Annotated in this window: 103 protein-coding genes and 3 pseudogenes (2 of these 106 running past the window's edge); 49 read left to right on the top strand and 57 right to left on the bottom strand. The window is 61.1% G+C overall.

The features are described from left to right. Together HWQ56_RS14010 and HWQ56_RS14015 are read right to left on the bottom strand one after the other, a co-directional pair. Window positions 1-98 carry the beginning of a sulfatase family protein gene (locus HWQ56_RS14010; RefSeq protein WP_209008712.1) on the bottom strand. The gene continues 1,402 nt to the left of window position 1, outside the view, so only the first 98 of its 1,500 coding nucleotides appear in the window; its start codon is at window positions 96-98; the stop codon falls past the left edge of the window. Continuing rightward, complete coding sequence (locus HWQ56_RS14015; protein ID WP_176570873.1) at window positions 98-2,302, bottom strand: TonB-dependent receptor; 2,205 nt, start codon at window positions 2,300-2,302, stop codon at window positions 98-100. The genes HWQ56_RS14010 and HWQ56_RS14015 overlap by 1 nt, the downstream gene beginning before the upstream one ends. A 238-nt stretch (window positions 2,303-2,540) precedes the next feature. Between HWQ56_RS14015 and HWQ56_RS14020 the strand changes: the two genes are divergently transcribed. Further along, window positions 2,541-3,503, top strand: a complete 963-nt coding sequence (locus tag HWQ56_RS14020) for a LysR family transcriptional regulator (RefSeq protein ID WP_176570874.1) — start codon at window positions 2,541-2,543, stop codon at window positions 3,501-3,503. Here the strand turns inward: HWQ56_RS14020 and HWQ56_RS14025 are convergent. The 5 genes from HWQ56_RS14025 to HWQ56_RS14045 all read right to left on the bottom strand — a co-directional run bounded on the left by HWQ56_RS14025 (window position 3,481) and on the right by HWQ56_RS14045 (window position 8,833). Next, the gene (locus HWQ56_RS14025) at window positions 3,481-4,548 is read right to left on the bottom strand and encodes an ABC transporter substrate-binding protein (protein WP_176570875.1); all 1,068 of its coding nucleotides are present in this window, start codon (window positions 4,546-4,548) and stop codon (window positions 3,481-3,483) included. The two genes, HWQ56_RS14020 and HWQ56_RS14025, sit on opposite strands and share 23 nt — an antisense overlap. A 173-nt stretch (window positions 4,549-4,721) precedes the next feature. Next, the gene (locus tag HWQ56_RS14030) at window positions 4,722-5,834 is read right to left on the bottom strand and encodes a hypothetical protein (RefSeq protein ID WP_176570876.1); all 1,113 of its coding nucleotides are present in this window, start codon (window positions 5,832-5,834) and stop codon (window positions 4,722-4,724) included. Window positions 5,835-5,962: 128 nt separating this feature from the next. Continuing rightward, window positions 5,963-6,310, bottom strand: a complete 348-nt coding sequence (locus HWQ56_RS14035; protein WP_176570877.1) for a helix-turn-helix domain-containing protein — start codon at window positions 6,308-6,310, stop codon at window positions 5,963-5,965. A 315-nt stretch (window positions 6,311-6,625) separates the two neighbouring features. Beyond that, window positions 6,626-7,801 carry a restriction endonuclease gene (locus HWQ56_RS14040; RefSeq protein ID WP_176570878.1) on the bottom strand — a complete coding sequence of 392 codons (1,176 nt, stop codon included), beginning with the start codon at window positions 7,799-7,801 and terminating at the stop codon, window positions 6,626-6,628. Window positions 7,802-7,948: 147 nt separating this feature from the next. Continuing rightward, entirely contained in the window at window positions 7,949-8,833 is an 885-nt protein-coding gene (locus tag HWQ56_RS14045) for a LysR family transcriptional regulator (RefSeq protein WP_176570879.1), read from the bottom strand. A gap of 155 nt (window positions 8,834-8,988) precedes the next feature. On the opposite strand from HWQ56_RS14045, the gene HWQ56_RS14050 reads away from it, so the two are divergent. Next, window positions 8,989-10,362, top strand: a complete 1,374-nt coding sequence (locus HWQ56_RS14050) for an MFS transporter (protein ID WP_176570880.1) — start codon at window positions 8,989-8,991, stop codon at window positions 10,360-10,362. Then, complete coding sequence (locus HWQ56_RS14055; protein ID WP_176570881.1) at window positions 10,359-10,805, top strand: type II 3-dehydroquinate dehydratase; 447 nt, start codon at window positions 10,359-10,361, stop codon at window positions 10,803-10,805. The genes HWQ56_RS14050 and HWQ56_RS14055 overlap by 4 nt, the downstream gene beginning before the upstream one ends. 27 nt (window positions 10,806-10,832) lie before the next feature. Here the strand turns inward: HWQ56_RS14055 and HWQ56_RS14060 are convergent, their stop codons facing one another. Both HWQ56_RS14060 and HWQ56_RS14065 read right to left on the bottom strand, forming a co-directional pair. After that, a complete protein-coding gene (locus HWQ56_RS14060) occupies window positions 10,833-11,342 on the bottom strand; it encodes a nucleoside deaminase (protein ID WP_176570882.1) in 510 nt (169 codons plus the stop codon). Window positions 11,343-11,378: 36 nt separating this feature from the next. Then, on the bottom strand, window positions 11,379-12,719 hold the full coding sequence (locus HWQ56_RS14065) for a nucleobase:cation symporter-2 family protein (protein ID WP_176570883.1): 1,341 nt from the start codon (window positions 12,717-12,719) through the stop codon (window positions 11,379-11,381). A gap of 126 nt (window positions 12,720-12,845) precedes the next feature. Between HWQ56_RS14065 and HWQ56_RS14070 the strand changes: the two genes are divergently transcribed. Further along, the gene (locus HWQ56_RS14070) at window positions 12,846-13,760 is read left to right on the top strand and encodes a LysR family transcriptional regulator (protein ID WP_176570884.1); all 915 of its coding nucleotides are present in this window, start codon (window positions 12,846-12,848) and stop codon (window positions 13,758-13,760) included. A 138-nt stretch (window positions 13,761-13,898) separates the two neighbouring features. Here HWQ56_RS14070 and HWQ56_RS14075 read toward each other — a convergent pair whose 3' ends face one another. Then, window positions 13,899-14,888: a hypothetical protein gene (locus tag HWQ56_RS14075; protein WP_176570885.1), complete on the bottom strand. Its 990-nt coding sequence runs from the start codon at window positions 14,886-14,888 to the stop codon at window positions 13,899-13,901. A 241-nt stretch (window positions 14,889-15,129) separates the two neighbouring features. On the opposite strand from HWQ56_RS14075, the gene HWQ56_RS14080 reads away from it, so the two are divergent. Both HWQ56_RS14080 and HWQ56_RS14085 read left to right on the top strand, forming a co-directional pair. Next, the gene (locus HWQ56_RS14080; RefSeq protein ID WP_176570886.1) at window positions 15,130-16,629 is read left to right on the top strand and encodes a helix-turn-helix transcriptional regulator; all 1,500 of its coding nucleotides are present in this window, start codon (window positions 15,130-15,132) and stop codon (window positions 16,627-16,629) included. Window positions 16,630-16,738: 109 nt separating this feature from the next. Continuing rightward, entirely contained in the window at window positions 16,739-16,996 is a 258-nt protein-coding gene (locus tag HWQ56_RS14085; protein ID WP_176570887.1) for a CsbD family protein, read from the top strand. Window positions 16,997-17,343: 347 nt separating this feature from the next. On the opposite strand, the gene HWQ56_RS14090 is transcribed toward HWQ56_RS14085, so the two are convergent. Continuing rightward, window positions 17,344-17,865 (bottom strand): hypothetical protein, encoded by a 522-nt coding sequence (locus tag HWQ56_RS14090; RefSeq protein ID WP_176570888.1) that lies wholly within the window; start codon window positions 17,863-17,865, stop codon window positions 17,344-17,346. 754 nt (window positions 17,866-18,619) lie between these two features. On the opposite strand from HWQ56_RS14090, the gene HWQ56_RS14095 reads away from it, so the two are divergent. The 4 genes from HWQ56_RS14095 to HWQ56_RS14110 are packed head-to-tail and all read left to right on the top strand — an operon-like array spanning window position 18,620 to window position 22,866. Next, window positions 18,620-19,633 carry a CBASS cGAMP-activated phospholipase gene (locus tag HWQ56_RS14095; RefSeq protein ID WP_176570889.1) on the top strand — a complete coding sequence of 338 codons (1,014 nt, stop codon included), beginning with the start codon at window positions 18,620-18,622 and terminating at the stop codon, window positions 19,631-19,633. Further along, window positions 19,626-20,771: a CBASS cGAMP synthase gene (locus HWQ56_RS14100; protein ID WP_176570890.1), complete on the top strand. Its 1,146-nt coding sequence runs from the start codon at window positions 19,626-19,628 to the stop codon at window positions 20,769-20,771. The genes HWQ56_RS14095 and HWQ56_RS14100 overlap by 8 nt, the downstream gene beginning before the upstream one ends. Window positions 20,772-20,776: 5 nt before the next feature. Further along, complete coding sequence (locus tag HWQ56_RS14105) at window positions 20,777-22,402, top strand: ThiF family adenylyltransferase (RefSeq protein WP_245217860.1); 1,626 nt, start codon at window positions 20,777-20,779, stop codon at window positions 22,400-22,402. Continuing rightward, complete coding sequence (locus HWQ56_RS14110) at window positions 22,390-22,866, top strand: Mov34/MPN/PAD-1 family protein (RefSeq protein ID WP_176570891.1); 477 nt, start codon at window positions 22,390-22,392, stop codon at window positions 22,864-22,866. The genes HWQ56_RS14105 and HWQ56_RS14110 overlap by 13 nt, the downstream gene beginning before the upstream one ends. Window positions 22,867-23,057: 191 nt before the next feature. Here HWQ56_RS14110 and HWQ56_RS14115 read toward each other — a convergent pair whose 3' ends face one another. Both HWQ56_RS14115 and HWQ56_RS14120 read right to left on the bottom strand, forming a co-directional pair. Further along, the gene (locus HWQ56_RS14115) at window positions 23,058-23,951 is read right to left on the bottom strand and encodes a ribonuclease H1 domain-containing protein (protein WP_176570892.1); all 894 of its coding nucleotides are present in this window, start codon (window positions 23,949-23,951) and stop codon (window positions 23,058-23,060) included. 385 nt (window positions 23,952-24,336) lie between these two features. Continuing rightward, entirely contained in the window at window positions 24,337-25,317 is a 981-nt protein-coding gene (locus HWQ56_RS14120) for an IS5 family transposase (protein ID WP_176570893.1), read from the bottom strand. A 76-nt stretch (window positions 25,318-25,393) separates the two neighbouring features. Between HWQ56_RS14120 and HWQ56_RS14125 the strand changes: the two are divergent. The 6 genes and pseudogenes from HWQ56_RS14125 to qatD form a co-directional block, all read left to right on the top strand. Further along, window positions 25,394-25,813 (top strand): annotated as a pseudogene (locus tag HWQ56_RS14125) (IS66 family transposase); the annotation flags it as partial. 55 nt (window positions 25,814-25,868) lie between these two features. Further along, the gene (locus HWQ56_RS14130) at window positions 25,869-26,486 is read left to right on the top strand and encodes a hypothetical protein (protein WP_176570894.1); all 618 of its coding nucleotides are present in this window, start codon (window positions 25,869-25,871) and stop codon (window positions 26,484-26,486) included. 297 nt (window positions 26,487-26,783) lie between these two features. Continuing rightward, window positions 26,784-28,733: a KAP family P-loop NTPase fold protein gene (locus HWQ56_RS14135; protein WP_176570895.1), complete on the top strand. Its 1,950-nt coding sequence runs from the start codon at window positions 26,784-26,786 to the stop codon at window positions 28,731-28,733. Continuing rightward, window positions 28,733-29,572: a hypothetical protein gene (locus HWQ56_RS14140; RefSeq protein WP_176570896.1), complete on the top strand. Its 840-nt coding sequence runs from the start codon at window positions 28,733-28,735 to the stop codon at window positions 29,570-29,572. Before HWQ56_RS14135 ends, HWQ56_RS14140 begins: the two co-directional genes overlap by 1 nt. Beyond that, window positions 29,569-30,834 (top strand): Qat anti-phage system QueC-like protein QatC, encoded by a 1,266-nt coding sequence (gene qatC, locus HWQ56_RS14145; RefSeq protein ID WP_176570897.1) that lies wholly within the window; start codon window positions 29,569-29,571, stop codon window positions 30,832-30,834. Before HWQ56_RS14140 ends, qatC begins: the two co-directional genes overlap by 4 nt. Continuing rightward, a complete protein-coding gene (qatD, locus tag HWQ56_RS14150; protein WP_176570898.1) occupies window positions 30,834-31,574 on the top strand; it encodes a Qat anti-phage system TatD family nuclease QatD in 741 nt (246 codons plus the stop codon). Before qatC ends, qatD begins: the two co-directional genes overlap by 1 nt. Before the next feature lie 773 nt (window positions 31,575-32,347). Here qatD and HWQ56_RS14155 read toward each other — a convergent pair. Together HWQ56_RS14155 and HWQ56_RS14160 are read right to left on the bottom strand one after the other, a co-directional pair. Beyond that, window positions 32,348-33,187 (bottom strand): hypothetical protein, encoded by an 840-nt coding sequence (locus HWQ56_RS14155; RefSeq protein ID WP_176570899.1) that lies wholly within the window; start codon window positions 33,185-33,187, stop codon window positions 32,348-32,350. Between the two features lie 173 nt (window positions 33,188-33,360). After that, the gene (locus tag HWQ56_RS14160) at window positions 33,361-33,528 is read right to left on the bottom strand and encodes a hypothetical protein (protein WP_165919278.1); all 168 of its coding nucleotides are present in this window, start codon (window positions 33,526-33,528) and stop codon (window positions 33,361-33,363) included. A 267-nt stretch (window positions 33,529-33,795) separates the two neighbouring features. On the opposite strand from HWQ56_RS14160, the gene HWQ56_RS14165 reads away from it, so the two are divergent. The 3 genes from HWQ56_RS14165 (at window position 33,796) to HWQ56_RS14175 (ending at window position 37,053) form a co-directional block, all read left to right on the top strand. Next, window positions 33,796-34,626 (top strand): hypothetical protein, encoded by an 831-nt coding sequence (locus HWQ56_RS14165; RefSeq protein ID WP_176417812.1) that lies wholly within the window; start codon window positions 33,796-33,798, stop codon window positions 34,624-34,626. Between the two features lie 297 nt (window positions 34,627-34,923). After that, window positions 34,924-35,151: a hypothetical protein gene (locus HWQ56_RS14170; RefSeq protein ID WP_176570900.1), complete on the top strand. Its 228-nt coding sequence runs from the start codon at window positions 34,924-34,926 to the stop codon at window positions 35,149-35,151. A gap of 180 nt (window positions 35,152-35,331) precedes the next feature. Further along, on the top strand, window positions 35,332-37,053 hold the full coding sequence (locus HWQ56_RS14175; RefSeq protein WP_176570901.1) for an RNA-directed DNA polymerase: 1,722 nt from the start codon (window positions 35,332-35,334) through the stop codon (window positions 37,051-37,053). Window positions 37,054-37,284: 231 nt separating this feature from the next. Here HWQ56_RS14175 and HWQ56_RS14180 read toward each other — a convergent pair whose 3' ends face one another. Further along, window positions 37,285-38,235, bottom strand: a complete 951-nt coding sequence (locus tag HWQ56_RS14180; protein WP_088523633.1) for a hypothetical protein — start codon at window positions 38,233-38,235, stop codon at window positions 37,285-37,287. Between the two features lie 611 nt (window positions 38,236-38,846). Here HWQ56_RS14180 and HWQ56_RS29095 point away from each other — a divergent pair. The 4 genes from HWQ56_RS29095 to HWQ56_RS14200 all read left to right on the top strand — a co-directional run bounded on the left by HWQ56_RS29095 (window position 38,847) and on the right by HWQ56_RS14200 (window position 43,649). Further along, window positions 38,847-39,317: an antitoxin Xre/MbcA/ParS toxin-binding domain-containing protein gene (locus tag HWQ56_RS29095; RefSeq protein ID WP_245217861.1), complete on the top strand. Its 471-nt coding sequence runs from the start codon at window positions 38,847-38,849 to the stop codon at window positions 39,315-39,317. Between the two features lie 533 nt (window positions 39,318-39,850). Then, complete coding sequence (locus HWQ56_RS14190; RefSeq protein ID WP_055137105.1) at window positions 39,851-40,288, top strand: MazG nucleotide pyrophosphohydrolase domain-containing protein; 438 nt, start codon at window positions 39,851-39,853, stop codon at window positions 40,286-40,288. Further along, a complete protein-coding gene (locus HWQ56_RS14195; protein WP_176570902.1) occupies window positions 40,285-41,448 on the top strand; it encodes a hypothetical protein in 1,164 nt (387 codons plus the stop codon). Before HWQ56_RS14190 ends, HWQ56_RS14195 begins: the two co-directional genes overlap by 4 nt. Continuing rightward, window positions 41,448-43,649, top strand: coding sequence for a hypothetical protein (locus HWQ56_RS14200; protein ID WP_176570903.1), 2,202 nt, complete (start codon window positions 41,448-41,450; stop codon window positions 43,647-43,649). The genes HWQ56_RS14195 and HWQ56_RS14200 overlap by 1 nt, the downstream gene beginning before the upstream one ends. 472 nt (window positions 43,650-44,121) lie before the next feature. Here HWQ56_RS14200 and HWQ56_RS14205 read toward each other — a convergent pair. The 3 genes and pseudogenes from HWQ56_RS14205 to HWQ56_RS14215 form a co-directional block, all read right to left on the bottom strand. Beyond that, window positions 44,122-44,885 (bottom strand): annotated as a pseudogene (locus HWQ56_RS14205) (site-specific integrase); the annotation flags it as partial. Window positions 44,886-45,846: 961 nt separating this feature from the next. Further along, window positions 45,847-46,125: a membrane protein insertion efficiency factor YidD gene (yidD, locus tag HWQ56_RS14210; protein ID WP_318533145.1), complete on the bottom strand. Its 279-nt coding sequence runs from the start codon at window positions 46,123-46,125 to the stop codon at window positions 45,847-45,849. Beyond that, on the bottom strand, window positions 46,050-46,292 hold the full coding sequence (locus HWQ56_RS14215; protein WP_158158131.1) for a DUF4177 domain-containing protein: 243 nt from the start codon (window positions 46,290-46,292) through the stop codon (window positions 46,050-46,052). Before HWQ56_RS14215 ends, yidD begins: the two co-directional genes overlap by 76 nt. A gap of 494 nt (window positions 46,293-46,786) precedes the next feature. Here HWQ56_RS14215 and HWQ56_RS14220 point away from each other — a divergent pair. Further along, window positions 46,787-47,949 (top strand): IS3 family transposase gene (locus tag HWQ56_RS14220; RefSeq protein ID WP_176570905.1). Its coding sequence is split into 2 segments (ribosomal slippage): window positions 46,787-47,042 and window positions 47,042-47,949, totalling 1,164 coding nucleotides; the frame shifts between segments, so codons are not numbered across the junction. Between the two features lie 177 nt (window positions 47,950-48,126). Here the strand turns inward: HWQ56_RS14220 and HWQ56_RS14225 are convergent. The 9 genes from HWQ56_RS14225 to HWQ56_RS14265 form a co-directional block, all read right to left on the bottom strand. After that, a complete protein-coding gene (locus HWQ56_RS14225; protein WP_245217863.1) occupies window positions 48,127-49,215 on the bottom strand; it encodes an MFS transporter in 1,089 nt (362 codons plus the stop codon). Between the two features lie 78 nt (window positions 49,216-49,293). Further along, the gene (locus HWQ56_RS14230) at window positions 49,294-50,055 is read right to left on the bottom strand and encodes an SDR family NAD(P)-dependent oxidoreductase (protein WP_158159209.1); all 762 of its coding nucleotides are present in this window, start codon (window positions 50,053-50,055) and stop codon (window positions 49,294-49,296) included. A 107-nt stretch (window positions 50,056-50,162) separates the two neighbouring features. After that, window positions 50,163-50,993, bottom strand: coding sequence for a transporter substrate-binding domain-containing protein (locus HWQ56_RS14235; protein WP_158159210.1), 831 nt, complete (start codon window positions 50,991-50,993; stop codon window positions 50,163-50,165). A gap of 43 nt (window positions 50,994-51,036) precedes the next feature. After that, complete coding sequence (locus HWQ56_RS14240) at window positions 51,037-51,846, bottom strand: transporter substrate-binding domain-containing protein (protein ID WP_176570906.1); 810 nt, start codon at window positions 51,844-51,846, stop codon at window positions 51,037-51,039. 32 nt (window positions 51,847-51,878) lie between these two features. Continuing rightward, the gene (locus HWQ56_RS14245) at window positions 51,879-52,604 is read right to left on the bottom strand and encodes an amino acid ABC transporter ATP-binding protein (RefSeq protein ID WP_158159212.1); all 726 of its coding nucleotides are present in this window, start codon (window positions 52,602-52,604) and stop codon (window positions 51,879-51,881) included. Next, on the bottom strand, window positions 52,601-53,257 hold the full coding sequence (locus HWQ56_RS14250) for an amino acid ABC transporter permease (protein WP_158159213.1): 657 nt from the start codon (window positions 53,255-53,257) through the stop codon (window positions 52,601-52,603). Before HWQ56_RS14250 ends, HWQ56_RS14245 begins: the two co-directional genes overlap by 4 nt. Window positions 53,258-53,259: 2 nt before the next feature. Then, window positions 53,260-53,922 carry an amino acid ABC transporter permease gene (locus HWQ56_RS14255; RefSeq protein ID WP_158159214.1) on the bottom strand — a complete coding sequence of 221 codons (663 nt, stop codon included), beginning with the start codon at window positions 53,920-53,922 and terminating at the stop codon, window positions 53,260-53,262. A 136-nt stretch (window positions 53,923-54,058) separates the two neighbouring features. Next, a complete protein-coding gene (locus tag HWQ56_RS14260; RefSeq protein ID WP_158159215.1) occupies window positions 54,059-55,123 on the bottom strand; it encodes an LLM class flavin-dependent oxidoreductase in 1,065 nt (354 codons plus the stop codon). A gap of 64 nt (window positions 55,124-55,187) precedes the next feature. Continuing rightward, on the bottom strand, window positions 55,188-55,703 hold the full coding sequence (locus HWQ56_RS14265; RefSeq protein ID WP_199267176.1) for a flavin reductase family protein: 516 nt from the start codon (window positions 55,701-55,703) through the stop codon (window positions 55,188-55,190). A 188-nt stretch (window positions 55,704-55,891) separates the two neighbouring features. On the opposite strand from HWQ56_RS14265, the gene HWQ56_RS14270 reads away from it, so the two are divergent. The 7 genes from HWQ56_RS14270 to HWQ56_RS14300 all read left to right on the top strand — a co-directional run bounded on the left by HWQ56_RS14270 (window position 55,892) and on the right by HWQ56_RS14300 (window position 61,454). Next, window positions 55,892-56,554: a GntR family transcriptional regulator gene (locus HWQ56_RS14270; RefSeq protein ID WP_199267177.1), complete on the top strand. Its 663-nt coding sequence runs from the start codon at window positions 55,892-55,894 to the stop codon at window positions 56,552-56,554. Between the two features lie 389 nt (window positions 56,555-56,943). Further along, window positions 56,944-57,750 (top strand): transporter substrate-binding domain-containing protein, encoded by an 807-nt coding sequence (locus tag HWQ56_RS14275; protein WP_176570907.1) that lies wholly within the window; start codon window positions 56,944-56,946, stop codon window positions 57,748-57,750. Window positions 57,751-57,780: 30 nt separating this feature from the next. After that, on the top strand, window positions 57,781-58,455 hold the full coding sequence (locus HWQ56_RS14280) for an amino acid ABC transporter permease (protein ID WP_176570908.1): 675 nt from the start codon (window positions 57,781-57,783) through the stop codon (window positions 58,453-58,455). Continuing rightward, entirely contained in the window at window positions 58,455-59,192 is a 738-nt protein-coding gene (locus tag HWQ56_RS14285) for an amino acid ABC transporter permease (RefSeq protein WP_176570909.1), read from the top strand. Before HWQ56_RS14280 ends, HWQ56_RS14285 begins: the two co-directional genes overlap by 1 nt. Before the next feature lie 3 nt (window positions 59,193-59,195). After that, a complete protein-coding gene (locus HWQ56_RS14290; protein ID WP_176570910.1) occupies window positions 59,196-59,933 on the top strand; it encodes an amino acid ABC transporter ATP-binding protein in 738 nt (245 codons plus the stop codon). 23 nt (window positions 59,934-59,956) lie between these two features. After that, window positions 59,957-60,379: a Rid family hydrolase gene (locus HWQ56_RS14295; RefSeq protein WP_158156010.1), complete on the top strand. Its 423-nt coding sequence runs from the start codon at window positions 59,957-59,959 to the stop codon at window positions 60,377-60,379. A gap of 187 nt (window positions 60,380-60,566) precedes the next feature. After that, the gene (locus tag HWQ56_RS14300) at window positions 60,567-61,454 is read left to right on the top strand and encodes a sugar phosphate isomerase/epimerase family protein (RefSeq protein ID WP_176570911.1); all 888 of its coding nucleotides are present in this window, start codon (window positions 60,567-60,569) and stop codon (window positions 61,452-61,454) included. Here the strand turns inward: HWQ56_RS14300 and HWQ56_RS14305 are convergent. Both HWQ56_RS14305 and HWQ56_RS14310 read right to left on the bottom strand, forming a co-directional pair. Continuing rightward, the gene (locus HWQ56_RS14305; protein WP_233270883.1) at window positions 61,447-62,421 is read right to left on the bottom strand and encodes a GlxA family transcriptional regulator; all 975 of its coding nucleotides are present in this window, start codon (window positions 62,419-62,421) and stop codon (window positions 61,447-61,449) included. The genes HWQ56_RS14300 and HWQ56_RS14305 overlap by 8 nt on opposite strands. Window positions 62,422-62,562: 141 nt before the next feature. Beyond that, window positions 62,563-63,087, bottom strand: coding sequence for a DUF3833 domain-containing protein (locus HWQ56_RS14310; protein ID WP_176570912.1), 525 nt, complete (start codon window positions 63,085-63,087; stop codon window positions 62,563-62,565). An 82-nt stretch (window positions 63,088-63,169) separates the two neighbouring features. Here HWQ56_RS14310 and HWQ56_RS14315 point away from each other — a divergent pair, with 82 nt between their 5' ends. Further along, window positions 63,170-63,631 carry a YbaK/EbsC family protein gene (locus HWQ56_RS14315; protein WP_158156004.1) on the top strand — a complete coding sequence of 154 codons (462 nt, stop codon included), beginning with the start codon at window positions 63,170-63,172 and terminating at the stop codon, window positions 63,629-63,631. A gap of 7 nt (window positions 63,632-63,638) precedes the next feature. On the opposite strand, the gene HWQ56_RS14320 is transcribed toward HWQ56_RS14315, so the two are convergent. The 4 genes from HWQ56_RS14320 to HWQ56_RS14335 form a co-directional block, all read right to left on the bottom strand. Next, window positions 63,639-64,658 (bottom strand): class I fructose-bisphosphate aldolase, encoded by a 1,020-nt coding sequence (locus HWQ56_RS14320; protein ID WP_176570913.1) that lies wholly within the window; start codon window positions 64,656-64,658, stop codon window positions 63,639-63,641. Between the two features lie 139 nt (window positions 64,659-64,797). After that, the gene (locus HWQ56_RS14325; protein ID WP_158156002.1) at window positions 64,798-65,127 is read right to left on the bottom strand and encodes a hypothetical protein; all 330 of its coding nucleotides are present in this window, start codon (window positions 65,125-65,127) and stop codon (window positions 64,798-64,800) included. A 104-nt stretch (window positions 65,128-65,231) separates the two neighbouring features. Next, window positions 65,232-65,882 carry a trimeric intracellular cation channel family protein gene (locus HWQ56_RS14330; RefSeq protein ID WP_245217864.1) on the bottom strand — a complete coding sequence of 217 codons (651 nt, stop codon included), beginning with the start codon at window positions 65,880-65,882 and terminating at the stop codon, window positions 65,232-65,234. Further along, the gene (locus tag HWQ56_RS14335; RefSeq protein WP_158155999.1) at window positions 65,852-66,883 is read right to left on the bottom strand and encodes a hypothetical protein; all 1,032 of its coding nucleotides are present in this window, start codon (window positions 66,881-66,883) and stop codon (window positions 65,852-65,854) included. Before HWQ56_RS14335 ends, HWQ56_RS14330 begins: the two co-directional genes overlap by 31 nt. A 159-nt stretch (window positions 66,884-67,042) precedes the next feature. Here HWQ56_RS14335 and HWQ56_RS14340 point away from each other — a divergent pair, with 159 nt between their 5' ends. Beyond that, window positions 67,043-67,636: a HAMP domain-containing protein gene (locus tag HWQ56_RS14340; RefSeq protein ID WP_158155997.1), complete on the top strand. Its 594-nt coding sequence runs from the start codon at window positions 67,043-67,045 to the stop codon at window positions 67,634-67,636. A gap of 13 nt (window positions 67,637-67,649) precedes the next feature. Here the strand turns inward: HWQ56_RS14340 and HWQ56_RS14345 are convergent, their stop codons facing one another. The 3 genes and pseudogenes from HWQ56_RS14345 to HWQ56_RS14355 form a co-directional block, all read right to left on the bottom strand. Continuing rightward, window positions 67,650-68,612, bottom strand: a complete 963-nt coding sequence (locus HWQ56_RS14345; protein ID WP_176570914.1) for an alpha/beta fold hydrolase — start codon at window positions 68,610-68,612, stop codon at window positions 67,650-67,652. A gap of 203 nt (window positions 68,613-68,815) precedes the next feature. Continuing rightward, window positions 68,816-69,726, bottom strand: a pseudogene (locus HWQ56_RS14350) (helix-turn-helix transcriptional regulator). A gap of 128 nt (window positions 69,727-69,854) precedes the next feature. Further along, a complete protein-coding gene (locus HWQ56_RS14355) occupies window positions 69,855-70,547 on the bottom strand; it encodes a fumarylacetoacetate hydrolase family protein (protein WP_176570915.1) in 693 nt (230 codons plus the stop codon). Window positions 70,548-70,688: 141 nt separating this feature from the next. Between HWQ56_RS14355 and HWQ56_RS14360 the strand changes: the two genes are divergently transcribed. After that, entirely contained in the window at window positions 70,689-71,099 is a 411-nt protein-coding gene (locus tag HWQ56_RS14360; RefSeq protein WP_158158634.1) for a hypothetical protein, read from the top strand. A gap of 6 nt (window positions 71,100-71,105) precedes the next feature. Here the strand turns inward: HWQ56_RS14360 and HWQ56_RS14365 are convergent, their stop codons facing one another. Then, window positions 71,106-72,095 (bottom strand): DNA-binding protein, encoded by a 990-nt coding sequence (locus HWQ56_RS14365; RefSeq protein ID WP_176570916.1) that lies wholly within the window; start codon window positions 72,093-72,095, stop codon window positions 71,106-71,108. A gap of 113 nt (window positions 72,096-72,208) precedes the next feature. On the opposite strand from HWQ56_RS14365, the gene HWQ56_RS14370 reads away from it, so the two are divergent. Further along, window positions 72,209-72,721 (top strand): GNAT family N-acetyltransferase, encoded by a 513-nt coding sequence (locus tag HWQ56_RS14370; RefSeq protein ID WP_176570917.1) that lies wholly within the window; start codon window positions 72,209-72,211, stop codon window positions 72,719-72,721. A 34-nt stretch (window positions 72,722-72,755) separates the two neighbouring features. Here HWQ56_RS14370 and HWQ56_RS14375 read toward each other — a convergent pair whose 3' ends face one another. From HWQ56_RS14375 to HWQ56_RS14385, 3 genes are all read right to left on the bottom strand, one after another. Beyond that, window positions 72,756-73,676 (bottom strand): site-specific integrase, encoded by a 921-nt coding sequence (locus tag HWQ56_RS14375; RefSeq protein ID WP_176570918.1) that lies wholly within the window; start codon window positions 73,674-73,676, stop codon window positions 72,756-72,758. A 1,024-nt stretch (window positions 73,677-74,700) separates the two neighbouring features. Next, complete coding sequence (locus tag HWQ56_RS14380; RefSeq protein ID WP_233270813.1) at window positions 74,701-75,969, bottom strand: Nramp family divalent metal transporter; 1,269 nt, start codon at window positions 75,967-75,969, stop codon at window positions 74,701-74,703. 287 nt (window positions 75,970-76,256) lie between these two features. Beyond that, complete coding sequence (locus HWQ56_RS14385) at window positions 76,257-76,790, bottom strand: DUF4946 domain-containing protein (protein ID WP_176570919.1); 534 nt, start codon at window positions 76,788-76,790, stop codon at window positions 76,257-76,259. Between the two features lie 154 nt (window positions 76,791-76,944). On the opposite strand from HWQ56_RS14385, the gene copC reads away from it, so the two are divergent. The 8 genes from copC to HWQ56_RS14425 all read left to right on the top strand — a co-directional run bounded on the left by copC (window position 76,945) and on the right by HWQ56_RS14425 (window position 89,703). Then, window positions 76,945-77,310, top strand: a complete 366-nt coding sequence (copC, locus tag HWQ56_RS14390; protein ID WP_425331965.1) for a copper homeostasis periplasmic binding protein CopC — start codon at window positions 76,945-76,947, stop codon at window positions 77,308-77,310. A 4-nt stretch (window positions 77,311-77,314) separates the two neighbouring features. Continuing rightward, the gene (gene copD, locus HWQ56_RS14395) at window positions 77,315-78,178 is read left to right on the top strand and encodes a copper homeostasis membrane protein CopD (RefSeq protein ID WP_176570921.1); all 864 of its coding nucleotides are present in this window, start codon (window positions 77,315-77,317) and stop codon (window positions 78,176-78,178) included. 82 nt (window positions 78,179-78,260) lie between these two features. After that, window positions 78,261-79,700, top strand: a complete 1,440-nt coding sequence (pdxR, locus tag HWQ56_RS14400; protein ID WP_176570922.1) for a MocR-like pyridoxine biosynthesis transcription factor PdxR — start codon at window positions 78,261-78,263, stop codon at window positions 79,698-79,700. Between the two features lie 77 nt (window positions 79,701-79,777). Further along, entirely contained in the window at window positions 79,778-80,218 is a 441-nt protein-coding gene (locus HWQ56_RS14405) for a carboxymuconolactone decarboxylase family protein (protein WP_158153147.1), read from the top strand. Window positions 80,219-80,534: 316 nt separating this feature from the next. Continuing rightward, complete coding sequence (locus HWQ56_RS14410) at window positions 80,535-81,821, top strand: hypothetical protein (RefSeq protein ID WP_176570923.1); 1,287 nt, start codon at window positions 80,535-80,537, stop codon at window positions 81,819-81,821. Between the two features lie 29 nt (window positions 81,822-81,850). After that, complete coding sequence (locus HWQ56_RS14415; RefSeq protein ID WP_176570924.1) at window positions 81,851-82,915, top strand: hypothetical protein; 1,065 nt, start codon at window positions 81,851-81,853, stop codon at window positions 82,913-82,915. A 37-nt stretch (window positions 82,916-82,952) separates the two neighbouring features. Continuing rightward, complete coding sequence (locus HWQ56_RS14420; protein WP_176570925.1) at window positions 82,953-87,998, top strand: RHS repeat-associated core domain-containing protein; 5,046 nt, start codon at window positions 82,953-82,955, stop codon at window positions 87,996-87,998. Between the two features lie 148 nt (window positions 87,999-88,146). Beyond that, window positions 88,147-89,703: a sensor domain-containing diguanylate cyclase gene (locus HWQ56_RS14425; protein ID WP_176570926.1), complete on the top strand. Its 1,557-nt coding sequence runs from the start codon at window positions 88,147-88,149 to the stop codon at window positions 89,701-89,703. 6 nt (window positions 89,704-89,709) lie between these two features. Here HWQ56_RS14425 and HWQ56_RS14430 read toward each other — a convergent pair whose 3' ends face one another. From HWQ56_RS14430 to HWQ56_RS14470, 9 genes are all read right to left on the bottom strand, one after another. Continuing rightward, entirely contained in the window at window positions 89,710-90,417 is a 708-nt protein-coding gene (locus HWQ56_RS14430; protein WP_158153142.1) for a metallophosphoesterase, read from the bottom strand. A 79-nt stretch (window positions 90,418-90,496) separates the two neighbouring features. Then, the gene (locus HWQ56_RS14435; RefSeq protein WP_008370939.1) at window positions 90,497-90,712 is read right to left on the bottom strand and encodes a TOBE domain-containing protein; all 216 of its coding nucleotides are present in this window, start codon (window positions 90,710-90,712) and stop codon (window positions 90,497-90,499) included. A gap of 211 nt (window positions 90,713-90,923) precedes the next feature. Then, on the bottom strand, window positions 90,924-92,723 hold the full coding sequence (locus tag HWQ56_RS14440; protein ID WP_176570927.1) for an ABC transporter ATP-binding protein: 1,800 nt from the start codon (window positions 92,721-92,723) through the stop codon (window positions 90,924-90,926). 234 nt (window positions 92,724-92,957) lie between these two features. Continuing rightward, window positions 92,958-94,130 carry an acyl-CoA dehydrogenase family protein gene (locus tag HWQ56_RS14445; protein ID WP_245217753.1) on the bottom strand — a complete coding sequence of 391 codons (1,173 nt, stop codon included), beginning with the start codon at window positions 94,128-94,130 and terminating at the stop codon, window positions 92,958-92,960. A gap of 17 nt (window positions 94,131-94,147) precedes the next feature. Next, the gene (locus HWQ56_RS14450) at window positions 94,148-95,857 is read right to left on the bottom strand and encodes a dipeptide ABC transporter ATP-binding protein (protein WP_176570929.1); all 1,710 of its coding nucleotides are present in this window, start codon (window positions 95,855-95,857) and stop codon (window positions 94,148-94,150) included. Next, window positions 95,854-96,711 carry an ABC transporter permease gene (locus HWQ56_RS14455; protein ID WP_176570930.1) on the bottom strand — a complete coding sequence of 286 codons (858 nt, stop codon included), beginning with the start codon at window positions 96,709-96,711 and terminating at the stop codon, window positions 95,854-95,856. The genes HWQ56_RS14450 and HWQ56_RS14455 overlap by 4 nt, the downstream gene beginning before the upstream one ends. Then, window positions 96,708-97,691, bottom strand: a complete 984-nt coding sequence (locus HWQ56_RS14460) for an ABC transporter permease (protein ID WP_176570931.1) — start codon at window positions 97,689-97,691, stop codon at window positions 96,708-96,710. The genes HWQ56_RS14455 and HWQ56_RS14460 overlap by 4 nt, the downstream gene beginning before the upstream one ends. Continuing rightward, window positions 97,688-99,322, bottom strand: coding sequence for an ABC transporter substrate-binding protein (locus HWQ56_RS14465; protein WP_245217754.1), 1,635 nt, complete (start codon window positions 99,320-99,322; stop codon window positions 97,688-97,690). Before HWQ56_RS14465 ends, HWQ56_RS14460 begins: the two co-directional genes overlap by 4 nt. 177 nt (window positions 99,323-99,499) lie before the next feature. Beyond that, window positions 99,500-100,255, bottom strand: a complete 756-nt coding sequence (locus tag HWQ56_RS14470; protein ID WP_158153136.1) for an HAD family hydrolase — start codon at window positions 100,253-100,255, stop codon at window positions 99,500-99,502. A 266-nt stretch (window positions 100,256-100,521) separates the two neighbouring features. Between HWQ56_RS14470 and HWQ56_RS14475 the strand changes: the two genes are divergently transcribed. Together HWQ56_RS14475 and HWQ56_RS14480 are read left to right on the top strand one after the other, a co-directional pair. Then, window positions 100,522-102,174: an FMN-binding glutamate synthase family protein gene (locus HWQ56_RS14475; RefSeq protein WP_176570932.1), complete on the top strand. Its 1,653-nt coding sequence runs from the start codon at window positions 100,522-100,524 to the stop codon at window positions 102,172-102,174. A gap of 140 nt (window positions 102,175-102,314) precedes the next feature. Further along, the gene (locus tag HWQ56_RS14480) at window positions 102,315-102,584 is read left to right on the top strand and encodes a hypothetical protein (RefSeq protein WP_176570933.1); all 270 of its coding nucleotides are present in this window, start codon (window positions 102,315-102,317) and stop codon (window positions 102,582-102,584) included. On the opposite strand, the gene HWQ56_RS14485 is transcribed toward HWQ56_RS14480, so the two are convergent. The 5 genes from HWQ56_RS14485 to HWQ56_RS14505 form a co-directional block, all read right to left on the bottom strand. Next, window positions 102,565-102,981 (bottom strand): hypothetical protein, encoded by a 417-nt coding sequence (locus HWQ56_RS14485; protein ID WP_176570934.1) that lies wholly within the window; start codon window positions 102,979-102,981, stop codon window positions 102,565-102,567. The two genes, HWQ56_RS14480 and HWQ56_RS14485, sit on opposite strands and share 20 nt — an antisense overlap. A 73-nt stretch (window positions 102,982-103,054) precedes the next feature. After that, window positions 103,055-104,308, bottom strand: a complete 1,254-nt coding sequence (locus HWQ56_RS14490) for a Gfo/Idh/MocA family protein (protein ID WP_176570935.1) — start codon at window positions 104,306-104,308, stop codon at window positions 103,055-103,057. Between the two features lie 37 nt (window positions 104,309-104,345). Further along, the gene (locus tag HWQ56_RS14495; protein WP_176570936.1) at window positions 104,346-104,987 is read right to left on the bottom strand and encodes a YoaK family protein; all 642 of its coding nucleotides are present in this window, start codon (window positions 104,985-104,987) and stop codon (window positions 104,346-104,348) included. A gap of 106 nt (window positions 104,988-105,093) precedes the next feature. Beyond that, window positions 105,094-105,885 (bottom strand): type I 3-dehydroquinate dehydratase, encoded by a 792-nt coding sequence (gene aroD / locus HWQ56_RS14500; protein ID WP_176570937.1) that lies wholly within the window; start codon window positions 105,883-105,885, stop codon window positions 105,094-105,096. Window positions 105,886-105,983: 98 nt separating this feature from the next. Further along, a complete protein-coding gene (locus HWQ56_RS14505) occupies window positions 105,984-106,901 on the bottom strand; it encodes a LysR substrate-binding domain-containing protein (protein ID WP_176570938.1) in 918 nt (305 codons plus the stop codon). A gap of 187 nt (window positions 106,902-107,088) precedes the next feature. On the opposite strand from HWQ56_RS14505, the gene HWQ56_RS14510 reads away from it, so the two are divergent. The 4 genes from HWQ56_RS14510 (at window position 107,089) to HWQ56_RS14525 (ending at window position 111,095) form a co-directional block, all read left to right on the top strand. Further along, window positions 107,089-107,838, top strand: coding sequence for an SDR family NAD(P)-dependent oxidoreductase (locus HWQ56_RS14510; RefSeq protein WP_176570939.1), 750 nt, complete (start codon window positions 107,089-107,091; stop codon window positions 107,836-107,838). 94 nt (window positions 107,839-107,932) lie between these two features. Then, on the top strand, window positions 107,933-109,231 hold the full coding sequence (locus tag HWQ56_RS14515; RefSeq protein ID WP_176570940.1) for an MFS transporter: 1,299 nt from the start codon (window positions 107,933-107,935) through the stop codon (window positions 109,229-109,231). Between the two features lie 17 nt (window positions 109,232-109,248). Further along, window positions 109,249-110,091: a transketolase gene (locus tag HWQ56_RS14520; protein ID WP_158153127.1), complete on the top strand. Its 843-nt coding sequence runs from the start codon at window positions 109,249-109,251 to the stop codon at window positions 110,089-110,091. After that, complete coding sequence (locus tag HWQ56_RS14525) at window positions 110,088-111,095, top strand: transketolase family protein (RefSeq protein ID WP_176570941.1); 1,008 nt, start codon at window positions 110,088-110,090, stop codon at window positions 111,093-111,095. Before HWQ56_RS14520 ends, HWQ56_RS14525 begins: the two co-directional genes overlap by 4 nt. Window positions 111,096-111,138: 43 nt before the next feature. Here HWQ56_RS14525 and HWQ56_RS14530 read toward each other — a convergent pair whose 3' ends face one another. Further along, on the bottom strand, window positions 111,139-111,618 hold the full coding sequence (locus tag HWQ56_RS14530) for a VOC family protein (RefSeq protein ID WP_176570942.1): 480 nt from the start codon (window positions 111,616-111,618) through the stop codon (window positions 111,139-111,141). An 11-nt stretch (window positions 111,619-111,629) separates the two neighbouring features. Beyond that, window positions 111,630-113,851, bottom strand: partial view of a type II secretion system secretin GspD gene (gene gspD, locus HWQ56_RS14535; RefSeq protein ID WP_176570943.1) — the 3' portion only. 25 nt of this gene lie beyond the right edge of the window; 2,222 of the gene's 2,247 nt are visible here — the last part of the coding sequence; its start codon lies off the right edge, out of view; its stop codon occupies window positions 111,630-111,632.

Consider the following 113,851-nt stretch of genomic DNA (forward strand, 5'->3'; position numbering starts at 1 on the left):
GGATTGAAGCCGGGCAGGTAATCGGCCCGCAACTGGTCGGCCACGAAGATGATGAAGTTGGGGCGCTGTGGCGCCACAGGGGCTTGGCTGCTCATCATCAGAAGTCCTTGCGCACCTGGATGCCGAAGTAACGCCGGTCATCCCGGGGCACCATGCGGTTGATGGCATTGCTGCCGTTGGTGAGCAGCGTGGCGTAAGAGCGGTCGCCCAGGTTTTTGCCCAGCAGCGACACCCGCCACCCAGCGGTGTAGTCGGCCAGGGCCACGCTGGCGTTCCAGATGCCGTAGGCGCCCTGGCGGGTGTCGACGTTCTGGTCGAGGCTGAACTGGGTTTCGCTCTGCCAGTTGAAGTCGCTGGCCAGTTCCACGTCCAGGCCATTGTCCAGGGGAATGCTGTAGTCAGCACGCACGTAGCTTTTCCAGTCCGGAGCGAACGGCAACGGCTTGCCATTGATGTTGCAGCTGGCCGCGGCCCCGGTGGGGCAGGCGAAGTCGACCACGCGCGCATGGGTATAGGCCAAGGCGCCGGACAGTTTCAGTTGCGCGGTGGCCTGGAAGGCATAGTCCATCTCCGCGCCTTCGGTACGCACCGTGCCGGCGTTGATCAGGCGGGTCACCGGCGAGCCGGCCACCAGGTCATAGAAGTTGGCCTGATAGTTATCGTAATCGGTCCGGAACAGCGCCAGGTTGGCGGTCAAGCGCTTGTTGAACACCGTGCTTTTCAGGCCTATTTCATAAGCGTTGGAGGTTTCCGGGTCCAGTACCTTGGTGTCTGCCGAGTACATCTGGAAGTAGACGTTGTAGGCCGGGCCCTTGTAACCCCGCGAGTAAGTGACGTAGCCGGTGACGTCATCGTTGAAGTCGTGCTGCAGGCCCAGGCGGCCCGTGTAACCGTTGGCGCTGGTGTCATCGGACGCCGAGAAGGAGGGGCGCATCGACGCCAGGGTCACGGGCGAGGATGACACGCGCTGGTGGTCGTATTCCACGGTGTCGTGGGTGGCGCGCAGGCCCGCGATTACCCGCCAGTCATCACTGAGGTGCACCGTGCTTTCGCCGAACACCGCATAACTGTCGTTGGTGGCGCTGAAATTGGCATGGGCGCTGTTCACCACGCTGTTGGCGACCAACGTGCGGGTATAGGCCTCGTCGGTCTTGCCGTGGAACAGGTAGACGCCGCCCACGTATTCCAGGAACTGGTCGCTAGGCGAGGCGAGGCGCAGCTCCTGGCTGTACTGGTCGTAGGCCACCTGGTCGGTGTCATGCAGGGCGGTGACGGGCAGGGTGGCCAGGCCATCCTGGTCCTGCTGCATCTGGTTGTCCCAGCCGCGCCAGGCGGTGATCGATGTCAGGGTGTAATTGCCCAGGCGCCAGTCGATCTGCGCGGACAGGCCCTTGTTGGTGTCCTGGGCGCTGGTCTTGAGGTCGTTGTCCACCTCGCGGTTATGGGCGCTGGGGGTACCGGGGAAGTTCTGGCTGAAGACTGCGGTCTTCGACGACACCGCCACGCCCGCCGGCGTGGTATTGCTGCCCTCGGTGTAGTCGCCGATCAGGGTTACCTTGAGGTCATCGTTGGGGGTGAACTGCAGTTTGCCGCGCACGCCCTTGGTGCGGTAACCGTTGACCCTGTCCCCGTTGTAGTCATTGGTGACGTTACCACCGTAATCCCCCCACAGCGTATTCAGCGAGCCCCTGAGGGTATCGGTCAGGGCGCCGCCGATGCTGAACCGACTGCGCTGCTCGTTGCCGCCCAGGTAGGAGTAGTCGACATAACCGTGGGTTTGCTCGGGAATATCGCGGCTGACCACATTGAGCACCCCGGCCGACGCATTGCGCCCGAACAGCGTGCCCTGGGGACCGCGCAAGACTTCGATGCGCTCCACGTCCATCAGGTCCAGCGTCGACTGCCCGGGGCGGCCGTATACAACTCCGTCGATCACCGTCGCCACGCTGGGCTCGACGCCCGGCGATGTGGAGATGGTGCCCACGCCCCGCACGAATAGCGATGAGTCCTTGGCCGAGGCACCAGGACGGAAGTTGAGGGTTGGCACTTCTTGCACGATGGAAGCGATATTGGTGCGGTTCTCCCGTTCCAGTTGCTCGCCCTCGACCACCGACACCGCCACCGGCACCTTCTGCAGGGAAGCCTCGCGACGGGTAGCGGTCACCGTGACCGGTTTGAGCGCGGTGTCCCCCTGTGCCGCCTGGCTGACGTCGGCGGCACTGGCCATAGGGGTGTGCAGGGCAAAGGGAAACAGGCCGATGGCAAGCAGCGGCAGCGGACGGCTATGGGGGGTTGGCTTCATGTTCAAGCTCTTTGGGGCAAGTGCTTCTGGCCGTCCTGGGTGGTGGTGGCGGATCAAGGCAAGCAGACACGGTGATGGCGAATTAGGTTATGTGTTTTCGGTCTTTCCCCTGAACGAAGGGAGCGCTGGATAATGCCGCCGCTTTCAAGGGGGTACCGATGGCGTGCTTTGTAGCAACGCCCTGCGCCGCTGAGAAATGCCTTAATCGCATCGCGCCCCATGAGTAAAAGGTCTGAACATGGATTTACGTCAGTTGCGCCATTTCCTGGCGTTGGCCAACCACCTCAATTTCACCCGCGCCGCGGAAAGCGCGTGCATCACTCAGTCGGCGTTCAGCCGCAGCATCCAGGGCCTGGAGAGTGAATTGGGCTGTGCATTGGTGGAGCGCACCAGTCGCGGCATCGTGCTGACCGCCAAGGGCACGGCATTACGTGAGCGCGCAGCGCGCCTGCTGGACGACGCCAATACGCTGCGTGACGACATCCGCGTGCATGAACCCAACCGCGACAGTGGCTGGTTGCGCTTCGGCGCAGGGCCTTTGGTCATGACCCGTCTGGTGCCTGATGCGCTGGCGGCGTTCGTGACGCGCTTTCCCCAGGCAGAGGTAGACCTGAAGGTCGACAAGCCATCGCACCTGCTGGCGCTGCTGGACGACGGCGACATCAGTTTTCTGGTAGCTGACCTTCGGCACATGAAGGTAGGTACCCAGCACCTGGTGCGGCCGCTGCGCTTTCGTCGTTTTGGCGTGTTCTGCCGCGGCGGGCATCCGTTGCTTGCCGGCGGTAACCTGTCGTTTCAGCAGTTGGCCGCCTACCCCAGGGTCAGTGCCAAGCTGCCCTTCGAGCTACGTGCGGTGCTAGAGCGCTTATGGGGGCGAGACGCGCCGGCACTGAACCTTGAGACACCCTATAACGACTTGCTACCCAAGATGGTAGCGGGCTCGGACACCCTGGCTGTGGCGCCACTGGAAATGATCGAGCCGCTGACACAAAGTGGCCTGTTTCAGCGGATTATCTGTCACGACGAACCGCCGTTGTTCCAAGACGGCGGTGCCTGCCTGGGCATCGTGCAGCTTTCCGAGCAGCCCCTGTCGGAGACCGCCCGGTGCATGATCGACGCCCTGCTGGACGCCGACGACACCCTGCCCGACGAGCTGGCCGGTGCCCCGGTCTACCCCATCATGAGCCAGGTTGCGCTATAGCCTGGCCCAGCGGGCCATAGGCGGGCCACGTCGTCTCTAGCTTCAGGTCACGCAAGGCCTGATCCACGAACGCCGGCGCGAACCAGGCCTGCACATCAAAGGTACGGCGGATCAACTTCAGCTGTGCGGCCTGCTCGACGCTGTCATTCAAACTGGCGCGAATGAACGGGTCCAGACGCGGCGAAAAGCGAAAATTCAAGTTCGCCCCGGCGCTTTCTTCCCGGGCCAGCGCAGCGGGAATACCGCTGGCGTGCTCCTGGGCCACCAGGTACTGCTCGTAATGCTCGGGCTGCTGCACCCAGGCCGCATCGTTCACCAGTGCATTGACCAGCGTCTGCGTGGCCGCGGGGTAGTGCTGCAAGAACGCACCGCTGCCCACCAGCGTCGCCTGGGTGGTGGCCGTCAACGGCAGTGTCTTGGTGCTGACCGGCACCTCGATGCCCTTGGCGCGTAAGGTCAGCAGGTTGTAATTGGACCAGGTGGCGTCGATCTGCCCGGCCAGCAACGCCGCGTTTGCGGCCGTCCAGTCCAGGTTGATCACCTTCAGATCACGCTCGCTCAGGCCCACGCTGGCCAGCGCCCGGCCCAGTGACAACTGGTCGGCGGTGCCACGGTACAGCGCGATGCGCTTGCCTTTCAGGTCCTCGATGCGACGAATCCCGGCCTGGGGCGTGCTGGCCAGGAACAGGTTAGTCCCACGCGTCGCCAACAGCACCCGGGTGTCCAGGCCACTGGCACGGCCGATGATGGCAGCCAGGTCGCCGAGGAAGGCGAAGTCCAGCTGGCCGTTGGCGAATGCCTCGTTGATGGCTGGGCCGGCGCCGCGGAAGAAATGCCATTCAATCTTGATGCCTTGGGTGGCGAATGCCTGTTCCAGTTGCTGGCGGTCGTGGGCGATGCCCAGGAGGCCGGGCGCGTAGGGTTTGGCAGTGGTGGTGAGATCAGGGGCGCCGATGCGGATGACGTCGGGGGCCGTGACTGCGTGGGCCGGGTGGGTGAGGAGGGTGAGGGATAGGGTGAGGGTGGTGCAGAGTTGGCGGATCATCGGGGGCGGCTCGGGGCGGAAATGGCTTTACTGTACGAGTCGGGTGGGGAAGCGGCCAATGCATATGACGTCTGGCGGGGAATTCGAATGAGGCATGACGCTTTTTGATGGATAAATCAGAGAGCGGTGCCCCAGCAGGTAAACCAGGTGCTGGAGCCCGCATCAGTCGGTTATCAGTCGAAACTTAGCTCCTGAGTCTTGATATGGTTTGCGATAGCGCCGGAAATGGCGTCGAAGATCGCCGCTTCATTCTTAGCGTAGACCTGCATATCCAGATCCAGGGTGATGGCGGCGCTGTGGATCAATACTCCCTCATGGTGGTAGTTGATGAATAACGAGTGCCAGTCGGTGAATTCGACATCCAACACCAGATAGACAACGGTTACCGATGCCATTCCTTGATCGTTCTTGATCGGGCCAAACGCAACCGTTGTACGACCGTCTTTGGTACTGGCCTTGTTCCACCAGAATGTCATGAAATCATGGGTTCCAGCATCGCTGGGATCCTTGGAGAGAAGGGTGGCAAGCTGCTTGAAGCTTTCAAGTTCGGCGGCCCCTAGATAGGTACCGACGACAGTGGTCAGCAAGCTGCCAATGTCCACATCGCCCGACGAAACGTCCTGCCGCACTTGACCGCCACTGGCTGACTTCACGGTGAACCCCAAGTCGGTTAGCTGGTAGACCACAGCATCGAACCAATCCTTCGTCTGCAGATAGTCCGTCTTGGTAATGTCCACGCCTTTGCTCTTCAGGACGGCGCGAGCCGCGGCTTGCGCATAGAGGTTCAGGTGAGAATAGGCAGTGACCTGCTCCGGGGTTGCGTCCTCCATCGCATAAACCAACTGCGAGTCGATGGCCGTGGCTTCAGTGGTCGTCGATGCACCTGCACGCAGCACGTTACCCGCTTTCAGAGGCGCCAGGGCCGGCCACGCACAGGTAACGATGCGGCTGGTAAACCCCAGGCCCTGGCGGAGATAGGCTTGGCGAGAGCGCCAGTTAGCATCGTGCTTGCGGTCGATGATAAATGGAACGTCACGAAGCCCCTCGGGGGGATTGCCTATCGACTTGTCAATTGCCACATTGAGCAGTTTGAGCAACCCATCGCACTCGCATTTCGCATAGACATTCAGGCGATAAGTCAGACGGTCCTTGTTGGTTACTTCCACGTGCGCTCCAGCGCCCAGGGCTGCCTGGCACGTAGAGATGTTCTGACCGAACAGACTGAACGTCTTTTGGCTTTCGAACTTGACTTCCACGTCGGCTTTTGCAGATTGCTTATTGCACATAATAGTTCTCCAGCGAACACCCAAGCGTCATTGCTTGGGCCACTAAAAATTTATCAGCATCGGACGCTTCGTGAAGCTGAATTGATTGAGCACCGCTCACTGATTCCGCTCAGCATTTTGCGTGGCCCTCAAGGTGCGGGAGCGATAACCTCATCAAGAAACTTGGCGAGGTTGCGAACGTCTGTGTCGGCCATTCTTTCGATGGCGTCCGCCAGCAATCTTCGGTGCGGTATCTCGTGCGTCACGGGGAGCGTGTAGTGCCCTCGGCCGAACAGGAGCCAATCGGCATTGACGTTTAAGGCAACGCACAGTTTGGCGAAGTTTGCCATGCTGATGGGCTCCGACCTGAACCATCGGCTCAAGGCACTTTCCGTCACGCCAACTCGGTTCGACAGTGCGTAGAGCTTGGGAATGCCACGAAGGGTGTATGCGAATTGCAGTCTTTCGCCGTAGTTTTCAATGCCATAAGTATCCATTTATTTATTCTTCCTTAGCACGGAGAGGCATCGGAAACTTCGAAGTTAGCTGCCTCTCCAGTGTAAGGTGGGGGAAGCCTCCGAGAGCTAATCCGGAGTGCTGCCGGGCAGCGCTGGCAGTGCGGTGTGATTAGCTCATGGGCATGCTATAGACAGGGGGAGGGCGGGTGATGTGGACTTTGTGAAAGCAAGGTATACCTCTGCGGTCGGTATGCTCGTTTCGTAAAACAATCTCTTATCCTTAGAGGCATGCCGTCTGTATTGAAAAACCGCACACAGGCCTCCCATCGTTGGCCTTGCAGCAACCTAGAAGGTTCAGACGGCATGTTCCTCTTCAGCTTCCGCCTGGAACACCTCGATCAGCTTCTGGTTGTAGTCGTCCAGGTAGCTCTGGAGACCTTCCCGATCAATTAGCCTTACGCCCGCAGTTGTGGCCAATTCTTTGGCTGATTTCGTGTAGTACGAATTGGTGACGACCATGGCTTCATCACAGCCATAGAACGCCTTTGCTGAGATGGCTTGCTGTACGGCAGCGTTCCCCACGGCGCCCGTATAGTTCTTTGCCTGGATGACCATGTTTTTACCAAACCGACTCACGAACAGGTCAGCACCTTGGTCAGCGGTTTTCTTGGTCTCTTTTACGTCGAAGCCAATGGTCTGGAATATCTCAACCAAGAACGCTTCGAACTGGAAGCCATCCATCGCATCGACCAGGTACATGGTGATGAATCGGTTTGGATTGAAGTGCTCCAGCTGGCTCCCGAGCCGCTCAACCAGGATATCGAAGTAGATGCTTTCGCACAGGCTGAGGCCGCTGCGGAATGCCGGTAGCAGCATTAACGGCGTACCAGCATTAGCGTTCGCTTGCGGGTTGAACTGAACACTTGGATAAGAGATGTCGTTTTCCCAAAGGTAATAGTAAAAGAGCGCCAGATCAGATCTGAACGTGGTTCCAGCTTCGTCGATCCAAGAGCGAAGGGTCTGCGTTAGATCAGGCCTGATATGTCGACTGAGCTCCCTTGAAAAGCCCAAGTAGCTCGAGTTGAAAGCGGTGGTCAAGAGCAACTTGTCGAGCAGAGATGGAAGCCCCTCAAGCTCATCGAAGCCCTTGCGAATAAGCACCTCACGGAACAGTTCTCTCTCCGTGTACGCACCATCCAGCCTTGGGCCCGGCACGCCAATGTCGCTGGCCCCAGACGCCGTTTCACGAGTCGTGTGGATAAAGTTCGTGAAATAGGGTTGCCTGAGCTGCGAATACTTACGCAGCACACTGTTGAGAAGGTCAGTGAGCTGTGCCTGCTCTTTCTTTTTTCCCAGGAAATCCTTGATGAGCCCTTTGGACTGGTACTGAAAGTCAGGGTAATAAGAAGGGTCGAGCGGCGTCAGGTGCTGGACACGCACCTCTGCCGGAGGCGATATCTGAGAGTTATTACACCAAGGGCAGGCCGTTTCGAACGTAGTGCGGTTGCATCCATTGCATTGATAAATCATGAGTTTCCTTTTGCGCTAGAGGGGGGATGGAACAACAAATATTTTGCCACAATAGCCTGAAATACCCCTTGTCGAAAACTGCCAGCACACGTGGCGACCGCCTCGTAGCTCATTCTTGTAAGCCGACTTCGACGGCGACCGACGCCACTATCCCCACGCCTGCGCTTGTTCAATGAAATGCAGCACAGCACTCGAGCGCTCATCAATCCTGGAAATCAGAGACAGTTCGCTCACCATTTCCGGCATATCCAGAGCGAAAAGGTGCACGCCGGGCATAGTCAACCGCGCCAAGGGCTCAGGGACGATACTGACGCCAATCCCCGCAGCCACTAGACCAGGAATGCTCATCAATGAGGGAACGTAGAAAATGTTGTCGGGATGCAGCTGGTTCAGTCGACATGCTTGAAGCGTGTGTGAGGTCAAGCCGATACCCGTGGGATCTTGCAGGAAAACGAATTTCTCCCCTCGCAGGATCGTCAGGTCACCCTTGAAGCGTGTGGCCAGTGGGTTGTTGTCCGGGATCAATAACACCAGGCGCGATTGACTGAAGTGGTGGGTACGCAGTCGATCAGGCAGGTGGTCTTTGAAAACACGCGCGAATGCCAGATCAATTTTGTGCTCCAGCAACATCTCAAATTGTGCGCGAATGCCGGCGTCGACGAGTGAAACTTTGATGTCGGGGAACGTGGTGAAGTAGTGCCGGAGCAGTTGCGGGAGGTTGTGTTCGAAAAGCGCCGAGTGATAGCCAATACTGATTTCGCCGACCTCTCCGCGCCGGGCGCGGCGAGCGGCGGCAATCGCCAGCTCGCTGGACGCGATGGATTGCTGTGCGTGAGGGACGAATGCCATGCCGGCGGCAGTCAATACCACGCCCCGATTCTCCCGTCGAAATAGCGACAACCCTAGCTCTTTCTCCAGTGACCTGATGAGCTGGCTCAGGGCTGGCTGGGCAATGCCCAATTGTTCAGCAGCCTGACTGAAATGCTGGAGCTGCGCCGCGACGACAAAGGCTTTTAGATGACGAAGTTCCATGGTCTAACTCATAAGGCAGGCTTATTGAAATGTTCAGTTTTTGATAATTATTCTGCAAGCGCTCTGCGCTAATGTCTACTCACTGCGTGTACTTGGCAGCAAGCAACCCATTTCATCCCGGGCTGGCTCCTATAACAACAACGATGAGCACGACTATGAGCACACAACGTAGTACACCTTCTGATCCCAGCATGTCGCGTCGAGCCGTCACGGCAGCAACCATCGGCACAGCGCTCGAGTGGTTCGATTTCACGCTGTACGGCGCGGTGTCAGCGACCGTTCTCCCCAAGCTTTTTTTCCCTGCCATGGAACCCACCGCTGGCCTGCTTGCCTCTCTCGCGACCTTCGGCGTCGGCTTGGCGGCACGGCCGTTAGGCGCGATAACCTGCGGTTACTTGGGAGACAAGTTGGGGCGACGCAACTTGATGCTGGCGACCGTGACGATGATGGGGCTGGCCTCCGTGCTGATGGGCCTGCTCCCAACGTACAGCCAGGTCGGCGTCTGGGCGCCAGTACTGTTGGTGCTGCTGCGCATCATCCAGGGCTTCGCTCTGGGAGGGGAGTCGACAGGCGCGCAGCTGATGGCGCTGGAACATGCTTCTCCCGACCGCCGTGGTCGTTATTCGGGACTGCTGGGCTTATGCTCTCCATTGAGTCAGATCCTCGCGAACGCGGTCTTGATGGCGCTGGCCGCAATCCTCAGTGCTGAGCAGTTCGAAAGCTTTGGCTGGCGTATCCCTTTTCTACTGAGCTTTGTCTTGGTGGTAGTCGCCATCTTCATACGCCTGAAGGTCGATGAAACCCCCGCTTTCGTCGCACTGAAAAACACAGCGAAAGAGAAGGTGCGCAGCCCTCTGAAAGCCGCGTTGGGCAGTCACTGGAAAACCATCGTCAGGCTGATGCTGTTCTTTTGCTCGCCGGCCGCGCTGTTCTACCTGATCGTGATTTTCTCCCTCAGCTACCTGACTAAACACCTGGGACTCACCCAGTCCATGGGGTTCATGTCGCTGATGGTGGCCAACATCTGTGCCATCGTGGGAGCGCTCGCGGGCGGTTACCTGTCCGATCGTTGGGGACGCAAGAAAGCGCTCGCATTTGGATCATGCATGACGCTGCTGATCCTGACGGTCTATTTCCCCATTTTGAACACGCAGAACATCGCGTCGATCATGGCAATCATGGGGCTGTTCCTGGGCTTCACTCAGTTCCAGAGCGGTATCCAGCCCGTTGCGTTCGCGGAAGCCTTTCCTACTCAAGTCCGCTACTCCGGCTCGGCATTGGCCTACACCGGCGCCAATCTGCTCGTCGGCGGGCCAATGCCCATGATCGCTGTCTGGCTGATGAGCCAATCGGGCAATTCGCCTTGGCCACTGGTATCGCTATGCGCCGTGATCAATCTGGTGTCGCTGGCCATGATCGTGATCGGGCCTGAAACGCGCGGGATCGACCTGAATCACGTGACCGATGGGGCCAGCCAGGACACCGCATCTAACGTACTTCTTTCCAAGCAACTTGGCGGACAACCATGAATCGCACAGTCTTTATCCTGAACGGCCCGAACCTGAACCTGCTGGGGCGTCGGGAGCCACATATCTATGGCTACACGACACTCGACGAAATTCGAGCAGCCAGTTTGGCTACAGCAGCCGAGCTGGATCTGCAATGCGAGTTCCGGCAAACCAACCACGAAGGCGTGATGGTGGATTGGCTGCAGGAGGCGTTTGAACAGCAAGCAGCGGTCATCATCAACCCGGCGGGCTTTTCATTTCATTCCATTGCGGTACTTGATGCGCTGAAGCTGATCCAGGCGCCCTTGATCGAGCTGCATTTGTCGAACATCCATGCCCGTGATGAACTCCATCGTCACTCGATCATGTCAGGCGTTGTAAACGCTGTAGTGTGTGGGCTGGGCGCGGCCGGTTACCCACTTGCGCTGAGGGCGGTCGCACAACTGCTGACGCGCGACGTCTGACTGCGCGGGCTGAGTGAGAGGCGATACTCATGACCAAAAACCTTTGTGTGGCAACGCTGCCTCGGTTTCCAGCATCGGCCCCAACACGCTGACCTGACGCTGGCCGCGGGCGAACACCTCGCGGCAGGGCAATGAAAACGTAGGGTTCTCAGGATGGTCGCCCGTGAGGCCAAGCAGGGCATGCTCGGACAGCGCGTACACGACCCGGCCAATGCCCGTCCAATACACTGCACCTGCGCACATGCAGCAGGGTTCGGCACTGGTGTAGAGCGTGCAGGCCGCCAATGTTTCGGCGCTCACGTGCTTGGCGGCATTGGCCACTGCGACCAGCTCGGCGTGTTGCGTAGGGTCACCCAGCGGCGGCATGGAGTTGTTGCCGGCTTCGGCAATCACGTTGCCGTTGCGGTCGGCGACCAGGGCGGCGAAGGGATGGCGGCCGTTCTGTCTGGAGAGGGCGGACAGGGCAATCGCACGGCGCAGCAATTCAAGGTCCAGGTCGGTGGTGCCAGCCGGACTGAGTGAGGGGGCGTGATTCATGGGTGAACTCCTTGGCAGTAAAAAAAATATGGACACTCAGTCGGCCAGCTCGGCCGCTTCAGGGGACGCGGGCGCGATTGCTTTGTCTTTGGGGTTGAGCAGTACGTTCAACACGATAGCGCTGACCGCGCCGAGAAAGATGCCGCTTTGCAGCACCAACTTGAGGGTGCCATTGGCGTGGTCGAACAGGGCTGGGAAGGACATCGGCAGCACGCCAATGCTGATCGACACCGCCACGATGATACTGTTGCGCGTGCCCTCGAATCGCACCCGGGACAGTTCCTGAATACCGGCCACAGTGGTCATGCCGAACATCACCACGGCGCAGCCGCCCAGGACGGGGGTGGGTACAGCGGCGATCAAGGCCCCGAGCTTGGGGAAAAGCCCCATCACCACCATGATCACGCCTGCGGCAGCCACCACGAAGCGGCTCTTGATATTTGAAAGCGCGATCAGGCCAGTGTTCTGCGTATAGGCGTTATAGGGGAAACTGTTGAACAAGCCGCCCAGCAGGGTCGATAGCCCGTCGGCGCGAAACGCGTTACCCAAGGTTTGCCGGGTGGTGGGCCTACCCGTCAGCTTTCCAATCGCCAGGCAGTTGCCGGTGGTCTCCGCCATGATCACCAGCATGGCCAGCATCATGATCATGCCGGGGACCAGAGAGAACTCCGGTACACCCAAGGCCATCGGTGCGCTGATGTCGAACCAGGCGGCTTCACTGACCCGGCTGAAGTGAGTCATGCCGCAGGCGGCGGCGATCAGGCTGCCGGCGAACAGGCCTATCAGCACGCTGAGGTTGCCGACAAAACCTGCGCAGGTGGCGTAGACCACCAGGGTCACGGCCACCGTGGCCAGGCCCAGTAACAGGTTGGCTGAGTCGCCAAAATCGGTGTCGGCCGGATTACCGCCCCCCAACCAGATCGCGGCGGCGGGCATCAACGAGATGCCAATGATGGTGATCAGGCTGCCGATGACCACGGGTGGAAAAAAGCGCAACAAGCGGCTGAACACCGGGGCCAGGGCAATAGTAGCGGCACCGGAAACGATGACGGCGCCAAAGACCTGATTGAGGCCGAACGTTTTGCCGATCATGATCATGGGCGCCAAGGCGATGAAGGAGCATCCCTGAATCAATGGCAGGCGTGCGCCGAACTTCCAGAAGCCCAGTGTTTGCACCAGCGTGGCCAGGCCGGAGGTCAGGAGGTTGGCGTTGATCAACAGCACGATCTGCGCTGAGGTCAGCCCCAGTGCGCTGCCTAGAATCAACGGCACGGCCACGGCGCCGGCATACATCACCAGCACGTGTTGCAGGCCGAAGGTGACCAGTTGGCGCAGGGGGAGGATTTCATCGACGGGATGGATCAATGGGCTGCTCAATGAGGTGTCTCCGAACGCGCTGAGGTGAGAAAGAGGCTGGATGGACAGCGCCATGATTGAGTGGCAGAGTCGATGAAACAAATTGGCAGCCATCGCTTTTTTCGATGGATAAGCGGGAGGTAGGGGTTGCGGTTCACACTTGATCAGTTGCTGACATTTGCCGAGGTGGTGAAAAGCGGCTCGTTTTCCGCCGCGGGGCGCAAGCTGGGCAAGACTCAGTCCACCATCAGCGCGGCCATTGCCAACCTGGAAACGGACCTCAACGTGGCGTTGTTCGAGCGCGGCAGCCGCAGCCCGACGCTGACCGCCAGCGGGCAGAAATTGCTGGTGCAGGCCGAAGCGGTCATCGAGCGCTGCCTGGGCCTGGAGGCGCACGCCGACAGCCTATCCGACAGCATCGAGCCGAGCCTGACGCTAGCCATTGAAACGCCTTACGGCCCGCTGATGCCGGTACTCAAGGCCTTCGAGCAGGCGTTTCCCTACGTTGACCTTGTGGTACGCCACTCCGTGCACGGCGATGTCAGCGAACTGGTGGCCCATCATGATGCGGAACTCGGCGTGGCGTTTTCGCAACCTGGCTACGCAAAGGAATTGGAGTTTCAGCAGATGGGCAAGCTGATCATGTCGCATGTGTGCCATCCCGGTCATCCATTGGCACAGCTGGAACGTGTACGCTTCGATGATCTGCATGTACACCGTCGCCTCGCATTCAGCGCGCACACCAGCAAGCTGCCCAGCAGCGAATACTTGCGTTCCACAAAGGTGTGGCAGGCCGAGAGCTACCTGGCGTTGCTGGAGATGGTGCGTGCGGGGTTGGGATGGGCAACCTTGCCCCGACAATTGATCCTGCGCGAGCTGGCGGTCGGCGAGCTGGTCGAATTGCAATTGCTGGCCTATCCCCATACTGACTGGCACATTGGGGTGGATCTGCTGTGGGCCCGCCAGCGTCCGCTGGGCAAGGCGGGGCGCTGGTTGAGGGAATGTCTTCAGGCCAGGAAGGTGTTTGAGTTGGACCGCAAGGGGCAGGCGACTACGCTGTAATCCTCTTGGATAACGTCAACAACGTTACTCTGTGCCGGTTTTTTCCGGCAACGCCGCCGGAAATATCGACTGTCAGCGTGTGTGAGCCGTTTGGCTACGTTGCGCGCTGACAGCCGATGGCAGGTATCACCTGCGGTTTCAGACGGCGGCGATGACCACCCGTGGGCGCGAAGACAAGGCGAAGCGTCCGACACCGACGCTCAAGGCTCCGCCGATCAACAGCATGAGCAAGGTGCCCCAGGCAGCCTTGGACAGGTTCCTGGCCGCCGCGTCAGCGGTTTCGCGGGCTTGCTGCTCGGCCTGCTGCTTGAGCGCCTGCACCTTGGCAACTGCCTGTTCGTAGGCCTGGGCATAGTTGTCGACGACCTGCTGCGCCTCCTCGTGACTCTTGCCGGTGCGCGCGGCGACGATATTGACCAGCGCGTCCTTGTCGGCGGCGTTCAGTGCCGGCTCACCGGCCTTCTGGACGCGGTCGAACCACTGCTTCAGTTGGTCGCCTGCCTGGGCAGGATCAGTGGACGCCTGGGTAGCCGCCTGCTTGGCGTCGTTACCGGCCTGGTCGGTTTTCTGCTCAAGCGTGGAGGGGGCCAGCTCGGCCTTGCCCGACTGCTTCAAGGTGGTGTCCAGTTGGGCCTTGAGGCTGTCCCAGTCCAGGCTGATGCCGTTCTTGTCCAGTTGCTGCTTGATGCTCTGGCCCACGCCAGGCGCGGCAGCGGCGACGCCATCGGCGGCCAGCGACAGGCCCTTGCCCGCGATGCTGCCGGCAGTACCTACCAGGCTACCGGCCAGGGACGCCAACAGCCAGGTGGTCAGCAGGGTGGTGATGGTCCAGCTCAGCAGGCCATGCAGGCCACCGCGGTCTGGCGCGGTACGCCCGGCCACCCAGGCGCCGGCCGCCACTGAAAGCAGGGTGCTGACAAACAACCACACGCCGGCGCCAGTGCCGAAACCGCGCAGGGGGTTGCCCTGGGCCATCGGGTCGACCGCCCCGGCGCCGATGGCAGTGCCCAGCACGCTCAGCACCAGGTAAGTGACCAGGGCGATGGCACCACCGGCAAAAACCGAACTCCAGGACACCCGGAACTGAGAGGCCGTGGTAGCAGCTGTGTCTACATAGGTTGTGCTCATGAATCGATCCTCGGGCAGTAAGTGCGTTCGGTCGATGCGCCAGTGGCACCGGCCGGTTGGCGGGCAGCGTGGCTGCCTTCATCGTCGGTTTCGACGTGAGTACCAGTGTGCCGAGGCCAGGTACGGGGTGTATTGGCGCATTTGCACCGGTGCCTCTGGTGCATTCGCACCGACCGCCGTCTACGGGTACTGCACTAAGCTGCGGGTTGTGGGTCCGATGTCCACGCCACAGGAGATGAAGATGAGTGAGGCCGTGCTTGCCAGAGAAACCAACCGCCGCCAGTTGCAGCAGATCATCTCCGGGCTGTCGGATGGGGTGATGCTGATCGAAACCGACCAGACCATCATCTGGGCCAACGAGGCGGCCCTGCAGATGCACGGGGTCGAGGCCATCGCCGACCTGGGCGCCAACGGCGATGAGTACCGCGAGCGCTTCGCCTTGCGTTATCGCAATAATCATCCGCTGGAGGTGGAGCAATACCCGATCGCCAGGGTGGCGGCGGGCGATGTGTTCAGTGATGTGATCGTGGAGGTCGCACCGGCCGACGATCCCGAGCAGCGCAGCCGTGTGCACCGGGTGCGCAGCATGGTGCTGGAAGACAGCAAGGGCTCGCCGGAGTCGATGGTGTTGATCATCGCCGATGCCACCGAGTGGGCCAGTGCCGAGCAGCGCTTTGAAAAGACCTTCAACGCCAACCCGGCCCCCGCCGTGATCTGCCGCCTCAGCGACCTGCGCTTCATCAAGGTCAACCAGGGCTTTCTGGAGATGACCGGGCATTCGCGCGAGCAGGTGATCGGGCGCTCGGTGTACGAGGTGGATGTGCTGGAGAATGCCGAGCGCAAGGACCTGGCCATCGAGCGCTTGACCCAGGGCGCGACCATTCCGCAAATGCAGGCCGAACTGAAGCTGCCGGGCGGCGGGACCAAGCTGGTGATCGTGGCAGGGCAGCCGCTGGACATGAACGAAGAGGACTGCATGCTGTTCTCGTTCACTGACCTGGAACCCCGGCGCAAGGCCGAAACCGCCTTGCGCCAGAGCGAGGAGCGCTTCGCCAAGGCCTTTCGGCTCACCCCGGTGCCCACCCTGGTATGCAGCGCCGATCGCCAGCAGGTGGTGGACGTCAACGAAGCCTTTCTTGCCACCCTGGGCTACACCGCTCAGGAGTTGATCGGCCGCACCGTGGCCGAGTTGGACTTCATCGAGGGCGCAGGGATGGCGGGCACCCTGTTTGATGTGCTGGAGAAGAGCGGTCGTATCGACGGGCTGGACGTGAAGCTGCGCAAAAAGGGTGATGAGACCCTCGACTGTGTACTGGCGGCCGATACCGTCAGCCTCCAGGACGCAGCGTGCTACCTGCTGGTGCTGATGGACATCACTGAGCGCAAGCGGTCGGAGCTGGAGTTGGTGGAAGCCATTGAAACGGTGATGCAGGACGCTTCCTGGTTCAGCCAGACCCTGATCGAAAAACTGGCCAATGCCAAAAGCGTCAATGGCCGGCAGCTCCCGTCGGCCTCCTTCACCGACCTTACCGCGCGTGAGCGAGATGTGCTGGGCCTGATCTGCGAGGGGTTGGCCGACAAGGAAATTGCCGCACGGCTCAACCTGGCCCTCAACACGGTGCGCAACCACGTGGCCACGGTGTATTCCAAGCTCGACGTGCACAGCCGGAGCGAGGCCATTGTCTGGGCCCGGGAACGTCACCTTTTCGCGGGCCAGGCCAAGGCCAAACGCAAGGAATAGGGTGCAAATGCACCAGGGGCACTGATGCGAAATCACCTGTTAGGGTGGTTCGCGGGTTCGTAATCTGGGGTAAAGCCGGCGCAGTGGTCGGCATCACTCGGAGGTGGCTATGAAAACCGAACAGGTCAAAGGTGCATTGGAACAGGCGGCAGGCAAAGCCCAGGACATCCTCGGCGACCTGACCGGCAATGAGCGGCTGCAAGTGGAAGGCAAGGCACGGCAGTCGGCGGGGGAGCTTCAACAGCACTACGGCGACCTGCTGGCCGAGGTGTCGGCCTTCACCCAGCGCCGCCCACGTACCACACTGGCGGTGTTCGCGGGGCTGGCGTTGCTGGGGGGGTGGCTGTTGGTGCGGGGGCGTGACTGACAACCTCATTAACAGCTCTATTGACTGCGACTATCCGGAGGAAATGCGAAGCGACGACCTGCCAGTACCATGACAAAATCGAGGCGTGCGAGAGCAGCAACGGTGGGCGGCAGCATCGACGTGGGTTAGTAAGTGACTTTTCGAGGGCGTTGTAGCTGTGGAACCGCTGTGGGGAAAAGCGGCGCTCAATCTTTTAAGCGCCGCTCTTATCAAGCGTTTCGTTCTGATGGTCTTGAAGGAGGGGGAGGCGGCAGATCACCGGGACGTGGCACATCGTGCCGAATATTACGCATTGGTGGTGGAGGTGGAGGTGGAGGCGACTTTGGGGGTTGGGTCATGATTTCCTGTTAGTGCGAGGCTATGAAAAAAGGGATGAACGACAGCATAGCAAGGACTGCACAAAGGGCGACGAATTTTGACAACTGATCGATCGCGTTTGTACGCTCGTCATTGTTGGTAGCGTTGATCGTGGCGCCCCGGACGTAGTAGTCCAGGATTACCGTCTCAAAATATGCGTCCAAACCTTCCACGTCGCTCTGAAAGTGCGGTTTCAGTTCACGCTCGCGATGGTCTTCCAATCGTGAAAGGACAGGAAGCACATAGTCGAAATTCCCGCGTATCCAAGCCTTGCGAAAGTACCAGAGCGCCAAAGCGAATGAAATGAAGGCACAGTCGTAAAAAACCCAGAAAAAAACGTAAGGCCAACCAGTATCTGACACAGGTGCCTTGCTGAGGAGGTACCCAAAGAAGCTCAGCAGTCCGGCAATCATCGCCAGAGGCATGCTGAGCCGCGACAGCAGTTTTTCCTTCCGATCTATCTCGTGAAAGTAAAGCTTTTCATAAAGCGAGAATCTGGCTTTGTCGTCCATGAAGTCGGTGCGTTCTGTTGGGTAAGGTGGTTGCGGATTCTAATATGGTCTTCGTGTAGCGCGGTATAAAAAAGCAGCGGCCCATCAGGGGGACAATTGATCACATCATGATGCAGTAGTGAAGCACCGTATCCAGTTCAAACGTCCCTCTGACGAAGCGACCCAGCGGGGTTCCCTTGCCGTAGTCGCCCGCTAATGAAAATCGCGCACCCGGCCTCTTTGCCTCCATTAACAGTGAGGCCGACGGAATCAGTCGCTCCGAGATGGCCTCGGTGGTTTGAAATGCGTGCTCGTTGAAAAGGCCATACCGCCTTGGCGGACTTCGGGAAGAGGGGGCATGCGGGCTTTCCCGGCGCCCAAGGCTAGCCACCGGAGATAACGTCCGCTTGAGCGCCAGGCATGAGGATGCAGCAGGCAGCGCTAACACCGAGTATCTGTAGCGTATCCGCCTGATTTAGCGTTTTTTTTCATAAAGTCATCGGCAACAATGCTGGCCTTTTGTCTGTACAGCATCAGGGATCCGGGCAGCCAGAGCTGTGCGAAAATTCGAGTAGAGCACATTCGTACTCTTTGGCTACTGATTCAGTCTTCCTTGTCAGGGTCAGCACGCCCGCTCGAAAAATAGCGGATCCAATGCTTGTATTTCCATATGTAGTGACTTTAGTATTTGTCAGGCACTAGATGTTGGTGGTGGCGCTTTGTCTTTTGGCGTCTTTCGTGCTTAAAGAATGGTCGATGCCGAAGGTGAGCCGCTATGGACGAACAGCTTGATACACCGGTTTATCACGTCTTGGCGCTTTCCGGCGGCGGGTACAGGGCTCTATACACCGCGACGATCCTTAAGGAGTTCGAAGAGGTCTTAGGCAGGCCCATTGCCTCGCATTTTGATTTGATCTGCGGCACATCTGCTGGGGGGCTGCTGGCGCTTGGGCTGGCGAGCGAGATTCCCGCCAGCGAATTGAAGGCCTTGTTCGAACAACAGGGGAAGGAAATCTTCGCCAGTCGGGACTTGAAACGCAAAGGACTTGGAGTTTGGAAAAAAGCCAAGCATTCCAACGCCGGCCTCAGGTCGGTGCTCGAGCGACGTTTCGGTACCACCACCGTCGGCGAGTTGAAGCACCGCATACTGATCCCGTCGGTCAACTACACAACAGGCAAAGGCCAGTTTTTTAAAACCCCTCATCATCCGACGTTTGAGCGGGACCATCTGATGACATTGGTGGATGTGGCGCTCGCCACCTCTGCCGCTCCCGTCTACTTCCCGTCAGTTCGGAATGAACGGGGCGTATTTGTAGACGGAGGCCTTGTGGGCAACGCTCCAGGTCTCTTCGGTCTTCACGAGATCAGAACCTTCCTTGCACCCAATCAAAATGCTCGAGTACGGGTCCTCGCCATCGGCACCATGACGGTAGGAGCAACGGTCAGCGGCGGCAGGGATTTAGACCAGGGGGTCGTGGGGTGGGGGACAACGCTGTTCGACTTAGTCATCTCCGCCCAAGAGTCTTCCGTGGACTACATGCTCACGCAGTCCCTTCGTGATGATTACTTCAAAATCGACGACCAGGTGACCCCGCAGCAAAGCGGGGATGTGAAGGGGCTCGATGATGTGTCGGTGGCGTCTACAAATACCCTGAGAGACCGTGGCACAGCCGCAGCACAGAAAGCGTTGGGGGACCGTAGATTCCGCCCATTCAGAGATCATCATCCGGCGCGTCCGGTGTTTTATCACGGCCCGAATAAAAACTCGGAGGATCTACCCAATGTTTAATCTCTCGCCGCTCTTCAACACCTCCGAAAATGAAAAAAGCCTGCTCCAGGCACTTGAGCTAACGCCTCGCGAAAAGCTTCTGATTTCCTCTGCAAAAGAGGACGTCCGCGTATGCCTGCGATCCGGAATTCCACGCGTCTTGCGAGATCAGGGATATCAAGGGGCTGTGCCAAAACCTCGATTCTTTACGCAAGGATCTTGGGCGTACAAAACGCTCAATAGCCCGGCACATATGCCCCCGCAGCAATCTGATGTGGATGATGGCGCCTACCTTCCAATCAGCTTTCTCAAAGGTACCAAGCGCCCCAGCACAGCCAGCACCATATTCTTCGCAGCTGCTGAGGCAGCACTGGCGGAACTGGTCGAAACTAAAAAAAGCGAGGGCTGGAAGCTCGTCACTGACAAACCTACGTGCATCCGTATCGAAATTTCCAAGACTGCTCACATCGATATCCCTCTGTACTCAATTCCTGATGATGAGTACGTGACACTCGAGAAAGCCGCCTTTCGATACGGCTATGACAGTCTCCTGGATGCCGTCAACGAGAGGAAGGCGGACAGTTGGACATCGCTACCGACCGATGAGGTGTTGCTGGCACACCGGGAAGAAAACTGGGTGATGTCGGACCCGCGTCCGGTGAAAGACTGGTTTATCGATCAGGTGGACGGTCAGGAGCAATTGCGTCGAGTGGTTCGCTATCTGAAGGCGTTTCGCGATTGGCAGTGGAAGACAAAGGGACCTTCGTCGATCTTGTTAATGGCGGCCGCAGCTCCGTTGTACGTGAAGACGGATCGTCGGGACGACATGGCACTGCTCGAAGTGCTGAAGGGCTTGCCGGCTGCGCTCCGAGCTGGCGTCAACAACCCTGTTGACGAGACGGAAAGCCTCACCGGTCGGATGACGGATGATGAGATTGAGGACGCTGCGAAAAAGTTTGAAGACTTCGAGCGTCACCTCAATGGCGCGGTCCATGCAAAGGACAGCGTTACTGCCTGTGAATGGATGGTCAAGATGTTTGGCCCGCGTTTCCCGAATGAGCCAAGCCGGATCAAAACCGTCTCAGTCGCCGCCACAGTTGCAGCCGTACCTGCTCAACCTGCCGCCAGCGAACTGGTCGGTCGCACAAAGGCGGGCTAATACACATGGGGGCTTCGGTACCCGATCTGGTCGCAGCGTTGGCGACTCGTGGCTTCAGCCACCTCGGGCGAGACGCCGGGAGGTGGCTGAGCTTCGAAGGACATCTCAATACCTCTGCGGGCCACTTTGCATGTGATCTTTCAGTCGATCCCGATTTCTTTGAGCTACCAATCGTGAAGCTGAAGGAGATTCCCGCTTCGTTGCGCCCGATAGCACCGCATATTGGCGGTAACGGGGGGATTTGCTACCTGGCAGCGAATACGGTCGTAATTGATATTTTCGATCCGCTTGGTCAAACGCTGCGGTGCCTCGAAGAGGCCGAGCACGTGCTCGACCGTGTGCTCAAGAATGAGATGGTTGAAGACCTCGCCGAAGAGTTTCTCGTTCATTGGTTTAGCCGGTATTGCTACGTTGATGGCGCTGATTTCCAAACAGGCGCAGTACCCGCGTTTTGCCTGATCTCGCGGCAGGGGACACGCATCCCGGTGGTAACTGACGATCTAGGCAGTGCCAGTAAGAGGCTGGACACCATCGGTGCAGTCACTGATCGCGAGCAGATCCCGGCATTCGTCGTGAATACGACTGCGATCCCACGCCCACTGCTTGGGCATTGGCCGCCGGATACAGTCGCTGGCCTTCTGAACTGGCAGCGCGCCCTGGATGCACGTTGTGCCAAGAAAATTCAGCAACGACTGACCGAGGCTTATCAGCAGAGCAAAAAGGACGCGGTCATCTTCATCCAGTCTCCGCAAATGAGCTATGGATTCCACGTCCACTTTGGTGACTCTATCTTGCCCGAAGCGAAGCGACGGAATGTTCGCGGAACTGAACTGCTCTACAGCTTTCGCATCACTCGACTTGCCGCGGTGAGAATTGATGCCAGCTACATCGTTCAACGGAATATCCCTGGCCAAAAGACGTTAGCCGGCAAAAACATCGTGATTGTTGGATGCGGCACGATCGGTGGGTATCTCGCAGATTTGCTCGTGAAAGCAGGCGCTGGACTTGGAGGAGGCCAGTTGACCCTGGTCGATTTCGACATATTGCTTCCGCAGAATATTGGTCGCCACCGGCTGGGCTTTCCATATGCGTTCTTTAGCAAAGCGGATGGTATGAAAATCATGCTGGAAAGCGAATCTCCCGGTGTGCAAGTTCGCGCTTTGAGTGTCGATGTTCGGCACGCGCACATCGGCTCACCAGACTTACTCATTGATGCGACAGGTGAGGAAGCGCTCGGGCATTGGCTCACGGCCAACTATGTCGCCACGATGCCCATACTGTCGGTATGGATCGAGGGGCCAGGTACCGCCGTGCGTGCTCTACTGAAGGAGTCACCTGAAAGTGCATGTTACCGGTGCTTGTCCACGTACCAACAACTGGGTGAATTCCCGACCGTGAAGGGCGGGGTGCCTTACATCATTGCTGGTCACGGTTGTGAGGGGCTTTATGTACCGTTTCCTTCTACAGTCGCGGTTCAGGCTGCCGCATTAGGAGCAGATATGGTCGCCGCATGGGTCAACCGTCGAAATCAAGCAATGCTGAAGACCCGCATCATCGATTCAAGCTTTGAGATCGCCACTGCCGACTGCAACCCACCGAGGATAGAGGATTGTCCCGCATGCAGTTCATAGGCGAATGGGCCGCGAACGAGGGGCGTAACCTGATTTATTTTCAGCCTCAAGTTTTAGAGACGTTCAGCTCCTATGTTCAGGTCAAGTCAAACGACCTGGAGGCTGGTGGGGTTTTGCTGGGATACGTCAGAGGGTCACATCTCGAAATTGTCGAGGCTACCGCCCCTACCAAATTCGATAAGCGCTTTAGGTATTTGTTCGAACGTATGCGAGATCTGCACGACGCAATAGCGCACAAGCGGTGGGCGCAAAGTGACGGGACAATACGCTACCTGGGCGAGTGGCATACACACCCTGAGAACAATCCATCACCATCTGGCATCGACCTGCGTGAATGGCATGCATTGGCAACCAAAAGGAAGGACGGACGGCCCGTGCTAGGCGTGATTGTCGGACGGCATGGCCTATACGTGGAAAACACCCCTCGGCTTGGTGAGCCTGTGAGGTATGAGCCAATTCTGTGAGCCTGAGAAGTCGATCGTCTGCAAATGAGCGAACCAACTGCGATGACGCCGCTACGCGATGTTGAGCGCGTGCCTGTGCGCACGCGACATGACTAACCGTGCTATCACAAATGGGGATGCCAGCATCGAGTGGCGAGTTCATCCACATCCGGGAGCAATTGCGGGCGCATAACCTGATGCGAAACATCCCTTCACGGTATCCGATTAATAGCCCGCGCATAATCGAATTCCGCCTGGGTACCGTCGACCAGGTTGGCCAGGAGACGAGGCCGTCCTTGGTCGCTAGTGGTTGAGAAGCTCACGACCTCGGAATGCACGCCCATGGTTTCCCAAAGGAGCATGAGTTTTTCGGTTGCGGTCGGATGCGTGATCAGCCCCAGCTTTACTTGGCCAAGGTACGCTTCAAGACGCTCTTTTAGGGCTTGTCTGGACGGATAACGGTATGGCCCCAAGTCGAAAGGGGCATCACCAATGACCTTGTCCAGACGAACCGCAGGTGCTCGGTACAGCTCCTGTATCTCACGGTGTTCCCTTGTCTTGTTCACGAGTTCGAAGCCCTGCTGGACGTAGGCTTTGACCAACCTGGTTTTGCCTTCCAGCGCCGCTTCTTTGGAGTCGTGGCGCTCGACGATATTGAACACGGGCCGGATCCCCTGGGCCTGCAGCTCCCCGACCTTGAGGGCGATGCCGTTACGTTTCCGACTCGTGCCACCCAAATGACGAGCCTCGCTGCGCTCAGGGTTCAGCGTTTCACCGACGTAAAAAGGCTCGTTGTTTTCCGGATTGCTGATGGTGAAAACAACATGTCGGCCAGGGGAGATTCCCTCCAACGTCTCCATGATCGGAGTGTGAGGTACGCCCGCTAGAACAGACTGCGTTTCGAAGTGATAGACGGGAGAGAGGTATCGCGAAGTGGGTGGTACGTTCTGCCGGTACCATTCCTCAGCATGTTCCAACGTCGTAAAAGACTTGAACACTGCGTTCTCTACGCCTTGAGTGGCGGGTGCAGCGCCATCTTCCCACACGTTGAATATCCCAGATGGTTTTCCATGCACGACTGCGTAGTAGCGGGTTTTCTTGGCCATCCATACGTGCCTCGACGGTTACAATTATCGCAGTCTACAGCTCTGGAATGAGGCCTGTGAGGGATGCTGAATGAACGAGCCCCTTGAAAGACAGGACACCGTTTCCCCCTTAGGATAAGGGGTGGGCAAACGGGTATGTTTATGACTAGCAGCAACAATAAGGGTGGCGGTGAATTGCTTGGCTAGGAGCGCCGACGGCGCTGGAGTCCCGAGCAAAAGGCGAAAGCTTGGAACCCGGGCAAAGCGTCTCGGTGGTCGCTAGGGATGCTCCGATCAACTTGCCGCGCAGCGATGGCAAGCCGTAATTCGCCAGGCAATCGGCGCTATTCCCTGAAAATGGCCTAATACAGTGTGCGGCGGAGCGTTTTCCGTCCGGTTCTCTGTGTTAAGCGCGCAACTCACCCAAACCCATCAGTCGTTTTCGAGCCATCCACAGGTTCGACAGGGCAAATAGCGTGGTCAGCTGGGCCGTGTTTTTCATCAGCCCACGAAAGCGTACTTTTACGTAACCAAACTGGCGCTTGATAACCCGAAACGGGTGCTCAACCTTGGCAGGTGTCTGCGCTTTGCAGTACTCGATCTTGCGCTTGGCTTTGTACAACAGGCTGCGTTTTTTCAGCCTGGAATACGTGCTGCGCCGAGCCGCAATTTGCCAGATCACGTCACGATTTTCGTGCTCTTCACGCTTCTCGACACCGGTGTAACCTGCGTCCGCATAGACCGCGTTTTCTTCCCCGTGGAGCAGTTCAGCCACTTGGGTGACATCGGCCACATTGGCAGCGGTGCCATGGACGTGGTGAACCAGTCCAGACTCAACGTCAGCACCGATGTGGGCCTTCATACCGAAGAAATACTGGTTACCCTTCTTCGTCTGATGCATCTCGGGATCGCGCTCACCGTCTTTGTTCTTGGTCGAGCTTGGGGCATGAATAATGGTTGCGTCGACGATGGTGCCCTGGCGCAACGACAGGCCTTTTTCCTGTAAATAGCCGTTGATGACCGCGAGGATTGCAGGCGCCAATTGATGCTTCTCCAGCAAGTGCCGGAAGTTCATGATCGTGGTGTCTTCAGGGATCGGCGCGCTCAGTGTCAGACGCGCGAACTGACGCATGGGCGTGATTTCGTAGAGCGCTTCTTCCATGGCCGGATCGCTGAGGGAGAACCAGTTCTGCAGCAGGTGAAGGCGCAGCATGGTTTCCAGTGGGTAAGGTTTTCGACCGCCACCGGCCTTGGGGTAGAACGGCTCGATCAGGCCGAGCAGACCTGCCCAGGGCACGACCTGATCCATCTCGGCAAGGAAGCGCTCGCGGCGAGTTTGCTTGCGCTTGCCGGCGTACTCGAAGTCGGAAAAGCTCATCTGGCTCATGGGAGGCTCGGATCAGGTGGTCAGGCGATTTTCGCATACCCGGGACTTGTTCGGAGAATCCCTAGAGCCGGATTTACGACGGCGAATACGGCAGGAAAAAGCCGTGCCGGTGATGTCTGCGCTGCATGCCTGGATGATCGCCCAGCGTGACCTAGTGCCCGAAGGTTCGGCTATCAGCAGAGCGCTGGATTACAGCCTGAAACGCTGGGCAGCGCTGTCGCGCTACCTCGACGACGGAGCCGTACCCATTGACAACAATTGGGCCGAGAATCAAATCCGGCCATGGGCTCTTGGACGTAAGAACTGGCTCTTTGCAGGGTCGCTACGCAGCGGAAAACGGGCGGCGGCGATCATGAGTTTGATCCAATCTGCGCGGCTCAACGGGCATGATCCGTATGCTTATTTGAAGGACGTTCTTACACGCCTGCCGACGCAGCGGGCAAGCGAGATCGAGCAACTGCTGCCGCATCAGTGGGTGGCGGCAGAAACCACGTAAGCCCTGATGCTTTGGGACTTGCAAGGATCGCGCAATTAACGAAGTAGTCATAACGATGATTTTGGTAGTTGAAGGAATCAGCGCCAGCGGGAAAACGACTTGGTGCGCTAAGCATGGAGGGCAACATGTCATTCCTGAAAACGGCCGTTTTGAAAACGAGCCGGATCGGATAAAAGATCCAGTCGGAGCAGCAACTTTTTGGGCAGAGCGAAACGTGGATCGTTGGCAAAAAGCGTTGGCCATGGAAGACATTTCTTCGTGGGCTTTGTGTGACAGTGACCCTCTCAAGCTCCACTACATTTGGAGCCTTTGGCAGATCGGCGAGACGAGCGAACACAACTGGCGAATAGAGTTGGACGCCACGAGAGAAACAATCGCACAAGGACGTATTGGCTTTGCTGACTGTTACATTGTTGGCCGTATAGATCCTCAGCTCGCGCGAGAGCGAGCCAAGGCAGACACCACCCGCCGACGGAGTGGATTCGAGCTACACGTGCGTCTCCAACAAGCTCTGCTGACCTGGTACTCAGCTATGGATGAAGTGCTTCCCGGCAGAGTGCGATTCGGGTTTCCTTCAGAAATGCCAACCTTGAAAAGCCTTGATGGAAGATATGCGGTGGTGGCCTTTGATCAAATGATCGCATCGCTCCCACGACCTACTCACATCTCTTAGCGAGACGGAGCCTTATATAGCAGTTGGAAGCGGATCGATGTGAGGGCGAAGTAAAGATGTGTTCGCCATCCGCTTACCTCTTAGCCAGGGAAGAGGTTTCAGTTCGAGCAACCACACTCCAGTGCACAAAGACGTTCAGTGGGTACCCATCAACTCGCTTTTTCATTGGAAAACTTTACTGGATGTCGCAAGTGGGTGGCACATAGCTATCTACTTGCCTACAATCCGGGCCTTGCCCTTATCGCGATGGATCCGCGTAGCCGACGGTTCGATCGCCTCAGAAAATGGATTTAGCTCATGTGGCACGATAACGAAACCACGACGGACTACCTAAATTTTGGGGTAGTCGCAGATGCGTGCGCGAGTCTTCTAAAACAAAGTGCCGGCGAGCCCATCTCGATCGGCGTGTCAGGTGGCTGGGGCGCGGGTAAATCCTCCTTGGTGAAGATGATTGCCTCACGCCTGGCCGACCTGCCTACTGGTGCAGCGACACCGCCTACAGACACTCAATCAGATCCTGCAGACACCACCCAGAACACTCGCTACGTTGTCATCACGTTCAACCCTTGGCTTTATCAAGATTTTGAGAGCGCTCGCAGTGCGTTACTGCAGATCGTTGGCGATGAGGTGCTCAAACTAGCCAAAGGTGATCAGACACTGTGGAACAAAGCTGTCGACCTGATGCGCAGGATCAACTTGCTCAAGCTGGTACAGGTCAGTACTGAGGCAGCGCTCACCATCAAGACCGGGCTGCCCATAGGCTCGGTGGGTAAGGCAGTCGTCAAAGCCATGGGCTGGTTCAAATCTTCAACAGGGGATGCTGGAGAAGACCTGGCGGCTGGCGCAAAAAGTAGCGACGCCGAGGGCAGTGATGACGAAGGGGCTGCAGATTACTTTGGTCTCAAATCGCTCGGTATCTTGAACCCGGCCAACCCCATGTCTCTTCCGAACGAGATCCAGGCATTCCGCGATGCGCTGGAGCAATTGCTCGGTGAGCTCGGGGTGACCTTGGTGGTATTTGTCGATGACCTCGACAGGTGCCTGCCTGAAACGGCCATCTCGACGCTAGAGTCTATCCGCCTTCTGCTGTTCCTCAAGCGTACGGCATTCGTGATCGCTGCTGACAATGACTTCATTCGCGGTGCGGTCAAGAAGCACTTTGAAGGAACCGATATCAACGACGACATCGCGACTAACTACTTCGATAAGCTCATTCAAGTACCTCTGCACGTACCTCGTCTTGGCGTGAATGAGGCCAAGGCCTATCTGGTACTGCTCTTGCTGGAGCGCGAGGCCAGAGCTGGAGCGTTCGCGCAAGACAAGTTTGAGGATGCCAAGCAGCTCATCCCCAAAAGGCTGAGTCAAAGTTGGCAGGGCGAGACCATCACCTCCCAATTCCTGTTTGAGCTGGTCGATGGTGACCTGAGGCTTCAGGAGCTTATGCAGCTTGCCGAGGGGCTTGCGCCACTTATGTTCAACTCCACCGCGATCAGTGCCAACCCACGACTGATGAAGCGGTTCCTGAACACCGTGTTTTTGCGTCAGTCACTGGCGGCGCCTCAAGGGATCAAATTGGATGTCCCTGCGCTAGCCAAATGGCACCTGCTTGAGCGCTGCAACGAAGACCTCGCCAAGACGCTGTCCTCACTGGTGACTTCCGACAATGACGGCGAGGTATCCATTCTTCTCGAGGCTGAGTCTCTTGCCGCCAGCGGAGCAGGGCTGCCCGAGAACTTTCCGGATGAGTTTTTTGTAAGGGAGTGGCTGCAGCTAGCCCCTGCGCTGGGAGCTAGGGACTTGCGCCCATTGCTTCACCTCAGTCGCGACTCGGCTACCCGAGACTTCGGTGATGACAACATGACACCTGCTTCGCGACAGCTCCGGGACATGCTGAAGAAAGCCTCCAGCGGTAACGATCCACTGACCCAGGCCATCCGAGCCTTGGATACCACGCAGGCTGAGCTCGCCATGGTGAGGGCTTGGCAGGGCACTGTCACCTCCCGCTCTTGGAAGAATAAGACCGAGATGGTCATGCTAATTGAACCCTGCAAGGTGCACACATCCCTGGGTAAACGCGCCGCTGTCCTACTGGCCCAAGCGCCAGCGAAATCGGTAGGGCCGGGGATCATTCCCTCTCTCGCCAACCAGTCCTGGGCCACAGATGTTCTCAAGTCCTGGAAGGAGCATTCGGAAATCGCGGGCAATACGAAGAAAGCAATCGATCTGGCGCTAAGGAATGCAAGCTGATGGGTACCTCAACTTCGAGCAGTGGTGGTAAAGCAGGCTCACCCTTCGATCCAGAGTGGCTGGATCAAGGGGAGGGCGGTGCAGCGGGAGCAGGGCCCGGCGACGGCACACCGGAAACCGAAGGCAGCGACGACACGCCTGGTGGGCAAGACGATAATGCCGAGACTGGTCAGGAGTGTGATGTAGCGCCTGATCGCCGGTTCATGCCGGCTCGCGCCAAGCTGGGTAAGTACCTCTCGGGTGGTGGCAGAGACGCGCTCCGTGGTGCCGCCAGCAGCATGATCAATAAGGGGATGGGCGGTTCGGCTCGAGCTGCGCGAACAATGCGCGGGGTTGCTCAAGGCGCTGGCCGTTTGGGTGAGTTCCTCGAAGCCGTCCGAGATGGCAGCACCCAGCAAGCGATCGACTGGCTGCAGCGCGTGCGTGGCCAGAATCTTTCGGCAGAAGACCTGGTGCTGGAACTCATCAAGGAAGTCATGCCTGACACCGGGAGCATCGATGATGAATCGATGCGCAACGCAGGGTCGGACGCGATGGCCTTGCTGTATCAGAAAGACCCAGACGTCGATGTCTTCATCCTGACCGATGAGCAAATCAATTCGGTCATCGGTTTCACAATCGGGAACGCTGTGTGCAACCGACTCGATGAGCAACTAGGCCAAACCTACGAAAAACTGAAGTATTCGCCACTTCAGGTGCAAGAGCTTCGAAACGATGTTCAGGAATGGGTACACGGTGAGGTAGAGCGGATCATGGAAGGATTAGCAGGCCAACAATTGGATTGCCAGACACTGGCGCAAACCGTCCTCCAGAGCGCATTGGAGGTCTTTGCAGAATGATCAAGGTAATTTGTGCCAGAGCTGAGCAGCTGCCCGCTGAACTTCAACCGGGCGAACGCGCCTTTTCGTACTTCAAGTCCGCCCGGCGAGCGGGTGTTGGCACCATCGCCAAGGGCTGGCATGGATCTCTCAAGCGCAAAGGCTTCCGGCCTAGCCCGGCCACTTGGGACTTCGTTCAGTTTTGCCTGGCGGTGTGCGCAACCGATCTGTGTGGGATGCGCAACACCAGCGCCGATGGTTGGACGCGTACGATTGAGCTCAGCGTCGGCTTGCATGAGCCACTGCGATGGGAGCCTTACAGAGCCGAGTTGGAACAGCTGCTCAAGGTTTTGACCGGGGATTACTGGACGCTGATCTTCACCGGCGCGGGCATGCCGCCACCTGAAGGAAGGTTCGTTGCCAAACCTCAGGACTGCGTGTCGTTGCTGTCGGGAGGCCTTGATAGTCTGATCGGCGGTCTCGATCTGGTAGCTCAAGGGCGGCGGCCATTGTTTGTCTCGCAACTTGCGCATGAGGACTCGCAACGCCAGCGAGATTACGCCCAGCTGCTAGGTGGCGATGGAGCTCACTATCAGTGGAGTCACGGCATCAGCTTCAAGGGCCCCAAAGAACCTTCGACGCGTGCCCGATCCTTGGCGTTCTATGCATTCGCGGTGCTGGCGACCTCGCGACTGGCCGACCCTTGCCCCACGTTGTTCATTCCTGAGAACGGGTTCATCTGCGTGAATCCGCCGCTTGTCCCTGGGCGCGTATCGAGCTTGAGCACTCGCACGACGCACCCACTGTTCATAGCCAAGCTCCAGCAGGTGCTGGACGGTATTGGAGTGAATGTGCAGCTGGAATTACCCTATCGGTTCAAGACCAAGGGCGAAATGATGAACGACTGCCTTGATCCGGTGCGCCTGCAGCAGCTGGCCTGGCAGACGACCAGCTGTGGGCGTTTCCGCACCTATAACCGCACGCACTGCGGACGCTGCGTACCTTGTATGATTCGTCGCGCTGCGTTCACAGCATGGACGGGAGGGAATGATGACACCCAGTATGTGTATTCCAGCCTGGTCGGGAGCGACAAGTCCAGCGGACCTGATGATCCAATGGCTGTGGCACAGGCTGTCTTGACGACCCGGTCTAAAGGTATCGACAGATTCCTGGGCGCCTCGCTCGCGTTTGCTCCAGTCGATGAGCGCCCACAGTATCGCTCAGTGCTCACGAATGGCATTCAAGAACTTGAAGCCTTGTTAACTGGAGATGGCGTACTTTGATGGACTTCCACTGCCACCTCGACCTCTACCCCAATGCCCGTGACGTTTATGCGCAGGCACAGGAGAGGAACGAGTTCACGTGGCTTGTCACCACCAGCCCCCGTGCGTTTACCGCGACGTCCAGAGTGCTGGGTGGAAGCGACAAGGTGCTGATCACTCCCGGACTGCACCCGGAGATCGTTGGCGCCCGTCACGCTGAGCTCGACATGCTGCTTGAGCAGATCAGACAGGTGAAGGCAGTGGGCGAGGTCGGCCTGGATGGCTCAAAGCGCTTTCAGGCGAGTTACGACGTACAGCGCAGCGTGTTTATTGCCGTCGTTGCGCAGTGCGCAGCCCTCGGCGGTCGAGTGCTGAGCATCCATTCGCGTCAGGCCGTTAAGGATGTGCTGGCCGTGTTGCACGATCATCCGGGCTACGGTACTGCAGTGCTGCACTGGTTCACTGGAACCACCACGGAGCTCAACGCGGCAATAGCACAGGACTGCTGGTTCAGTATTGGCCCAGCAGCCTTCAACTCGGCAGCGGGGCAGGCCTTGGCCAAGAAACTCCCACGCGATCGGGTCGTCCCTGAAAGCGATGGGCCATTTGCGCAGGTAGATGGCGCTAGTGTCATGCCGTGGAGTGCAGGTCATACCGCGCAGATGCTGGGAAAGGTATGGGACGTCACTCCTGCAGACGCCATGCATATTCTGGAGTCGAATTCTCGTCGGCTTCTTGGCCTGATTCGGGCACAGGGTTGATCCAAGCCATAAAGCCCGTACAGGTTAGCCAGGCGGGCGGTGAATGGAGGATGGATGCATGGAGCAACCGAACCGAGCACAACGTTACAACCGAGTGCATGTTGGCGGGCAGGTCTGACCGCCGCGATCACTAATCGGTGCACAATCCATGACACGCCTTCAGACGGCCAGCGCCAGGCAGCAGGGGGCATGAGAGGCAGAGGGTAGGGTGGATCCCCCGAAAGGGCACCGGCATCAAGCGGTTTCAGGAGACCTGGGAGAAAGTGCTCCAGGTTGAGTTGAAATCGAAACAGCTTAAGGGCATTGATACATCACCGTTCATCAGTGAGGTACAACAATGCGTGGAAGTTACAGCAGCAGCTCGCCTGCCGGAATCTTGATCTGTTTGGCTGTGGTTTTGTGTTTCTGTGCCGTGGTCACGTTGGCCGACCAGGTACATCTGGATATTGCCACGACCGGTGTTGTCTTGGGGAGGCTGGCTCTAGCCTGGCTCTTTGGATACTGCCTGGGCCGAGGGCTACTAGGCGTGGGCCTCAGCTACAGCTGGCCAGTGTGCCTTGGGCTCTCCTGGATCGCACTCATGCCTGCGTTCAGCGTTTGGCTTGGCGAGGATACCTACGCCTGGTTCGAGCCTTTTTGGTCTCAATGTGTAGGTGTGGTAGCAGTAGCGCTTCTCGCGTTTCGCATTAGATCATTCGTAGCGTAAGTCGGATCGGGGCGTGACCATGAATACCTCAGACTGAGGTTAGAGGCGCGCCCTCCGATCGATGGCATCATCTATTCTGTAGGGCACTCGACAGGTTCGAAAAGTAATAGGCGAACATTTTGACAAACCAATGCTCTTTTATCCTGCTCAACCACCCCTTGCGCCGGTTTTTACTTGATTCACTCCCATATTTTGCATGATATCGCTGCACTGCCGCCTCCATTTCTTCCACGTACCTTTGAAAATCGTCGGCGGCATACTCCAAAAAGCGTTCGTCCATCAGGACACCGTCAAAAAAGTTGACCGACACCCCCACCCCCTCGGTTTTGCGAATGGCTGACAAGACCCTTTTTTCCCAAGTGTTCTTTCTACCAATACGCGTGCTTATTTCGCTGTAGCCCTTAGCGGTGCCGTCGTTGTGAGCCATTACGTTCCTGATAACAGTCAGATGATCCAGGTCTGTGATGCCTTTGCCACCAATGACCTTTTTCAGCATATCGTGGGCCTTTTCAATTGGCCCCATACCCTTGAGCTTTCCCTCAAACCCAGTGAGTTCAAGCATAAACTCCAGGCATTGACTCATACGGTGTTCGAACAACCCAAACATCGTAAGAAATGCTGAGCGTCGAGTGAGTTGGGCAATCATAAACTTGTGCGTCAATAACACTTCATCATGGTCATAATCGATAGAAGCGCCACATGAGTAGAAAGTCCGTTGCCGCACGTAGCTTTCACCGTACTGATCGTACGCTTCTTCTTCGTGCTTATGCTCCTTTATCAAATCTTCGGCTTCCTTGAGTGCAAGCGCCACATTTTTTTCTGCCTGCTCTGCGAGCATTCGCATGACAGAGATGGACTCGCTGAGGGCACACATATGAACACTGAAAATAAAGTCGAGTTTGGCCAAGTTGCCTCCCTGCAGGCTCATTTTGAAGACACACGATTTTCTGGGCAGATCTGCGATCTGCTCAGCGTACATAATCCATCCGCGCCTCGATATCCCAGCCTGAGCTGGCGCCCACATAGACGTCTGCGCATCAAATGCACGCCATGGATCTCCGAGGGCAGAGCTCTTGGCTTTCAGCTCTCAGGGGACTGATCAGACCCCCTCATGGCTTCCAACAGCACTTCAAGCGCATCGAGCAAGCGTCGATCTTCACGGGCATCCCCGGTTTCCGGCCTGTACGTTTGGCAATGCCGCATCAAGGCATCAAAATCGTTGCGGTTGAGGTCAAACTCAATAAACATCTAAACCCACCATGTGTTCGCCTTTGCGATCGCCAGTATAAATGAGCAGGCTTCAGGAGAAATACGCGATCAGCACTTTGCCATCGACTTGGCCTGTTGCTTGGAGCGGGCACCGGTTAGTTGATCCGACACCCACCATTGCTGATCTAGGCGCGGAAATCTGGGGGTACCGTATCAGCTGTCATGCCTATGCGGTGACTGCAGCAGTACGCCCCGAAGATCGACTGCTCAGACATCGAGCCTTTGCACTGAAACCAGGAGTTAAGCTTGGATATCCCAGTTCCATTCAACCTCGTAGTCAAGGCTGCCGATTGGATTTGGCAGCGAGTCACCAAAGCCTTGCTGTACAAAACCTATGCTGCGTCACATGAAAAATGGGCTATTCGCCACCGGCTAGGAGCGCGGTGGGATCCCTTGGGTAAGCACTTGGAGTATTCGGTACGCCTTGCACTGCCTACAGATCCGGAGCCAAGGATCTCGCGTTTGGCGCTGCGCGCAACCGGAGAGAGCCTTGCGAAAGTTGACTTGTATTTCGAGGCGATTGGAGCAGGCATTCGCTATCAGGAGAAAGTATCGGTATGCGATGTGGACACTCGCCCTATCGTCTGGAACCTCACGAATATCCCCGTCCAGGCATTCGTGGGCGGTAAGGAGTATGGCATTGCATTCTCGGTAGAGGAGATCCAGCTGCGGCAGTGTGTGATCCAGCAATCAACGGGGGCTGAGTTGCCTGCCCAGAATTCCGTCACGTCCTGCATGACCCAGAGTTGGCTCTTGAGCGATGAGTGGAGACTCCGCTGGGGAAATCGCTGGAATTGTAATGCGATCAAATTTGCCAAGAGCGAGATTGCTCTTTATTGGCGATTCAGGTTCGGCCTACCTACGTACCGCGTTTACACACCCTTCGCCTCCTCAAAACGGAAATTCAGCATGAGCCCTGTATTGCAGGCGCTGGGTCTGTTAATGGGCCTGCCGGCCTTGGTGAGGACGCAATTCTGGCTAGCCATTTGGTCTGGGCTCTGGGTGATGGACGAAGATGACAGGCTTTGCTTCCGGTGGCGTGATAGTAGGGTAGAGAGCGAGGCCCAGGACGGTTGACTCTGCGCTTTGAAGCCGCTGTTCGCACACAGCAAGGCAATGAGGTTCTTCGGGAAAGTGCTCGCGCTTTACCAGACAATCGTCTGCTGATGCCGATAGAGAACAGGATGGAAAAACTCACTAGAGGTGGCGCTAGGGTGATCAGGCCTAGTGTTCCTTTGATGGGCCGGATAGCATTTCATCATTGGAGGCTGGAACGCTCTGGGCTGACCTCGCCAACCGCAATGACTCGTGCTGAAGTGTTGTGTCAGTGCTCCGCACGCCCGCTCTGGGTGATTTTTGAGGAAGATGGGTAAGATGGATCCCTACAAGCGCGCTCACTATGTCAGCAGGCTAGCCAGTGAAATTGGCGCAATAGGCCAATCCTTCGAGGCCTTCCGGGGGCTGGTGCTGACATTGGCATTGAATGTGCCGGTCAACACTCAAGGAATCAATTCCAGAGGCTTTCCCGTTGCAGGCGTGGTTGATGGAGTGTCCCCAGATGGCTTTCAAGCCGCTGAGTGCAGCAGGGGCAAGATTCGCTGAGCGGCGTCGTCGAGTAGCCTTCACCAAACTTTCATGGCATATAGCTACCGGGTAATCACCACCGCCGGCATCCATGTGATTGAAACCTGTTGCCATGTGGGGGCTGAATGCCTTCTGGAAAGACTGAGCCTGCAAAACTGAGGCCCTTCACTCACCAACACCTGATTGCCAGGGAGAGCCATGCAGCTACAGGACTTGCTTTCAAGAGGGTATTTCCCGATCCAGCTTCCAGTCGGATTCAGCACCACGCAGTTGGCGGAAAAAATCGAGGAGCTCCAAGCTTCCTGGGATGAGGCCCTGGACGGAAGAAGGCGCATACTTTCCCAATCTGAACGATTTTCGGTGGCGAGGTCGTCATACAGCAGACGTACCACCTCTATACCCAACCCGGTCAATTTCTATGGATTGGCCAAGGACATCTGCCGGTACTGGCCGAAAATCCAAGAGCATTTCGACAAGAGTGAAATCTCTCGAAGCATTCCTGGGACTGGAGGATCGCTGCGGGCGATTGAGCTGACGAAATTCACTGACCTGTACGAGGAGCGCGTGCGCCGCTCGGCGGGCGCACGGTATGCGCTGGTCACCGATATCTCGAGCTATTTTCCCACCATCTACACCCATACGATTCCGTGGGCCTTGCATACAAAGGCGCTAGCCAAGATCAACAGGGGCAAATCCGATCAGTTCTTCGGCAACACCCTGGATCAGCGCTGCATGGGTACGCAGGATGGGCAGACCATTGGGTTGCCGATTGGCCCGGATACGTCGCACATCATCGCCGAGATGATAGGCGTCGCGATTGACGATTCCATTCGAGACGCGCTGGGTGGCTGGCCTAAAGGCTTCCGCTATGTCGATGACTTCACCTTCTTTTTCAACACCAGGGAAGAGGCTGAACGCGCGCTGGCTGTCATAATCAAGTGCGTCAGCGCATTTGAACTGCAGATCAATGCATCCAAAACGAAGATTGTTGAAGTCCGCGAGCTCGTCCAGGAGTCCTGGAAATACACCCTCAAAAAGCTGGTTGTCTCACCGAAGCGCCGTCAGCAAAAAGACGACATCCACCACTATTTTGAGGTGCTGTTCTCGCTGGAGGCACGGTTCAAGGATGAAAGCTTGGTCAAGTATGGCTTGAAGCAGCTTTCATCCACGATTATCAAAAAATCCAACTGGCCCATCGCCGAAGCCTACCTGCTCAAATGCGGGTATGGATTTCCCAACACACTTCAAGTGATCACCCAGATCCTAGTGACTTATCATCGCCATCAGTATGAATTGAACCGGGAAGCGCTGGGCGATTTCTGCAGGAACCTCCTCGGGTCAGCCTCTGCAGCGAACCATCATAGTGAAACGGCCTGGCTACTATGGCTGTGCAAGGAGCTCAGGATTTCCCTAGAGGCGCCACTGGTACAGCAAGTGCTCCAGATGGAGAGCTCTGTGTGCTCGCTCATCGCGCTGGATCTAAATCAGTCCGGTTTGGTGGCCGGCGAGCTCAGTCTTGCCGATCTCGAGTCGTTGGCAACGGGCCAGGCGCTTGTAGGCAACAATTGGATGCTGGCTTATGAAGGCGGGCGCCGGTGTTGGCTTTCCAACACAAACCTTGAATTCATCCAAGGGGAAGAATGCTTCGCAAAGATGCTAGAAGCTGGCGTAGGCTTTTATAACGAAGAGGCTGAGCTCCCGCCTATCTTCCAGCTTAAGCAATCAGCGCTCAACGACTTCGATTTCGACTCCGACGCTGCCATCGAAGACGAATTCGACTTCGATGACATGGATGAAGAGTACTTTGACTCCGCTGACCATGGCGATGAGGACGAGGACGAGCCAGAGACGGCCGCGCGGCCAGCTGGCACCCAAGATCTGTTTGCAGCCGACGACTCCGATCCAAACGAAGTCTGGTAGGCGGGCGAGTAGGGCGCAGCTGGCGGTGGGTAGGCAGGCTCGTCCAGGCGACGCCCCTGGGCAGCCCTCCGGGCGATTTTAGATGTACAACCGACGGTACCGATGGCGCCTTGACCTCAACATCCCACTGCTGGATTTACTGGCGTTACCAGGCCTGGGCTGGCCTAGCATCATGGCAGCCTCGACCTAGCAAACGTCGTGTGCTTTGAGGGGCTGCGCAGGAGTCGCAGGCTACCTGTCGTACTTGGAAGGCAATGGACAGTCGTAATTGACGTCAATCATGTCCAAGTTCTTCAGCTCGAAATTGGCGTAGCTTGTCCCATTCGATGTACGTACTGTGGGCTGTCCGTACAGGAACACGAATGCGGTCGGTTTAGGCTCCTGAGAGATCTTTGAAAGCCTGGTTGCCATGAGGTTCTTGAGCCTGTAGCGGTCGATGAGCGCATCCGAGACGAAGCTTGAGGTTGTTAAGCTTTCGGTTCCGCGCATCAAGCATTTCTTGAACTTGATCCGGTACGCATCGTCTTTTCTGGTGCGGTCAATGTAGGCCCAGCCATAGTAGATGACGGGGTGGTCGGGGAGGTCGTTAAGATCCTGCTCCCAAATGCATTTGAAAATGCTGTCGTACGCTACGTCCTGGCCAGCGATGTTGAGGCGGCGAAACTCCAGGGTGTTGTCAGATCGATAGCGAATGTACCGACTCACCACCGAACGGACGGAGTAGATGGGGCCAACGATCCCAGACTCACCCAGCTTGGTGGTGTATGGCCTGGTGCTCTTAGCGCGCTTTTTCGCTACCTGCACATCGGCAGCGGGATCCTGGGTGGGCTCGTCGTAGTACGAGTCGGGACGCTCGAGCTTGAAGACGTCAACAATGGATTCATCGACAGTTCTGCGCTCCTGCCCGTCGGGGCCGTTCGGCTCAACCTTCAGATCGACCGCCTTCCCGTTGACAACCCCGCACGTCTCACTATGGTCGCCGTAGACCTTGAAGTGCGGCACCACCCGCATGCTCTGCACGTCCTTGTCCAGATTCGCACAGGTCACCTGCGCTGTGCAGCCCGCGCCCGGACAAACGAAGAGACGTTTGTTGGTGATGACTCCTGCCCAATACAGGTCATAGGCTCGATCGGGGTCGACAAAATCTCCAGCCTCAAGGCTAAACGCCACATCCAATGCCATGTCTCTAGTACAACCTCCTGTAATCATCATGATGGCGTCCAGCGCCACAGCGAGGAAATCAACGGCTCGATATCCTGATTACCGTCTAGCACGCCCTTGAGGCATCGCGCTGACCGAATCCTCGCACACAATCCGGAGCATGGCGATCTGCGAGGATGGCAAAATGAAATCGTCGAATTTCTTCCCATTTGCCTGTCGAGCGGCACCGTGAGCGCGAGCTGGCGCCGGCGCGGTGAACCGGATCAGTAATCGGAACCTGGTGACTGACTCAGCAGTTCGATGGCTAGATTAATGGTGGGCCATCCGGTTCAAGGGGCTAGATTTGATGCGATGGCCTCAAAGCGGGCAGGGCATTCCAGGCATACTAAGGAATGCGTAAGTGACGGAGGATGTCAGATCATCTGGGGAGGCGTCTGCGCGACCCCATGCACCCATGGCCCATGGCTGTCATCTGCGGCTCCTCGACCCCGCCTGATCCGTGCCAGCGGGCTCACGCCACGGCGTGGTGCGCTGGAGCTTCCCGTAGTGCCATGTTAGGTTGGTTTTTTGAATGCATGGTCGCCGTTGGATCAATCCGACGCCGATCGACCAGCCGCATAAATGGAGTCGCCGTGACGCCAGACAGACTGCCCGCGCTTCTCACTGACGAAGAGTTTGCGGCCATGATGCGAGACTTCGACACTGCAAGCCACTGGATGCGGGAACAGTTGGCATTGAAGCGCGGAACCGCAAGCGCTGCAGCTCAGAAGCAACCCAGCGGTGGGGAATCGCAAATGGCAGCAGACGCTCGCCCAGCGATCGACCATAATCACAACTCGACGCAGCCACATGCCCGGCATAGCCAAAGCGTTGCGCGCTTTCACATGAGCACTTTGTCCCCTGATCAACACGACCGTTACCTAGAAGTGCTCGAAGCAGCTATGCGACTGTATAGCGGCGATCATGATGCGGCGATGCGCTGGATGTCTCACCCAGTCAAAGCGCTTGATGGCAAAGCTCCTGACAGCATGGTCACAACCAGGCTGGAGGCTGAGACGGTGATTGAGTTCATCAGGCGCTTAGAGCACGGTTTTGTCGCCTGAGTGACCTCGAGGCGGGCCCTTTTGCCCGCAATGCTGTCGTGGCCGAGGGTTTGGTGCTCATCAAAGGTATACACCAACGCTCAGACTGGATCGGTCACGCGATCGAAACGCCGACCGTTCTCGACTACGGAGGAGGGTAACCGCCAAATTTTCGCAAATGTGGCTCGATGTTCTTCAACTGGCGCCTCTGGATTTTTGGGTTTGGCCACATGCGCACGCTGTTTGTTTAAGGCTCGCCGCTGTTCGAGCTCTCCAGTATGCTTCTGGGATCTTGATTTCTTAACTGGCGTCCTGGGCTAACGGAGTAGTGAGAGACAATGAGTTTTCAATCGCAAATGGATTGCCCAGACTCCCAACCGCTCCCAGCCCATTCCCAGCGTGACCTCGCGGCCTCAATGCCAGCCAGGCATCCCCGCGCCTGTCCACCGCTCATGTCCCGTCATCGCGACGCTCAAGCCGCTCCTTTGATTTTTTGCGTGTTGCATCATGCAAAGCGGACTCACCACTTTTGACTTATCGAGAAGGAAGCATTCATGAGTAAGCCTTTCAAAGACCGCATTCATGCTATGAATCAGATGTATAAGCTGCCGATCAACAGCGCTCCGACGCTTCTCGCCGATCCTGCGGACAAGCTCAGGAAGTTCAAGGCCACACTGATGGCTGAAGTCCATGAGATCGATGAAATCGTCGAGAAGATCGAGAAAGGTGAAGCCGAGATCGATATCAAGGTTGCCATAGCCGACCTGCTGGGTGATGTGATGGTTTACTGCCGGTCTGAGGCCCTGAAGTACGGGTTACCATTGGAGGACGTCCTGGACGTCATCATGGACAGCAACGAAAGCAAACTGGGAGCAGATGGAAAGCCTATCTACGACGAGAACGGGAAGTTCCTCAAAGGCCCGAATTACTGGAAGCCAGAGCCCAAGATCAAAACCTTGCTTCTTGGCGCTGGGGACAAAGCGGACGTTTGATTGGAGAAACAGGCTTGAAACCTATCAACCTTGGCAAGACGCGTACGCTCAAAGACATCGAAGCGGCCATTCGCAAGATCTGCGACAGCCAGGGTGAGAGGTTTCTCATTCAGGCAGACATGCTCAGTGCGCGGCATGGCGCCATGCATGATGCCGCACGCCTGCAACTGATCGTTACCTTGGCCCGGCAGCAGTTGCAGAGCGACTACCTTGATTTCAACCCGCAAGCCGATGCTCAAGCGTTGCTGCACAACCTCGCTAACTGTTCGCCAGGTATTGCTGCCTTGCGCCTTTCCAAGGGTATCCGGCTCGGCGAGCAGACATTCAATCGCCGAGAGGTCTTTCAGGAGTCGGTCGAACGAATGCAGGCCATGGACGCCGGCAGGTACGAGGACGTCGTCAACGGCCGAGTCGTCGATCTGATCTGTGTTGCAGGATCGAAGGTTCAGCACCTGCGACCGCTTTTTAGCGCGGAAGGCAAGGTGAAGCCTGCGTCTGAAATGACCACTGAGATGCGCAGGCTCATTGACTTCGTCAACAAGCAGAGCGGGCGTGCCAGTGTTCCGGATTCTCTCCTCGAAAGCTTGGGCCTGCTCTGTTCTGAGCTTGTATCCAACACCCAGGAACACGCGACTTCAGACCATTTGGGCCACCCGTATTTCGCCCACGTAGAAGGCGTCATGGTCGGCTGGAAGCGACTTGAGGACGAGATTTTCGCTGAAGACTTTGACGGTAGTGAGGACTTGCGCCGTTACTGGGAGCGAGAGTCGTCCACCACCGACAACAACAAGACCAGCCTGCGCGCATTGCACATCAGCTTCTTCGACTCAGGCCCCGGATTCGCCTCCAGGTTTAGCGGCAGGGCGGTGCAAGAGATGTCGCTCCAGGAGGAGCGAGACTACCTGCTCAAATGCCTGCAGCCACGCCAGTCCAGCAAGACTCTGGACGCTGCGGGCATCGGCCTGCCTGCCATCCTGAACGAGCTTCGCAAGGTAGGCGGATTGATCCGTATCCGTTCCGGGCGACTGTGCATCTACAACCAATTCGAAGAGAACGACCAGCACCGTCATCCTGACGATTTCAGGGATTGGGACACCACCGATTTGGCGCCCGTTGCAGGCGCTGTTGTCACCATCATGATTCCATTGAGGGGCATGTAATGGAGCGTTTCTATCAATGGATGTCCGCTGTCAGCGACCCCAGTGGCAGTCATGAAGCGTTGGTCGTCTGCTACAACGATTCCGAGCTCTCGGTTCAGCATGTCTTCACTGACATCGAGGTGGCTCTCAAGGCCCAACGCCATCTACCTGACTGCGTCTACATCCTGGGGACGTCTGATCAGCTATCCGTATTCAGGAGCGGTTGGGCTGACGACCAAGACCGCCTGGCCAACCTCCTGAAGCGTGGCGAGAAAAACGCGCGTGTATGTGTCCATGAATACGTGTTCCTGGAGTGGAATGGCGCAAGCTTCAACCCCCATGTGCTGGGCGGCAAAGAGCTTGTCTACCGTCATGATCCTAGCGCTCTCTTGAGGGATGGTTTGAGAACGCTGATCGAAAAGAACAACGTGATTCATGCAGCGCCATCCGCGCACTCCTTCAAGCACCCCTCCGGCACACTAAACAACGTGTTCATCCAGACCAGGGAACTGGCGAGTGATGAAGCCGAGGTGTGTGTGGTCGGGTATGCAATTGCACTCGAGTACGGTGCCAGGCTGCGCCAGGCTGGCAAGGTGTACATCGACACCATGGGCATCTATGCATTCGCGAAAAATGCGCTCGCTCGCTTGGACAGCAAGGCTGAAGTCATGAGCTTCCACTCCTACGAACGGCTCAAGACCATCTACCCGCCGGAAGGTGAGTATTTCTGCGTGGTATCAGCCTCTACATCTGGCGGTATGGCTAAGCAGATGGGGGAGCAGGGGTTCACAGAGGAGTGCGTAGCCACGCTGATCGATCGCACAGCGGATGGCCGATACGGAGGTGTGCTGGTCGCCCTGGACGACGTTGACTATCCACTGCCAGTCAAGGCTGAGGAAGGCTGCACGCTGATCGAGATCATAGGAGAGAACTTCTCGGCGAAATCCAAGCCACCCAAGTCGATCACGATATCCTTGAAGCATGACCCGAAGCGGCTGGCCAAATTCCACAAGTACTTCGGTATGGGAGGAATTGATGGATTCAACAAGTCGAGCAAGCCTCGCAAGCTGTTGACGCTCAATACTGATCTGTTGCTGGCGGACGCTGCCTTCAGAACATGGCTGGCCGCTGAAATTGACTGGTCGGTCTCCATGGCGACAAACCTGATCGTCTACGCCGACGATGACGGGTCGAAGAAACTTGGCGAGGTGGCCCATGAGATTCTCAGCGAGAAATGGGGCGCGACCAAGCCAATCCAATGCGTGCCTTATAGCGAGCTTGACCAAGTTGAGTTCAAAACCGTCTCCGGGGTGCTGGTCGCGACAGTAGTTGCGCGCGATGGCGGCATCCTGAGAGAAATCAGTCGTGATCTGCGGGCCTACATGGATGCGACCGTGCCGCGCAGGTTCCTTGCACCGATCGGGATTCCACAGAGCGCGAGAGCCTGGACGCTTCTCAAAACTTTCCTGATGAAGAACCCCACGCCCCGGGAGTATGGCTTCTCTAACTGGCTGTGCCTGCCCATCGGAGATGACGGAAAAGAAAACGCCTGGAGTCGGTTGACCAAGGTTACCTCCGCCGGGCAGGTCGATGACGTCGGCTTCACGCCTGCAGTCTCGGACGAGGTTCGTCATCAGGCTCTTGATGAGGCCGCTGAGCTGATGGAGGAGCACAAGCACAGCTTCCTGCCAAAACATAATGGCAACGCGCTCGCCCTATCCGATGGTTTTTTGTTCTTCGACCCCTCAAGTAATGTGGGCAAGGACTGCCAAAACGTACCGCAAAGCACGGTGTTCTTTACGATTGCTGCCGTCCTCCAGTTCGCTCGGGAGCACGAAAATCATGAGCTTCGCCTGCAACCGACGGGGTATGAATCCGTGGTGTTATCACCGGAGTGCTTCCTCCGGTTTAACGACAACGTCCTGCAGGCGTCATTCCTCCGGGCGTGTCTCCCTTCAGAGCTTGATTACTCAGCAAGCCCGGAATTGAGCAAGCTGATGAAGGAGCTCATCGCCAAGGTATTCGCCCGCTGGGAGCGGACTTACGGCGATGCCGCCTTAGAGTTTGCCGCTGCACTGGCTACCGGTACGCTGAAACTCACGCAGGAAGACGCCCGGGCACTGCTCGAGGAGGCTATCGAAAACCGTAAGGACAAGGCCTCCAGCCTGCTGGGATTGCTCCTGCTGAGCCAACGGGCGCTGTTCCCTGCCTCCGAAGGGTAGAGCAGAGGCTGTAAACCAATTTTTTATACTGTTAACCGCTGTGGTTTACAGTGCAAAAAGTTGGTTTACAGCTATCTGTGTGAGGCGACAGTGACTAGAAGACGCCGTTGAAATCTAAGGTTTACCTTAGTTTTTGCAGACTTCTGAGCGGTTGGGGTGAGAATCTAAGCTCTAGCTTAGTTTTTGCCTAGCTGTGCAAACCGCTGGCGCTTGTGCGGAAAAGGGCAAAGGCAAGGGCAGGGTGCCTGGAGCGGGCGTGGTCGACTCAATACTGTATATATATACAGCTTTAATGTCCAATCAGGCGGCGCAGCAGATGTGTAGTGAGCATGGTCGCAATTGACTTAGTTTATCTGATTGAGACTGAGTTTTTAGCCTGGCACAGGTAGGGTCTCCATGGATACCAATGCTGCCCTGTGCGTATTGAGCTTGCCCTTTCATTATAGTGACGCAAGAGCAGGGCAGCGCAGTATCAGCCTCTGTCTCGCGTTCCTAAGTGTTTGACCGACCGCGCTCGCTCTTGATCATGTGAGTGGTAGTAGGTGTTTTGAGTTGTCGCCAAGTTGGAATGCCTTAGATCGTACTGGAGATCCTTCGCGTTTCTGAACGGCGCATCAAAGGTCGCCGAGGTATGACGTAGCCAGTGCGATGATGCTACGCGCAGGCTGTCCATTTCATAAGGCTCACGTCCTTCTGCACGCATTCTGACGAGCGCTTGGTCAAAAACGGTTTGGAGGAGGGCGCGCACCTGTCGATCCGAGAGGCCTGCGCGACCGCTCAGCGTTTTCAGAAGCGGAGTTTTCTCCTGATAAGTAGGCAATGGACTCAGTCCAATGAAGGTACGGTACCTTGTGAGATACTTCGTTACATACTCATCACGCACTGCGATTTTTCCGGACTGTTGCCCTTACCCACAACATAGAACCACCAGTTTTCATCAGCATCCAGACGAAAATCTCCCATGGTGGGCTGCCAATTGGTACGCCCAACGATATCCGATATGCGCAAATACATGCTGAACATCGTAACGAGCACGAATAGGGTGCGCTCATGTTTCCTAGGATCAGCAGCGGCCATGGATTCTGCAGTGTCAATCACATAATCCCATTGCAAAGGGGTCAACGCCCGAGAAGTGCTGGATTCTAGCTGAGATGAACTATACTGCCCCTTTTTAGAAACCTTGCGGAACGGATTCGAAGTAGCGATTTCTTCTTCCACTAGATATTCATAAAAGCCGCATAGGTATAAATACGCTTCGTCACTCCAATGTCCATTTCGCCCCCGAAAGTGTCCACATTACAAGCTTATTCATACGAAAGTGTCCGCATTATTGTCGTGCAAGTCGATTTCGGAAAGTGTCCGCATTGACCGCAAATTACACCAAAGGCAGCAAAAACAGGGATCCCGCCTGGTGGTTGCTCAGGGCGGGCTTTGGAAAGTGTCCGCATTATCGTCGCGTTCGCAGAAAAACGGCTCGGAGAGTCGTTCGTGGTTGAGCTGTGCGAAAGCTTTACTGCTAAGCGGTTTCCAGAGACCTCAATTCCAATATCGAGATCGTGGAAACCGTTGTGAGGCCCGGAGCGCTTGGCTTGGAGCGATTTGTCTGCTTGGTGCTGCTGGGCTTCGGGGGCGGTTCAGGGTATGTGTATTTCAGGTGAGAACTGTGGCTCGTTGAGCGTTGAATATGGAAAGTGTCCTGATTATGGGGTTCGCTGTGTGCGCAGGAAGGTGTCCGCATTAGGCGCAAACCACCCTGCAGGCGTTAGATTTACTGGCTTACAGGGGTGGTTTTGGAAATCCCGCAGATTACTCGAGTGTCCAGATAGCGTAGAAAACCGGAGCAACGGTTCAAACGATCGTTTTTTGAAGATACCTAATGAATTCAAGGGTTTGCGGAAGGCGCTCAGAGGCAAAAGTGTCCGCATTTCTGAGGTTTGCTGGAGTTCAGAAGCATCCCAGAAAGGCTGGAGGCCTTGTGGGCTGGGGGGTTTGGGGTTTTCAGGGGTAGGAGTGTCCGTGATTCGCGACGGTTACAGTGCTTAAAGTATCCAGGCGGCAGAGCAGACCCATAATCACATTTACCAGCCACACCCCAATACTCAATTTAACATAATATACATTATGCGTAGTTCCGTATACGAACCCCAGCCCCAACCGTCGCACCTCGCAAAAGCCATCCTCGAAGCCAACCCCCATCTCAAGGATAATCAATCCCCCCATGCGGAACCCGGCACCGATGAATCCGCTTCAATGCCATCGTCCATCCACGCACCGCACCATGCTTCTCAATCGCCAACACCGCATACCGCGAACAGCTCGGTTCAAACCTGCACGCGTTTCTCAACCGTGCGGGCGCCACTCGCTGGTAGGCACGAATGGCGGACACCGACAGCCAAGTGATCATGACGGCCGGCGGAAGGAAATTACGTAGTAATTGGCGTTGGAGTCTTTCTTGCCCGCCAGCGCGTCGAAGCATCCGGCCTTGACCGAGACGCCAATGGTGTCCACCCGGTGAAACTCCCAGCCTTGGGCGGCGTGTTCATTGACCACGTTCTGCAGGTAGACGGCGGCTTCATTACCTCGGTGCTTGCTGGCCTGAACTTCGATGTTGGGCGGTACCTGGACCATTTTATAGACGTACATGGTGACTCCTTTCCAAGGGTAAGCTGCCTAGCCGGACAGTTAGGTGCCCGGAGCGTATCAGCCACCGACTGGATCCTGGCCTTGCTTGGCCGGTATACGGTGCGATTACTCTTTTATGGCCTGGCCCTGAGTAGCCGATGGTTTGCGCCGTTTTCTTTCATCACTGCGCTAAAACGAGGTCATACATCATGCGCTTACGTGAAATCTGAGCGCGTGAGCAAGCCTGAGCCTCCCGCTTTTCAAGCAGAAGCGTCTCCACATGATGGCGCGCGCCAGGCGCTGCGGTAGAATAGGCGCCCTGCTTTAGGCATTTTTCATACCGAATATTTATAACTCAACTAAAGAACTATTTAGTTGAGTTATTTATTCTGCGTTCGGCCATTCGCGGAAATGTGACCCTCCTCCGTGTGCTGATAATAATCGTCGTCGATGTAGTGGTCTAATGAAACCGGACACCCATTTAGGCGAGAATGCTCGCCACAGAGAGGTGTCTGATGACCAAGCAACGTCGTACCTTTACCCCTGAGTTCAAGCGCGAGGCTGCGTGCCTGGTGCTCGATCAAGGCTACAGCCATACCGAGGCAGCCCGTTCGCTTGGGCTGGTTGAGTCGGCCTTGCGTCGCTGGGTGAACCAGCTCCAGCAAGAACGTGGCGGTGTCACCCCGACCAGCAAAGCGTTAACACCTGAGCAGCAAAAAATCCAAGAATTGGAAGCCCGAATCAATCGTCTGGAACGGGAGAAATCGATCCTAAAAAAGGCTACCGCGCTCTTGATGGCCGAGGAGCACGAGCGCTCGCGTTAGTCGATCAGCTTCGCTCCGAGGAGCCGGTTGATCTGTTGTGCTCGGTATTTGAAGTCACCCGATCTTGCTACTACGCATACTGTCGAAAACGCCGATCCCCTGATGCCGAACGGGTGATTTTGCGCAGCCGCGTGAACGAACTGTTTACTCAAAGCCGAAGCGCTGCGGGCAGTAGAAGCATCATGCTGATGATGAAAGAGGACGGCATGCAAATCGGGCGATTCAAGGTACGTAAGTTGATGCGCGAGATGAACCTGATCAGCAAACAACCGGGCTCCCATGCCTACAAAAAGGCCACCGTGGAGCGACCTGATATACCGAACGTACTTGATCGAGAGTTCAGCGTGGCATCCCCCAACAAGGTCTGGTGCGGTGACATCACGTACGTTTGGGCCGAAGGTCGATGGCACTATCTGGCAGCGGTGATCGATCTGTATGCGCGCCGGGTCGTAGGCTGGGCGTTCTCAGTCAAGCCTGACGCTGACTTGGTGATCAAGGCATTGGATATGGCCTATGAGCAGCGTGGCCGGCCTCAGGATGTGCTATTTCACAGCGATCAGGGCAGCCAATACGGCAGTCGAAGTTTCCGCCAGAGACTATGGCGATACCGCTTCACACAGAGCATGAGTCGGCGCGGCAACTGCCACGACAACGCGCCGATGGAGCGGCTATTTCGTAGCCTGAAAACTGAATGGATACCGACGGTGGGCTACATGAGCGCCGTGTTGGCTAAACAAGATATTGGACGTTTCCTGATGGAGCGGTACAACTGGCGGCGACCACATCAGTTCAACGACGGCTTGGCGCCTGCCGTTGCCGAGGAAAAACTTAACGCAGTGTCCGGGATCAGTTGACCACTACATCGATGACCCGCCAGAGACGACGGCTACCGTGCTACCCCAATCCTCAAATGGGCGCTATCCGCGGCTCAACCTCAATCCCCGCAGCGCGTTGACGCTCAACCGCCATCGCCAGCAGCCACACCATAAAGCCAACAACCGAAGCCGCGACGCCGATGTAACTTATGCAACCTAGCCCATACCCCCCGTGATCGCCATGCCCCCGGCCCACGGCCCCAGTGCATTGGCAATATTGAAAGCAGCGTGGTTAGAGGTGGCGGCCAATGTCTGCGCCCGCCCCGCTACCTCGATCAGCCGCGTCTGCAACGCCACGGACAACGCACTCAGCGTACCGACGCCGATCACGCTCGAGCACAGGCTCCACAGGGCATGCATTGCGCACGGGAACACCAGTAGGATCACGCAGGACCATAGAAGGATCACGCCCGTGGCCTTGAAGCCCAGCCGGTCCACTAACCAGCCGCCCGCCACCGCACCGATGACCGAGCCCAGGCCAAAGGCCGCCGATACCCAAGGCATCCAGCTTTCAGCCACCCCTGTGATGCTGACCAACACCGGGGCCAAGTAGGTATAAACGCAGAACATGCCAGCGTAGCCAATGGCACCGATCAGCAATGCCAGCCACACCTGGGGTGTGTTGAAGGCCTTGACCTCTCGCCTGGGGTCAATGATTTCTTCCGCGGGGTCTTGGGGTAAGGTGCGCCCCACCAACGCTGCGGTCATGAGTGCGAGGCTGCCCACCAGTACGAAGGCGATACGCCAGGTGAAGTGCTGGCCTAACCCGGTGGCCACGGGGCTGCCCACCAGGATCGCGAGGGAAAAGCCCAGCAGCACTTTCGACACTGCTGCCCCACGTTGCGCCGGTGGGCTGATGGCGGCGGCCGCGAGCATGGCTACGCCAAAATAGGCACCATGGGGCAAGCCGGCGCAGAATCGCGCCACCAGCAGGCTGCCATAACTCGGTGCCAGGGCGCTGGCAAGGTTGGCGCCAGCGTAGAACAGCGCCAGGGCCACCAGCAGGGTTTTGCGCTTCAACCGTGCCGCGGTAAAGGCCAGCACCGGCGCGCCGATCAGCACCCCCAGGGCGTACAGGCTGATGAGATGCCCTGCCTGCGTGGTGCTGATGGCCAGGCTGCGGCTGATGTCCAGTAGCAGGCCCATGCTGGAGAATTCGCTGACGCCGATCGCGAATGCCCCCAGCGACAGGGCAAAGATAATGAGCGTGCGCTGACGTTGGGTCAGCCCTTTGGCAAGGTCCATGGGACAAGGCTCGCAAACAGGCGCGCGCACTGACGCCTGCGGCGAGCCGCACGCGTCAGTGGCGCAAAGTGGATAGGGTCAGATGGAGATACCGCCGTCCACCACCAGGATCTGCCCGGTGGTCATGGCGGCACCGAAGCCCAGGTAAAGGATCATTTCGGCGACGTCAGCCGGCGTGGCCCAGCGCTTGAGCGGGGTGGCCGCCTCGGAGGTGGCGCGGTGTTGTTCGGTCCACTGTATGGACCAACTGCTGTCGACCGCGCCGGGGGCAACGCCGTTGACCCGCACCTCGGGCGCCAGCCCACGCGCCAGGTTCTTGGTTAGGTTGATGGCCGCCGCCTTCGAGGCGCTGTAGCAGATACTGCTACTGACCGCGCCGAAGCCGGCGATGGAAACGGTGTTGACGATGGCGCCCCGGCTTTCCTTCAGTGCGCTCGCCGCGGCCTTCGAGCAACGGAACACGCTCATCAGGTTGACGTTGAGCAGCGTTGCCCACAGCTCTTCGCTGATACCGTCGAGGTCGCCAACGGGCACCGGTTTGCTCAGGCCTGGGGTGCCGGCGTTGTTCACCAGCAGATCAATGCCGCCGAGGTCGGCAATGGCCTGTTCGACCATGGCGTGGGCGGTTGCGGCGTCGGACAAGTCGCCGGGTGCGGCAATGACGCGGCCGCCGTATTGGGCCAGGCTCTCCAGGGCCTGCTGGGCGCGGGGATCACCGGGTAGAAAATTGATGGCCACGTCGGCGCCGGCTTCAGCGAGCATGCGCGCGGTTTCCAGGCCAATGCCAGAGGCGCCGCCGGTGATCAATGCGCGACGGTTCTTGAGTTCAAAGCGGATCATGAAAGGTGTCCTGTCAAAGGGTGGGTCGGGTCAGGCCCTGCACGAACGACATCCCAGCTGGGCCATGCTGCGTTGAAAAAAGACACGGGATGCATGTCTTGCAGACCTTAGAAATCGACGCCGGCAACCTTCAGGCTCGGGGGTTGCGTGGGGCTGATGTATTGCTTGTAGAGTTCGCCGAAACGGCCCGAGGACACCTCGTTCCACACGAACAGCTTCGCCCAGCCCAGCATCTGCTGGTCGTCGCGGCGCACGGCGATGGACACCAGGTCCGGCGGGAACGGCGCCTCGCCGGCCAATTCGAAGGTGGGGAACTGCCCGCTCTTGATGAGCGCCGAGGCCACGGCGGTGGCCTGCAGCACGGCATCGACCTTGCCTTGCTGCAGGGCCAGGAAGGCTTCGGTGTCGCTGGCGTAAGCGGTGTACTGGGTTTTGCCGTCGTTCCAGGCGGCAATGTCGCGCTTGAGCAACTGTTCGGTGGACGTACCGGTCACACCGCCCAGGGTGTGCCCCTTGAGGTCGGCGTAGTGCTTGATGCCACTGCCCGCCCGGGTGATGACGGCGGTGGTGTAGTTCATGTAAGGCTGGGTGAAAGCCACCGATAGCCCGCGCGCCACGGTACTGGTGGTGGACGCTACCAGCACATCGATACGGTTGGACACCAGCGCCGGGATGCGGTCGGCCGAAGGGGTCTCGACGATTTCGGCGGTGGCACCCAGGGCCTTGGCCATGTCCTTGCAATAAGCCACGTCGAAGCCGTCGGGCTGGTTGTCGGCGGTGCGGTAGCCTGAAGGCGGTGAATCGAGCATCACGCCGCAGCGCAGTTTCTTCGCCTGCACCACGCGGTCCAGGGCGGAATCGGCGTGAGCCTGGGCGGCGAACGCCGCGGCCATGGCCAGGGTCAAGGGCAACAGGGTTTTCAGGGTGATGGTCTGCATGGCACGCTCCGTTGATGGGTTTGAAAGCACAGGGTTGGGCAGATCAGTAGTCCACGCCGCCGACGCTCAGCGACGGCGCGTCACCGGGGGCGAAGTACTGGTTGTAAAGGGCCTTGTAGCGACCGGAAGCCACCTGGTTCCACACGAACAGGTGTGTCCAGTTAAGGAACTCCGCATCCCCGCGTTTCACCGCAATGGCCAGCAGGTCCGGGGGCATGGGGGCCATGCCGGCCAGTTGCAGATGGGGGAATTGGCCACTTTTGATCAGCAGCGTGGACACCGGTACCGACAGCAGGATGGCGTCGACCTTGCCCTGCTCCAGCGCCACGTAGGAGTCGTTGTCGTTGGCGTAGCCCACATAGCGGGTGGCGGGCGCCTGCCAGCTGGCCATGGCGTTTTTCAGGAATTGCTCGGTGGTGGTGCCGGTCACGCCACCCAGGGCGTGGCCCTTGAGATCATTCCAGCCCTCGATGCCAGCGCCCTCGCGAGTCAGCACGGCGATGGGCACGCTCAGGTAAGGTTGGCTGAACGCCACTGCCAGCCCGCGTGCCGCCGAGTTGGTGGTGGACGCCACCAGTACGTCGATCCGGTTGGACACCAGCGCCGGAATGCGGTCCGGCGACGGCGTCTCGACGATCTCGGCAGTGGCGCCCAGGGCCTTGGCCATGTCGTTGCAATAAGCCACGTCATAGCCATCGGGCTGATTGTCGGCGGTGCGGTAGCCCGAAGGCGGCGAGTCGAGCATCACCCCGCAACGCAGCACCTTGCTTTGCACCACTGAATCCAGCGTGGAGGCCGCCCAGCCCTGCCCCGCCGCCAGGGCCAGGGCCATTGCCAATATGGTTTTATACATGGTCGAACCCTCTCCAGTGAAAAGCCGAATGGTCAGCAGTGTTCGCGGCGCAGAAACTTCTGCGTGTGCTCGCTTTGCGGCGTGCCCAATACCTGTGCCACGGTGCCGATCTCGGCCACGTTGCCCTGGTGCAGGAACGCCACACGGTCGCTGGAATTGCGCGCGAAGGTGATGTCATGGGTCACCACCACCATGGTCATGCCTTCCTGGCGCAGCAAACGCATGGTATCCAGCACCTCGCCCACCAACTCCGGGTCCAGCGCCGAGGTCACCTCGTCGAACAGCATGTAGGTGGGTTTCATGGCCAACGCGCGGGCAATCGCCAGGCGCTGTTGCTGGCCTCCGGACAGGCGCGAGGGCAATAGCTCGGCCTTTTCCGCCAGGCCTACATGGGCCAGGTGGTGCAAGGCGATCTCGCGTGCCTCGCGACGGCTTTTGCCCTGTACCAGGCGCGGCGCCAGTGCCACGTTTTCCCAGGCTTTGAGGTGCGGGAAGGCGTTGAACTGCTGGAAGACGATGCCCAGGCGTTGGCGCAGGGTGTTCAGGTCGGTGGACCGGGCGTGCACCTGGATGCCGTCGACCTTGATGCTGCCGCCCTGTATCGGCTCCAGGCCGTTGATGCACTGCAGTAAGGTGGACTTGCCCGAGCCGCTGGCGCCCAGCAGGCACAGCAGCTCGCCTTTGTTCACGTCCAGGTCGATGCCCTTGAGAATCTCGATGTTGCCGAATTGCTTGCGAACGCCACGGATCTCGATCACAGCGCCATCCTCCTTTCCAGGCGCGCGCTGTAGCGCGACACCGGGTAACAGATCACGAAATAGAAGAGCCCCACGCCCAGCAGCAGCCACAAGGCTTCATGGGTACGGGTAATGAGGATTTGCGTGGACTTCATGTACTCCACGTAGCCCACCACGCTGACCAGCGCGCTGTCCTTGGCCAGCCCCAGCAACAACCCCACCCAGGCGGCGAAGCTGGTGCGCAGGGCCAGCGGCGCGCTGATGTGACAGAACTCCTGCAGCCAGCCGATGCCCAGCGACCGTGCAGCGCGCCGGTAAGTGGGTGGCACCGCGGCTAGGCCGCCGCGCACCACTTCGCTGGTGACCACGGCCATGGACGAGCTAAGCACCACCACCGACAGCCAGAACGCGTTCACGCCCAGTCCCGACAACGCCAGGAAGCTGTTGGCCAGAATCAGCTGGATGATCATCGGCACGCTGCGCACCACGTCCACGTAGGGCGCGGTCAGCCACCGCAGCCACACCGAGCCGAAACGCATCCAGCCCAGGACAATGCCCGCCAGGGTGCCGAACAGGCCAGCCACCAGGGTCACCCACAAGGTGTGACCGGCGCCCTGCAACAAGAACCACAGGTCATGCCAATGCAATGACGGGTCTGCGAATGTGAATTGCATGTTCAGGTCCTCAGCCAGCGCCAGAACACAACGCGCGCGCCGAACTCGATGAGCTTGGCAATCACGTAGTAGATCAGGGCGGTTATCAGGAAAAACTCGAAGCTGCGGAAGCTCACCGACTGCGCGGTCTGCGCCGCGCCGCTGAGTTCGTGCAACCCCACCAGCATTCCCAGCGAGGTGTTGAGCATGGCCCACACCGCCTGGGTCACGTAGCCGGGGAACACCACGCGAAACAGCTGCGGGAACATCACGTGCAGGTAGCTTTGCCGGGCGTTGAGCCCCAGTGAGCGTGCCGCCGCCATCTGCTGGCGGGCGATGGCGCCCAGGCCGCCACGGAAGATTTCCGCCAGGTAGCCGGCGTTATTGAAGGTCAGCGCGATCAACACCGCCCAGTAGCTGCTGATCTGAATGCCCAGCGAACCAAGGCCGAAGTACATCATGTAGATCTGGAACACGGTGGGGGTGTTGCGCGCCAGTTCCACCCAGGCCGTGGCCAGGCGGTAGGCGCGCCCCGCACCAAGCCTGCGCGCCACCGCCAATGGCAGGCCCAGCAACGTGCCCAACAGCATCGACAGCGCTGCCAGTTGTACTGTGAGCCAGGCACCGGCCAGCAGTTCGGGGATCGCATCCCAGACCAGGGACCAATAGAAGGTATAACCAAACATGGCATGCCACTCTGATACGTCCGACCCTTGCGGGCCATTCAGGCATGCGTGCACGCACACCCATCAAGCGGCAGTCGAGAAAAAGGGGGCAAGGCAAGAGCCGCCCACGCTGTGTCGCGCGGTACGGGTATAACCATCAGCGTTTGCCGATGTTTTCCAACGGGCCCAGCTCACGTTCGACCAGTGGCAGGACTTCAGTGGTGAACCGTTCCAGGGAGCGACGCGCGCGGCCCAACGGCATGCAGCCAAACTGGAAGTTGCACGCGAAGTGTGAAGGGTCGAGGCGCTGGATGTTGTCGATCATCTTCGCGGCCACCTGCTCCACACTGCCGCAAACGATGTTTTCGGCGTATTGCTCAATGCTCTGCTCGCCGTCCACCGCCTGGTCACGAATGAAGTTGCCGTCCATGGGCAAGGTGTTGTGACGCAAATGGTGGGCCAACCTACCGACGTAGCGTGCGCGCTCACCGGCTTCGAGGGCTTCGCTGCGACTGTCGGTCACGTGCACGTACTGCATGATCGACAGAGGTTTGCTCTTGGGCGCTACACCCACCTTTTCCCAGTTGGCGTTCAGCCCGTCCACCATTGTGTACAGCACCGGCGAGCCCAGGGTGCTGGCAGCCAGGAACGGTACCGCGTCGGTGTGCTTGAAGCGTTCCAGCAACGCTGGCCCCGTGGAGGTGTAGTACACCGGTGGCAGTGGCTTCTGGATGGGGCTGACCGAGAACGTGGTGCGCGGCACCTGAATGTGCTTGCCGTGGAACTCGACGACACCCTGAGTCAGGGCCTGCTCGATGACTTCCCAGTACTCCAGGAAGATCTCCACCTTGTCGTTGATGTCGACGCCGAAGCGTTCGAATTCGAAGGCCTGGTAGCCGGTGCCCAGGCCGATGACCGCGCGGCCCTGGGACTGCACGTCCAGCAGGGCAATTTCCTGCGCCACGCGCAACGGGTTGTACAGCGGCAGGACCAGCACGCCGGCGCCCAGCTTGATTTTCGACGTCCAGCCCGCTGCGTAGCTGGCCATCATCAAGGGCGAAGGTGACGAGGAGTAGTTGCAGAAATGGTGCTCGGCGAACCAGGCGATGTCGAAATTGGCCTGCTCGGCCGCCTGCACCATTTCGCGGGTATCGGCCATCACGCCAGCGGCTCCCTGTGGGTGGTCGCGCAAGGTCATCAGGCTAAAAATGCCAAACTTCATGGGTACGTGCTCCTAAGGTGTGGCCCGGCGGTGCCGGGACGAAGGCCGGTGGTCGCCGGCGGTATCAAAACGATGCGGCCAGCGGCGCGGTACCCGCATAGCTGCCGTTCTGGTAGATCAGTGGGGCGATCGCCTCAGCGAAATGCACCTGGGTGACCCGGCCGATCACGATCAGGTGGGTCCCGTAGGCGATGCTGTTGTCCAACTCGCAGAACAGGTTGGCCTGGGCATCGGCCAGGTAGGGCACGCCGCCCTCGCCCAACTCCCAATGGCCTTGGCTGAAGCGCTCGCTGCCCTTCAAGCGGCCGCCGAAGTTGCTGGAAATGTCGTGTTGCCCGGTGGTGAGCAGGTTCACGCAGAAGCGCCGCGAACCGTTGAGGGCGGGCAACATCGACGACGCGCTGTTGATGCAGACAATGATTGAAGCCGGTTCAGCGCACAGCGAGGTCACCGCCGTGGCAGTCAGGCCGAACCACTGCTGCTGGTCGGCGCAGGTGACCACGCTGACCGTGGCGGCCAGGCGGCGCATGGCCTGCTTGAAGTTGTCCGGCAATGCCGGGGATGCGGCGGGAAGGATCATGGCGAAAAACCCGTGGTGGCCTGAAGACATTTTTAAAATTGCAGATTGTCAACAATCGGTCAAGCAGTGATCGAAAATTGTTGATGATCTGCAGCCGGCCAGGCGCCGTGATAGACTCCTCGCATCCCCTACAGCGAGCCAGGTCTATGGTGTCCAGCACGAAAAAGGCGGCGACGATCCTCGCCCCGATGAGCAACATGGAAAGTGCCGAATACGCTGCAGCGCAGATTCGCGCAGCGATCATCAACGGCGAGTTCAAGCCGGGCGAGCGCCTGATCGAAAAGCAGCTCACCGACCAACTGAACATCTCCCGTCACCCGGTGCGCGAGGCGTTGCGCCTGTTGAGCCGCGAGGGGTTGGTGGAGATCCGCGTGAACCGCGGTGCCATCGTCGCCGAGCTCAACGTCGACATGATCCTGGAGGTTTACGGCTTGCGCTCGGCGTTGGGCAAGCTGGCGCTGAAGACGTTGCTCAGCCGTGAAGGGCAGCTCACCCCCGCTACCCTCAAGGGCTTGGAGAGCATGGCCAGCAAGGCCCTGAAGCTCGCGCGTCAGGCTGACCAGGCGGCCAGCGTGGCCAATGACCTGGATTTTCAGCAGGCCATTGTCGATGCCAGCGGGTTGGAGCGCTGTGAGCGCTACTTCGCCGAACTCACGGCCGAGGTGCGGCGGTTCAACAACCTGTCGCGCATTGCCTACACCGATCGTGAGGGTGACGCCATCAACTACGTGCTGGCGCTGTATGAGGCGATCAAGGCCGGCGACCTGGCGCGTGCCGAGCACATCTGGCAGGCCAAGTTCGACCGGGCGGTGGAGCGCTACCTGGCGCACGTCGGCGCCACCAGCGCCTGACCTTGCGGTGCCGTGGCCGGACCGCAGCGGCGACGGTAAACGCAAAAAATCTGGATTTATTTTTCGCACCCTATCGGTGCAATCACACCGTGGCACCCCTCATGCCTGCCCCGCCCAGGCGCACACATGGCGGGGTTTCCGCCTCCCTGCCCCTCCCTTTGCCGCTCGGTGAATACCTTCCCGAGCCTATTCAATTCAATCGCTTAGCGAAGTTTTTCGCCAGTCACTGCATTGCTCGAACGGCCGCATGTCCGTCAGTGACATACCACTGTTGGCGCGCCGAGGCGCAAAAGGCTGCCCATTGACACCCTTAGGATTGTTGATAATCATCAAAAACAGATGCCGTCCCGAACCCCGGTCCGGCCCATGATCGATGCCTGGAGTCAACCATGCTCAAGCGATTTGCCGTTGCGATCCTCAGTGTGCTGTGTGTGGTGGGAGCCGCGCTGCCGGTCCAGGCAAGGCCCCTGGATGAAATTCTCAAAAGCGGCGTGCTGCGGGTCGGCGTACTGCCCAATTCACCCCCACAGTCGGCGCTGGGCAGCGACAACGAGCTGGAGGGCTTCGACATCGACGTGGCCAGGAAATTGGCCGAAAGCCTGGGGGTCAAGCCCGAATTCGTGATGACCGAGATTGCCCAGCGCGTGCCCTTTCTGATCAGCGACCGCATCGACGTCTGCCTGGGCGGCCTGACCCGTACGGTGGAACGCGCCAAACTGATCGGTTACACCGTGCCGCTACACACCGAGTCCATGGGCGTGCTGACCACCGACAAGGTCCACGTCGACAACTGGAAGCAACTCAACGACGCCAAATACACCCTGGTGCTGATCCGCGGCGTGTGGACCGCGGACTTCCTCAAGCAGAACCTGCCCAACGCCAAGATCCTCTACGTCGACACCATGGCCGACACCATCCGCTCCATCGCCCAGGGGCGCGCCGATGCCCTGGTGGAAAACATCGAGTTCTACGTGCCCTTCACCAAGAACTACCCCGACACCCACTGGGTGACCATGCCCGAGGCGCTGAACACCAGCTACGACGGCATCGGCGTGGCGCAGAACAACACCGCCCTGCGCGATCTGCTCAACGTGGCGCTGTACAACCTGCACACCAGCGGCTTCATCAACAAGACCTGGGAGCAGTGGTTCAAGGCCCCGATGCTGGTGAAAGTCGACCCCACCCCGTACTTCTGACCGCCCTGCCCTGCGCCCGGGAGGCTGCCCATGCATTACTCGCTGCAGTTCGGTGAAATACTCCGGCACTGGCCGGACCTGCTGACAGGTGCCCTTACCACCTTGCTGGTGGCCTTCGTGGCGTTCTGGACAGGCGTGTCGATCGGCCTGGGCGGCGCCCTCGCCCAGCGCCACGGCCGGCCATGGCTGCGCCGCACGGTACGCGCCTACGTGGTGTTCTTCACCAATACGCCGTCGCTGATCCAGCTGTTCGTGCTGTTCTACGGGCTGCCGGACGTAGGCATCGTGCTGTCGCCGATGCAGGCGGTGCTAATCGGCTTGTCGTTGAACGCCGGTGCGTACCTCACCGATATTTTCCGCGGCGGTCTGGCTTCCGTGCGTCAAGCGGAACTGGAAGCGGCCGCCACCTTGAACATGAACGCCTGGCAGCGCTTTCGCTACGTCACCCTGCCGCACCTTGCACAGACGCTGTACCCCATGCTGTCGAACTTCTTCATCTGGATCGTGCTGGGTAGCTCGATCGGAGGCCTGTTCGGCGTGGATGAGCTAGCGGGCAAGGCCATCGAGATCAGCTCCACCACGCTGCGCAGTATCGAGGCGTTCAGCGTGGCCGCGGCTCTGTACGTGGTGTTGACGTTCATCGCCAGCCTGTTCCTGTACGCCGTGGGCTACTGCTGCCTGCGCGTTCGCGCGAGGTTTATCTGATGCTGCCGCTATCGGTCCAACTCCAGCAACTGTTCAGTGGTTTTACCTTCACGTTCCTCCTCCAGGCGGCCTGCAGCACCCTGGCCCTGGCCGTGGCCGGTTGCAGCTGCGGCCTGGTCATGGGCCTGCTGGTGGCGTGCCTGCGCCGCAGCAGCGCGCTCTACCTGCTGCCGCTGCGGGTGTTGCTGGTGGTGTTCGTCGAATTGATGCGCCGCATCCCGTTCCTGGTGACCCTGTTCCTGACCCTGTTCGTGCTGCAGGCGCTGGGCACCAACCTGTCGTTCTTCAGCATTGCACTGATTGCCGTGTGCTTGATCGCCACCGCGTACCTGGCGGAAATTTTCCGCGCAGGGTTCGACTCGGTGCCCCAGGCGCAGATAGAAGCTGCGCAGACGCTGAACTTCAGCCACCGGCAGATTCTGTTCACCGTGATGCTGCCGCAAGCCTGGAAAGTGGTGCTGCCACCGGCCTTCAGTTTCATGGTGTCGTTCATCAAGGACACCGCCCTGGCCTCGCAACTGGGGGTAGTGGAGCTGACCTTCGCCAGCAAGATCCTGATCACCCGCGGCTACTCGGCGTTCCTGATCTACGGCCTGATACTGCTGGTGTATTTCGCTCTGTCGTGGCCGCTGAGTCTGCTGGGCGCCTGGCTGGAACAGCGTACCCAGCGCGCTTTCAACCCCCCGGCCCAGGCGCCCGTCGCCTTGGCCAGCCAACCGCTGCTGCACCGGAGGTAAGCCATGCCGCACCTGGATATCAGTAACCTGTGCTGTTCCTACGACACGCAACCCGTGCTCGATAGCCTCAGCCTGAGCCTGGAAAAAGGCCAGGTGGTGAGCCTGATCGGCGGCTCGGGCTCGGGCAAGAGCACCCTGCTGCGGGTGATCATGGGCCTCACCCGGCCCACCGCTGGCAGCATTCGCATTGGCGAGCAGGCCGTGGACTACGGCTCGGCGGCCAGCGTACGCGCCGCCCGCGAGAAGCTCGCCATCGTCTTCCAGCAGTACAACCTGTTCAACAACATGAGCGTGCTGCGCAACGTGATGGTCACCCCGACCCGCGTGCAAAAACGGGACGAAGCCCTGGTGCGCACCGAGGCCATGGCGTTGTTGGCCAAGGTGGGCCTTAAGGACAAGGCCGACGCCTACCCCGCGCAACTGTCCGGCGGCCAGCAACAGCGGGTGGCGATTAGCCGCGCCCTGGCGCTGCGCCCGCAGATGCTGTTGCTGGACGAGGTGACCTCGGCGCTTGATCCGGAGCTGGTTGGCGAAGTGCTGGACAGCGTGCGCCAACTGGCCCGCGACGGCATGACCATGCTGCTGGTATCCCACGAAATGCGCTTCGTGCGCGAAGTATCCGATCAGGTCGCAATGATGGACAAGGGCCGGATCGTTGAAATAGCCCCGCCCGAACAACTATTTACGGCTCCCCAACACCCCCGCACCCAGGCCTTCATGCAGAAAGTGGCCTGGCACTGATCACCCACTCAGAGGAAGTACTCATGGCCACCATCGTAAAACTGAAATCCGGCAGCATCCTGGAAGAAAAGGAAAGCTTTTCGCGCGCTGTGTGCGTCGACAACTGGATCTTCATGTCGCTGACCTCGGGTCGTGACTACAAGACCCGGGTAATGCCCGATACCGCTTTGGGCCAGGCCGAGAATGCCTTGCGCAATGTGGAAGGTGCCCTGCGGGCGCTAGGCTCGGAACTGGGCGACGTCGTGCGCTCGCGTCTGTTCATCCCCCATCAGGCCGATGTGCCGGGGGTCATGGCGTTCATTGGCGAACGCTTTCGCGGTATCGACCACGCCCATTGCGTCAGCTGCGGGCCATTGGGTGGTCCGGAGTATTTGTTCGAGATCGAAGTCACCGCCTATAAGGGTGCAGCCAAGGGAGAACAGCAACGCTTGACCATTAGCCTGTAAATAGCTGCCTGGGCAGCCGAGCCAGGCTGACGGCCCGTCCAGGCCACGCGGCCCGGAGTACAGATGTACTCCACCTCGTGCCAGTGAGCCCCAGGCCTTTGAAAAAGTGTTTTTCTGTGGCGGCGATGACGGTCGCCCCACCTGTCCCTATAGTGGCCCGGCCTTCACGAGACTGGACGCTCACGCCATGCATTGCCCGCCTGCCCGCCTCACCATGCCGTTTTCCAACGTGCTGCATCTTTCCGTCGTTGATAAGTTCGCGGCGACGGCTGCCGCTGGCTTCACCGAGATCGCCCTGCAGCCGCAGGAGATCATTCGCCTGCACCGCCAAGGCGTGACTGTCGCTGACCTCATCGCCATGGCTGCTGATCATGGCGTGCGCATCAACCGACTCGATCCGCTCTGCACCTGGAACCCTGATTGGCAGCCGGGCAACATGGGAAGCGCGTTCGTCGACGACCACCGGGTCAGTGCCGCGGCGTTCTTTCGCCTGGCCGAGCAGTTGGGATGCGAATACATGAGCCTGAACGCGACGTTCAGGGCGGGTGCCTATCCGCATGGGCAGTTGGTGGAGTACTTCGCCGATATCTGTTCGCGGGCCCGCGAGCATGGGCTGTTCTGCGACCTGGAGCCCATCCCGATGTGGGGGGTGCGGTCGCTGGAACAGGGGTGGGAAGTCGTGCGCGACGCGGACCAGCGCAATGATGGGCTGGTGGTGGACACCTTGCACTTCGTGCGCAGCCAGTCGAGCCTGGACACCCTCAGCCTGATTCCGGGCGACCTCATTCACTGCGTGCAGATCTGTGACGGCGCCCTGCCCCTGCCCCCCGGCAGGACGCTGGAGCAGGATTGTTTCGAGCGCCAGTGGCCCGGCACCGGGCAGTTCCCGCTGCACGACATCATCGCGGCCTTGCATCGCCATGGGGGGTTGAATCATCAGGTGGGGCCGGAGGTGTTCTCGGCCGCCAACAGCGAACTGGACGCGCACCAGGTGGCGGCGCTGTGCCGGTCGAGCCTGGCGCATTACCCCCTGGTCGGCCATTCGGTGCCAACGCGGCAGCCCGTGGCTATTTGACCAGCCGGGTTTCCCGGGACGGGCGGTACCCGAAGTAACTGCTGTAACAGCGGCTGAAGTGGCTGGGCGACACGAACCCGCAGGCCACCAGCACCTCCACCATCGACAGCTCGGTGTGCTGTAGCAACCGCCGTGCCTCGATGATGCGCACTTCCAGGTAATAGCGCTGGGCCGTGGTGCCCAGTTGCTCTTTGAACAGGCGCTCGATGTGCCGCCGCGAGCGCCCGGCATAGGCGGCCAGTTGGGCCAGTTCCAGGGGCTCTTCCAGGTTGCTGTCCATCAGGTCGATGACTTCGCGCAGCGCCGGGCTGACGGACACCTTGGGCGATGGCGTGAGGCGCCGGTAGCGCGATTCGCCGAACGCCAGAATGTCCTCGATGCCTTCGATCAACGCCTTGTCATGCAGGCCCTTGACCCACTCCAGCATCATCTGCAATGCCCCGGCGGGACTTGAGGCGGTGAGGCGGTCACGGTCCAGCACCCAGGCTTCACTGGTGACATGGGCGGCCTTGGCGGTCTCCGCCAGGGCGGGCCGATGCTCGGGGTGCACCACGCAGCGGTAACCATCCAGCAGGCCAGCACTGCCCAGAAACCAGGCGCCGTTCCACAGGCCGGCCAGGGTTCGCCCTGCCTGGGCCGCCGCGTTCAGGAAGGTGGCCAGCGCCGGCGTGTTCTTGAGCCCGGTACGGTGGCCACCGCACACCACCAACAGGTCGAAGTCAGCGGCGCGTGTCAGTTCCAGGCAGGTATCGGGGCGAATGACCAACCCCAGGTCGCTGACCACTTCGCCGCTGTACAAGCCCAGAGTCGTCGTGGTGAACAGCCCGGGGCGCAGCAGGTTGGCGGTGACCAGCGTGTCCAGCGCCTGGGTGAAGGCCGGCAGCGAAAAATGCTCCAGCAGGATGAACCCTACCCGCGCCTGGCGGGGCTGTGGCTGTGGGGTGGCGGCAGTCGAGGAGGCGCCGATGGTGAGGGCAACGGGGGTGATACGGTGCGAAATCACAGGGTTCTCTTATGGTTCTGGATCGACAGCGTGGCGCGCTCTGCGGCTGCCACAGGCTGAAAAGCTCGCCAGCAACACGCATTCTACCGGCAAACCCCGCAGGCCTCAGGGCTGGCGGCGAAAGAACAGCGTGACCTGCCCCACTTCCACGCCCAGCTTGCTCATGCGGGTGCGGTTGATCAGGGTATCGTCATCCATCTGGTACATCCAGTCATCCATGTCCATCACCCAATGCTTGCCATCCACCGGCAGGTCCAGGCGGTAGCGCCACTGCAAGGCATTGCCGGCCACTTCGCCCCGGGCCTCGCCCACGACATCGCCTGCGCGCCCACGCCACCGGCCTGGGCCGTCCGGCTCCAGTGTCCACAAGCGCCTCTGGCGCGTGCCGTCGCTGTAAAGAAAGCGCTCATCGAGGATCAGGCGATCACCCTCGCGGTGGCTTTGGATGTCAACGTGGAAACGCTTGGTGACCTCCCCGGAGCGCTTCTGGAACATACCCCACGCCTGCACGGGTTTGGAGAAGAAGGCCACCAGGTCCAGCGTCGGGCGCTCGCTGGCATAATGGTGCACGCTGACAGTCGTGCAACCGGCCAGCATCAGGCAGGCAGTCAGGCCAAGAAGATAACGCATGGGACCTCCCGTTTACCGGGTAAGTGTAGTTAACCACCATGATAAGGTAACGCCGATTCCTGAACCGCCCCATGGAGCTGCAATGAGTCTGGAAACCGTCAAAACCTTCCTGGCAGCCAATGCCCCCGACCTGTCGGTCATCGAGCTGCCGGAAAGCACCGCTACCGTGGCCCTGGCCGCTGCGGCCCATCAGGTCGAGCCCGGGCAGATCGCCAAGTCGTTGTCGCTGCGGGTCAACGGCCAGGTCATCCTGATCGTGACCCGCGGCGACGCGCGCTTGGACAACAAGAAGTTCAAGGACCGCTTCGGCGTGAAAGCCAAGATGCTGGAAGCCGCTGAGGTGCAGGCCCATACCAGCCACCCGGTGGGCGGCGTGTGCCCATTCGGGTTGCCGGAGGATGTGGCGGTGTACTGCGACGTGTCATTGCAGGCCTTCGATGAAGTGTTGCCCGCTGGCGGCGCCACCAACGCCGCCGTGCGCCTGTGCCCGCAGCGCATGGCGGAATTGGTCAACGCCCAATGGGTCGACGTGGCCCAGGGCTGACGCTGCGCTACTGCTCCATGGACGGGTGGTAGTGCCCCTGCGCTGCCGCGCCGTTGCACCGCGCGCGCTGCACCAGGGCGCGTTGGGCGGCCTCGACCTGGTTATCATCGCCAGCCCACAGGTGCAGCGCGTCGTCCTGCAACGCCCGCCCGTAAGAGAAGGTCAATGGCCAGGGCAGTGGCGCGCCCTGGTGCATGGCATTGAGGTGTGCCGTGGCCAAGGTGGACGACTGCCCGCCCGACAGGAAGGCGATGCCGGCGACCGCCGCCGGAACCTTGCGCCGAAAACAGTCGACCGTGGCCTGGGCCACGGCTTCCAGGGGGGCCGTCACGGCACTGTCCTGGCCAGGCAACACCATGTTGGGCTTGAGGATCATCCCTTCCAGCAGAATGCGGTGCTGGTGCAATTGTTCGAACACGTGCTGGAGCACTTCACTGGTCACGGCTTGGCAGCGGGCCAGGCTGTGGTCACCGTCCATGAGAATCTCGGGCTCGACAATGGGGACTATCCCCGCTTCCTGGCACAAGGCTGCATAGCGGGCCAGGGCCTGGGCATTGGCGTGGATCGCAAAACCGCTGGGCAGTTGCTCGGTGATAGTGAGCACTGCGCGCCATTTGGCAAAACGCGCGCCCTGCGCTGCATAAGCCTTCAGGCGCTCGCGCAGGCCGTCCAGGCCTTCGGTGATACGCTCGCCCGGAAAGGCCGCCAACGGTTGGGCGCCCGCATCGACCTTGATGCCCACTACAATTCCGGCGTCTCTCAACACCTCGGGGAACGCCACCCCGCCGGCCGTGTGCTGGTAAAGGGTTTCTTCAAACAGGATCGCCCCGCTGATGTGCGCCGCCAGGCCGGGCGTCGTTACCAACAGTTCGCGGTAGCGGCGGCGGTTTTCCTCGGTCGGGTCGATGCCCACCTGGGCGAACCGGCGGTTGCAGGTGCCCAGGCTCTCGTCCATCGCCAGGATGCCCTTGCCAGGCGCCATCAGGGCTTGCGCGGTGTCGATCAGGGTGTCTGCATTCAGGGGCATGGTGGCCTCCACGTTGACGGGTCAGCCACCAAGGATAGGCGTGATCAGGCCACTTTGCGCGATGGGCCGGCCAGGCCAAGCCCTTCTCCCGCGGAAATGGGAGATTGGACTGTTCGGTCTAGTCAAAGCCTGTAACGCTTTACTTCTGCGCCAACCGATAGTGAATGCAGCCGTCATAAAAGGTCTCGCGTACCACCGCCGGCTTGGCTTTGGAGGCGCTGTCATAGGTTTGTTCGGTGATGCCCAGCGCCATCATGCGCATCCAGCCTTTGCTGAACTTGTAGGTCTGGATCTTCTGCCGTGCGGCGTACAGCGAAACCCCGCTCAACTTCAGCTCCTGGGCCTTTGCAGCGGTACCGGCGCCCCAACTGCACATGTAGCGGTCAGCGGCGCGAATTTCCCTGGCCTCGGTGCAGGTCGCCGCCCCGGTCAGCACCACCGCCGACAACGCGATCATCATGTTTCGCATTCAAACCTCACCCCAAGCTCCTGAAAGTAGGGTGATTTTGGCGTGAGGAAATGATTCCGGGGGCCAGTATTGCGCCAGCGTTGATCAGGTTGGCGGGTGCGAGATCACGGCGCCTTCTTGATCGCTGGCAGGTTCCAGCCATAGCGCAGGGACAACATGCGCAACGTGGTGCACAGGCCGATGCCCAGCCAGGCACTGACATGCACGGGCAGCCACTGCAGTTCACCCGTCAGTTGCACCAACGCCCCCACCAGGGCCGCCGAGGCGTAGATGTCCTTGCTGAGAATGACCGGCACTCGCCCCAGCAGGATGTCGCGCAGTACGCCGCCCCCTACCGCGCTGACCACGCCCAACAGCACGGCCAGTTCGACATCCGGCACCAGGCTGTAGACTTTGTGCACACCGAAGGCGGCGAAGAAACCCAACCCGATGGCGTCGAAGAACAGCGTCGGCTGAGCCAGGCGCAGCAACCGCGCCTGGAAGAAACCGGCCAGTGCCACCGCCAGGCCAACCGTGCCCAGGTAGGCCAGGTTCACCAGCCCCGCCGGCGGCAGCGCGCCAATGCACAGGTCGCGGATAAGCCCGCCGCCACAGGCGGTGACGAAAGCGATCACCACGACGCCGAACAGGTCCAGCCGCTTGTCGATGGCGGCCAGGGCACCGCTGAGGGCAAAGACGAAGGTTCCCAGCAGATCGATGTACCAGAACGCTTCAAACCCCATGGTCAATTCCTGTTGGCGGCGAATGCCGGCCATGGTGCCAGAAACCCTGTGCGCCTGGCCCGCGCATGTTTATCAAGCGGTTGCACAGTGTTCACGGTGCCCAGTTGCGTTTGCAGCCCATCGGCCAGTTGATTGACACCGGCCATCACGCCGCCCTCAGGGTCGTTGAGTACTTTGAGCCAGGCCTGGTCGAAGGCGGCGCCCAAGTCGTGACGCAGCTGGGCCTCCGTGTCTGGCCGTTCGCCCGCGTGGGCGATGGCGCGAATACCGGCCATGCCCAGGGAAATCAGCGGCCCGGCGATCTTGCCGGCCACCGCCGCGGCCACGCTGCCGGCCCCGCGGGTGCTCATCTGTGCCTGCAGCTTGCTGTTCGTTGCCTTTGCCACCTCCCCCAGGCCCTGGGGCGAGGCCTCGGCACCGGCACGCAGGCGTTGCAGCAACGCCGCATAAGCTCGCACCTGGGTGGGCGGCTGGGTATGGGTCAACTCATGGAGGGAGGCATTGGCCGGGGGCAGCAACACCACGGCCGCCAGATGCTGTGCGTACTGCGCCTCGGGCAAGCGGTATTGCTCACCAATGGCGGCCACCTGGCCGCTGAGCAACTGCACATAGAAGTCGGTGGCTTGCACGGCGATGGCGTTGGGCTCGATTTCCACCGCCACGGGCGCCAGTACACGGTCGTGGTACTGCTTCTGCAAATAAGCTTCCAGGCGCCTGCCGGGTTGCCCGGGGTCATGGCCGCTGCTGAGGGTGTACCAGCTGACGCGCATCGACAACCATTCCTGCGTCCAGTAGCTGTTGAACCACGGAATGAAGACCTCTTCGGTCTGCTGGTACACCCGGGTGCGCCAGTGATCCAGGGAACCACGGGCGTAGACCCGGGCCTGCTCCCGGGCATCATCGGAGGCTACTAGCAACGCCAGGTCGACCTGCTGCCAGGTGGCAGGGCTGACGGGAGCTTGCGCCAGCGTACCGCGCCCGGTGCAGGCGTTCAGCAGGACAAGCAAGGCCAGCACCAGTGCGCGCAGGATCATGGCCGCGGCTCCGTAGGGGCATGGTTACGGGGATTGTCCTGAGTATAGGACCTGTGTCGGTGCCCGGCGGGGCTTGCCGTGATGGCCGTTACCAACGTGATACGTCATCTTCCGTACAGGATGTTATGGTTCAGGTAAATGCCTGCCTGACCGTACGCGATGAATCCTTCCCGCACCCTGTTTGCTCGCCTGTTCACTGTGTCGCTCGGTGCGATCGTGCTCGCCCATGGCCTGACGTACCTGTGGATCCTGCATTACCGTATCCCGCCACCGCCGCGCTTGGGTATTACCGACCAGACCCTGGACCCGGCCCAGGCGCTGGAAGCCAGCTCCCACTACGTACTGGTCTGGCCCAAGGCGATGCTGGCGTTCCAGGGGTTGGCGCTGGTCGGTATCGCCTGGTACGTCAGCCGCTCGCTCACCCGGCCATTGAAGCGCTTCAGCCGCGCCGCCGAGCGCCTGGGCCATGACCTGGACAGCGCGCCTCTGGAGGAAACCGGGGGTATCGAGGCACGCCAGGTCGCCAAGCGGCTGAACCATATGCAGCAGGCCATCCGCGACCAGGTTGACATGCGCCGACGCATGCTCGGCGCGGTCTCCCATGACCTGCGCACGCCGCTGTCGCGGCTCAAGCTGCGCTTGATGCTGCTGGACGACCCCGCCCTGGTGGCGGATATGTCCAACGACATAGAGGCTATCGTCCGAGTCCTCGATGCCACGCAGCACTACCTGCATGACAAGCCGCCAGGCTGAGCGCGGGCCCCACTCACCCAGCGACAGGGAAGTGAGCGCTCAGGAACTTGATCAGGTATCGGTTCACGCTTTCCGGCTGCTCGCTCTGCAGCCAATGCCCGCACCGGGCCAGGACGTGCTGTTCCAGGCGAGGTACGCGGCGAGGCATGCGCGCCAGGGTATGGGCCTCGAGTCTGCCGACCGGGTCGAGGTCGCCGATGAGGAACAGCGCCGGTTGCTCCACATTGGCATCCGCCAGGCATTCAGTTCGCTGCCACGTGCGCTCGAAGTTGCGGTACCAGTTGAGGGCCGGACCGAAACCGCGCCCGGCGAACGTCTGCACATAGACCTGGAAGTCCTCGGGGCTGCACCAGGGAGGCAATCGGTCAGGGCTGTTGACGCCCTCGAACAGCGTGGCGCTGGCCGGCTTGTCGCTGAGGATCAGGTCATCGTTGTCGCCACCTTGCATGAACAGACGCAGGGTGCGGGCGATGTCGGCGTCCAGCTCAGCCTCCGCCACCCCAGGTGCCTGAAAGTACAGCATGTAGTTGAAGCGGTCCTTGAAGTGCTGGCGCAGGCTCTCTATAGCTGGCTGTCGCGGCCGGCCGGCAAAGGGCACTGACAGCGCCGCCACCGCCCTGACCCGCTGCGGCTCCAGCAGCGCCAGGTGCCAGGCCACCGGCGCGCCCCAGTCATGGCCGGCCACGCACACCTGATGGTGGCCCAGCGCATCCATTGCCCCTTGAATGTCCGCGCACAGGGTCAGCAGGTCGTAGGCCTCCACGGCCTGGGGCGCAGAACTGGCGCCATAGCCGCGCATTTCCGGCAGCCACACCTGATACCCCGCCGCCACCAGCGGCGCCACCTGGTGACGCCAGGAGTACCAGCATTCGGGAAAGCCGTGCAGCAACCACACGGGCAAGCCTTGAGCGGGTCCGGCGCTGTGCACGCTGAGGGTGATGCCGTTGACCGTCAGGTCATGCTGTCGGGTATCCATCGTCCTGTTCCTTGAGCGTGTACGGCTTACCCTAGGGTCTGTATGAAATGTATTCCAGCGAAGGCCAGGCAAGGCGAAAACAGGCGAGGAAGCGGAGTTTACGTGTTGTAAATGAGCATTCCGAGCCTGTTTTCAACGCAGCATGGCCGAGTTGGGATGCATTTCGTACAGAGCCTAGCAAATGTCCGGCACCTGGCTAACCATCATTGATCCGCTCGATGGGCGCGCTGCTGTCGGCGGAATTGCCCTGGTGGCAGCCCCTGAGTCTGGCGAAAGCGCCGGGAAAAATAGGCCTCGTCGGCAAATCCGCAGCGCTGGGCGATGTGGCTGATGGCTTCGTCGCTGTTGAGCAGGTACGTGCGCGCCAGGCGCATGCGCCGGTCCAGCACCAGTTCGCTAAAGGTGCTGCCTTGCGCAACAGGTGCGTCAGGTAGTTGGGCGACAGGAACGCGGCGGCGGCAGCGTCTTTGAGGGTGAGGCCGGGGTCGGCGATGTGGGCGCGGATGTGCGCGGTCACCCGCGCCAGGGCGTCGCGGCGCCCGCGGTGGGTGGCGCGTTCGCTGGCCAGCTGTTGCAAGGGTTCAGAGAACTGCCGGCTGACCAGGCCGATCAGCTCCAGCAAGCCGGCGCGCAGCAAGGTGCTGGTGCCGAAAGCACGGGTGCGGTCCAGTTCCCGCATGCGCTCCAGCAGTGCCTGCACGCTAGCGAAGGCGGCGTCATCGAGAATGAAGTCCAGGTGCTCCTGGAACTGGAACGGCGCCAGTTCGGGGGCCTGATCCAGCGCCACGTCCTCCAGGTCCAGCGGGTCGCACGGCAAATGCGGCAACAGAAAGCCCTGGGCGAAATTGATCAGCATGAAGTTGCCGTGTTCAGGGTGTGGGATCAGGTGCAGTCGGTGCGGCAGGATAAAACTCAGCGCGTTGCGCGGGAACGGCCGGACGGCGCCGCCGATATGCTGCACGGTGTCGCCACCCAGGTTGACCTGGATCTGGAAATACTCGTGGCGGTGCGGAGCGGTCAGCGCCTCGCGCTCGTGTTTGTCGCGGATATAGAAATCGTCGCGGTTGCTGCGCTGCTGCATGCCATAGGTGGGCACGCGGGACAGGGACGACATGGCAGGCAACCTCACACGGGCAGTGGACGCCGTCAGTCTAAAGCGATCGGCGCCCAAGGTGTAGCAGCCACTGTGGTGCATCCCCCCTGAAGTTGCGCGGTGGTGACGTTGTCAGCGGCTGCAACCGGTCAGTGGCCGATACGCAACTCGAATTGACCGATGCCATCGATGCCCGCGCTGACGCGGTCACCTGGCTGCAGGGCGCCAACGCCCGCCGGGGTGCCGGTGAAAATCAGGTCGCCGGGTTGCAGGGCTACCGAGCGCGACAGGTAGCTGATGACGTCAGGCACGGCCCAGATCTGGTCCGCCAGGTCACCCTGTTGCCGGGCCTGGTCGTTGACCTTCAGCCAGATCGCGCCGCTGGCCGGATGGCCCAGTTGGCTGGCGGGGATCAGCGCGGTGCAAGGCGCCGACTCGTCGAAACCCTTGGCCCAGTCCCATGGCCGGCCCTGCTTCTTGGCCTGGGCCTGCAGGTCGCGGCGGGTCAGGTCCAGGGCTACGCCATAGCCCCACACGTGGGCCAATGCCTCGCCCGGCTCGATGTTCACGCCGCCCTCGCCAATGGCCACTACCAGTTCCACTTCGTGGTGCAGGTCTTCGGTCAAGGGCGGGTAGGCGATCACGCCGTCGGCGGGCACCACGGCATCGGCTGGCTTGCAGAAGAAAAACGGTGGCTCGCGGTCGGGGTCATGGCCCATTTCCCGGGCGTGTTCGGAATAGTTGCGGCCCACGCAGAACACCCGGCGAATCGGGAAGCGGCGGCTGTCGCCGGCGATCGCAACGCTGGCGACGGGTGGCTGGGCAATGATGTAGTCGGTCATGCGGGGCTCCATGGGTTCAGGTTCCGGCAGGCAGTGTGCGCGCGGACCAGGCCGCTTGGCTTGGACAGCGCGGGCGCATTTCTGGACAGGTCAACGCAATGGCGCATACTCCAGTGACAAGCGTCGCGTACAGGAGCCTCCATGACCGAGTACCCCGACAATGTCGTTCCCCTGCGCCGTGGCCGGGTCTTCGCCGACGATGGCCGCGACCCGACTCCCCTGGATGATGGCTTTCGCCAACTGGCGCAGCAGACGTTCGCCGGCACCGACGTGGATTGCAGCGCTCTGGGCAACCGCGGGCAGTACGCCCAGGCGCTGGAATACGTGGTGCGGCACATCCTGGAAGGGCCATTGCCGGGCGAAACCCTGTTGGCCTTCGTAAAGAAGGCCGTGCATCTGCCGGGCGACGCGGTCATGCAACTGCAAGGTTGCGCCCAGGCGCTGCGGGACCTGGGCAACGGCGTGCCTGGCGCTGCCGAGCAGGTGGCACGAGCCCGGCGCCGGCTGTGCAGCCACCTGCATCCGGCGGGGCCCGAGGACCTGCCCGGGTAAGGCGGGTTACTCGGCGCTGGCGGCCGCGCGGTCGGCCCGCCACTGCGCCAGGGTAGCGTTGGCCTGCTGCAGCTGCTGTTCCAGCCGGGCTTCACGCAACACGTGCTGCTGGGCGGCCTTTACCTGCGCGGCCTGTTCCTGGCGGAACACCTCGATCTGTTGCTCCAGGGCCTGGCGAATGCCCACCGCCTGCGCCAGCTGGGTAGCCAGGCCAGTGGTTTCCGCCACCTTGTCAGCCAGCGCCTGGGCGGCGGCGGTCTGATCCTTGCGGGCCTGCCGCGCTTCCACCAGCATGCGCTCGTTGTCGCGGCTCAGGCGCATCAACTCGTCCTGCTTGACGATCAGGCCTTGCTGCAACTGGCGCACTTCCACTTGCGCCTGCTGCACCTGGGCTTCGTGGCGACGCTGGTCCTGCTCGCGTTGCTCCTTCACCGCCTGGCGATAATGCTCGAGCGCATCCCGAGCGTGCTGGTGTTTCTCCTCCAGTGAGCGGATGTGCTCGTCCTTTTCGCCCAGGCGGATCTGCAGGTCACTGCATTCCTGGGTCAGCCGCGCGTTGCGGGTATGTTCGGTTTGCAAGGAAGTGCGGCAAACCGTCAATTGCTCCGATTCGCTGGCCAGTGCCTCGGCCTGTATCTCGAACTGCTGCTGCAGCGCAGCATGGGCTTTGACGGCGGTATCCAGTTCAGCCTGCAACGCGGCTTTTTGCAGGTCGAAGCGCGCCTGTGCCTGCTGCACGTATTCGTCACCCTCCTCCTTCAACCGCTCGGCCAAGCGGCCTACCAATTCACCGAGCTCCTGGGTGAGGTGCTCGCGCGGGGCCAGGCGGCGCTGGTCCGTATCCTCCAGCTCCTTGAGGTAACGATGGATGGTGGTCTTGGAGCCAGTGTTGCCCATTGCCACGCGCACTGCATCGATAGTGGGGTTTTCCCCTCGGGCCAGCAGCGCTTCGCGCGCCTTTTGCACCACTGCCTTGTTGATCCCGCCGCGTGCCATGTGTGCTCCTGTCGGTGTACTGCATTACGTATTCTGTATGGGCGGCGAATATATCACGGCGACCCGCTGGCAAGGCAGGTAGAATGCAGGTTTCAGCCAGGTCAGCGCCCTGTATGACAACCCCGGTTTTACTCCGCGAAGTGCCTGCCCACGCCATCTCGTCTGCCTGTGAGTACGTGATGACGGCACGCGCGCACCTTTTTCCCATACTCGATGCCACCGTGATGCCCGCAGACCTGGCGAACTTTGCCCAGGTCTATGGGCCAGGCAGCCAAGGGCGGTTCCTGCTGGCCACGCAGGCGGACGAGATCATCGGCGCCATAGGCTACCTGCCCTACGACCACCGCTTCGCCCAGCTGGATTACCGCGGGTTGAAAACCGTGGAGGTCGTGCGCCTGTACGTCAGCCCAGGTCACCGCGGCCAGGGGTTGGCCCGGCGGCTGTATGAAGCGTTGAAGGCACTGGCCCAGGCTGACCAGGTGCAGGTGTTGTACTTGCATACGCATCCGTTTCTGCCGGGCGCCATCGAGTTCTGGCACAAGCAGGGGTTTGTCACCGTGGATACCGAGGATGATCCGGTGTGGCGCACCACGCATATGCATCTGCGGATGGCGGGTGTCCGCTGACGGTGTGGTGGTCGTGACGCGGCCAGGTCCGCTGCTACAGCGCCGGCAAGCGGAAGTCGGCTTGGGCGTCGACGTAGCGCAGCGCTGATTTGCTGTCTTTCCAACCCACGTAGGTCATCAGCGACTTCTGGTCCCAGCCGCTCTGGCTGGCCCAGTTGGCAAAGCCGCGACGCAGCGAGTGGCTGCTGTAGGCGTCACCGTCCAGCCCGGCGCCTTGCAGTGCATCGCGCAGCAGGTGCATGACGCTGTAAGGGTGCAGCGGGTTCTCGCCTAGGCGCCCCCAGCGGTCGATACCACGAAAAACGGGCCCGTGGGCGATGCCGGCGGTTTCCAGCCAGTCGCAATAAGCGTCCACCGGGCACAAGCGCTCCAGCGCCGGAGCTGAATAGGTAGCCCCACGGTTGTCGCGGTCGGCCTTGCTCCACGGCAGGAAGATACGCATACCCTCCCCCCGCCGCGCCTGGATGAACTGCACGTCCAGGCGGGTCAGTTCGTCACTGCGAAACGCCCGCCAGAAGCCCATCAGGATCAAGGCCTTGTCGCGACTACAGCGCAGCACCCGCTTGGCATCACCTGCGGCGCGAGCCTCCTGCAATTGCCCGTCGAGCCAGCGCACACACCGCTCCAGCGCCAGCAGTTGCAAGGGCTCGGCTTGTTTCTCCTGTTGCGGGTGCACGGCGCGGATGCCCTTCATCACCTGCTTGACCTGCGGGCTCTTGGTTGGGTCCGGGAAGCCTTGGCTGGCGTGCCATTGGGCCAGCGCCGCCAGGCGCAAGCGCAGGGTATTGAGTGACAGTTTGCCGGCGAACGCCGCCAGGTAACGGGCGATCGCGTCGCTGGTGGCCGGCAGGAAGCCACCCCAGGTGACTTCATAATGCTCCACCGCGGATTGATAGCTGCGCCGGGTGTTCTCCCGGGTGCCAGCGGCGATGTAGCGGTCTACGTCGGAAACCATGGGTAGCAGGGCCTGAGCGCGAGTGGAAAACAGGCGCAGTATAAAACGCACTGCTGCGTGTGGACGAGGTGCAACTGGCGACTGTTGCGAAGTCAGCCGCCCGGCGCCAGACCGGCCAATCACGGGTTTTCGTACTGTTCAGCACGGATTTTCGTCAGGCAAAACGCCTGACATTTGATAATCCTATATTATCAAATATGTAAAACAACTCATAAAACCCAAGGCAATAACAATTTCTAGTATGTATTTACAGTATACGTAATACAGTACGAAATCGTCACGCGGATAGCTGTCGGCCACCTAAAGCGGTCCAGGCAACGGCACAGACTTAATTGGCCCGAAACAGATGTGGGACTGGGGGGGGCGCCGAGCCCTTGCCCGGGAAGCGCCGCGCGGGCGGCGCGCGGTCTCAACGGCGCAGAAGAACCCCAAGCCATGCGCCTGGTAGCCCTGATACGGTCTCAAGCCGGAAAAACAAGGCGGAGAAGGCAATGGCACAGACATAACTGGCCCGAAACAGATGTGGGATGGGGGGGGCGCCGAGCCCTTGCCCGGGAAGCGCCGCGCGGGCGGCGCTCGATCTCAGGGGCGCTACAACACCATCAACTAGCGCTTGGTGGCCATGATGAGATCTCCAGCGGGGCTCTAAAAGCCAGTCATGAAACCGCATCATGGCCTCTAAGTGCATGGCTTGGGGTTCTTCTGCGCCGTTGAGACCGCGCGCCGCCCGCGCGGCGCTTCCCGGGCAAGGGCTCGGCGCCCCCCCCAGTCCCACATCTGTTTCGGGCCAGTTATGTCTGTGCCGTTGCCTGGACCGCTCTGCTGGTTCGCCTTGGCATTGGGTGAGGGCCGCCAGGTCCATGGCTTGGGTTTCTCCAGCGCCCTTGAGACCGTGCGCCGCCCGCGCACGCTTCTCGAGCAAGGGCTCGGCGCCCCCCCGTCCCACATCTGTTTCGGGCCAGTTATGCCGGTGGGATTGCCTAGGCCGCCCGGCTCGATCAGTAGCAGCTCGGCCGGATGTGAATCAGGCCACGGTATCCCACAGCAATTTGAGGTTCAGCGCGACGATCACCGTCGCCACCAACCACGCCAGCCCCTTGATGACCGGGCCGATGGCCAGTTCGCCCATACGCTCACGGTTGGACACGAACGCCACCAGCGGAATGACCGCGAACGGTAGCTGCATCGACAGCACCACCTGGCTGAACACCAGCAATTGCGCGGTGCCCTGCTCGCCGTACAGGCTGGTCACGACCACCACTGGGACGATGGCGACGCCTCGAGTCAACAGGCGGCGGGCCCAGTCAGGGATACGCAGATCAAGGAAGCCTTCCATGATGATCTGCCCGGCCAGGGTGGCCGTAACGGTGGAGTTGATGCCCGAGGCCAGCAGCGCCACGCCGAGCAGCACCGAGGCAATGCCCACGCCCAGCAAGGGTGACAGCAGGTGGTAGGCCTGCTCGATTTCCACCACGTCGGTGTGGCCGTTGCTGTGAAATACCGCGGCAGCCGTGATCATGATCGCTGCATTGACGAACAGCGCCAGGGTCAGGGCGATGGTACTGTCGGCCACTGCCCAGCGCAGGCCACTCTTACGCCCTTCAGGGGTGCGGGGGTAGGCCCGGGTCTGCACGATGGAGGAATGCAGGTACAGGTTGTGGGGCATCACGGTGGCGCCAACGATGCCGATGGCGATGTAGAGCATCGCCGGGTGGGTAACGATGCTGGCCTGGGGGATGAAGCCGGCGAACACCTCGCGCCATTGCGGCTGGGCCAGGACCAATTGCGCGGCGAAGCAGGCGAAAATCAAGGTCAGCAGGGCAATGACGAAGGCTTCCAGCGCCCGGAAGCCGCGATTCATCAACAACAGGATGAGGAACACGTCCAGCGCGCACAGAATGGCGCCCCAGAGCATGGGAATGCCGAACAGCAGCTTGAGGGCAATGGCGGTGCCAATCACCTCGGCCAGGTCGCAGGCAATGATGGCCGCTTCGCACGCCAGCCACAGGGCAACGCACACCGGCCGCGGGTAATGCTCGCGACACGCCTGGGCCAGGTCCAGGCCGGTGGCGATGCCCAGGCGAGCGGCCAGCGCCTGCAACAGCACGGCCATCAGGTTCGAGAGCAAGATCACTGACAGCAGCGTGTAGCCGAATTGCGACCCGCCAGCGATGTCGGTAGCCCAATTGCCGGGGTCCATGTACCCCACCGCCACCATGTAACCAGGACCGGCGAACGCCAGCAGGCGGCGCAGCCAATGGCCATTCGCGGGCACGGCGACGCTGCCGTTCATCGCCCCCAGACTGGGGCGGGCGGCATGGGGCAACGAGCGCCGATGGCGGGCCGAGTAATCGGCCTGATGGTTATCAGTGTTCAAGGTCGCGCTTCGCTTTACTGAATCGGAAATAACCGGCGAAACAAAGCGCCTATTACCAGAACGTAGCGGCTTTGCGAAAATTTACTCGCCCAATGAATTATTTCCGACCACGGGGCGCGCGGAACATCACCGATAACGGATCAGTGGTCGCGAAAGCCTCTGGATCCAGGGGCGCGCGCCGTTACCCTGCGTCGAGCGTAGCACTACGGCAGTTGCAACCTGAGGCCATCACGGATCGCCTGCACCTCGGCAACATGGGCCTCATAACCCTGCGCCGACCCCGCGTACGACAGCGAATACGCCGCGCCCGTCGTGCTGGCCGCCACCAGTGTCTGGGTCATCACATGGCCACCGTTGAGGCTGATCTTGCACGTGGTTTCCACCGCGGCGATGTCCCCCAGCCTGGCGTCATGGACCTTGGTGCACACACTCTGGTAACCGCCATGGCTGAAATTCACCTGCAGCGCCTTGCGCATTTCCAGCACCACGCCACCCAGGTTTACCTGGTGATCGGCGGCCAAGGCCGTACGGGTCAGTTCCACCACCATCTGCGGGTCGCCGTTGGCGTCGTTGAAGGCCGCGCGCTGGCGGTGCACCGCGGCGTTGGCGGTGTCGGGCAAGCTCTCGACTTCCCAGCCCGCAGGCCAGGTGATGATGATTTCATCAGCCAGGGCCAAGGGCGCGGCCAGTAGCAGGCCAAGGGCAAGCAGGGTGCAACGACAGTTCGCGAAAGTCATGAAAGGCACGGGGTCCGGTAGAATGGAAAGCGACGTGACGGGCTGCGAGGTTGCCGCAAGTGTGACCTCAAGTAAAACATTTCACCCGCCTGCTACCCTCAGATCGTGTTTAATTGCGCCACTTTTACTGCCCGAGGTTCTCATCATGACTGCCCTGCCCCTGAAAAAGCTCCTCAGCGGTGCCGCCTTGCTGCTGGGTTGCGCGCTGTCGCCACTGGTATTCGCCCACGCTCACCTGACAAGCGCCATTCCGGCGGCCGACGCCACGGTCAGTGCGCCTGCCGAGCTCAGCCTGGTGTTTACCGAAGGCGTCGAGCAGAGCTTCACCAAGGTAGAGCTGAGCCAGGATGGCAGGGACGTTCTGGTCAAGAGCATCGCGACCCAGGGCGCCGACAAGAAAACCCTGATCGTGACCCCGGCCGCGCCATTGGCGCCCGGCCAATACACGGTGAAATGGCATGCCGTGTCGGTAGACACCCACAAGAGCGAAGGCAGCTACAGCTTCAAGGTGGCCCCGTAACCCCATGAGTGCTTTGGTCGCGGTTCGTTTTGTGCATTTCTGCGTGGTGCTGCTGGTGTTCGGCACACTGCTTTTCCGTCCTTTGCTGCTGGGCGAGCCGCGCCAGCAGGCGCGCATGCGCCAGTGGCTCGACCCGCTGTTATGCCTGCTGGCGGGCATTGGCCTCATCACAGCGGTGGCCTGGCTGATGCTGACCACCGCCGACATGACCGGCAACTGGCAGTCGGCCCTGCAAGGCGACATGGTCATGAAGGTGCTGACCCAGACCTTCTTCGGCAAGGCCTGGTTCGTGCACCTGTTCGCCAGCCTGGTGCTGCTGATGTGCCTGCGCATCCCGCTGCGCCTGCCGGCGTGGCTGCCCATGGGCTTGAGCACGGTGCAACTGGCGACCCTGGCTCCCGTGGGCCACGCCGCCATGCTCAGTGGGCTGCCCGGCGTGCTGCTGATTTTCAACCAGTTGGTGCACCTGTTGTGCGTGGCCGGGTGGATGGGCGCGCTGTTGCTGTTGATCTTCGTACAAGCCAGGCCGGCCGGCCATGACCTGCGCGGCACCCTGCTACGCTTCAGCCGCTACGGCCTGATACTGGTGGCGGGCATTATCGTCACCGGGCTGATCAACGTGCGGGCATTGACCGGCACGTTGTGGCCCACGCCCCTGACGGGTGGGTTTGCCCTGGTGCTGGCGGTCAAGGCATCACTGGTGACCTGCATGCTGCTGCTGGCTGTGTTCAACCGCGCGGCATTGAATAACCAGCGCATCGCCCTGAGCACCCTGCGCCAGACCGTACTGGTGGAGTGGCTGTGTGGCCTGGCGGCCATCGCCGCGGTGTCACTGCTGGGCACCCTGAGCCCCGTGCCGCTGGTGTAGCGACTGCTCCTGGGGGGGCTGGCTTGGGGCTGATCGGTTGGCGTACGCTGACGCGATCTTCTACCGTCGGCCCCGCCCCTCCATGGAACTGCACATCACCTTTCAGGGCCGCAAGGACCTGAGCGAACAGCTTTACCGGCAACTGCGCGATGCCATCGACAGCGGTCGCCTGGCCGCTGGCACGCAAGTACCCCCTACCCGTTTGCTGGCCACGCAGTTGGGCGTGTCGCGCAAGACCGTGGCCGAGGCCTATTCACGCCTGACCTACGACAGTCGCTTGAGCGGCCGTGTGGGCAGTGGCACCTTCGTCAGCCCCCGCCTCGCCGCCCCTCACCCCGCGCAACCGCCCTCGCCGCTGGCCAGCGCCGCCGTCGTGGCCATGTGGCGGGACATGCCCATGCCCATGAGCCATGCCGCCGCGCAAACCCGCGCCCGCTACGACTTCATCGGCGGCGCGTCATTGAAAAGCCAGTTTCCGTTCGATACCTGGCGCCGTTGCACCCTCTATGCGCTGCGCCAGTGCACGCGCTCGGCGTCGCTGCACGGCGATCCTCAAGGGTTGCCGGAGTTGCGCGAAGCCGTGGCCCGGCATATCGGTTTCGCCCGCGGCGTGCAGGCCAGCGTCGACAGCGTACTGATCACCAACGGCGCGCAGCAGGCCCTGGACCTCGTCTCCCGGGTGCTGATCGAACCCGGCTGCCGGGTGGTGATGGAGGACCCGGGCTACCCGCCGGCACGCTTGCTGTTTGCCGCCCAGCGCGCTGAGGTGGTCAACGTGCCCGTGGATGAAGAGGGGCTGCGCGTGGACCTGATCCCCGATGGCACCCGGCTGATCTACGTCACCCCTTCCCACCAGTTCCCCCTGGGCATGCCCATGAGCCTGGCCCGCCGCCACGCCCTGCTGGCCAGGGCCGCCGAGCTGGGTGCCATTATCATCGAGGACGACTACGACAGCGAGTTCCGCTATCAGGGCCCGCCCACCGATTCCCTGCAGAGCCTGGACAGCCAGGGACTGGTGGCCTACCTGGGCACCTTCTCCAAGACCCTGTTGCCCGAACTGCGGCTGGGCTACGCGGTACTGCCCCAGGTGCTGTTGCAGGCCGTGCGGGTGGCCAAGCAACTGAGCGATTGGCACACCCCCACGCTCAACCAGTGGGCGCTGGCGAAGTTCATCAACGAGGGGGAATTGCTCAAGCACATTCGCCGCTGCTTCGAGGTGTACAGCGGTCGCCGGGAACGCATCCTGCAGCGCCTGGGCGATGACCTGGCGCCATGGTTGCAGGCAGTGCCGGCGGTGGCCGGCTACCATTTGAGCGCACTGGCCCACGTGCCGGTGGACCTGCCCCTGCTGGTTCAGGTGGCGCGCCAGGCAGAAGTCGGGCTCTACCCATTGATGCCGTTTTATGGCCAGGCACCCGCCAAGCAAGGGTTGCTATTCGGGTTCGGCGCCATAGAGCGCCTGGACATCGACCCGGCGCTGGACCGGGTGCAGGGTATCCTTCAACAATTGGCCCCTGCATAAAGGGGCCAATTGGCTATTCGGCCTCAGGCCCCGGGTGGTTAATGTATCTCCCACACCCACTTACCCGGAGACACCCAATGAGCACTCGCATCGAATGGGCCAAGCAAGCCCCCGACGCCTACAAAGCCATGGTCGGCCTGGAAATGGCCCTGGCCAAGTCCGGCCTGGAAAGCGACCTGCTGGAACTGGTGCGCCTGCGCGCTTCGCAACTGAACGGCTGTGCCTACTGCATCAACATGCACGCCAATGACGCCCGTAAGGCCGGCGAAACCGAAGCCCGCCTGCAGACCCTCTCGGTGTGGCAGGAAACCCCGTTCTTCACTCCCCGCGAGCGCGCCGCCCTGGCCTGGGTGGAAAGCCTGACGCTGCTGTCCATCCACCATGCCCCCCAGGACCAGTACCAGGCGCTGCTGGAGCACTTCAGCGAAGTGGAAGTGGTCAACCTGACCCTGGCCATCGCTACCATCAATGCCTGGAACCGCTTTGGCGTAGGCTTTGCGATGGTGCCCCAGGCTTGATTCATTGCCATCCTGTTTGATGGGTCGGGTGGGCAGCCGAGCGACTGGTTGTACAGTATGCCTCACGGCGCCACCTGCCCCATCACGCTCGTGCAGCACCAATACGATACCGCCTAAATGTATTGATTTTACAGGCAACGCACGTAACTTTCGAATAACATAAATAACGCGTTTTGCGCTGTAACACATCTTGCAATAATGAGCGAAAAACAAGTTTTTTACTGCCTTGACGTTGGCTTTAATCGCCCTCTAGGATGGGATATAGACGTACCCCAACCAAGACGTTTGCGCTTAAATTGCGACAGTGAGGGTCCTCATGAAAAAACCACCATTATCTGTTTGGGACGCCATACTTCGCGCGGAAAAAGACCCCTCGAAAACGCCCGTCACACCCGCTCCGCGCGGTCTGGCGGTTCAACTGGATTTTCTTAAACTGTGGGCGGACGCAGACAGTGCGAAAACGCAAGACCCCTATCTCTTGCTGAGAAACGGCAACCAACAAATATTGGTTACTGTCCAGCTTAACGCCTCCGACGCCAATGGTAATATCGTGCCATTGTCCACTACAGAACTCGCAAGTATCCAACTTGTGACCTACGTCGACGAAAAGCCGCTGACCGAAATCAGTGCGCCCTCTCCAGTCGGCTGGGCAGTTGCCAAGCACGCGTTCGGCTATGTGTACGATCGCCAGTTCTTGAATAAACTTCGTACCTTCTCCGCTACGGTGGGCAAACATTTGCGCCCGTCCGCCAGGTCCTTGGCTCACGTTGATCCGCTCCACGCGAAGTTATACTACGACGACCCGGAACGCGACGGCCTCACGTCCAGCCTGCAAGAAGAGGCTGACGGGGGCAAATTCGTGGCCTACCAGACGCGCAGCTTTTACCTCTCTACGACCGCGACCAGCAACCTGCGGGTGGCGGCGAAAATAAAATTGGACAATGGAACCATCATCATCAGCAACCGCCTTGAAGCGCCGTTGAATGACCCGAAGGGCGCCAAAGGGCTTTTTAATTGTGACGCCAATTTTACCCCTTTGAACTTTCCGTCTCTGCCCAGCCAAAATTACGGCACACGAAAACCTGGCGATACCACTGTGTTAAATGATATTCCGGTGGGGGGCACGGGGTCACCCCGATTCTTCGAGCACCACATCAATATTCGGTTGGACACGAATACCCTGATTGAAATAAAACAGTGGTCCAGTGAGAGCGGGCACTCGCCCTCCTTGCGCGGCGTATATGGAGGAGGATGGAAGGCCCAGTGTTCGTTTACTCGATTTACACGGGTTGACTCTCCCATCCTCCATGTCGCGGATGAGATAAAAATAATCAAGTTAGATGGGGTGTCGCTCTACTACCCCATTGATTATCTATTTAACGAACAGACTCAGGCAAAAAATTTCATACCAGGACAAATCGTGATTTGGCAATCTCTATTCGACGGCGATATCACGTTCCGTGAAGGCTATAACACACCACAATTGGCAGACGTTGTAAGCACTAAGCTTTACTTATGGGATATCTACGGCAATCGTCATAACCTGACACTTCGATTTGCGGGGAGCACCAACTATAACTGGCTGATGCTGGATAAACGGTAATCCCAAGCGCCGCCTTAAGGAGTAACGCCGTGAACAATACCGACGCGTATGAAAGCGACCCCGCCTGGTACATCAGCGCCATGAACGTCAGGGTGGACTCACCTGACACCCTTTACGCGAATGGTCGGCAACAAGTGCTGGTGACGTTGCTGGTAACTGCCATGGTGGACAGGAAGGTGGTGGACCTTACGCCTAACGAAGTCAGCAACCTGCGTGTGGTGGATTATGACAACCCGACGGTGGAATACGCCCTGGACACTCCTGCCGCCGACGGCTGGACGGCCTCTCTCGATTACTATGGGTATGACTACCTGGGCACGCGCCACCCGCCGACACCGGCGCAGTTGCCTGCGCCCCAGCAGCAAAGCTTTTCTTTCTACCTGAGCGGCGATAACCGCGCCATGGCGCGCCCGATCCGGACCTTCGCATTCAAAGTGAAAGGGGATAACGGCCGCGTGTTCTATACCAATGGTAACAGCTACCTGAGCGATGGCACCCCCGACCCCATTTTTAAGTACGACATTCCGCTGCGTATCAATGTCACACGGCCACCGGTGTACGACTGGCAGCAGTTCACCCTGTCTGAGTTCAGCGACCTGCCGCCGACACCGGGTCGGATCAAACGTGCGTTGACCACCATGCGGGCGCTGGGAAACAGAACTGGCCACGCGATCACTGCAGGCGTATTCAACACACGGTGCACCCTGACGCTGCGCGATAACGCCGGCAAGGCGGTACCGATACGCGACGCAGTCGTGGTTCCGCCGGGCATGATCACCTGGACCATGAACCATCCCGATGACACGGTCCCCAGCTTCACTGGCTATGTCAAGCCTGGCGGTACCACTATTCATTGGCACAGCCTTGACAAAGTACCCGTCGGCTCACTTCCGCTGCCTGTGATCACCTCCCCCGTCCCTGCTGCCAGTTTGGTGCTGTGCGGCCGCGTCAATGTGCCGTTCACACCGGCTGCTTTCCGCGGACCGTGCACCGTGACCGTCATTGACGCAGCAGGCAACGAGCACAGCGCTGGGGTGATGTTCGACCCGGAAGACCGCAGCCGTCTGGTATTGACCGGGGCCCTGGACGCTTGAACCAGGGGCGACAATACCTACCTTAGAGGACACGGACATGAGCCTCCCCGTATCATCCGCCTCGCCGAGTATTCTCGCCACCGGCCAGATCCACTCAGAAGCCTATAATTTCCTGAGCAGTATCCAGGCTGGGGTCGACCCACGTACAGGTGCGTTCACCGCATCGATCACGCTGCCCCCTGTCGCCGCCAACGATTTGCGCGGGCCCCTCGTTTCTCTGGACTTGAACTACAGCCCGCTGTCGGCCGGCAACCAGGGCTTTGGCAAAGGTTGGAGGCTGGTTACCAGCTCGTGGGACAGTGCCAGCCAACACATTCAATTAGCCTCTGGGGAACGCTACCGCACCCAGTTCAGCGGCAATACCCTGATTTTTCCGGACGTTCCTCTGCCTGCGGTGACAGCCATAGTGGAAGGTGGCGTTATCTGGCTACGGTACCGCGACGGGGTTACCGAACGCCTGGAGCCCTTGCCCGGCGACAGCGGGGCTTGGGTGGTGACCCATATTGCTGCGCTAGACGGAAGTGCCGTCACGCTGCGCTGGACCGCCGTGGGCGCTGTCGCGCGCCTCCTGGATATCGTCGATGCACAAGATCGCCAACTCCTTGCGGTGCAATATGACAGCGAAGTATTCACCCAAGTGACGGCCATGCCTGGCACGGATGCCGAGGTCGTCATGACGTTCATGCAGGTGAACGGCGAGCTGCGGCGGGTGTGTGTAGACGAACTGGCTACCGACTGCTGGCAATTCACCTATGACTCCACGCTTCACCCTGGCCTGATGCTGCTGACCAGCTGCATGCAACCGACCGGCTTCAGGGAAGAGGTGCAGTACGACGTGCAAAACGGCCTGCGCCTGCCGGAAGGCGCGCCTTTGGCCACCATGCCGGTGGTCAGCCGCAGCGCAAAGATCACCGCCCCTGACGAGCCCATTCTGTACACGACCTACCGGTTCGACCTGCACGGCACCACCAATTACTTTGGTTGGCCGGTGGTAGAGCGTTGGCAAGACTATGCCGACAACCTCTACCACCACACCGATGAGCATGAGTTCATCTATGGCAGCGTCGAGACCCAGCTAGATGCGCAAAACAACCTGTTGGGCGAGGTCAGCCGTAGCTTCAATCGCTTTCACTTACTGATCCGCGAGCGAAGGGTGCAAGGTAGCGCACAGGTCGATACCGTCACCCACTACTATGCACGCCCGGATCTGGCTGTAGGGCAACAGGTGCCCTATTTCCTCTTCCCTCGCCTGGTCATAACCTCCAAAGCGTACCTGGACGAACGTAACCAGCCGATCCAGGCAATAACCACCACGGAGGAAACCCGTTATGACGACGAGGGCAATACGGTTTGGCACCGCGACGCCATCGGCACCGTAACCACCACCGAGTACTACCCGGGTAACGGTGAAGGGGACAATTGCCCCGCTGACCCACTGGGCCGGGTGTTGCGGGCAAAGACGCAGACCACCACACCGCCCCCCGGTACAGAGGGGCCCATCAAGCAAACCCGGTATCAGTACCGCGAACTGCCAGCCAGGCATGATGCCCCTGATTTCGTCCTGCCCCGTTTCATCACCCGGACAGCAGAGATTATCTATCAGGTCGAGGGCGACACGCTGACGGAACGGGTGCGGACCACCGATCAGCACATCGATGCACCAACAAGCCCCTACCACGGTCGCCTGCTATCGAGCACCCGGCTAAAAGACGGTCGGCAAACATTAACGGCCTATGCGTACGACACCACCACCGCGCATAGTGCCGACGGTACTGAAATACCCGTACTGCAAACCACCGCCACCCTGACGGGGGGCGACGGTACATGGATCACCACCTGTAATACGCAAAGCCTGCACACTGGCCAGACGGTGACTCATCAAGGCGACAATGGTGTGGTGGTGGCTTCAGCGTACGACACGTTAGGTCGTCTTACCCGGGAGTCGGTAGCCCCCACCAGTCTTTATGAGGCGTCGGTGAAGTGGGATTACAGCTGTTCGATCGCCAACAGCTGCCGCATTCGTACGTCCTCCACCGGCCGGGTTCGCCGGCTATGGTATGACACCATGGGGCGCGAGCTGCGAGAAGAAGCCCAGGATGACAGGGGCGGCTTCTACACCACCCGTTCAATCAAGTACGACCTTCTGGGCCAGAAGGTCAGTGAGACAACCTGCGATCCAGGTAACCCAGAGCTTGCGGCGTTGGTCCTGACCACCACCATGACGTATGACGACTGGGGGGAAGTGTTGACGACAACAGGCCCGGATGGCGTGGTCAACCACACGGTGAACAATCCCGTTTCGCTCACCGGTACTTCCTGGGTCACAGGCACCAATGGCCAGGATGGTATGCGCACCGTGACGACATACTCGCTGGCCGGCGACGTACTTGAAGAGCGGTTATTCGATGGCAATGGGCAGCTCCACCGGCGCCTGACCTGGTCCTACGACGGCCTCGGCCGTTGCGTCAGCAAGGTTGACGCCATGGGCGGGGAAACGCGCCAGGCGTGGGACGTGTTCGATCGCCTGGTCCTGACCCATCTGCCCGATGGTACTCAGGTGCACCGCACCTATGCACCCGGTCACGAAGACCTGGTTGCCACCATTGCCGTTAGCCACCCGTCGCTGGAGGGGGGCGCCGTTGTACTGGGCGAACGCCGCTACGACGACATAGGTCGCCTGCTTTCTGAGCGTACAGGCCAACGGACAACCCGGTGGACCTACCAACCCGGCAACCTGGATCCGGTTACCACGATTCTACCCAACGGTACGGAAGTGACCACTGAGCGCATTCCCGAACTCAGTAACGCCCTTGCCTCGATGCAAGCAGGGGATATCTGGGTCAGAAACGAATACGACCGGGTGCGGGGCCTGCTGACGAAATCCGAAGGCAACCTGGGGCATAGCACCCATGCCTGGTCCTTCTACGATGCGCCGCAGCGTTCAGACTATATCTGGACCGGTGATAAGGAACGCTCACAGGCGCAATGCAACACACCTGGGCAGCGGACTTCATCCCGGATCGATGCGGACGGTTCGCACACGTTCTTCAGCTTCGATGAGTACGGCAGGCCAAGCGAGCAGCGTGATCCCGACGCCACCGTTACCCTGGCCTATGACGCCTTTTCCCGTATTCAACGTCAACGCACGACGGCAACGGATGGAAGCCGCGAGATCGACGTTAATCTGACCTATGATGCACTGGGCCAGACAGTGCGCCAGGAAACCCGGACGCGTACGGGTAGCCAGACGGTACACCAGACAGAAGCACTGACATGGCGCCAGGATGGCAAGCTTCTGTCACGGATTCGTTCGGTCGATGGCACGCCTGTATTGACCGAGACCTTTGACTACGACGAACGCGGACGGACTGTCCTGCACAGGGCAGCGGGTACCCAATTACCCCAGGATGCTCATGGGCATCGCTATGTCGAACAGCGTTTCCAGTACGATGCGCTGGACAATATCCGCCGGCTCGATACCGTGCTGGCTGAGGGTGGCCTCACCAACATCACGCTCTTCGAATTCGGTGCCGATGAGCCCACCCAACTGGTTCGTGTCACCCACAGCGATCCCTCCTACCCTGCCCCGCTGGCCTTGTCGTATGACGCGTTGGGCAATCTGTCGAGCGACGAGCAAAAACGCCCGCTCCGTTATGATGCGCTCGGTCGGCTGACAGCCGTTACGTTGCACGATGGCTCAGAATGCCTGTGGCAGTATGGCCCGGGTGGAAATGTCGTCATGACCCATGATCAGGTTGGGCCTCGGTGGCGGTACTCAGTCGGTGATGTGGTCAGTTGCGAGTTGGCAAGCGACGTGGAGACGCGCTGGGTATATGCCGGCGCGGTACCGGTGGCGGAAAGCCGCCTGGCCGCTTCAATTCGTTCGGTCACTTTACTGGGTACCGATGGCCAAGGTTCAGTCACCACTGAGTTGGACGGTTCACTTCGCCTGCTGGAATACAGCGCGTATGGTTCCGCGCCCCAGCACGAACACCACACTCGGCTCGGGTACACGGGAGCGTTGCGTGAACCAGGGGTGGGCTGGTATTTGCTGGGGGACTATCGGGTTTACAACCCGGCCCTGATGCGTTTTCACAGCCACGATAACCTGAGCCCGTTCGACGAGGGCGGGCTGAATGGATACGTCTATTGCAGCAGTGACCCGATCAACCGGGTCGACCCCAGTGGCCACGCCTGGTACGACTGGATACTACCTGCCACCGGTCTCGTGCTCGGTATCGTCTCGTTCGGTACGGCAGTGATTCCCTTCATGGCAGCCACGGCGGCGATCTATGCCGGAACCGCCGCCGTGACTGCCAGCTATGTGGCCTTGGCTGGTAGCGCCGCCCTGGCGACGACCTCATTGGGAACGGGTTTGGCCTCTACATTTCTTCAAGCCGACGGAAACAGCAAAGCGGCCATGATCCTCGGTATCGTCAGTACCGTCACTGCTGTGCTTTCCGGTGGGATGAAATCGGTATCCGGCAGGCTCGCCCCTGCGGCGAAGGCGACACCGGGTCAAGTCGCTAGGCGCGCTACGCCACCGACGCACTCGGTCGTTAAGGAGTCCGCGGCGCCGAAAATATTCAGGACCCCCCCTCCCGGTAGCAATGTGGCAAACCCAGGTGTTTATCCCAATAATGCATTTACAATCCCCGCACACCAACTTCAATACAACCACCTCATGGCCATTCACCGCGGAGTTCCTGGCACCTTTGACAATATACGTGCCATTAGCGCCGCTAATCCTCTTCCACTTCCCAGTGCACCTCCTGTACCGGCGAGCTACGTAACATTTGCTAATACGGGTAATACCCCGGTCCAATTTTATCGCGCTGATCCGCGCTATGTAGAAGAGCTATTGCGAATTGGTGCCAATAAACACCCTATCTATACGCCAGCTCGCCTAAACGCTTTAGGGAATCCTCGTGACCATTTGCTTTCAACGACCCAGGAAGTCCGAGACAAGGTATTCTCTAGGGTCTTCCCCCAGTCCGTCAGCCCCGATCAAGCGCTGGCAATGCGGCGAGATATTCAGGTCTACACGAAAATACTCAGGGCGGAAGAGGCCGCAGTTCGATAGACCTGATAATGAGCCTACCAAGCGCAGGGGGGTGGATGAACCATTCCCCCTGCCGCTCATTTTTAAACGCGGTCGGTTTTCGCGGCCCAGATGGCTTCGATTGCAAGCTACACTCATGAGCACGCCCACTTAATATCCCCGGTCGCCGATGCTGGACAACCTGCAGCAGCGCATCATCACCAAAGCCCGCCCCTCGGCTCAACGCCTGGCCGTTGGCTTCATGGCCCTGGTGCTTCTGTCATTGCTGGGCCTGGACGCCTGGCAAATCTGGACCGCCCGCGACCATGTGCTGCGCGAAGCCCACACCGACACCAACAACCTGGCGCGCTCCCTGGCCCAGCACGCCGAAAGCACCGTGCAGGAAGCCGATACGGTACTCAGTGACCTGGTAGAGCGCGTACAGGTCGACGGCACCGGCCCTGCGCAACTGGCCCGCCTGCACCGGCTGATGCAGACGCGCACCCATGAACTGGCCCAACTGCACGGCCTGTTCCTGTACGACAAAAATGGCAACTGGCTGGCCACCGCCAATGACGTCGACCCCCAGGGCGTCAACAATGCCGACCGCGAGTACTTTCAATTCCACCGTTTCAACCGCAGCGCAGCCGTGCACATTGGCCCGGTAATTCGCAGCCGTACCAACAACCAACTGGTCATTCCGGTATCCCGGCGGGTCGACGCCGCGGACGGCAGTTTCGCCGGGGTAGTACTGGCGACCCTGGACCTGGAGTTCTTCAACCGTTTCTATCAGTCCTTCGACCTGGACCACCAGGGTGTGATCCTGCTGGCCCTGAGCAACGGGACCGTGCTGGCCCGGCGGCCTTTCGACGAACATGTCATCGGCACCAGCCTGGCCCGTGGCCGGGTGTTCAGTGAGCTGCTGCCCAACCAGCCGGCCGGCAGCAGCATGATGCCTTCGCTGATTGATGGGGTGGCTCGCCTGTTCAGCTACAAGGCGTTGGACAAATACCCGCTGGTCGTCGAGGCAGCCCAGTCCAAGGACGCGATCTACGCCACGTGGTACGCGAACCTTGCGCGCTCGATCGTGTTTCTCTTGTTGGTGGGTGGTGCGTTGTCGGTGTTTGGGGTGATTCTGATTCGCGAGATCCAGCGCAGCCTATTGACCGAGGCCAAGCTGCGCAACGCCCACGCCGCGCTGGAGATTTTGGCCATGCAGGACGCGCTCACGGGGTTGGCCAACCGCCGCCAATTGGACGCCGCCCTACCCCATGAAATTGGCCGCGCCCGCCGCAGTGGCAAGCCACTGGGGCTGATCATGATCGACGTCGATCATTTCAAGCGCTTCAACGACTTGTATGGGCACCCCGCCGGTGACCAGTGCCTGTGCGAAGTGGGTCGTGCGGTGCTCGATTGCGTGGGGCGCAGTACCGACCTGGTGGTGCGTTACGGCGGTGAGGAAATGCTGGTGCTATTGCCTGAAAGTGACTGGGCTGGCACGTGGTTGGTGGCCGAAAAGATCTTGCACAACGTGCGCGCGCTGGCGATCCACCACGCGGGCAATGATGGCGGCCTGGTCACGGTGAGTGCCGGCGTGCACGTGTGGCTGCCCGAGGGCGGCGAAACCCACCCGAACGCGCTGGTGCAGGCGGCGGATGACGCGCTGTACAAAGCCAAGAGCCACGGCCGCAACCGGATGCACCCGCCCCAGCAGGTGCGGCACGCCCAGAGCGAGGCCACCCTGTGAGGGGGCTCAGCCGACCGGCCGTTCCGGCACGCTGACCACTTCCAGGGCTTCCAGCTCCATCAAGGTGAAATAGCCTTCGCTCCACCCCGCCGTGTCGATGTGCCACACGTTGCCCAGGCGACGTGCACGGCGCAGGGGCGTATGGCCGACAATGACCGCGCGAACATCGCGAATGCCTGAGCCGTCCCCGCGTTTGATCCGCTCCCGCGACCACTGGCAACCCTCGTCGGTGTAGGTGTCGGCCGGCCAGCGGTGCTGCACGAATTCACGCAACTGTCGCCACGTGGGGTACGGGCAATCGGCGTGCACCATCCCGATCAGTCCCCGGGAGGTCTCGACCTCCATGGCCACCGGCAGTTGCGCGAAACGCTGGGCGTACAGGCGTTGTTTGTCCGGGCTGGCGTCCAGGAACCAGGCGCCGCCGCTGGCGCGGTACATGCGTTCATCGACGCTGATGCGGGCGTGGTGCTGTATAGCCAGGGCTTCATGGTTACCCTGCACGGCGAAAAACCAGGGGCGGTCGAGCCACTCCAGGCATTGTTCGCTTTGCGGGCCGCGGTCCACCAGATCGCCGACGCTGAACAAGCGGTCGACGGCAGGATTGAAACCGGCACTGTCGAGGGCCGCTTGCAGGCGCTCGAAGTGGCCATGAATATCGCCCACGGCAAAGTCGCGACCCTTGAGGTTTCGCGGATGATGGGCAAACTTGTTCATGGCATCTCTCCTTTGCCGGCTGCACCACGATCTTCTGCCCGTGGCGCCGCGCGGTCAATGGATAGCGTACCTGGCAGGCTCAGAGCTTGGCGATGGAGACTTCGGTGGATTTGACGAAAGCGATCACTTCACTGCCCACTTTCAGCTCCAGTTCATGGATGGAGCGGGTGGTGATCACCGAGGTCACGATGCCGGAGGCGGTTTGCACGTCGATTTCAGACACCACCGGGCCTTCGATGATTTCCTTGATCACGCCTTTGAACTGGTTGCGGACGTTGATGGCTTTAATGGTCATGGCACGGTTCCCTTGTGATGAAAGCTGCGGCCAGTGCCGCGATAGGTTTACTGTGCCCGAGGTCATTTAAAATCAAAAGGAATTGATTGTGCTTTTGATATTCCTGATCTGCATAAGCCACGTAGCAGCGGACCTGGCCGCGTCGGGGTACATGGGGTATGCGGATAATGCGCGGCGTTCGTGACGCGGCCAGGTCCGCTGCGACGGGCGATCATGCCGGCTCTTCCTGGCGGCTCCACAACCGAAAGTAATGCCCCCGCCGCCGCAGGAGTTCGTCATGGCTGCCGTCTTCCACCAACCGCCCCTGGTCCATCACCAGGATACGGTCCAGGTGCGCCACGGTGGACAGGCGGTGGGCCACCACCAGCACGGTCTTGTCGTCCATGATCTCATCCAGCTTGTCCTGGATAAACCGCTCGGTGATCGAGTCGAGGCTGGAGGTGGCTTCATCCATCACCAGGATCGGCGCGCCCTTGAGAATCACCCGGGCAATGGCGATGCGCTGGCGCTGGCCGCCGGACAGTTTCACGCCGCGTTCACCTACCAGCGAGTCGTAGCCGTGCTCCATCTGGCCGATGAAGCCCTCGGCGCCGGCCCGGTGGATGGCGGCGTGCAGTTCTTCGTGGCTGGCGTCGAGGCGGCCGTAGTGGATGTTTTCCCGGATGGTGCGGTGGAACAGCCCCGGTTCCTGAGGGATCAGGCCTATCTGGGCATGCAACGAGTGCTGGGTGACCTGCCGCACGTCCTGGCCATCGATCAGCACCGTGCCGCCCTGCACGTCGTACAGGCGCAGCAGCAAGCTCAACAGGGTCGACTTGCCGGAGCCGGAAGAACCCACCAGCCCTACCCGCTGGCCAGCCGGGATGGTCAGGTCGAACCCTTGGAAGATGGGCTGCCCAACGCCGTAGCCAAAGGTCACCTGGCGAAATTCGATCTGCCCGCGCTTGACCTCCAACGGTTGTGCCTGGGCACGGTCGGTGACTTCGTGGGGGCGGGTCAGCGTACGTACGCCGTTGCTGATGTTGCCGGCCGCTTCGAAGAAGTCTAGCAGCCGCCGCGCCAGGTTGGCCACGTCGTTGACGATCAGCAATGAAAGGCTGGTGGCCATCACGAACCCCGCCACGTCCACGCGCTGTGCTTGCCACAGGTAGAGGGCCAGCAGCACCATCCCCAGCTTGAGCACCACGCTCAGGCCGGTGAGCAGCCAACGGATCTTCTCCATGTAGATGAACGCGCGGTAGGCGGCCTTCATCTCACGGTTGAGGAATCCGTTGAGGTAGTCGTATTCGAAGGCGTGGCGGGCGAACAGGCGAATGTTGGTCAGGTTGCTGACCGCGTCCACCACTTTGCCGTTGCAAAGGCTGCGGGCCGCCGAAAACTGCTGTGCCAGCGGCTGGCTGCGACGCGCCAGCCAGTAGCTGACGGCGATGAACAGTAGCGCCCACGCCAGCATGAACTCGCCCAGCACCGGCGCGGCCAGGTACAACAGCACCACGGAGACGCTGAGGGTGACCAGCACCGGGATTAGGTCGAACAGCACGATGGCGATCGCCATGTTGACCCCTAGCGAGACCTCCGAGACCCGATGCGCCAGGGCGCCGGCGAACTCGCTGCTGACGAAACGATGGGAGTGCTGTTGCAGGTAGGCGAACAGCGTCTGGGTGACCGCCCGGCGCTGAATGGGCACCACGTGGATATGGCAGCCGTTGCCGATCCGCATCATCAGCATTTCGACCACCAGCAACGTACCGAACAGCAGTAACGGGGTGCGCAGCGCCTCGACAGCCTGGTCAATGGCTGGCAGGCGGCTGACCAGCCCGGTCAACTGGCCCAGCCCCCAGGGAACCAGGATAGTGCACACGGCCGCGCTAATCTGTAGCAACAGGATGGCCAGGTACCAGCCCTTGAAACGCCGAAGGAACAGCATGACGAAGGCCAGGGGGGTATCCGGCAGGTGTTCGATCTTCCAGCGCGGGCGAGGGTTTTCGGGGGTTGTGGTGCTCTGAGGCATGGTGTGGCGCTTCCTTGGCGGGACATCCGGGGGATAAGACGGCCTCCATGACAATCATGAAATGTGCCAGACCTGGTACATACGTACCTGAAGAACCTGGGCCTGCAGATCGCCTGACGTGACGCGGCGTCCTTTTCCCGAGCTTCGCCCGGTCCCAGAGGCAAGCCCCGCCAGAGCGGTGTGACCGGGCGCCAGCTCGGGAAGCAGGCGCCGCGGTGCTTCAGCATGAGAGATTTAGAACAGCCCGGAGGTGGGCGGTGGCGTGCCTTTCAGTGCCCAGGCGCCCACCGCCGCGGCCTTCCAGTCGCGTGGGTTGTGGTTGGTCACGGTGCGGGCGTTGCGCCAGTGGCGGTCCAGGTTGTGCTGGCGGCTGGTGGTGGACGCACCGCCCACGTCGAACACCCGCTCGGCCGCCTTCAGTGCGCTGTCTGCCGTGATGAACTGCGCCTGGGCCACTTCCACCGCCGCCTGCTCCACCAGCGCTGGATCCTGCCCCGCCGCCCAGGCGCGGTCGATGGTGTCGGCCGCGCGCAGCACCACCGCTTCGGCGGCATAGGCGCGGGCCGCGATCTCGCCAACGCTCAATTCCACGTACGGGTCGTCCACCGAGCGGCTGGCGCTGCTGTGCTTGATCGGCCGGGCGTGGTCGCGCGCGAAACGCACGGCGTCATTCAGGGCATTGCGGGCAATACCCGCCTGCACCGTGGCCAGGAACAACTGCAGGAATGGCGTGACGATGGTGCGGGTACCCTCCTGCACCGTGCGGGCGCGAAGTTCGTCCGGGTAGACGATGACGTCGTCCAGGCGCGTGGTGCCGCTGGCGGTCAGGCGCTGGCCCATGGCGTCGAAGTCGTCGAGCAGCACCAGGCCCTGGCGGTCGCGTGGCAGCACGAACGACCGGGGCTGGTCGTCTTCGTCCAGCGCCACCACACTGATCCAGTCGGCGTACAGGGCACCCGTGCTGTAATACTTGCTGCCAGTAACCCGGTAGTGATCCCCCTGGCGCACGATGCGCGCACTGATGGCGCCGTTGGCGCCGCCCACTTCCCAGCCGGCGTTACCCAGCACGGCGCCGTCCAGGTAACGGGCGAACCAGCGGTCACGCTCACTGCCGGCATCGTCTTCGGCACCGGTCAGCAGGCCTTCCAGGAAGGCCAGGCCAGGGCGTAATGCCTGGGCGGTGTTGGAGTCGACGCTGGCCACCGCCAGCAACACTTCGATCACGTCACGCACCGAAGCCCCCGGGCCTCCGGCGGCCTCAGGCACGCGCAGGGTGAACAGCCCGGCCTGGGCCAACGCTCGCACCGCCTCATAGGGCAACTGACGGTCACGCTCGCGAGCAGCAGCGCCCGCTTCGATGTGTGGAAGCAGCGCGTAAATGCGGTCTTTCAAGGCCTGTACAGACATGGTGACTCCTGGGCGATTCAAATGGCGATTTTCCATAGGCGCGACTCATCGAAGAGCCACAACGGGTTTTCCGCTTCCACCGGCGGTGCCTGCCAGGCCACCCCGGCACCGGGCAAGCGCGGCACGGCGGCCAGCAGGCGGCGGGTGTATTCCTGGCGCGGATGGTCGAACACTTGGTCGACGCTGCCGCTCTCCACCACCTGGCCGTGGCGCATCACCACTACCTGGTCGCTGACATGGCGGATCACCCCCAAGTCGTGGGAAATGAACAGGTAGGCCAGGCCCAGTTCGGCCTGCAGGTCGGCCAGCAGGTCCAGCACCTGGGCCTGCACCGACACATCCAGCGCCGATACCGGTTCGTCGCAGACGATCACCTTGGGGTTACTGGCGATGGCACGGGCAATGGCCACGCGTTGCCGCTGGCCGCCGGACAGTTGCAAAGGGCGACGGTTGGCCAGGGCGGCCGGCAGGCGTACCTGGTCGAGCAGGCGGGCGACCCGTGCCGCTTGCTCGGGCGCCGCCACGCCGGCAACGTCCAAGGCATCGGCGAGGATCTGGCCGACATTCCAGCGGGGGTCGAACGAGCTCAGCGGGTCTTGGTAGATGACGCTGATGTCGCGCCGACGCAAGCGTCGCCGTGCCTCGCTGACCGCCCCCTCGCCCGTGCCGTTCCACGGCTGGCCGGCGAAGGTCACGGTACCGGCATCCGGGGTCAGCAAGCCGAGGGCGATGCGCGCGGCCGTGGTCTTGCCTGAACCGGACTCACCGACTATTCCCAGGGTCTGTCCGGCATGCAGGACGAAACTGACGTCATCGACCACCTGGCGCACCTGGCGGTCGGGGCCCTCATAGCGCTTGCCCAGGCCTTTGGCCTGCAACAACGGCTCGCCCACCGCCGGCGTCCGCACCCGTGGGGCCGGCCCGCCGCCGGGTGACAGCCGCGTGCCACGCTGATGTTCGCCGGGCACGGCGTCCAGCAGTGCCTGGGTATACGGGTGGCTGGGGGTGCGCAATACCTGATCGATGGGCCCCTGCTCCACCACCTCGCCATGGCGCAGCACCAGCACTTCATCGGCCAATTGCGCCACCACTGCCAGGTCGTGACTGATGATCACCAGTGACGCCCCGCGGGCCTTGATGCCCTGCAGCACTTCCAGTATCTGCGCTTGCACCGTGGCATCCAGCGCAGTGGTGGGTTCGTCGGCGATCACCAAACTGGGGTCCAGGGCCAGGGCGCTGGCAATCAGCGCGCGTTGGCGCAAGCCACCGGACAGTTGGTCCGGGCGCTGACGGGCACGCAACTGCGGCTCGGGTACACCCACCTGGGTCAGCAGCTCGTGCACCCGCGCCTGGCGGCTGGCCGCGGTGCCCCACTGATGGGTGCTCAGGACTTCGAGGATCTCCTTGCCCACCGGGCGCAGCGGGTCCAGGGACACCAGGGCGTCCTGCAGCACGAAGCCAATGTCGCGCCCACGCAGGCGTCGCCAGTGGCGTTCGCTCAAGGCCAGCAAGTCATGATCCCCGTAACGCAGGGTGCGTGCGCTGATCTGCGCGCCGGCACCGGCCAGGCCGATCAGGCTGCGCGCGGTCACGCTCTTGCCCGAGCCGGACTCGCCCACCAGCGCCAGCGTCTTGCCCGGTGCCAGGGTGAAACTCACATCGCGGACCACAACGTGGTCACCGAAACGGATGGACAGCCCCTCGACGGTCAACCTCTTCTGGCTCATGACAGGCGGCCCTCCAGGCGTTGTTGCAGGTAACGGCCCACCACGGTGGTGGACAAGGTGGTCAAGACGATGAACAGCCCGGGCACGAAGGTCAGCCAGGGGGCGTTGACCACGAAGTCGCGGCCCATGGACAGCATGGTCCCCCACTCGGGTGCGGGCGGCTTGGCGCCCAGACCCAGGAAACTCAGGGCCGAAGCCCAGACAATGGCTTGGCCCACGCCCATGGTCATGGTGACCACCAGCGGGCGCAGGGCGTTGGGCAGCAACTGGCGCAGGATGATCCGCGCCGGGCGGTGGCCCAGGGCGCGGGCCGCCTCGATATAACCGGCATTGCGCACACTCAGTACCTGGCCGCGCACCATGCGTGCGTAGCCCGGCGCGCCGCCGATGCCGGTGGCGATGATCAACGGCCCGATACCGCTGCCAAATACCGCTACGAACAGCAGGGCCAGTACCAGGCTGGGAAAAGCGAACAGCACTTCCAGCAGCCAGCCGATGGCGCGGTCGGTCGCGCCGCCCAACAGACCGCCGAGCAGCCCGAGGCTGATGGCCACGGCCATGGCCAGCGCGGTGGCGGCCATGCCGATCAGCAGCGACTGGCGGGCACCGAAGACGATGCGTGCATAGATATCGCGGCCCGATTGGTCAGTACCGAACCAGTGCGCCCAGCCAGGCGCCTGGAACGCGTCCCGTGGCACGATGGCCAGCGGATCGCTGTGGCTGAACAGGCCCGGGGCCAATGCCGCGGCCACCAGCCAGGCCAGGAACAGACCTGCCAGCAAGGTGCCCCAGCGCGGGGTGAAACGGGGCTGGGCCAGGTCCAGCGCGGGGGCTTCGAGAATCAGTTGGCTCATGGGCGTTGCTCCACCAGGCGTGGGTCGATCCACTCATACAGCAGGTCGACGAGAAGGTTGGCCAGCACATAGCCGGCCGCCACCACCAGGCTGATGCCGATGGTCAGGGGCAGGTCCTGAGCCTGCACCGCCTGGTACAGCTGGCGGCCCAGGCCCTTGCGGGAAAAGATCACTTCCACCACCACCGCGCCGCTAATCAGCGCGCCGATGGCCCAGCCCGACAGCGACACCCCTGGTAGCACCGCATGGCGCAGGGCGTGCCTGAACCGCACCGCCAGGTCACTGAGGCCACGGGTGCGGGCCGTCAGCACGAAGGGCTGTTCCAAGGTGACTTCCAAGGTTTCGCGGGTCACCTGACCAATGAAACCGGCCAGTGGCAGGGCCAGCGCCAGTGCCGGCAGCACCAGGGTGGCGATACCGTCACTGCCTGCCGGCGGGAACCAGCGCAGGCCGAAGGCGAACACCGCCAGCAACATGATCGCCAGCCAGAACTGCGGCAGCGCCGCCGACACGGTTTCCACCAGCGAGCCCAACTGGCTCAGCCAACCCTGCCGGCCAGCGGTCACCAGGGTCCAGGCGAGCACCAGCGCCCAGGCCAGCAACAGGGCGACCACCACCAGCTCCAGGGTCGCCCCGCTCTGCTCGGCCAGCACCTGGGTCACGGGCTGGTGGCGCGAATAGGAGACGCCCAGGTCGCCCTGCACCAGTCTGGCCAGGTACAGGCCGTATTGCACAGCCAGCGGCTTGTCCAGCCCGAACTCGCGGGTGGCTTCGGCGATGGTCTCCGGGGTCGGGTTGCCGCTGGGGCCACCCAGGATGGCCAGCACCGGGTCACCCGGCATCAGCCGCAGGGCAAAGAACGTCAGGGTGGCCACGGCCCACAGCACCAGCACGGCACCGCCCAGCCGCAGCAGCGCCCGCCGGCCCAGGTGGGCCAAGCGCTGACGGCGCGGGTTTTCCAGCGTCACGATGGCATTCATTTGTTCACCCATGCGTCATAGAGGTAGGTCACGGCCAGGGAGGGCTCGATGCGCACGCCCTGGGTGGTCTTGTAGATGCCCAAGCGTGTGCTTTGCGGGTAGGTGGTCAGTTGCAGGTAGTTGCGGCTGGCAATCGCCTGCGCCTGGTAATACAGGGCCTGGCGCTGTTGCGGGTCCTGGGTGGCCAGGGCGCCCTCCAGCGTCTGGTCGAACGTCTTGTCGTCAAAGCCTGCGGTGTTCTGGTGGTACCCGCCTACACCCGCCGGTTGCAGGAACTGCGAGCTGAAGATGATGCGCAACACGTCGGCGGTGTTGGTGTTCCAGTACTCGGGAATGACGTCGTAGTCCCATTTGGCCTGGTGGTCGGTGGCCTGCACCGCACTCATCTGGTCGATCAACACCTCGAAGCCCACGGCGCGGGTGGTGGCTTGCACCTGTTCCCACAGGGTCTGCTCCGAGGGCGGGGTTTCGTTGCTCATGATCACGTGCACTTGCAGGCGCTGGCCGTCCTTGGTGCGGTAACCCTGGGCGTCGCGGTGGGTCCAGCCGGCCTCATCCAGCAGGTGGTTGGCCCGGGCCGGGTCATAGTCCTGCGCGTGCTCGAAGTCAGCGCTGTGAAAGCGCGTGGCCGAACTCAACGGCGCCCCGGCCCGCGGAAACTCGCCGAAGTACACGCTCTTGAGCGCCCCCTCCACATCGGCGCTGCGCACAAACGCCTCGCGCACCCTCACATCGTTGAAGGGTAGCCGGCGGGTGTTGAGGGTGCCGTTGGTGGGGTTGCCGGGGCGCAGGGCAATCATCAGGCTCAGGTCCGGGTTGTGCCGGGCCGCCGCGTGCGATTCGGGCGGCAGCGCCTCGATCACGTCCACCTCACCGGCCTGCAGCGAAGCAAAGCGTACCGATGGCTCCGGAATGAACTTCCACACCACCCGGTCCAGGTAGGCTGGCCCTTGATGATGGGCCGTGGGCGGCGCCCAGTTGTAATCGGGGTTGCGCACCAGTTCAACCTGGCTCTGGCGGTCCCACTTGACCACCTTGAACGGCCCCGACCCCACTGGCGACTGGCAATTTTCGTCCCGCGAGCGCAGCAGCGCGGTGGGCGACTCGATGCCCAGAAACCCTTGCGCCAGTACTTCCAGGAACGCGGCATAGGGTGAGGACAGGTGCACCACGGCAGTGTGCTCATCCACCACGTCCGTGCTCACGTACTGGCGGATATAGCCCCCCGCCGTGCTGGACTGGGTCTTGGGGTTTGCCATGTGGTCGAGGTTAGCCTTCACGGCGGCGGCGTTGAACGGCGTGCCGTCGGTGAAATGCACGTCATCGCGCAAGTGGAAGGTATAGGTGGTGCCGTCGGCGGAGACCTCCCAGCTTTTAGCCAGCCAAGGGCCGATCTTGCCGTTCTCGTCCATGGACACCAGCGAGTCCAGGTATTGCTGCCCCACGAACACCTGGGGCATGTCGCCGGACACGTGGGGGTCCAGGCAGGTGGGCTCGCGGTCGGTGGCATAGACCAGCGTGCCGCCGCTGACGGGCGTGGTGCTGCGCTGTGCCACTGGGGTACTGCGGTCGCACGCCGCCAGCGCCACGCACAGCGCCGCCAGGGTGAAAGTCTTGAAGGTTGGATGCACGGGCGTCCCTCGGCCAATGGTTCTGGCCTAGGGGATTGCACAAGCCGTGCCGGGTTAAAAGGCCCGGTTTAGAGGGCTTTGGCGGGGTTTGGCGATGTTGGAAAGTGGCAAACTGCCGAACATGTGTTGGTGGAGCAACAGCGCCACGTGGACGGACGTGCGTCCACGTGCGCAGGGTTACGCGCCTCGTGGGTTGTCAGGGCCGCGGTCGGTGCCAGGTTCGTCTTCCCGCGAAGCGTCCTCTGCGGTGGCCCGCTTGACCTGGCTGCCGATGGTCTCGATCCGAAACCGCCCCCGCTGCCAGGCCGGGTGAAAATGGCGCCAATGGGCGTCCTGGGCGGCGGCCAGCAATTCGTGGTCGCCACGGGTGTCGCCCCAGGCGCGCAGGCGGTACTGCGACAGAGGGCCGTACACCGCTTCCAGGCGCAGCACCTTGGTTTCGCAGCGGCAATTGCTGCCACTGATACGACCGGTCAGGCGGCCATTGGCAACTTCCAGTTCCGTGGCAATCAAGCGGATACCCAGGTGGTCGGCGAAAGGCTTGAGCACCAGGCTAGGCGAAGCCGAGCACAGGGTCACCTGCGCCCCGGACGCGCGCTCGGCGGCCACCGCGGCCACACCGGCCGGGCGCATCAGGCGGCCCCAGAAGTGCGCGCGAAACTGCCCGGCTTTCTGTTCCAGCCAGCTGACCTCGACATCCGTGAGAAACGCTGCAATCAACGTGGCCTTCAGTTCGTCGCGGGTCAGCCCTTTGCCCAGGTAGCGAATCGCCGAAGGCAGCATGCGCACCATGCGCCATGTGAAGGCGCGGTTGCCGAAGGCGAATTTAAGGAAAGGCACAAAGCTGTCGTGCCGGGTCAGCGTGCCGTCAAAGTCGAACACTGAGAGTACCTTCGCCCCGGCGGGGCCCGCTTCCAGCATGTCCTGTGTCATCGACTTACCTCTGCCAGGGGTACTGGCTCAATGAATGTGGCGTATGGGGGTTTGACGCCAAGAGACCGGGCACGTTCGACAATGCGCGCGGTCCCGTTGAAATGAGGGGCGAATCCGCACAAGGTAGCCCCTCTGTCGCGCATTATTACCCAAAGAGAAACGCAGCCTTTCAAGATGTTAGCTAGCTAACTATGTCGGCTCACTGGTACCGTCAGGTAGCGACAATACGTCCCACCCCGCTGTGACCGTACCGTGAGAGACCTACAATGAAAATATCGCTCCTGAGCCGCTACGCCGTTTTTTCCGGCTGCGTGCTGTTCACCCTGTGCAACCTGTTGTTCTTAGCCATGACGCCGACCCTCGAGGTGCTGACTTCGATCACCGGCGTACTGAGCCTGATCGGCCTGTACGACCTGCTGCAAACCCAGCACTCCGTACGCCGCAATTATCCCATCCTGGGGCATGCCCGCTACCTGATCGAAACCATCCGCCCGGAAATCCGCCAGTACATGCTGGAAGGTGATGACGAGAAGCTGCCCTTCTCCCGCGCTCAGCGGTCGATTGTGTACCAGCGGGCGAAGAACCAGCCAGCGGAAAAGGCCTTCGGCACCCTGACCGATGTGTACCAACCTGGCTTCGAGTTCATCAGCCACTCCATGCTGCCCAGCGAGGCCTGCGACCCTCGGCAGTTTTACGTGACCATCGGTGGCCCGGCCTGCCAGCAGCCCTACCGCGCTTCGGTGTTCAACATTTCGGCCATGAGCTTCGGTGCCCTTAGCGCCAACGCCATTCGCGCCCTGAACCGCGGCGCCAAGCTCGGCGGCTTCGCCCATGACACGGGCGAGGGCAGCATCAGCCCTTACCACCAGGAATTCGGCGGCGATCTGATCTGGGAAATCGGCAGCGGCTATTTCGGCTGCCGCACACTCAGTGGGTCGTTCGACCCCGTGCGCTTCGCTGAGACCGCACGCCAGCCCCAGGTGAAGATGATCGAGATCAAGATGAGCCAGGGCGCCAAGCCGGGCCATGGGGGCATCCTGCCCAAGCACAAGGTGACCCAGGAAATCGCCAGCACCCGCGGGGTGAAAATGGGCGAGGACTGCATCTCGCCCGCCCGCCACTCGCAGTTCAGCACCCCACTGCAATTGCTGGACTTCATCACCCAATTGCGCACCCTCTCGGGCGGCAAGCCGGTCGGTTTCAAGCTATGCCTGGGGCACCCCTGGGAGTTCATGGCGATCGTCAAGGCGATGTTGCAAACGGGAGTACACCCCGACTTCATCGTGGTGGACGGCAAGGAGGGCGGTACCGGTGCGGCGCCGCGCGAGTTTACCGACAATATGGGCATGCCCATGCGCGAGGGGCTGCTGTTCGTGCATAACACGTTGGTGGGCGCCGGCCTGCGCGGCCAGATAAAGCTGGGCGCCAGCGGCAAGATCGTCAGCGCGTTCGACATCGCCAGCGTGCTGGCCATCGGCGCCGATTGGGTCAACTCGGCACGCGGCTTCATGTTTGCCATCGGGTGCATTCAGTCGCAGAGCTGCCACACCAACAAATGCCCCACCGGCGTGGCCACCCAGGACCCATTGCGCCAGCGGGCACTGGAAGTGACTGACAAAGCCCAGCGGGTCGCCAACTTCCACCGCAATACCCTGGTAGCGCTGGGCGAAATGCTCAGCGCCGCGGGCCTCAGCCATCCGGCGGAGCTGGAACCCAAGCACCTGGTGCGGCGCATGACCACCACCGAGGTCCGGCTGTTCTCGCAGATCCATGTGTTCCTGGAGCCTGGGGAGCTGCTGGGCAAACCGGTCAGTGCCGAGTTCTACGCGCGCATGTGGCGCATGGCCCAGGCCGAGAGCTTCGCGCCCGTGGCGGTGCAGCCACCGAGCAAGGCGGATCGGCTGCCTGAGCCGGCTTGAACAGCTGGGTGCACTACGGTGCTGCGCGGCGTTAGGGACGCGGCCAGGTTCGCTGCTACGGGCGTTGTTCACAGCCCTTGAGTGGTGGCGATGTCGCGTGCAGACTAGGCCCTTCCCATTACAAATAGAAAGGAAGCCTGATGCGGACCTTTGATCTGATTCGCGATGCCGTGTTGCCCGAGTTTCGCGACCGGGTTGCCGAGTATCTGGTCGACTACGAAACCGCGCTGGGTGCTGGTAACGCCGACAGCGCCCTGCTACGCGACACCGCGAATCAATTGCGCGGCTATCTGCGCGGGCTGAACACGACCCGAGTGCTGGGCATGGCCGACTGGGAAGAGCTGGACCGCCGGGTGGTGACCACCTGGCTCAGCGCCCCGGATGAACGCATCACGTCTCCAGCCACGTAGCGCTGGGCATCCGCATCCGGTCGATACCCACCACATCGCAGTATTCCAGCAACGGCAGTACGTAGGTGATCACCCTGGCCCCCAGGGTGCCGTTGGCGCGCAGCCGTGCGGCGCGGCACAGCGGGCCAGCCGACCGAGGGTCACTGCTCGACTGCACGGCCAGCGCGTTCTCGTCCCCCACATGCCCGCCAGTCGCCAGGAACGCCAGGGTCTGTTCGAACGCCAACCGTGGCACCCGTACGCGGGTCTCGCGTTCACGGCCGGTGAACACGTCGATGGCATGGTCGTCGCCCGAACCCACCAGAAAATTTCGGGCCCCCGCCGGGGTCAGCAGCGCGGCGCCTTGGGCGTCCAGAATCATTGTCCATAGGGCGGGGGTAACGCGGTTTACGGGCATGCTGTCGAATCCATGATCAAAACGCCCATTTTGCCACGCCCGCGTCCAAGGCACCACGCAGTGGCGGGGCCTGTCACTCGGGCGCGGCGGCCTGGTGCACGCTTTCCCAGTCGATGGTCACGGGCCGGTTTTCCCGCGCCGAGCGGTAGATGGCCTCCATCAACAGCTGATCCTGCAACCCTTCCTCCCCCGGCGTACGCGGGGTGGTACCCGCGAGCAGGCTCTGGGCAAAGTGGTCGATCTCCAGGCTGAATGGGTTGCCCGCCCCTACCCGCAGTTCCTCCACGGACTCCAGGGTGTCCTTGCGCCTGGCCACCCGCAAACGTTGGCCGCGATAAGCGAAGGCGTTCTCGATTTCAATCCAGCCTTGCTCCAGCCGCAGGCGCATGTCCTTGGTTTCATGGGCCCCATAGCTGGTGGCGCAGTTGGCGATCGCGCCCGAGGGAAAGCGCAGCATGAAGCTCGTGGTTTCTTCGACCTGCGCGTAACGCTCGTCACCCTGCGGGTTGACGATCTGCGCATAGACTTCCACCGGGTCCTCGCCCAGCATCGCTCGCACGCCATTGAGGCAGTACAGGCCGATGTCCGGCAATGCGCCGCCACCGGCCAGTTCGGCGTTCATGCGCCACTGCCCACCAGGGCCCTGGACTTGAGTGTTGGTGGCTTCGATGACCCGCACGCGGCCCAACTCGCCGGAACGCACCAGCCGCGCGGCGGCGCTGTTGAACGGCTCGTACTGGCAACGGTAGGCGATCATCAGGCGCACCCCGGCTTCGCTGCACGCCTGGATCATCTGCCGTGCCTGCGCGGAGTTGGCCGCCATGGGTTTCTCGCACAGCACGTGCTTGCCCGCCCGCGCCGCTGCCCGCACATGGTCCAGGTGCAGGCCGTTAGGCGTGACGACGTACACCGCCTGCACCTCGGGGTTGTCGGCCAGGCGTTCAATGTGCTCATAGCCGTACACCGCGTCGTCACGGATTCCGTACTGGGCCGCGACCGCACGGGCTTTGTCCGGGCTGCCGGACACCAGCGCCACGGGCTTGGCGTACAGACAACCGGCGAACGCGGGCAAGATCTGCCCCAGCGTCAGGCGGCCCAGGCCGATGATGGCCACCCCGATGCGCTGGTCCGGGGCCAACGGCACGGGGGGCGGCGGCTCCGGCCGGTCAGCTTCGCCGCGCCAGTTGATGAATTCGACCTTGCCTTCACTGACCGTGCCCCGATCGATTTCACTGGCCGGCCGTCCAGCGCCGGCTTGTGGCAGCGCGGGCCCCTGGGAAGTGCCCGGCCCCTGGGTTCCGATTGGGTAAGGCGTTGCGTCTGACATGGTGATGCCCTCCAGCGTCGTGGAAAAACAGCAAAGATCAAGCGTTCGCGGGGAGCAGGCGCGCTTGCACGGCCCAGCACCCCATAGCGCCGGCGACGGCGAAAGCGCCGAGCACCAGCAGGGTCATGGCGCCCAGGCGGCTGTCGACCAGCGCACCGGCAAACGCCCCGGCCAGGAAGCTCAGCCACCGCAGCAACGCGTCCGTGGCCGGGGCCCACTGCCGGCCTGCCAGGCAGCGTCCCAGCTTGACGAGAGAGCCGGTGACGAAGGTCACCCCGGGTTCATCGACCCTCACCTGGTTCAGCGCGCCCATGGCAGCAGCGATCACCCACACCGTGGCCATTGAATAGGGCTGCGGCGATTGGGCGGCCAACGGCCCCGCAAGCATCAACAATACGCCGGTGAGCATCAGCACCAGGCTGGCCCGCCAACGACCGCCACGGTCGCCCAGCCACGTGGCGAAGGTGGCCGCGAACACGAACGTGGCGATGACACTGGCGATCTCGGCCACGCGGCCCCACTCGGCCAGCATCAGGAAATCACCGAGCTTGGTGCTGTTGCCCGTCATGTAGACGGCCAGCAGCTCCTTGCTATGGACGATCATCAGGGCGTCGGTGGCGCCTGCCAGTGCCAGCAGGGGCAGAAGTGTCCAGGCAATGGGGCGGCTGGGCTGTGGCATCGTACCCTCGGGGCTGATGATGGGCTGCATACAGAAAGTCGACCGGCGCAGCGCGATGGGGTTCGATCAAGTTGCCTGGCATACGGATGACGTGCAGCCGCGGGGATCAGCCATTGGCGCCCCGGTCAATGATGCCCAGCACCTGCCGAACGGCCTCGGCATCCAGTTGCCCAGGGGCCGAGGGGGCGCCCACGCTGGCGTAGGTGAGCGCCCCACCGGTCAGTTGTCCCGCCAGGCGCGACGTCACGCCCAGCGGACCCATGGACATGGTCAGTAGCGGCCGTTCGGCGTACAGCGCATGCATCTCCTGAGTCGCGGCCATCAACGTCAGCACATCCTTGGCACAGGTGGGCATGGCGGCCAGCTTGAGCACGTCGGCGCCCATGGCCTGCTGGCGGCGCAGGCGCTGGATGATCACCTCATGGGCCGGCGTGGCCGTGAAATCATGGTTGGACAGCACCACGGCCACCCCCCGGGCATGGGCCTTGGCGATGATGTCCATGACCTGCGCCTGGGGCTTCATCATTTCCACGTCCAGTGCATCCAGGGGCGCGTCTTGCAGCAGGGCCGCGTACAGCGCGAAATAGTCAGCGTCCGCCAGCGTGCATTCACCTCCCTCGCCTTCGCTGCGAAGGGTCACGATCAGGGGCTTGCCCGCCAGGCGGGCAGCCACGCGTCGAACCAGGTCGATCACGTGCATGGGCTCGATCGGCTCGCGCAGGCAGTCCACGCGCAACTCGGCGATATCCACCGCGTGTGTCTGCGCGATGGCCTGGGCCTGGTCCACGGCTTCGGTCAAGCCCTTGCCCGTGATCGAGGCAATGATCCGCGGTACACCGGCGCCGATGTCCAGGCCTTTGAGGGTCAGCACTTGGCGGCCACGGCTGTCAGCCTGCATGAAGGGTCTCCTTTTGGCGGCAATACGCCCTGTCCCGCCCGGGATAGAGCTGTCGAACCATTCGAGAAGAAGAACGCCCCCAGGTTCAAGATTTCTGCTCAGTAGGCCAGGCCCTGCCCCAGTTCCGCCTCCATCCACGCCAGAAACCGGCGCACCCGGGCAAACCCCGCATGGGCCTTGGGAAACACCAGGTGGTGCGCCGCCACCGGCGTGCTCAAGGTGTCGGGGTTAACAACCACCAGCGCGCCGCTGGCCAGGTATCTATGCGCAAGCAAGGTGCTTTCCAAGGCGAAACCCAGGCCGTGGCTCGCCGCTTCCAGGCTCATGTACGAGCGGTCGAAGCTCAGCGTGTAAGGCTTTTCCGGCAGCGCCAGGCCATGCTGGGCGAACCACTGGGGCCACTTCACCAGGGTGGCCTCGGACAGGATCAGGTTGCTCTCCAGCAGGTCGGCGGCCGTGCGCACGGGGTGGTGTTCCAGCAAGCGCGGCGCAGCCAGCACCGCCACCGATTCGTGGCGCACGGTGCGCACTTCATAGCTGGGCCACTCGGCGCGGCCGTGGCGGATATCGACGTCGACCTTGTCGCGGCTGAAGTGCAGCGCCTCGTAGGAACACGACAGGTTGATCTGAATGTCCGGGTGACTGTGGCGGAATGCCTCCAGGCGTGGCATCAGCCACAGCAGGCCGAAACTGGGCGACGAATGCAGGCGCAGGCAATCGCGGCTGACGTCACTGCCCGCCCGTTCGGTGGCCACGGCCAGGCTGTGCAACAGCCCTGACACCTCGCGCAGGTACTGCTCGCCCACGGGGGTGAGGATGACGCCGCGGGCGGTGCGGGTGAAGAGTTGGCGGCCGATCATGGCCTCCAGATTGGCCAACTGGTGGCTCACCGCCGAAGGGGTCAGGGCCAGCACTTCGGCCGCCCGGGCGACGTTGCCGAAGCGCGCGGTCTGTTCGAAGGCCTGAATCGCTTTCAGCGGGGGCAGCACGGGTACCGCGCTGGAATCACTTCGCATGATCAGTATCTCTTTGTTCGTTATTGTTTTTTATCCGCTATCCCATTCAAGCACCGGCAGGCCAGAACGGCGAGTGCTGAATTTTTTTCAGCCACTGATGACGCCGGCGTTATTGCTCAGCCGGTGCCTGCAGACCAAGCTGACTCGCAACAACCAACTCCATAACAACAACACAGGGGTATTGCACATGCTGCTTCAGGACACAGTCGCCATCATCACCGGCGCCGCCTCGGCCCGCGGCATCGGCCGCGCTACCGCCGCCACGTTTGCCCGCCACGGCGCCCGCGTGGTGGTCATCGACCTCGACGAAGCCGCCGCCCGCGACGCTGCCGTCTCCCTGGGCGAGGGCCACCTGGGCCTGGCGGCCAACGTCGCCGATGAAGCCCAGGTGGCCAAGGCCGTGGCGCGGGTCATCGAGCACTACGGTCGCATTGACGTACTGGTCAACAACGCCGGCATCACTCAGCCCCTCAAGACCCTCGACATTCGCCCCGGGGACTACGACCGCGTGCTGGACGTCAGCCTGCGCGGCACCCTGCAGATGTCCCAGGCGGTGATTCCGCTGATGCGCCAGCAGCAGGCCGGCAGCATTGTCTGCATGTCATCGGTGTCGGCCCAGCGTGGCGGCGGTATTTTCGGCGGCCCGCACTACAGCGCCGCCAAGGCCGGAGTGCTGGGCCTGGCCCGGGCCATGGCCCGCGAATTGGGGCCGGACAAGGTGCGGGTCAACGCCATCGCCCCGGGCCTGATCCAGACCGACATCACCGGCGGCCTGCTGCAGGACGAGCGCCGCCACGCCATCCTCGACGGCATTCCGCTGGGCCGGTTGGGGGATGCGCAGGACGTGGCCAACGCTGCGCTGTTCCTGGCCAGCGACCTGTCGGCCTACCTCACCGGCATTACCCTGGATGTCAACGGCGGCATGCTCATTCACTGATGCCCCGCACGCCAGCCCCGGGCCTGGGGCTGGCGGTGTTCTGAATCGACGTTGCGGCTCTGCGCCGCCCATAACAACAAGAGATCAGACCGACATGGCAACGCTATCCCTTCAGGCCGTGGTGGCCGCGCGCTCCCACGCCTACCGCAAGACCGCATGGCGGCTGATGCCGTTCCTGATGTTGTGCTACCTGTGCGCCTACCTGGACCGGGTCAACGTCGGCTTCGCCAAACTGCAGATGATGAACGACCTGGCCCTGAGTGAAACCGTCTACGGCCTGGGCGCCGGCATGTTCTTCATTGGCTATTTCCTGTGCGAAGTGCCCAGCAACCTGATCCTGCACAAGGTCGGCGCCCGCCGCTGGATCGCCCGCATCATGATTTCCTGGGGCATCCTCAGCGGCCTGTTCGCTTTCGTCGACAGCGCCTGGCAGTTCTACACCCTGCGCTTTCTGCTGGGCATCGCCGAGGCCGGCCTGGCACCGGGGTTGCTGCTGTACCTGACCTACTGGTTTCCCAGCTACCGCCGCGCACGCATGACGGTGCTGTGGTTCATCGCCATTCCGCTGTCGGGCATGCTCGGCGGCCCGCTGTCGGGGCTGATCATGGCCAAATTCGCCGGTTTCCACGGCTGGAGCGGCTGGCAATGGATGTTCGTGCTGGAAGCCATCCCGACCGTAGTGTTGGGCCTCATGGTGCTCGCCTACCTCAAGGACGGTGTCGACCAGGCCACCTGGCTGCGCGACGACGAGAAAGACCTGATCAAGCGTGAACTGGCCGAAGACGAAAGCCGCAAAACCGGCCACGCCTCCATCGCGGCCTTCATCGGCGACCGCCGCCTGTGGCTGCTGGCGACCATCTACTTCTGCGTGGTCATGGGCCAGTACGCCCTGACCTTCTGGCTGCCGACGCTGATCCGCAATACCGGCATCACCGACCCCCTGCACATCGGCCTGATGACCAGCCTGCCCTACCTGTGCGCCATTGCCGCCATGCTGTTGATGGGCCGCAGCGGCGACAAGTACCGCGAGCGCCGCTGGCACCTGGTAGGTCCCATGCTCGCCGGCGCCCTGGGCCTGACCCTGGCCGCCCTGCTGGCCGACAACCTGCTGTTCTCCGTGCTCAGCCTGTGCCTGGCCGCCGCGGGCGTGCTGTCGGCGTCGTCGCTGTTCTGGATGCTGCCCACCACCCTGCTGGGCGGCGTCTCGGCGGCCGCGGGCATCGCCGGCATCAACAGCTTTGCCAACCTGGCCGGCTTCTGTTCGCCCTACCTGATCGGCTGGGTCACTACCCACACCGGTTCCAGCGCCATCGGCATGTACCTGATCACGGCGGTGCTGTGCCTGGGCGCGTGGCTGGTGCTGCGTATCCCGGCCGCTTCGGTCAATCGTTGACAACCTGGAGTCCTGACATGACAGCCCTTGCCTCACCCACCCCCTCCCTGGCGCAGCGCGCCTACAACATTCGCCGCCACGCCTTGCGCATGGGCCAGGTCCAGGGCCAAGGCTATATTGGCCAGGCCCTGGGCGCCGCCGACCTGCTGGCGGTGGCCTACTTCCACGCCCTGCGCTACCGGCCCGAAGACCCGGCCTGGGAGCCGCGTGACCGCTTCTACCTGTCCATCGGCCATTACGCCATCGCCTTGTACGCTGCGTTGATCGAGGCCCAGGTCATTCCCCTGGAGGAACTGGAAACCTACGGCACCGATGACAGCCGCTTGCCCATGTCGGGCATGGCCGCCTACACGCCGGGCATGGAGATCACCGGCGGCTCCCTGGGCCACGGCCTGGGCATCGCGGTGGGGGCCTGCCTGGGCCTGAAACGCAAGGGTTCCGACTCATGGGTCTATAACCTGTTGTCCGACGGCGAGCTCAACGAAGGCTCCACCTGGGAAGCCGCCATGTCCGCGGCACACTGGAAGCTCGACAACCTGATTGCCGTGGTGGACGTCAACAATCAGCAGGCCGACGGCCACTCCAGCGAGATCCTCGCATTCGAACCCATCGTCGACCGCTGGCAGGCGTTCGGCTGGTTCACGCAGCGCGTGGACGGCAACGATCTGGACGCCTTGGTCAAGGCCTTCGATTGCGCCCGCAGCCATACCGGTCCGCAGCCGCGGGTGATCATCTGCGACACGCGGATGGGCAAGGGTGTGAGTTTTCTGGAAAACCGCGAAAAGACCCACTTCATCCGGGTGGACGAACACGAATGGGACACCGCCCTGGACAGCCTTCAGATGGGGAACAACCAATGAGCACCGTGAATACCGCCGCCACCGGCAAGAAGCGCCTGACCACCTCGGCGATGATCGCCTCCATCGCCGCCGAAGGTCAGGCCACCCGCGCCGCGCCGTTCGGCCATGCCCTGGCCGCGCTGGCCGAACAGCGCAGCGACATCGTCGGGCTGTCGGCCGACCTCTCCAAGTACACCGACCTGCATGTGTTCGCCAAGGCCCACCCGCAGCGCTTCTACCAGATGGGCATGGCCGAGCAACTGCTGATGAGCGCCGCCGCCGGCATGGCCCGCGAAGGCTTCGTGCCCTTTGCCACCACCTACGCGGTGTTCGCTTCACGGCGGGCCTACGACTTCATCTGCATGGCGATCGCCGAGGAGCAACTCAACGTCAAGATCGTCTGCGCCCTGCCCGGCCTGACCACCGGCTACGGCCCCAGCCACCAGGCCACCGACGACCTGGCGATTTTCCGTGCCATGCCCAACCTGATGGTCATCGACCCTTGCGACGCCTTGGAAATCGAACAGGCCGTACCGGCCATCGCGGCGCACCAGGGCCCGGTGTACATGCGGCTGTTGCGCGGCAACGTGCCACTGGTGCTGGATGAATATGGCTACCAGTTCGAAATCGGCAAGGCCAAGACCCTGCGCACCGGTAATGACGTGCTGATGATCTCCACCGGGCTCATGACCATGCGCACCCTGGAAGCCGCCGAACGCCTGCGGGCCGATGGCATCGATGTGGCGGTGCTGCATGTGCCCACCATCAAGCCCCTGGACGCCGCCACTATTCTGGCCGAGGCGCGCAAGCCGGGGCGCCTGGTGGTGACGGCGGAGAACCATTCGATCATCGGCGGCCTGGGTGAGGCCGTGGCGGGGTTGCTGATGCGCCACGGCGTCACCCCGACCTTCCGGCAGATCGCCCTGCCGGATGCGTTTCTGGATGCGGGGGCGTTGCCGACCTTGCATGATCGGTACGGTATTTCGACGCAAGCGGTCTGTGCCCAGGTCAAGGCCTGGCTCTGAAGACCCTCCCTGCCCCGGTGCAGCTTGGTCCCACAGGGCGGGGTCAGCCCTTTAAAGCGGCCTCGATGGCGGCGATGTCGATCTTGCTCATCTGCATCATGGCCTCGAATGCGCGCCTGGCTGCCGCCTTGTCGGGGTGGCTGATCGCGTCCAGCAACGCCTTGGGGGTGATCTGCCACGACAGGCCCCAGCGGTCCTTGCACCAGCCGCACTGGCTGGCCTGGCCGCCGTTGGCGATGATCGCGTCCCACAACCGGTCGGTTTCAGCCTGGTCCGCTGTGCTGACCTGGAACGAGAACGCCTCGGTGTGCGTGAAGCCGGGGCCGCCATTGAGGCCCAGGCAAGGGATGCCCATGACGGTGAATTCCACGGTCAGTACGTCGCCTTCCTGGCCGGCGGGGTAATCGCCGGGGGCACGGTGCACCGCCACCACCTGGCTGTCGTCGAAAATGCTAGCGTAAAACTGCGCCGCCTCCACGGCGGTACCGTCGTACCACAGGCATACGGTGTTCTTGCTGCTCATTGGCTGTGTCCTCAGGGTTTGATCAACTGCATCTGTTGGCGGTATTCGTCGGTGACTTCCCGCGCCTGGCTGTTACTGGTCACGACACGTGGGGTAATCAGCACGATCAGTTCGGTGCGCGCCTTGGTGCGCCCGGTCGAACCGAATAACCAGCCCAGGCCGGGAATGGAGCCCAGGTAGGGCACTTTGGCCACGGTCTGGGCATCGTCCTGTTTGATCAGGCCGCCCAGCAGCACGGTCTGGCCGCTTTGCACCGCCACCTGGGTTGCGATGGAACGCGTGGAAATGCGCGGGTTGACGTCGGTGGCCGTGGTGGTACCGGCATCGCTGACCTGTTGCTTGATGTCCATGTACACCAGGCCGCCGGGGTTGATACGCGGCGTCACGTCCAGGATGACCCCGGTCTGGATGTATTCCACGCTGCTCAGGGTGGTGTCGGAGGCGATGGTGTTGACCGTGGTCTGGCTGATGGGGATGTCATCGCCCACCTGGATTTGCGCTTGCTGGTTGTTCATCACCACCAGCGACGGGGCGGACAGCACCTGGGTCTTGCCGCTGGACTCAAGGGCGTGGATGGCTATCTGCAGGTTGTTGCTGACGAACGAATAGAACAGCGAATCGGTCGCCCCCAGCCCGGCCCCGCCACTGCCCAGGGCACCCTGGCTGCCGGACACATCACCGATTCCGGTGGTGGTCGAGTTACCGGCCAGGCGGCCCAGGTACCACTGCACGCCCAGGTCCAGTTCGCCGGTCAACGACACTTCCAGGATCCGGGTTTCGATCTGGACCTGCATGGGCGGGTTGTCCAGGCGGCGGATGGCGCTCTCGATTTCGGCCCACTGGCTGGGCCGCGTGCGGATCAACAGCTGGTTGCTGATCTGCTGCGCGGTGATGCGCGTGCTGTCGTCCAGGCTCTTGCGGCCCGAGGCGTCGGCGCTGGAGGCCTCGGGTTCATCCTGAGTGTCAGTGGGCTGTTGCGGGTTGGCTTGGGCATTGGCCATCTGGCCAAGGCCGTTGCCATTCTGCCCCAGGCCGCCTGTGCGTGACAGATTGCTCAGGCTGCCGTTGCCCACGCCTGCATAGTTGCTGCCAGCGCCGCCGATGGGGGTACTCAAGGTAGTGGTGGTCAGGCCGGGCGCCACCTCGGCGGCGGGCTCCTCTTTGATCGCGCCGCTGCCATAGATCTGCCGCAGGTAGCGGGCCAGGTCCTGGGCCTTCATGTTGCGCACGTCGTACACGTACAACTGCGGCTCGTTGCCACCGCCGTTGTCGATGGTGCGTATCCACTCGCCCACTTCCTGCAGGTACTGGGGTTGCGAAGAAATGGCCACCACCGAATTGGTGCGCTCGATGGGCATGAAGCGCAGCATGCCGGCCAAGGGCGTGCCGCTGTCGGGCCCGAAAACCTTCTGCAGTTCGGGCAGCAGCTCGGCCACCGTCGCGCGCTGCAGGCCGAACACGCTGATGGACATGCCGCGCAACCAGTCGACGTCGAAGGTGTCGATGCTGGCCTGGTAGTTGGCCAGCTCATCGGCAGTGCCGGCCATCCCCAATACATTGCGCGCCGGGTCCACCAGCAGGAACGCGTTCTCGCGGGCGAAGGGCTTGAGCAGTTTCTGCATTTCAGCGGCGGAAATGAAGCGCAGCGAGAAGAGCCGCACCGACAGCCCGGCGGCGGGTTGACGCATGCCCATGGACGGCACCAGTTGCCCGGCCACCGCCTGGTTGGCCGGCAGGATCAGGTAACGGTCACCCTGGCGAATCATGGCGTTGTTGGTCCAGGACAGCAGCGATTCGAGAATGGCCATGGACTGGGCCTTGTCCACCGGTTTGGAGGTGGAAAACGACACGTCTCCCGTGACGCCCTGGGCGATGCTGTAGTTCTCCTGCAACAGGTCGCCCATGATGGTGTTGATGACCGCGACGATGGACTGGTTGTTGAAGTTGAACATGACCCCGGCGCTGCCGTCGCCCTGGCGCGGGCCCGCGGCCACCGGCCTGCCCACACTGTTGGCGGGGCCTTGAATGAAGCGCTGGTTGCCCTGGATGATCTGCCGCTGGCCACCGCTGGGCGCACCGGGCGGGTTGGCTGCCGCGGCCGGCATGGGCGTGGCGGCAACCGGGCCGCGCTGGTCACCGGTGCCGCGCAGGGCCTCGCGTTCCAGGCTGTTGTCGGTGTCCAGGCTATGGGGCGGTGTGGTGCAACCGGCCAGGGCCAGTGCGACGAACAGCG

Origin of the sequence: Pseudomonas eucalypticola (assembly GCF_013374995.1) — a bacterium.
Lineage (GTDB): Bacteria > Pseudomonadota > Gammaproteobacteria > Pseudomonadales > Pseudomonadaceae > Aquipseudomonas > Aquipseudomonas eucalypticola.

Coding starts and splice junctions, on each gene's coding strand:
- HWQ56_RS14515 (WP_176570940.1), top strand. CDS start 107,933: ATGGCAACGCTATCCCTTCAGGCCGTGGTGGCCGCGCGCTCCCACGCC.
- HWQ56_RS14085 (WP_176570887.1), top strand. CDS start 16,739: ATGAAAACCGAACAGGTCAAAGGTGCATTGGAACAGGCGGCAGGCAAA.
- HWQ56_RS14445 (WP_245217753.1), bottom strand. CDS start 94,130: ATGTCTGTACAGGCCTTGAAAGACCGCATTTACGCGCTGCTTCCACAC.
- HWQ56_RS14280 (WP_176570908.1), top strand. CDS start 57,781: ATGCATTACTCGCTGCAGTTCGGTGAAATACTCCGGCACTGGCCGGAC.
- HWQ56_RS14055 (WP_176570881.1), top strand. CDS start 10,359: ATGAATCGCACAGTCTTTATCCTGAACGGCCCGAACCTGAACCTGCTG.
- HWQ56_RS14360 (WP_158158634.1), top strand. CDS start 70,689: ATGACCGAGTACCCCGACAATGTCGTTCCCCTGCGCCGTGGCCGGGTC.
- HWQ56_RS14130 (WP_176570894.1), top strand. CDS start 25,869: ATGATTTTGGTAGTTGAAGGAATCAGCGCCAGCGGGAAAACGACTTGG.
- HWQ56_RS14315 (WP_158156004.1), top strand. CDS start 63,170: ATGAGTCTGGAAACCGTCAAAACCTTCCTGGCAGCCAATGCCCCCGAC.
- HWQ56_RS14365 (WP_176570916.1), bottom strand. CDS start 72,095: ATGGCACGCGGCGGGATCAACAAGGCAGTGGTGCAAAAGGCGCGCGAA.
- HWQ56_RS14510 (WP_176570939.1), top strand. CDS start 107,089: ATGCTGCTTCAGGACACAGTCGCCATCATCACCGGCGCCGCCTCGGCC.
- HWQ56_RS14215 (WP_158158131.1), bottom strand. CDS start 46,292: ATGTACGTCTATAAAATGGTCCAGGTACCGCCCAACATCGAAGTTCAG.
- HWQ56_RS14375 (WP_176570918.1), bottom strand. CDS start 73,676: ATGGTTTCCGACGTAGACCGCTACATCGCCGCTGGCACCCGGGAGAAC.
- HWQ56_RS14370 (WP_176570917.1), top strand. CDS start 72,209: ATGACAACCCCGGTTTTACTCCGCGAAGTGCCTGCCCACGCCATCTCG.
- HWQ56_RS14200 (WP_176570903.1), top strand. CDS start 41,448: ATGGAGCGTTTCTATCAATGGATGTCCGCTGTCAGCGACCCCAGTGGC.
- pdxR (WP_176570922.1), top strand. CDS start 78,261: ATGGAACTGCACATCACCTTTCAGGGCCGCAAGGACCTGAGCGAACAG.
- HWQ56_RS14425 (WP_176570926.1), top strand. CDS start 88,147: ATGCTGGACAACCTGCAGCAGCGCATCATCACCAAAGCCCGCCCCTCG.
- HWQ56_RS14480 (WP_176570933.1), top strand. CDS start 102,315: ATGCGGACCTTTGATCTGATTCGCGATGCCGTGTTGCCCGAGTTTCGC.
- copD (WP_176570921.1), top strand. CDS start 77,315: ATGAGTGCTTTGGTCGCGGTTCGTTTTGTGCATTTCTGCGTGGTGCTG.
- HWQ56_RS14140 (WP_176570896.1), top strand. CDS start 28,733: ATGGGTACCTCAACTTCGAGCAGTGGTGGTAAAGCAGGCTCACCCTTC.
- HWQ56_RS14330 (WP_245217864.1), bottom strand. CDS start 65,882: ATGGCCGGCATTCGCCGCCAACAGGAATTGACCATGGGGTTTGAAGCG.
- HWQ56_RS14175 (WP_176570901.1), top strand. CDS start 35,332: ATGCAGCTACAGGACTTGCTTTCAAGAGGGTATTTCCCGATCCAGCTT.
- HWQ56_RS14225 (WP_245217863.1), bottom strand. CDS start 49,215: ATGGACCTTGCCAAAGGGCTGACCCAACGTCAGCGCACGCTCATTATC.
- yidD (WP_318533145.1), bottom strand. CDS start 46,125: ATGCTTCGACGCGCTGGCGGGCAAGAAAGACTCCAACGCCAATTACTA.
- HWQ56_RS14450 (WP_176570929.1), bottom strand. CDS start 95,857: ATGAGCCAGAAGAGGTTGACCGTCGAGGGGCTGTCCATCCGTTTCGGT.
- HWQ56_RS14255 (WP_158159214.1), bottom strand. CDS start 53,922: ATGTTTGGTTATACCTTCTATTGGTCCCTGGTCTGGGATGCGATCCCC.
- HWQ56_RS14120 (WP_176570893.1), bottom strand. CDS start 25,317: ATGAGCCAGATGAGCTTTTCCGACTTCGAGTACGCCGGCAAGCGCAAG.
- HWQ56_RS14380 (WP_233270813.1), bottom strand. CDS start 75,969: ATGAACGGCAGCGTCGCCGTGCCCGCGAATGGCCATTGGCTGCGCCGC.
- HWQ56_RS14060 (WP_176570882.1), bottom strand. CDS start 11,342: ATGAATCACGCCCCCTCACTCAGTCCGGCTGGCACCACCGACCTGGAC.
- HWQ56_RS14520 (WP_158153127.1), top strand. CDS start 109,249: ATGACAGCCCTTGCCTCACCCACCCCCTCCCTGGCGCAGCGCGCCTAC.
- HWQ56_RS14030 (WP_176570876.1), bottom strand. CDS start 5,834: ATGTGCAATAAGCAATCTGCAAAAGCCGACGTGGAAGTCAAGTTCGAA.
- HWQ56_RS14170 (WP_176570900.1), top strand. CDS start 34,924: ATGGATCCCTACAAGCGCGCTCACTATGTCAGCAGGCTAGCCAGTGAA.
- HWQ56_RS14460 (WP_176570931.1), bottom strand. CDS start 97,691: ATGAATGCCATCGTGACGCTGGAAAACCCGCGCCGTCAGCGCTTGGCC.
- HWQ56_RS14505 (WP_176570938.1), bottom strand. CDS start 106,901: ATGCGAAGTGATTCCAGCGCGGTACCCGTGCTGCCCCCGCTGAAAGCG.
- HWQ56_RS14090 (WP_176570888.1), bottom strand. CDS start 17,865: ATGGACGACAAAGCCAGATTCTCGCTTTATGAAAAGCTTTACTTTCAC.
- HWQ56_RS14530 (WP_176570942.1), bottom strand. CDS start 111,618: ATGAGCAGCAAGAACACCGTATGCCTGTGGTACGACGGTACCGCCGTG.
- HWQ56_RS14075 (WP_176570885.1), bottom strand. CDS start 14,888: ATGAGCACAACCTATGTAGACACAGCTGCTACCACGGCCTCTCAGTTC.
- HWQ56_RS14300 (WP_176570911.1), top strand. CDS start 60,567: ATGCATTGCCCGCCTGCCCGCCTCACCATGCCGTTTTCCAACGTGCTG.
- HWQ56_RS14250 (WP_158159213.1), bottom strand. CDS start 53,257: ATGCAATTCACATTCGCAGACCCGTCATTGCATTGGCATGACCTGTGG.
- HWQ56_RS14475 (WP_176570932.1), top strand. CDS start 100,522: ATGAAAATATCGCTCCTGAGCCGCTACGCCGTTTTTTCCGGCTGCGTG.
- HWQ56_RS14405 (WP_158153147.1), top strand. CDS start 79,778: ATGAGCACTCGCATCGAATGGGCCAAGCAAGCCCCCGACGCCTACAAA.
- HWQ56_RS14470 (WP_158153136.1), bottom strand. CDS start 100,255: ATGACACAGGACATGCTGGAAGCGGGCCCCGCCGGGGCGAAGGTACTC.
- HWQ56_RS14430 (WP_158153142.1), bottom strand. CDS start 90,417: ATGAACAAGTTTGCCCATCATCCGCGAAACCTCAAGGGTCGCGACTTT.
- HWQ56_RS14105 (WP_245217860.1), top strand. CDS start 20,777: ATGGGGGCTTCGGTACCCGATCTGGTCGCAGCGTTGGCGACTCGTGGC.
- HWQ56_RS14295 (WP_158156010.1), top strand. CDS start 59,957: ATGGCCACCATCGTAAAACTGAAATCCGGCAGCATCCTGGAAGAAAAG.
- HWQ56_RS14385 (WP_176570919.1), bottom strand. CDS start 76,790: ATGACTTTCGCGAACTGTCGTTGCACCCTGCTTGCCCTTGGCCTGCTA.
- HWQ56_RS14240 (WP_176570906.1), bottom strand. CDS start 51,846: ATGTATAAAACCATATTGGCAATGGCCCTGGCCCTGGCGGCGGGGCAG.
- HWQ56_RS14310 (WP_176570912.1), bottom strand. CDS start 63,087: ATGCGTTATCTTCTTGGCCTGACTGCCTGCCTGATGCTGGCCGGTTGC.
- HWQ56_RS14270 (WP_199267177.1), top strand. CDS start 55,892: ATGAGCAACATGGAAAGTGCCGAATACGCTGCAGCGCAGATTCGCGCA.
- HWQ56_RS14020 (WP_176570874.1), top strand. CDS start 2,541: ATGGATTTACGTCAGTTGCGCCATTTCCTGGCGTTGGCCAACCACCTC.
- HWQ56_RS14290 (WP_176570910.1), top strand. CDS start 59,196: ATGCCGCACCTGGATATCAGTAACCTGTGCTGTTCCTACGACACGCAA.
- HWQ56_RS14355 (WP_176570915.1), bottom strand. CDS start 70,547: ATGACCGACTACATCATTGCCCAGCCACCCGTCGCCAGCGTTGCGATC.
- qatD (WP_176570898.1), top strand. CDS start 30,834: ATGGACTTCCACTGCCACCTCGACCTCTACCCCAATGCCCGTGACGTT.
- HWQ56_RS14115 (WP_176570892.1), bottom strand. CDS start 23,951: ATGGCCAAGAAAACCCGCTACTACGCAGTCGTGCATGGAAAACCATCT.
- HWQ56_RS14435 (WP_008370939.1), bottom strand. CDS start 90,712: ATGACCATTAAAGCCATCAACGTCCGCAACCAGTTCAAAGGCGTGATC.
- qatC (WP_176570897.1), top strand. CDS start 29,569: ATGATCAAGGTAATTTGTGCCAGAGCTGAGCAGCTGCCCGCTGAACTT.
- HWQ56_RS14440 (WP_176570927.1), bottom strand. CDS start 92,723: ATGCCTCAGAGCACCACAACCCCCGAAAACCCTCGCCCGCGCTGGAAG.
- HWQ56_RS14335 (WP_158155999.1), bottom strand. CDS start 66,883: ATGATCCTGCGCGCACTGGTGCTGGCCTTGCTTGTCCTGCTGAACGCC.
- HWQ56_RS14230 (WP_158159209.1), bottom strand. CDS start 50,055: ATGATCCGCTTTGAACTCAAGAACCGTCGCGCATTGATCACCGGCGGC.
- HWQ56_RS14345 (WP_176570914.1), bottom strand. CDS start 68,612: ATGGATACCCGACAGCATGACCTGACGGTCAACGGCATCACCCTCAGC.
- HWQ56_RS14080 (WP_176570886.1), top strand. CDS start 15,130: ATGAGTGAGGCCGTGCTTGCCAGAGAAACCAACCGCCGCCAGTTGCAG.
- HWQ56_RS14525 (WP_176570941.1), top strand. CDS start 110,088: ATGAGCACCGTGAATACCGCCGCCACCGGCAAGAAGCGCCTGACCACC.
- HWQ56_RS14235 (WP_158159210.1), bottom strand. CDS start 50,993: ATGCAGACCATCACCCTGAAAACCCTGTTGCCCTTGACCCTGGCCATG.
- HWQ56_RS14035 (WP_176570877.1), bottom strand. CDS start 6,310: ATGGATACTTATGGCATTGAAAACTACGGCGAAAGACTGCAATTCGCA.
- aroD (WP_176570937.1), bottom strand. CDS start 105,885: ATGCAGGCTGACAGCCGTGGCCGCCAAGTGCTGACCCTCAAAGGCCTG.
- HWQ56_RS14025 (WP_176570875.1), bottom strand. CDS start 4,548: ATGATCCGCCAACTCTGCACCACCCTCACCCTATCCCTCACCCTCCTC.
- HWQ56_RS14135 (WP_176570895.1), top strand. CDS start 26,784: ATGTGGCACGATAACGAAACCACGACGGACTACCTAAATTTTGGGGTA.
- HWQ56_RS14260 (WP_158159215.1), bottom strand. CDS start 55,123: ATGAAGTTTGGCATTTTTAGCCTGATGACCTTGCGCGACCACCCACAG.
- HWQ56_RS14485 (WP_176570934.1), bottom strand. CDS start 102,981: ATGCCCGTAAACCGCGTTACCCCCGCCCTATGGACAATGATTCTGGAC.
- HWQ56_RS14050 (WP_176570880.1), top strand. CDS start 8,989: ATGAGCACACAACGTAGTACACCTTCTGATCCCAGCATGTCGCGTCGA.
- HWQ56_RS14100 (WP_176570890.1), top strand. CDS start 19,626: ATGTTTAATCTCTCGCCGCTCTTCAACACCTCCGAAAATGAAAAAAGC.
- HWQ56_RS14095 (WP_176570889.1), top strand. CDS start 18,620: ATGGACGAACAGCTTGATACACCGGTTTATCACGTCTTGGCGCTTTCC.
- HWQ56_RS14285 (WP_176570909.1), top strand. CDS start 58,455: ATGCTGCCGCTATCGGTCCAACTCCAGCAACTGTTCAGTGGTTTTACC.
- HWQ56_RS14410 (WP_176570923.1), top strand. CDS start 80,535: ATGAAAAAACCACCATTATCTGTTTGGGACGCCATACTTCGCGCGGAA.
- HWQ56_RS14040 (WP_176570878.1), bottom strand. CDS start 7,801: ATGATTTATCAATGCAATGGATGCAACCGCACTACGTTCGAAACGGCC.
- HWQ56_RS14455 (WP_176570930.1), bottom strand. CDS start 96,711: ATGAGCCAACTGATTCTCGAAGCCCCCGCGCTGGACCTGGCCCAGCCC.
- HWQ56_RS14340 (WP_158155997.1), top strand. CDS start 67,043: ATGAATCCTTCCCGCACCCTGTTTGCTCGCCTGTTCACTGTGTCGCTC.
- HWQ56_RS14320 (WP_176570913.1), bottom strand. CDS start 64,658: ATGCCCCTGAATGCAGACACCCTGATCGACACCGCGCAAGCCCTGATG.
- HWQ56_RS14015 (WP_176570873.1), bottom strand. CDS start 2,302: ATGAAGCCAACCCCCCATAGCCGTCCGCTGCCGCTGCTTGCCATCGGC.
- HWQ56_RS14490 (WP_176570935.1), bottom strand. CDS start 104,308: ATGTCAGACGCAACGCCTTACCCAATCGGAACCCAGGGGCCGGGCACT.
- HWQ56_RS14265 (WP_199267176.1), bottom strand. CDS start 55,703: ATGATCCTTCCCGCCGCATCCCCGGCATTGCCGGACAACTTCAAGCAG.
- HWQ56_RS14275 (WP_176570907.1), top strand. CDS start 56,944: ATGCTCAAGCGATTTGCCGTTGCGATCCTCAGTGTGCTGTGTGTGGTG.
- HWQ56_RS14495 (WP_176570936.1), bottom strand. CDS start 104,987: ATGCCACAGCCCAGCCGCCCCATTGCCTGGACACTTCTGCCCCTGCTG.
- HWQ56_RS14160 (WP_165919278.1), bottom strand. CDS start 33,528: ATGTTTATTGAGTTTGACCTCAACCGCAACGATTTTGATGCCTTGATG.
- HWQ56_RS14045 (WP_176570879.1), bottom strand. CDS start 8,833: ATGGAACTTCGTCATCTAAAAGCCTTTGTCGTCGCGGCGCAGCTCCAG.
- HWQ56_RS14325 (WP_158156002.1), bottom strand. CDS start 65,127: ATGCGAAACATGATGATCGCGTTGTCGGCGGTGGTGCTGACCGGGGCG.
- HWQ56_RS14110 (WP_176570891.1), top strand. CDS start 22,390: ATGCAGTTCATAGGCGAATGGGCCGCGAACGAGGGGCGTAACCTGATT.
- HWQ56_RS14420 (WP_176570925.1), top strand. CDS start 82,953: ATGAGCCTCCCCGTATCATCCGCCTCGCCGAGTATTCTCGCCACCGGC.
- HWQ56_RS14180 (WP_088523633.1), bottom strand. CDS start 38,235: ATGGCATTGGATGTGGCGTTTAGCCTTGAGGCTGGAGATTTTGTCGAC.
- HWQ56_RS14190 (WP_055137105.1), top strand. CDS start 39,851: ATGAGTAAGCCTTTCAAAGACCGCATTCATGCTATGAATCAGATGTAT.